The sequence below is a fragment of the Sinorhizobium psoraleae genome, from assembly GCF_013283645.1.
Classification (GTDB): Bacteria; Pseudomonadota; Alphaproteobacteria; order Rhizobiales; family Rhizobiaceae; genus Sinorhizobium; species Sinorhizobium psoraleae.
Window position 1 is genome coordinate 446699 of record NZ_JABEKV010000001.1, and the last position, 112187, is coordinate 558885.

Annotated in this window: 108 protein-coding genes and 1 pseudogene (1 of these 109 cut by a window edge); 74 read left to right on the forward strand and 35 right to left on the reverse strand. The window is 61.6% G+C overall.

Annotated elements, in window-relative coordinates; translation table 11 throughout:
- Positions 1-388: 388 nt before the first annotated feature.
- The 9 genes from pedA1 to ILFOPFJJ_RS02020 all read left to right on the forward strand — a co-directional run bounded on the left by pedA1 (position 389) and on the right by ILFOPFJJ_RS02020 (position 7980).
- Entirely contained in the window at positions 389-1624 is a 1236-nt protein-coding gene (pedA1, locus tag ILFOPFJJ_RS01980) for a lanthanide ABC transporter ABC transporter substrate-binding protein PedA1 (protein WP_312032677.1), read from the forward strand.
- 22 nt (positions 1625-1646) lie between these two features.
- Positions 1647-2624, forward strand: coding sequence for a YVTN family beta-propeller repeat protein (locus ILFOPFJJ_RS01985; RefSeq protein WP_173508901.1), 978 nt, complete (start codon positions 1647-1649; stop codon positions 2622-2624).
- A gap of 130 nt (positions 2625-2754) precedes the next feature.
- Positions 2755-3543, forward strand: coding sequence for a lanthanide ABC transporter ATP-binding protein PedB/LutE (gene pedB / locus ILFOPFJJ_RS01990; RefSeq protein ID WP_173510124.1), 789 nt, complete (start codon positions 2755-2757; stop codon positions 3541-3543).
- Entirely contained in the window at positions 3540-4412 is an 873-nt protein-coding gene (pedC, locus tag ILFOPFJJ_RS01995; RefSeq protein WP_173508902.1) for a lanthanide ABC transporter permease protein PedC, read from the forward strand. The genes pedB and pedC overlap by 4 nt, the downstream gene beginning before the upstream one ends.
- Positions 4412-5044: a hypothetical protein gene (locus ILFOPFJJ_RS02000; protein ID WP_173508903.1), complete on the forward strand. Its 633-nt coding sequence runs from the start codon at positions 4412-4414 to the stop codon at positions 5042-5044. Before pedC ends, ILFOPFJJ_RS02000 begins: the two co-directional genes overlap by 1 nt.
- A 167-nt stretch (positions 5045-5211) precedes the next feature.
- Positions 5212-5421: a hypothetical protein gene (locus ILFOPFJJ_RS02005; RefSeq protein WP_173508904.1), complete on the forward strand. Its 210-nt coding sequence runs from the start codon at positions 5212-5214 to the stop codon at positions 5419-5421.
- Between the two features lie 33 nt (positions 5422-5454).
- Positions 5455-6447, forward strand: coding sequence for an ABC transporter substrate-binding protein (locus ILFOPFJJ_RS02010; RefSeq protein ID WP_173508905.1), 993 nt, complete (start codon positions 5455-5457; stop codon positions 6445-6447).
- A gap of 77 nt (positions 6448-6524) precedes the next feature.
- Positions 6525-7271: an ABC transporter permease gene (locus ILFOPFJJ_RS02015; protein WP_173510125.1), complete on the forward strand. Its 747-nt coding sequence runs from the start codon at positions 6525-6527 to the stop codon at positions 7269-7271.
- Complete coding sequence (locus ILFOPFJJ_RS02020) at positions 7240-7980, forward strand: ABC transporter ATP-binding protein (RefSeq protein WP_173510126.1); 741 nt, start codon at positions 7240-7242, stop codon at positions 7978-7980. The genes ILFOPFJJ_RS02015 and ILFOPFJJ_RS02020 overlap by 32 nt, the downstream gene beginning before the upstream one ends.
- A 70-nt stretch (positions 7981-8050) precedes the next feature.
- Here the strand turns inward: ILFOPFJJ_RS02020 and ILFOPFJJ_RS02025 are convergent, their stop codons facing one another.
- Positions 8051-8398 (reverse strand): hypothetical protein, encoded by a 348-nt coding sequence (locus ILFOPFJJ_RS02025; protein ID WP_246299444.1) that lies wholly within the window; start codon positions 8396-8398, stop codon positions 8051-8053.
- Positions 8399-8826: 428 nt separating this feature from the next.
- Between ILFOPFJJ_RS02025 and ILFOPFJJ_RS02030 the strand changes: the two genes are divergently transcribed.
- The 5 genes from ILFOPFJJ_RS02030 to gfa all read left to right on the forward strand — a co-directional run bounded on the left by ILFOPFJJ_RS02030 (position 8827) and on the right by gfa (position 14226).
- Positions 8827-10725, forward strand: coding sequence for a methanol/ethanol family PQQ-dependent dehydrogenase (locus ILFOPFJJ_RS02030; RefSeq protein ID WP_173508906.1), 1899 nt, complete (start codon positions 8827-8829; stop codon positions 10723-10725).
- 201 nt (positions 10726-10926) lie between these two features.
- Positions 10927-11415 (forward strand): c-type cytochrome, methanol metabolism-related, encoded by a 489-nt coding sequence (locus ILFOPFJJ_RS02035; RefSeq protein ID WP_246299524.1) that lies wholly within the window; start codon positions 10927-10929, stop codon positions 11413-11415.
- A 1-nt stretch (position 11416) separates the two neighbouring features.
- Positions 11417-12280, forward strand: coding sequence for a substrate-binding domain-containing protein (locus ILFOPFJJ_RS02040; RefSeq protein WP_173508908.1), 864 nt, complete (start codon positions 11417-11419; stop codon positions 12278-12280).
- Between the two features lie 155 nt (positions 12281-12435).
- Positions 12436-13563, forward strand: a complete 1128-nt coding sequence (locus ILFOPFJJ_RS02045; RefSeq protein ID WP_173508909.1) for an S-(hydroxymethyl)glutathione dehydrogenase/class III alcohol dehydrogenase — start codon at positions 12436-12438, stop codon at positions 13561-13563.
- Positions 13564-13650: 87 nt separating this feature from the next.
- Positions 13651-14226: an S-(hydroxymethyl)glutathione synthase gene (gene gfa / locus ILFOPFJJ_RS02050; protein ID WP_173508910.1), complete on the forward strand. Its 576-nt coding sequence runs from the start codon at positions 13651-13653 to the stop codon at positions 14224-14226.
- A gap of 151 nt (positions 14227-14377) precedes the next feature.
- Here the strand turns inward: gfa and ILFOPFJJ_RS02055 are convergent, their stop codons facing one another.
- Positions 14378-14656, reverse strand: coding sequence for a hypothetical protein (locus ILFOPFJJ_RS02055; RefSeq protein ID WP_173508911.1), 279 nt, complete (start codon positions 14654-14656; stop codon positions 14378-14380).
- Positions 14657-15206: 550 nt separating this feature from the next.
- Between ILFOPFJJ_RS02055 and ILFOPFJJ_RS02060 the strand changes: the two genes are divergently transcribed.
- Together ILFOPFJJ_RS02060 and ILFOPFJJ_RS02065 are read left to right on the forward strand one after the other, a co-directional pair.
- On the forward strand, positions 15207-16196 hold the full coding sequence (locus tag ILFOPFJJ_RS02060) for an SDR family oxidoreductase (RefSeq protein ID WP_173508912.1): 990 nt from the start codon (positions 15207-15209) through the stop codon (positions 16194-16196).
- Complete coding sequence (locus tag ILFOPFJJ_RS02065; RefSeq protein ID WP_173508913.1) at positions 16193-17362, forward strand: alcohol dehydrogenase catalytic domain-containing protein; 1170 nt, start codon at positions 16193-16195, stop codon at positions 17360-17362. Before ILFOPFJJ_RS02060 ends, ILFOPFJJ_RS02065 begins: the two co-directional genes overlap by 4 nt.
- A 94-nt stretch (positions 17363-17456) precedes the next feature.
- Here ILFOPFJJ_RS02065 and ILFOPFJJ_RS02070 read toward each other — a convergent pair whose 3' ends face one another.
- The 4 genes from ILFOPFJJ_RS02070 to ILFOPFJJ_RS02085 all read right to left on the reverse strand — a co-directional run bounded on the left by ILFOPFJJ_RS02070 (position 17457) and on the right by ILFOPFJJ_RS02085 (position 20097).
- Complete coding sequence (locus tag ILFOPFJJ_RS02070; RefSeq protein WP_173508914.1) at positions 17457-18167, reverse strand: metallophosphoesterase family protein; 711 nt, start codon at positions 18165-18167, stop codon at positions 17457-17459.
- Positions 18164-18985 (reverse strand): hypothetical protein, encoded by an 822-nt coding sequence (locus ILFOPFJJ_RS02075; protein ID WP_173508915.1) that lies wholly within the window; start codon positions 18983-18985, stop codon positions 18164-18166. Before ILFOPFJJ_RS02075 ends, ILFOPFJJ_RS02070 begins: the two co-directional genes overlap by 4 nt.
- Positions 18986-19138: 153 nt before the next feature.
- Complete coding sequence (locus ILFOPFJJ_RS02080) at positions 19139-19702, reverse strand: hypothetical protein (RefSeq protein ID WP_173508916.1); 564 nt, start codon at positions 19700-19702, stop codon at positions 19139-19141.
- A gap of 62 nt (positions 19703-19764) precedes the next feature.
- Positions 19765-20097, reverse strand: coding sequence for a hypothetical protein (locus tag ILFOPFJJ_RS02085; RefSeq protein WP_173508917.1), 333 nt, complete (start codon positions 20095-20097; stop codon positions 19765-19767).
- 142 nt (positions 20098-20239) lie between these two features.
- Here ILFOPFJJ_RS02085 and ILFOPFJJ_RS02090 point away from each other — a divergent pair, with 142 nt between their 5' ends.
- Positions 20240-20671, forward strand: coding sequence for a DUF2267 domain-containing protein (locus tag ILFOPFJJ_RS02090; RefSeq protein ID WP_173508918.1), 432 nt, complete (start codon positions 20240-20242; stop codon positions 20669-20671).
- A 40-nt stretch (positions 20672-20711) separates the two neighbouring features.
- On the opposite strand, the gene ILFOPFJJ_RS02095 is transcribed toward ILFOPFJJ_RS02090, so the two are convergent.
- From ILFOPFJJ_RS02095 to ILFOPFJJ_RS02120, 6 genes are all read right to left on the reverse strand, one after another.
- Positions 20712-21818, reverse strand: a complete 1107-nt coding sequence (locus ILFOPFJJ_RS02095) for a c-type cytochrome (RefSeq protein WP_246299446.1) — start codon at positions 21816-21818, stop codon at positions 20712-20714.
- Positions 21818-22459, reverse strand: a complete 642-nt coding sequence (locus ILFOPFJJ_RS02100; protein WP_173508919.1) for a cytochrome c oxidase assembly protein — start codon at positions 22457-22459, stop codon at positions 21818-21820. The genes ILFOPFJJ_RS02095 and ILFOPFJJ_RS02100 overlap by 1 nt, the downstream gene beginning before the upstream one ends.
- Positions 22456-22854: a hypothetical protein gene (locus ILFOPFJJ_RS02105; RefSeq protein WP_173508920.1), complete on the reverse strand. Its 399-nt coding sequence runs from the start codon at positions 22852-22854 to the stop codon at positions 22456-22458. Before ILFOPFJJ_RS02105 ends, ILFOPFJJ_RS02100 begins: the two co-directional genes overlap by 4 nt.
- A 2-nt stretch (positions 22855-22856) precedes the next feature.
- Positions 22857-25379 carry a cbb3-type cytochrome c oxidase subunit I gene (locus ILFOPFJJ_RS02110; RefSeq protein WP_173508921.1) on the reverse strand — a complete coding sequence of 841 codons (2523 nt, stop codon included), beginning with the start codon at positions 25377-25379 and terminating at the stop codon, positions 22857-22859.
- The gene (coxB, locus tag ILFOPFJJ_RS02115) at positions 25376-26374 is read right to left on the reverse strand and encodes a cytochrome c oxidase subunit II (RefSeq protein ID WP_173508922.1); all 999 of its coding nucleotides are present in this window, start codon (positions 26372-26374) and stop codon (positions 25376-25378) included. The genes ILFOPFJJ_RS02110 and coxB (ILFOPFJJ_RS02115) overlap by 4 nt, the downstream gene beginning before the upstream one ends.
- A gap of 102 nt (positions 26375-26476) precedes the next feature.
- Positions 26477-28462, reverse strand: coding sequence for a protein-L-isoaspartate(D-aspartate) O-methyltransferase (locus ILFOPFJJ_RS02120; protein WP_173508923.1), 1986 nt, complete (start codon positions 28460-28462; stop codon positions 26477-26479).
- Between the two features lie 391 nt (positions 28463-28853).
- Between ILFOPFJJ_RS02120 and katE the strand changes: the two genes are divergently transcribed.
- From katE to ILFOPFJJ_RS02140, 4 genes are all read left to right on the forward strand, one after another.
- Positions 28854-30971 (forward strand): catalase, encoded by a 2118-nt coding sequence (gene katE / locus ILFOPFJJ_RS02125; protein ID WP_173508924.1) that lies wholly within the window; start codon positions 28854-28856, stop codon positions 30969-30971.
- Positions 30972-31047: 76 nt separating this feature from the next.
- On the forward strand, positions 31048-31323 hold the full coding sequence (locus tag ILFOPFJJ_RS02130; RefSeq protein WP_173508925.1) for a hypothetical protein: 276 nt from the start codon (positions 31048-31050) through the stop codon (positions 31321-31323).
- Between the two features lie 133 nt (positions 31324-31456).
- Complete coding sequence (locus ILFOPFJJ_RS02135; RefSeq protein ID WP_173508926.1) at positions 31457-32521, forward strand: polysaccharide pyruvyl transferase family protein; 1065 nt, start codon at positions 31457-31459, stop codon at positions 32519-32521.
- Positions 32508-33947: a Coenzyme F420 hydrogenase/dehydrogenase, beta subunit C-terminal domain gene (locus ILFOPFJJ_RS02140; protein ID WP_173508927.1), complete on the forward strand. Its 1440-nt coding sequence runs from the start codon at positions 32508-32510 to the stop codon at positions 33945-33947. The genes ILFOPFJJ_RS02135 and ILFOPFJJ_RS02140 overlap by 14 nt, the downstream gene beginning before the upstream one ends.
- Here ILFOPFJJ_RS02140 and ILFOPFJJ_RS02145 read toward each other — a convergent pair.
- The 3 genes from ILFOPFJJ_RS02145 to ILFOPFJJ_RS02155 form a co-directional block, all read right to left on the reverse strand.
- A complete protein-coding gene (locus ILFOPFJJ_RS02145) occupies positions 33845-34822 on the reverse strand; it encodes a glycoside hydrolase 5 family protein (protein ID WP_173508928.1) in 978 nt (325 codons plus the stop codon). The two genes, ILFOPFJJ_RS02140 and ILFOPFJJ_RS02145, sit on opposite strands and share 103 nt — an antisense overlap.
- Positions 34823-34895: 73 nt before the next feature.
- Positions 34896-35495: a histidine phosphatase family protein gene (locus ILFOPFJJ_RS02150; protein ID WP_173508929.1), complete on the reverse strand. Its 600-nt coding sequence runs from the start codon at positions 35493-35495 to the stop codon at positions 34896-34898.
- Positions 35492-36595: an inositol-3-phosphate synthase gene (locus ILFOPFJJ_RS02155; protein ID WP_173508930.1), complete on the reverse strand. Its 1104-nt coding sequence runs from the start codon at positions 36593-36595 to the stop codon at positions 35492-35494. Before ILFOPFJJ_RS02155 ends, ILFOPFJJ_RS02150 begins: the two co-directional genes overlap by 4 nt.
- 142 nt (positions 36596-36737) lie before the next feature.
- On the opposite strand from ILFOPFJJ_RS02155, the gene ILFOPFJJ_RS02160 reads away from it, so the two are divergent.
- Positions 36738-38498, forward strand: a complete 1761-nt coding sequence (locus tag ILFOPFJJ_RS02160) for a hypothetical protein (protein ID WP_173508931.1) — start codon at positions 36738-36740, stop codon at positions 38496-38498.
- A 29-nt stretch (positions 38499-38527) separates the two neighbouring features.
- Here ILFOPFJJ_RS02160 and ILFOPFJJ_RS02165 read toward each other — a convergent pair whose 3' ends face one another.
- Positions 38528-39553: a Gfo/Idh/MocA family protein gene (locus ILFOPFJJ_RS02165; protein ID WP_173508932.1), complete on the reverse strand. Its 1026-nt coding sequence runs from the start codon at positions 39551-39553 to the stop codon at positions 38528-38530.
- The gene (locus ILFOPFJJ_RS02170; protein WP_173508933.1) at positions 39546-40538 is read right to left on the reverse strand and encodes an MDR/zinc-dependent alcohol dehydrogenase-like family protein; all 993 of its coding nucleotides are present in this window, start codon (positions 40536-40538) and stop codon (positions 39546-39548) included. Before ILFOPFJJ_RS02170 ends, ILFOPFJJ_RS02165 begins: the two co-directional genes overlap by 8 nt.
- Before the next feature lie 329 nt (positions 40539-40867).
- Here ILFOPFJJ_RS02170 and ILFOPFJJ_RS02175 point away from each other — a divergent pair, with 329 nt between their 5' ends.
- Genes ILFOPFJJ_RS02175 through ILFOPFJJ_RS02210 form a run of 8 tightly spaced genes read left to right on the forward strand, consistent with a single transcriptional unit; the run spans position 40868 to position 49411 of the window.
- Positions 40868-41974 carry an NAD-dependent epimerase/dehydratase family protein gene (locus ILFOPFJJ_RS02175; RefSeq protein WP_173508934.1) on the forward strand — a complete coding sequence of 369 codons (1107 nt, stop codon included), beginning with the start codon at positions 40868-40870 and terminating at the stop codon, positions 41972-41974.
- The gene (locus tag ILFOPFJJ_RS02180; RefSeq protein WP_173508935.1) at positions 41971-43092 is read left to right on the forward strand and encodes an NAD-dependent epimerase/dehydratase family protein; all 1122 of its coding nucleotides are present in this window, start codon (positions 41971-41973) and stop codon (positions 43090-43092) included. Before ILFOPFJJ_RS02175 ends, ILFOPFJJ_RS02180 begins: the two co-directional genes overlap by 4 nt.
- The gene (locus tag ILFOPFJJ_RS02185) at positions 43089-44240 is read left to right on the forward strand and encodes a glycosyltransferase family 4 protein (RefSeq protein ID WP_246299447.1); all 1152 of its coding nucleotides are present in this window, start codon (positions 43089-43091) and stop codon (positions 44238-44240) included. Before ILFOPFJJ_RS02180 ends, ILFOPFJJ_RS02185 begins: the two co-directional genes overlap by 4 nt.
- Positions 44241-44243: 3 nt before the next feature.
- Entirely contained in the window at positions 44244-45377 is a 1134-nt protein-coding gene (locus tag ILFOPFJJ_RS02190; RefSeq protein WP_173508936.1) for a CgeB family protein, read from the forward strand.
- Positions 45374-46462 (forward strand): CgeB family protein, encoded by a 1089-nt coding sequence (locus tag ILFOPFJJ_RS02195; protein WP_173508937.1) that lies wholly within the window; start codon positions 45374-45376, stop codon positions 46460-46462. Before ILFOPFJJ_RS02190 ends, ILFOPFJJ_RS02195 begins: the two co-directional genes overlap by 4 nt.
- Positions 46459-47577, forward strand: a complete 1119-nt coding sequence (locus ILFOPFJJ_RS02200) for a CgeB family protein (protein WP_173508938.1) — start codon at positions 46459-46461, stop codon at positions 47575-47577. The genes ILFOPFJJ_RS02195 and ILFOPFJJ_RS02200 overlap by 4 nt, the downstream gene beginning before the upstream one ends.
- Before the next feature lie 20 nt (positions 47578-47597).
- The gene (locus tag ILFOPFJJ_RS02205) at positions 47598-48638 is read left to right on the forward strand and encodes a UDP-glucuronic acid decarboxylase family protein (protein WP_173508939.1); all 1041 of its coding nucleotides are present in this window, start codon (positions 47598-47600) and stop codon (positions 48636-48638) included.
- A gap of 2 nt (positions 48639-48640) precedes the next feature.
- Positions 48641-49411: a TIGR04290 family methyltransferase gene (locus ILFOPFJJ_RS02210; RefSeq protein ID WP_173508940.1), complete on the forward strand. Its 771-nt coding sequence runs from the start codon at positions 48641-48643 to the stop codon at positions 49409-49411.
- A 206-nt stretch (positions 49412-49617) separates the two neighbouring features.
- On the opposite strand, the gene ILFOPFJJ_RS02215 is transcribed toward ILFOPFJJ_RS02210, so the two are convergent.
- Entirely contained in the window at positions 49618-49809 is a 192-nt protein-coding gene (locus tag ILFOPFJJ_RS02215) for a hypothetical protein (RefSeq protein WP_173508537.1), read from the reverse strand.
- A gap of 85 nt (positions 49810-49894) precedes the next feature.
- Complete coding sequence (locus ILFOPFJJ_RS02220; protein ID WP_173508941.1) at positions 49895-50230, reverse strand: hypothetical protein; 336 nt, start codon at positions 50228-50230, stop codon at positions 49895-49897.
- Between the two features lie 140 nt (positions 50231-50370).
- Here ILFOPFJJ_RS02220 and ILFOPFJJ_RS36170 point away from each other — a divergent pair, with 140 nt between their 5' ends.
- Entirely contained in the window at positions 50371-51633 is a 1263-nt protein-coding gene (locus ILFOPFJJ_RS36170; RefSeq protein WP_173508942.1) for a cytochrome P450, read from the forward strand.
- A 59-nt stretch (positions 51634-51692) separates the two neighbouring features.
- On the opposite strand, the gene ILFOPFJJ_RS02230 is transcribed toward ILFOPFJJ_RS36170, so the two are convergent.
- Together ILFOPFJJ_RS02230 and ILFOPFJJ_RS02235 are read right to left on the reverse strand one after the other, a co-directional pair.
- Positions 51693-51866, reverse strand: a complete 174-nt coding sequence (locus ILFOPFJJ_RS02230; protein ID WP_173508943.1) for a hypothetical protein — start codon at positions 51864-51866, stop codon at positions 51693-51695.
- Positions 51867-51988: 122 nt separating this feature from the next.
- Complete coding sequence (locus ILFOPFJJ_RS02235; RefSeq protein WP_173508944.1) at positions 51989-52495, reverse strand: ferritin-like domain-containing protein; 507 nt, start codon at positions 52493-52495, stop codon at positions 51989-51991.
- Between the two features lie 179 nt (positions 52496-52674).
- Between ILFOPFJJ_RS02235 and ILFOPFJJ_RS02240 the strand changes: the two genes are divergently transcribed.
- The 10 genes and pseudogenes from ILFOPFJJ_RS02240 to ILFOPFJJ_RS02285 all read left to right on the forward strand — a co-directional run bounded on the left by ILFOPFJJ_RS02240 (position 52675) and on the right by ILFOPFJJ_RS02285 (position 59556).
- Entirely contained in the window at positions 52675-52998 is a 324-nt protein-coding gene (locus ILFOPFJJ_RS02240; RefSeq protein WP_173508945.1) for a hypothetical protein, read from the forward strand.
- Positions 52999-53194: 196 nt separating this feature from the next.
- Entirely contained in the window at positions 53195-53344 is a 150-nt protein-coding gene (locus ILFOPFJJ_RS02245) for a hypothetical protein (protein WP_173508946.1), read from the forward strand.
- 51 nt (positions 53345-53395) lie between these two features.
- Entirely contained in the window at positions 53396-53569 is a 174-nt protein-coding gene (locus tag ILFOPFJJ_RS02250; RefSeq protein ID WP_173510130.1) for a DUF1328 domain-containing protein, read from the forward strand.
- Between the two features lie 310 nt (positions 53570-53879).
- Positions 53880-54487 (forward strand): annotated as a pseudogene (locus ILFOPFJJ_RS02255) (c-type cytochrome).
- Positions 54484-55470, forward strand: coding sequence for a cytochrome c oxidase subunit II (gene coxB, locus ILFOPFJJ_RS02260; protein WP_173508947.1), 987 nt, complete (start codon positions 54484-54486; stop codon positions 55468-55470). Before ILFOPFJJ_RS02255 ends, coxB (ILFOPFJJ_RS02260) begins: the two are co-directional and overlap by 4 nt.
- Positions 55467-57380, forward strand: a complete 1914-nt coding sequence (ctaD, locus tag ILFOPFJJ_RS02265) for a cytochrome c oxidase subunit I (RefSeq protein WP_173508948.1) — start codon at positions 55467-55469, stop codon at positions 57378-57380. The genes coxB (ILFOPFJJ_RS02260) and ctaD overlap by 4 nt, the downstream gene beginning before the upstream one ends.
- A complete protein-coding gene (locus ILFOPFJJ_RS02270) occupies positions 57377-57979 on the forward strand; it encodes a cytochrome c oxidase subunit 3 (protein ID WP_173508949.1) in 603 nt (200 codons plus the stop codon). Before ctaD ends, ILFOPFJJ_RS02270 begins: the two co-directional genes overlap by 4 nt.
- A complete protein-coding gene (locus ILFOPFJJ_RS02275; protein WP_246299448.1) occupies positions 57976-58287 on the forward strand; it encodes a hypothetical protein in 312 nt (103 codons plus the stop codon). The genes ILFOPFJJ_RS02270 and ILFOPFJJ_RS02275 overlap by 4 nt, the downstream gene beginning before the upstream one ends.
- The gene (locus ILFOPFJJ_RS02280) at positions 58275-59162 is read left to right on the forward strand and encodes a cytochrome c oxidase assembly protein (RefSeq protein WP_173508950.1); all 888 of its coding nucleotides are present in this window, start codon (positions 58275-58277) and stop codon (positions 59160-59162) included. The genes ILFOPFJJ_RS02275 and ILFOPFJJ_RS02280 overlap by 13 nt, the downstream gene beginning before the upstream one ends.
- Positions 59143-59556, forward strand: coding sequence for a c-type cytochrome (locus ILFOPFJJ_RS02285; protein ID WP_173508951.1), 414 nt, complete (start codon positions 59143-59145; stop codon positions 59554-59556). Before ILFOPFJJ_RS02280 ends, ILFOPFJJ_RS02285 begins: the two co-directional genes overlap by 20 nt.
- A gap of 2 nt (positions 59557-59558) precedes the next feature.
- Here the strand turns inward: ILFOPFJJ_RS02285 and ILFOPFJJ_RS02290 are convergent, their stop codons facing one another.
- The 3 genes from ILFOPFJJ_RS02290 to ILFOPFJJ_RS02300 all read right to left on the reverse strand — a co-directional run bounded on the left by ILFOPFJJ_RS02290 (position 59559) and on the right by ILFOPFJJ_RS02300 (position 64243).
- On the reverse strand, positions 59559-60392 hold the full coding sequence (locus ILFOPFJJ_RS02290) for a c-type cytochrome (RefSeq protein ID WP_173510132.1): 834 nt from the start codon (positions 60390-60392) through the stop codon (positions 59559-59561).
- 446 nt (positions 60393-60838) lie between these two features.
- On the reverse strand, positions 60839-63400 hold the full coding sequence (locus ILFOPFJJ_RS02295; RefSeq protein ID WP_173508952.1) for a GcvT family protein: 2562 nt from the start codon (positions 63398-63400) through the stop codon (positions 60839-60841).
- A 321-nt stretch (positions 63401-63721) separates the two neighbouring features.
- On the reverse strand, positions 63722-64243 hold the full coding sequence (locus tag ILFOPFJJ_RS02300) for a prepilin peptidase (RefSeq protein WP_173508953.1): 522 nt from the start codon (positions 64241-64243) through the stop codon (positions 63722-63724).
- Positions 64244-64566: 323 nt separating this feature from the next.
- Between ILFOPFJJ_RS02300 and ILFOPFJJ_RS02305 the strand changes: the two genes are divergently transcribed.
- From ILFOPFJJ_RS02305 to ILFOPFJJ_RS02370, 14 genes are all read left to right on the forward strand, one after another.
- A complete protein-coding gene (locus ILFOPFJJ_RS02305; protein WP_173508954.1) occupies positions 64567-64755 on the forward strand; it encodes a Flp family type IVb pilin in 189 nt (62 codons plus the stop codon).
- A gap of 93 nt (positions 64756-64848) precedes the next feature.
- The gene (gene cpaB / locus ILFOPFJJ_RS02310; RefSeq protein ID WP_173508955.1) at positions 64849-65850 is read left to right on the forward strand and encodes a Flp pilus assembly protein CpaB; all 1002 of its coding nucleotides are present in this window, start codon (positions 64849-64851) and stop codon (positions 65848-65850) included.
- 58 nt (positions 65851-65908) lie between these two features.
- Positions 65909-67405 carry a type II and III secretion system protein family protein gene (locus ILFOPFJJ_RS02315; RefSeq protein ID WP_173508956.1) on the forward strand — a complete coding sequence of 499 codons (1497 nt, stop codon included), beginning with the start codon at positions 65909-65911 and terminating at the stop codon, positions 67403-67405.
- Positions 67371-67727 (forward strand): pilus assembly protein, encoded by a 357-nt coding sequence (locus tag ILFOPFJJ_RS02320; protein WP_173510133.1) that lies wholly within the window; start codon positions 67371-67373, stop codon positions 67725-67727. Before ILFOPFJJ_RS02315 ends, ILFOPFJJ_RS02320 begins: the two co-directional genes overlap by 35 nt.
- Positions 67728-67825: 98 nt before the next feature.
- Positions 67826-69421 (forward strand): TadE/TadG family type IV pilus assembly protein, encoded by a 1596-nt coding sequence (locus ILFOPFJJ_RS02325; protein WP_173508957.1) that lies wholly within the window; start codon positions 67826-67828, stop codon positions 69419-69421.
- Complete coding sequence (locus ILFOPFJJ_RS02330) at positions 69418-69900, forward strand: TadE/TadG family type IV pilus assembly protein (protein WP_173508958.1); 483 nt, start codon at positions 69418-69420, stop codon at positions 69898-69900. Before ILFOPFJJ_RS02325 ends, ILFOPFJJ_RS02330 begins: the two co-directional genes overlap by 4 nt.
- The gene (locus ILFOPFJJ_RS02335) at positions 69894-70517 is read left to right on the forward strand and encodes a TadE/TadG family type IV pilus assembly protein (protein ID WP_173508959.1); all 624 of its coding nucleotides are present in this window, start codon (positions 69894-69896) and stop codon (positions 70515-70517) included. Before ILFOPFJJ_RS02330 ends, ILFOPFJJ_RS02335 begins: the two co-directional genes overlap by 7 nt.
- Before the next feature lie 27 nt (positions 70518-70544).
- On the forward strand, positions 70545-71687 hold the full coding sequence (locus ILFOPFJJ_RS02340) for a pilus assembly protein (RefSeq protein WP_173508960.1): 1143 nt from the start codon (positions 70545-70547) through the stop codon (positions 71685-71687).
- A 50-nt stretch (positions 71688-71737) separates the two neighbouring features.
- Positions 71738-72277 carry a L,D-transpeptidase gene (locus ILFOPFJJ_RS02345; protein ID WP_376741391.1) on the forward strand — a complete coding sequence of 180 codons (540 nt, stop codon included), beginning with the start codon at positions 71738-71740 and terminating at the stop codon, positions 72275-72277.
- A gap of 19 nt (positions 72278-72296) precedes the next feature.
- Positions 72297-73751, forward strand: a complete 1455-nt coding sequence (locus tag ILFOPFJJ_RS02350; protein WP_173508962.1) for a TadA family conjugal transfer-associated ATPase — start codon at positions 72297-72299, stop codon at positions 73749-73751.
- Complete coding sequence (locus ILFOPFJJ_RS02355) at positions 73748-74701, forward strand: type II secretion system F family protein (protein WP_173508963.1); 954 nt, start codon at positions 73748-73750, stop codon at positions 74699-74701. Before ILFOPFJJ_RS02350 ends, ILFOPFJJ_RS02355 begins: the two co-directional genes overlap by 4 nt.
- Before the next feature lie 4 nt (positions 74702-74705).
- A complete protein-coding gene (locus tag ILFOPFJJ_RS02360; protein ID WP_173508964.1) occupies positions 74706-75653 on the forward strand; it encodes a type II secretion system F family protein in 948 nt (315 codons plus the stop codon).
- Positions 75654-75667: 14 nt separating this feature from the next.
- Entirely contained in the window at positions 75668-76963 is a 1296-nt protein-coding gene (locus ILFOPFJJ_RS02365) for a DUF8689 domain-containing protein (RefSeq protein WP_173508965.1), read from the forward strand.
- 111 nt (positions 76964-77074) lie between these two features.
- On the forward strand, positions 77075-77638 hold the full coding sequence (locus ILFOPFJJ_RS02370) for a hypothetical protein (RefSeq protein ID WP_173508966.1): 564 nt from the start codon (positions 77075-77077) through the stop codon (positions 77636-77638).
- A 139-nt stretch (positions 77639-77777) separates the two neighbouring features.
- On the opposite strand, the gene ILFOPFJJ_RS02375 is transcribed toward ILFOPFJJ_RS02370, so the two are convergent.
- Positions 77778-78305 carry a tetratricopeptide repeat protein gene (locus ILFOPFJJ_RS02375; protein WP_173508967.1) on the reverse strand — a complete coding sequence of 176 codons (528 nt, stop codon included), beginning with the start codon at positions 78303-78305 and terminating at the stop codon, positions 77778-77780.
- A 365-nt stretch (positions 78306-78670) separates the two neighbouring features.
- Between ILFOPFJJ_RS02375 and ILFOPFJJ_RS02380 the strand changes: the two genes are divergently transcribed.
- A complete protein-coding gene (locus ILFOPFJJ_RS02380; RefSeq protein WP_312032678.1) occupies positions 78671-79120 on the forward strand; it encodes a hypothetical protein in 450 nt (149 codons plus the stop codon).
- 68 nt (positions 79121-79188) lie between these two features.
- On the opposite strand, the gene ILFOPFJJ_RS02385 is transcribed toward ILFOPFJJ_RS02380, so the two are convergent.
- Positions 79189-80637, reverse strand: coding sequence for an amidohydrolase family protein (locus ILFOPFJJ_RS02385; RefSeq protein WP_173508969.1), 1449 nt, complete (start codon positions 80635-80637; stop codon positions 79189-79191).
- 35 nt (positions 80638-80672) lie between these two features.
- Complete coding sequence (locus ILFOPFJJ_RS02390) at positions 80673-81362, reverse strand: GntR family transcriptional regulator (RefSeq protein ID WP_173508970.1); 690 nt, start codon at positions 81360-81362, stop codon at positions 80673-80675.
- A 189-nt stretch (positions 81363-81551) separates the two neighbouring features.
- Here ILFOPFJJ_RS02390 and ILFOPFJJ_RS02395 point away from each other — a divergent pair, with 189 nt between their 5' ends.
- From ILFOPFJJ_RS02395 to ILFOPFJJ_RS02435, 9 genes are all read left to right on the forward strand, one after another.
- Positions 81552-83123, forward strand: coding sequence for an ABC transporter substrate-binding protein (locus ILFOPFJJ_RS02395; protein WP_173508971.1), 1572 nt, complete (start codon positions 81552-81554; stop codon positions 83121-83123).
- 94 nt (positions 83124-83217) lie between these two features.
- On the forward strand, positions 83218-84210 hold the full coding sequence (locus ILFOPFJJ_RS02400; protein WP_173508972.1) for an ABC transporter permease: 993 nt from the start codon (positions 83218-83220) through the stop codon (positions 84208-84210).
- Positions 84211-84220: 10 nt separating this feature from the next.
- Complete coding sequence (locus tag ILFOPFJJ_RS02405) at positions 84221-85150, forward strand: ABC transporter permease (RefSeq protein ID WP_173508973.1); 930 nt, start codon at positions 84221-84223, stop codon at positions 85148-85150.
- 4 nt (positions 85151-85154) lie between these two features.
- Positions 85155-86123, forward strand: coding sequence for an ABC transporter ATP-binding protein (locus tag ILFOPFJJ_RS02410; protein WP_173508974.1), 969 nt, complete (start codon positions 85155-85157; stop codon positions 86121-86123).
- Complete coding sequence (locus ILFOPFJJ_RS02415; RefSeq protein WP_173508975.1) at positions 86120-87202, forward strand: ABC transporter ATP-binding protein; 1083 nt, start codon at positions 86120-86122, stop codon at positions 87200-87202. Before ILFOPFJJ_RS02410 ends, ILFOPFJJ_RS02415 begins: the two co-directional genes overlap by 4 nt.
- 10 nt (positions 87203-87212) lie before the next feature.
- Positions 87213-87875: a flavin reductase family protein gene (locus ILFOPFJJ_RS02420; protein WP_173508976.1), complete on the forward strand. Its 663-nt coding sequence runs from the start codon at positions 87213-87215 to the stop codon at positions 87873-87875.
- A gap of 79 nt (positions 87876-87954) precedes the next feature.
- Positions 87955-89145 (forward strand): amidohydrolase family protein, encoded by a 1191-nt coding sequence (locus tag ILFOPFJJ_RS02425; protein ID WP_173508977.1) that lies wholly within the window; start codon positions 87955-87957, stop codon positions 89143-89145.
- Positions 89146-89154: 9 nt separating this feature from the next.
- Positions 89155-90624, forward strand: coding sequence for an amidohydrolase family protein (locus ILFOPFJJ_RS02430; protein ID WP_173508978.1), 1470 nt, complete (start codon positions 89155-89157; stop codon positions 90622-90624).
- A 132-nt stretch (positions 90625-90756) separates the two neighbouring features.
- Positions 90757-91497 carry a GntR family transcriptional regulator gene (locus ILFOPFJJ_RS02435; protein WP_173508979.1) on the forward strand — a complete coding sequence of 247 codons (741 nt, stop codon included), beginning with the start codon at positions 90757-90759 and terminating at the stop codon, positions 91495-91497.
- Between the two features lie 43 nt (positions 91498-91540).
- Here the strand turns inward: ILFOPFJJ_RS02435 and ILFOPFJJ_RS02440 are convergent, their stop codons facing one another.
- Complete coding sequence (locus tag ILFOPFJJ_RS02440) at positions 91541-92308, reverse strand: aspartate/glutamate racemase family protein (protein ID WP_173508980.1); 768 nt, start codon at positions 92306-92308, stop codon at positions 91541-91543.
- Between the two features lie 315 nt (positions 92309-92623).
- Between ILFOPFJJ_RS02440 and ILFOPFJJ_RS02445 the strand changes: the two genes are divergently transcribed.
- The 5 genes from ILFOPFJJ_RS02445 (at position 92624) to ILFOPFJJ_RS02465 (ending at position 98519) form a co-directional block, all read left to right on the forward strand.
- Entirely contained in the window at positions 92624-93637 is a 1014-nt protein-coding gene (locus ILFOPFJJ_RS02445) for an amino acid ABC transporter substrate-binding protein (protein ID WP_173508981.1), read from the forward strand.
- A 249-nt stretch (positions 93638-93886) separates the two neighbouring features.
- Positions 93887-95035: an amino acid ABC transporter permease gene (locus ILFOPFJJ_RS02450; RefSeq protein ID WP_173508982.1), complete on the forward strand. Its 1149-nt coding sequence runs from the start codon at positions 93887-93889 to the stop codon at positions 95033-95035.
- Positions 95035-96129 (forward strand): amino acid ABC transporter permease, encoded by a 1095-nt coding sequence (locus tag ILFOPFJJ_RS02455; RefSeq protein ID WP_173508983.1) that lies wholly within the window; start codon positions 95035-95037, stop codon positions 96127-96129. The genes ILFOPFJJ_RS02450 and ILFOPFJJ_RS02455 overlap by 1 nt, the downstream gene beginning before the upstream one ends.
- A complete protein-coding gene (locus ILFOPFJJ_RS02460) occupies positions 96122-97561 on the forward strand; it encodes an amidohydrolase family protein (RefSeq protein ID WP_173508984.1) in 1440 nt (479 codons plus the stop codon). The genes ILFOPFJJ_RS02455 and ILFOPFJJ_RS02460 overlap by 8 nt, the downstream gene beginning before the upstream one ends.
- 133 nt (positions 97562-97694) lie before the next feature.
- The gene (locus ILFOPFJJ_RS02465) at positions 97695-98519 is read left to right on the forward strand and encodes a bifunctional allantoicase/(S)-ureidoglycine aminohydrolase (RefSeq protein WP_173508985.1); all 825 of its coding nucleotides are present in this window, start codon (positions 97695-97697) and stop codon (positions 98517-98519) included.
- Positions 98520-98550: 31 nt separating this feature from the next.
- Here the strand turns inward: ILFOPFJJ_RS02465 and ILFOPFJJ_RS02470 are convergent, their stop codons facing one another.
- The 5 genes from ILFOPFJJ_RS02470 to ILFOPFJJ_RS02490 form a co-directional block, all read right to left on the reverse strand.
- On the reverse strand, positions 98551-99045 hold the full coding sequence (locus ILFOPFJJ_RS02470) for a hypothetical protein (protein WP_173508986.1): 495 nt from the start codon (positions 99043-99045) through the stop codon (positions 98551-98553).
- Between the two features lie 11 nt (positions 99046-99056).
- A complete protein-coding gene (locus ILFOPFJJ_RS02475; RefSeq protein WP_173508987.1) occupies positions 99057-100406 on the reverse strand; it encodes an HlyD family type I secretion periplasmic adaptor subunit in 1350 nt (449 codons plus the stop codon).
- A complete protein-coding gene (locus tag ILFOPFJJ_RS02480) occupies positions 100403-102493 on the reverse strand; it encodes a type I secretion system permease/ATPase (RefSeq protein WP_173508988.1) in 2091 nt (696 codons plus the stop codon). Before ILFOPFJJ_RS02480 ends, ILFOPFJJ_RS02475 begins: the two co-directional genes overlap by 4 nt.
- A gap of 21 nt (positions 102494-102514) precedes the next feature.
- On the reverse strand, positions 102515-104620 hold the full coding sequence (locus tag ILFOPFJJ_RS02485) for a hypothetical protein (protein ID WP_173508989.1): 2106 nt from the start codon (positions 104618-104620) through the stop codon (positions 102515-102517).
- A 145-nt stretch (positions 104621-104765) separates the two neighbouring features.
- Positions 104766-105473, reverse strand: a complete 708-nt coding sequence (locus tag ILFOPFJJ_RS02490; protein WP_173508990.1) for a hypothetical protein — start codon at positions 105471-105473, stop codon at positions 104766-104768.
- Positions 105474-106496: 1023 nt separating this feature from the next.
- Between ILFOPFJJ_RS02490 and ILFOPFJJ_RS02495 the strand changes: the two genes are divergently transcribed.
- Positions 106497-107282: a helix-turn-helix transcriptional regulator gene (locus ILFOPFJJ_RS02495; protein WP_173508991.1), complete on the forward strand. Its 786-nt coding sequence runs from the start codon at positions 106497-106499 to the stop codon at positions 107280-107282.
- A gap of 133 nt (positions 107283-107415) precedes the next feature.
- On the opposite strand, the gene hppD is transcribed toward ILFOPFJJ_RS02495, so the two are convergent.
- Entirely contained in the window at positions 107416-108528 is a 1113-nt protein-coding gene (gene hppD / locus ILFOPFJJ_RS02500) for a 4-hydroxyphenylpyruvate dioxygenase (RefSeq protein WP_173508992.1), read from the reverse strand.
- Positions 108529-108660: 132 nt separating this feature from the next.
- On the opposite strand from hppD, the gene ILFOPFJJ_RS02505 reads away from it, so the two are divergent.
- Positions 108661-109140 (forward strand): Lrp/AsnC family transcriptional regulator, encoded by a 480-nt coding sequence (locus ILFOPFJJ_RS02505; RefSeq protein ID WP_173508993.1) that lies wholly within the window; start codon positions 108661-108663, stop codon positions 109138-109140.
- Here ILFOPFJJ_RS02505 and ILFOPFJJ_RS02510 read toward each other — a convergent pair.
- Positions 109137-109610 carry a MarR family winged helix-turn-helix transcriptional regulator gene (locus ILFOPFJJ_RS02510; protein ID WP_173508994.1) on the reverse strand — a complete coding sequence of 158 codons (474 nt, stop codon included), beginning with the start codon at positions 109608-109610 and terminating at the stop codon, positions 109137-109139. The two genes, ILFOPFJJ_RS02505 and ILFOPFJJ_RS02510, sit on opposite strands and share 4 nt — an antisense overlap.
- 122 nt (positions 109611-109732) lie before the next feature.
- On the opposite strand from ILFOPFJJ_RS02510, the gene hmgA reads away from it, so the two are divergent.
- Both hmgA and ILFOPFJJ_RS02520 read left to right on the forward strand, forming a co-directional pair.
- Positions 109733-111094: a homogentisate 1,2-dioxygenase gene (gene hmgA, locus ILFOPFJJ_RS02515; protein WP_173508995.1), complete on the forward strand. Its 1362-nt coding sequence runs from the start codon at positions 109733-109735 to the stop codon at positions 111092-111094.
- An 84-nt stretch (positions 111095-111178) separates the two neighbouring features.
- On the forward strand, positions 111179-112187 hold the 5' portion of the coding sequence (locus ILFOPFJJ_RS02520) for a fumarylacetoacetate hydrolase family protein (RefSeq protein ID WP_173508996.1). 8 nt of this gene lie beyond the right edge of the window; 1009 of the gene's 1017 nt are visible here — the first part of the coding sequence; the start codon lies at positions 111179-111181; its stop codon lies off the right edge, out of view.

Below are 112187 nucleotides of genomic sequence, written 5' to 3' on the forward strand. Positions count from 1 at the left end.
GGCTCATAACCTGAAGGCCGCAGGTTCAAATCCTGCCCCCGCAACCAAATCCATCCGCAATAGGCGCCCCCAGGGGCGCCTTTGGCGTTTCTGGACATCGGCCCGCACGCCAAAGCGCGCAAACGACAATACGGCAGGCAAAAAAGCGCCACCGGCAAAGCCGATAAGGTCGGCACCGCCGGCAAAAACAAGCCCTCGCAACCAGTGCCCACTCCACCAATCCGCGACGCGGTGTACGCGGAACGGTTACAGCGGGCGGAAGCCGCAGCACCCCAATTTCCGGTTGAACTCAGGGATATCTCGGTTAAGCTGTTTGCGGCACCGAGGAATTGCGCAGATCCGACTGACGTCGGAGATGGCGTATTCTATCGACCAAATGGGATGTGCGGTGCTCTATGTCCTCCTGCTATTCATCTCTGCTCTTCTTGCGGCTTCAAGCCTCTCCAGCGCCGTTGCGCAGGAGCCTTCTCCCGCGCCGGCCGGCAAGTCGGCTCAAGCCGGACAGGTTTCCGAGATTAAGCTAGGCTATCTTCGTGCCTATGCGCCGCAGCTGGCCCTTTCGGTTCTGGATGTGCCGCCCCGCGACGAAGGTGTCGCGGGGGCGAAGGTGGGCGTCGGCGACAACAACACCACCGGTACCTTCCTTGGACAGAAGTTCACGCTCGACGTTTCGGAGGTAAGGCCGGATGCCGACGTCGTGCCGGCCTTCAATGACATGGTCTCCAAGGGCGTCCTCTACGTTCTCGCTGATCTCTCCGCCACGCAGCTCCTGTCGATTGCCGATGTCGCGCGCGAAAAGGGCGTCCTGATCTTCAACGTTGGCGCCACTGACGACCGTCTGCGCGAGGAGGAGTGCCGGGCGAATATCTTCCATACAGCGCCGACGCGTACCATGCTCGCCGATGGGCTGGCGCAGTATTTGATCTGGAAGCAGTGGCGCCGATGGGTGCTGGTCTACGGCTCCCATGAGCCCGACAAGCTGTTCGCCGAGGCGCTCCGCCGTGCCGCCACGCGCTTTGGCGGCGAGATTGTCGCGGAAAAGGAGTTTACCGATACGGGCACGGCGCGGCGGACGGATACGGGGGTGGTCCAGATCCAACGACAGATGCCCGTCTTCACGCAGGGCCTTCCCGATCACGATGTGATGCTCGTGGCAGACGAAAGCGAGGTTTTCGGAACCTATGTGCCCTTCCGGACCTGGATTCCTCGGCCCGTGGCGGGAACCGCCGGCCTGATCCCCTCCGCCTGGCATCCGGCCAGCGAGCAATGGGGCGGCACGCAGATACAGAACCGTTTCGCCAAGGCCAATGGCAGACGGATGTTGTCGAAGGACATGGCCGCATGGACGGCAGCAAGGATTATCGGCGAGGCTGCAACGCGCACGCGAAGTGCCGATCCCGAGAAGCTCGCGGCCTTCATTCGAGCCGACGATTTTTCGATCGCCGCCTTCAAAGGACAGAAGCTGACCTTTCGCAAATGGAACTGGCAGCTGCGCCAGCCAATCTTCCTGGGAGACGGCCGTTCCGTCATATCGACATCGCCGCAGGAAGGATTCCTGCATCAGTTTTCCGAACTCGACACGCTCGGGATCGATCAGCCGGAGACCCAATGCGCGCTGAAATAGCCTGAAAGAGGGAGAGAGCCAGATGCTGCGAAAACTGACTTTTCTTTCGGCCGGACTTGCTTTGGCAGCAAGCATGAGTTCTCCGGTCTCCGCCCATATGGTCTATGTTTCCAACGAGAAGGACAACACGGTGACCGTGGTCGACTCGACCACGAAAGAGGTGGTCCGCACGCTCGATGTCGGCCAGCGGCCGCGTGGCATCACGATTTCGCACGATGGCAAGTTCATCTATCTGTGCGCAAGCGACGACGACACGATCGAGATCATCGATACGGCAACGTACGAGATCATAGGATCGTTGCCGTCCGGACCGGACCCCGAACTGTTCGTCCTCTCGCCCGACGGGAAGACGCTTTACGTCGCCAATGAGGACGACAATCTGGTCACCGTCATCGACCTGGAGAGCAAGAGGGTGGTTGCGGAGGTGCCGGTTGGCGTCGAACCCGAGGGGATGGGCATCAGCCCGGACGGGAAGGCGTTGGTCAACACCTCGGAAACGACCAACATGGCGCACTTCATCGACACCGAGACCCACGAGATCACCCATAATGTTCTCGTCGATTCCCGGCCACGCTTCGCTGAGTTCAAACCCGACAATTCCGAGGTCTGGGTCAGCTCCGAAATCGGCGGCACCGTTTCCGTCATCGACAATGCGAGCCGCGACGTAAAGCACAAGATCACTTTCGAGATTCCCGGCCTGCGCTCGGAAACGATCCAGCCGGTCGGCGTGCGCATCACCGCCGACGGTACGAAAGCCTACGTGGCGCTCGGGCCTGCCAATCGTGTGGCTGTGGTGAATGCGAAGACTTACGAGGTCGAAAAATACGTGCTCGTCGGCCAGCGGGTCTGGCAGCTCGCCTTCACGCCCGACCAGAAGATGATCATCAGCACCAACGGCGTTTCGAATGACATTACCTTCATCGACGTTGCTACCGATGAAGCAATTCAGTCCGTGACCGTCGGGGCGCTGCCCTGGGGCGTGGTCGTCAGCCCGAACTGACGACGGTCCGGGCCGTGCACCTACACGTTGTCCGCTCCAGATCTTGCCAACAAGGCCGTGGAAGGAACGAGCACTATCAAATAGGCTGCGATGAAGGCTAATCTTGCTGTTCGCGGAGGAAGACGGCACCATGCAGCATGTGAAGGCGAATGATGCAGTAAGCTTGCCTGCCGCACTTGACGTGTCGGCCGTCAATCATAGCTACGGCCAGAAACAGGTTCTGTCGGACGTTTCTTTTTCAATAGCACCCGGACGCTTCACCGTCTTGCTCGGCCTCAACGGGGCCGGCAAGACGACGCTGTTCTCCCTGATCAGCCATCTTTACAACACGCGCCGCGGGGCGATCCGCATCTTCGGCCACGACATCAGCCGGGAACCGGGCGAGGCGCTGCGCCTGCTCGGTATCGTCTTTCAGGCGCGCACGCTCGATCTCGATCTCAGCGTCTACCAGAACCTCTCCTATCACGCGTCGCTGCACGGTATTGGACGAAGGGAGGCCGCGTCGCGCATCAAGACGCTGCTCGACCAGATCGGCATGAGCGACCGGTTGTACGACAAGGCGCGCAGCCTTTCCGGCGGGCAGATGCGTCGCGTCGAAATCGTCCGGGCTCTGTTGCATCGGCCGCCGCTGCTGCTGCTCGACGAGGCGACCGTGGGTCTGGACATACAGTCGCGTGCCGAAATTCTCGCTACCATCCGTCAGCTTGTGGTTACCGATGGCATCAGCGTCTTCTGGGCGACCCATCTCATCGATGAGGTCGAAGACAGCGATCATGTCGTCATACTCCATAAGGGCAAGGTGCTTGCTGACGGCAGGGTCGACGATGTCGTCCAATCCTGTGGCGCAAACAGCATTGGAGAGGCCTTTGCGACGCTGAGCGGGGTAGCCTCGGTTCCGGCAGGTGGAGGATCCCAATGACCTTGCAATCCGCCACAGGCCGCATTCCGGCCGGCACCACCGTTGAACATGGCTTCAGCCTTCGTCAGTATCTTGTTTGCCTCAAAGGCATTCTGGTCCGGGAAGGACTTCGCTTTCTCAATCAGCGAGAGCGCTTCGTCTCGTCGCTGGTTCGCCCGCTCTTGTGGCTCTTCGTGTTCGCCGCCGGCTTCCGTCAGGTGCTTGGCGTCTCGATCATCCCGCCCTACAAGACTTATGTGCTGTACGAGGTCTACATCACGCCCGGCCTGTGCGGCATGATCCTGTTGTTCAGCGGCATGCAATCCTCGCTCTCGATGGTCTATGACCGCGAGATGGGAAACATGCGGACCCTCCTGGTCAGCCCGTTTCCACGCTGGTTCCTGCTGGTGTCGAAGCTGCTCGCTGGCGTCGCGGTTTCGATCCTGCAAGTCTATGCTTTTCTGGCCATCGCCTGGTTCTGGGACGTCACGCCACCATGGACCGGCTACCTCTTGATCCTGCCCGCACTGTTCCTTTCAGGGATGATGCTGTGCTCGCTCGGCATGCTCTTGTCGTCGATGATCAAGCAACTGGAAAATTTCGCGGGGATCATGAACTTTGTGATCTTCCCGATGTATTTTGCGTCTCCGGCGCTCTATCCGCTGTGGCGCATCCAGGAATCGAGTCCGCTTCTCCACAAGATCTGCCTCGCAAATCCGTTCACCTACGCGGTCGAACTGATCCGCTTTGCCCTTTATGGACAGATTGACTGGGGATCGCTCATGGTCGTGGTTGCGTTCACCGTGCTGTTTCTGGGGGGCGCAATCCTCGCCTATGATCCGTCAAACGGCTTGCTCAGCCGCAAGCAGGATACCGGAGGGAATGCCTGATGCAGTGGCGATCGCTGACTCGCATCATCCCCGCCGCGGCAGTTACCGCAATCGTCGCGTGGCCCGCCGTGGCTGCGCAGGGGGACGACCCGGACTGGCCATGTATCCAGCGCAAGGTTCCGGAGCTTTCGCTTGGCCAGATATGGACCGATGCCGAACTGCCGCAAACGGCCGCCGACTGGTCCAAAGACGCGGCCGTTTCCGCGCTGGTCGTGGAACTGTCGGCGCGTCGCGTGCCGCTTCCGGAGGCGCAAGAAAAAATAAGCGAATATGCGAAAAGCCTGCCGGAGGGCGAGAGAGAACGGCGCATGACAATGCTCGTGCAGGGTTTGTTCGATCATATGAACCGAGAACGCGCGGACGTCATCGCCGGTATTGCACGTTACGCCCAAAGGCAGAGGGACATGGCGACCCTCCTGCGCCAGGAGGCTTCTGCCGTGGATGTTTTGCGGGCCAAACCCGATGTCAACCCGAACGAGATTGTACTCCGGAGTGATCGGCTCGCGTTTCAGACGCGCATCTTTCAGGAGCGCGCGGAGTCGCTGAGCTTTGTCTGCGAAGTGCCGACGCTGATCGAGCAGCGCTTGTACGCGCTGGCCAAGACGATTGCGGAGGCGCTGAAGGCCAGATGAGCTTCCGGAGTGGAGCAACGCGAATAATTGACGCTCGTTTCTCGCACGCGTATCCTCGTCGAAGGCTTTCCATCAGGGCACCTTGCGGGAGGAAGCTGTAGGACTGGCATGCGAAGGATGTCGGTCAGCATTCGTCTGCGCGCGTTCGTGCAGGGAAAGGTGCTCAAGTGAACCTCGTCGATCTCGTTCTGACCGTCTGCATGTTGGCCAACCCCACCGATTGCCGCACGGAGCACCTGTATTTCGAGAGCCGCGGATCGCTCGTCCAATGCATGATGCTGGCTCCGAGTGAGATCGCGAAGTGGTCCGAGAGCCATCCGAGGCTGAAGATCGTGCGATGGAAATGTGTTTTCCCTGACGGGGACCAGGAAACCTGACGTCGCTGCAAACATTTGCTGGGAGGTGGCATCATGAATATATCGCGGCGCGCGCTCTGCGGGGTAGCTTTGCTGGCTGTAGCACATCCTCTGGGCTTCCGAGCCTCGGCAAACCCCGCCGCTCCGAAGATACGGGTGGGTGTCCTGAAGTTCGGGACGGTGAACTGGGAGCTCGACACCATCAAGCACAATAAATTCGACACCAGCAACGGCATCGACGTGGAAGTCGTTTATTTCGCCGGCGAAGACGCCACCAACGTGGCCATGCTGGCAGGCGACCTCGACGTCATCGTTTCCGACTGGTTGTGGGTGTCGCGCCAGCGTTCGCAGGGCGAGGACCTGACGCTCGCGCCTTACTCGACCGCCGTTGGCGCTATCATGGTCAGGGAGGACGCGCCGATCCGTAGCATCCCCGACCTCGTGGGGAAGAAAATCGGGGTAGCCGGCGGATCGCTCGACAAGAGCTGGCTCCTGATCCAGGGGCTTGCGCAGCGTGACCATAAGATCGATCTGGCCAAGGAGAGTGACGTCGTTTTCGGCGCACCGCCCTTGCTAACGGAAAAGGCTCTCTCCGGTGAGCTCGACGCGGTTTTGAACTTCTGGCATTTCTGCGCGCGGCTGGAGGCAAACGGCTTTCGCCGCCTGATCGGTGCGGACGATGCAGCCAAGGCGCTCGGGGCATCGGGACCTGTCTCGGCGTTGGGATACGTGTTCCACGACAAATGGGCGAACGAAAACCCTGACGTGGCGATGAGCTTTGTGAAGGCAAGCGCGGAGGCCAAGAAACTTCTAGCGAACTCCGATGCTGAATGGCAGCGTTTGGCACCTATCGTGCGAGCCGAGGGCAGGGAGCTCGAAGTGCTGCGCGATCGCTATCGTGAAGGCATACCGAACCGGCCTCTTGCCGAAGAGGAAAGCGATGCCGCCAAGCTGTACGAGATTCTTGCGGACCTGGGCGGAGAGAAGCTCGTCGGTGAGGCGCGGCAGATGGCTCCCGGAACGTTCTGGGCCGCATTGAAGACATGAAAGCGGGATTTCGGTCGGAAAACGAGACATCTGAAAACCGGCGCGCCCAACGGGTCTCTCGCGGCATTGGTGCCGCGTTGCCGGCAGCCACGGCCCTGGCATCGCTCCTCGGACTGTGCTTGCTCTGGAGCCTCGCGGCCGGGATCTGGCCGAGCCGCGCTTTTCCGCCCCCGCTTGAGGTCTGGCGGGTGCTGCTCAAGGAGGCGGCGAGCGGCGACCTTGAATATCACTTGGCAATGACTCTCTGGCGGGTTGCGGCCGCCTATGTTGTTGCAATGGTCGTCGGGTCGGTCATCGGTGTCCTGCTCGGCACGCACCGGCGGGCGGATTCCTTCTTCAACCCGTGGCTTATCCTCTTCCTCAACCTCCCGGCACTGGTCGTCATCGTGCTCGCCTACATTTGGTTCGGCTTGACGGAGGCTGCCGCGATCGGCGCTGTTGCCATCAACAAGATACCCAACGTCGTCGTCACCATGCGTGAGGGTGCGCGTGCGCTCGACCCGCGTTTTGCGGAAATGGCCACCGTTTACCGGCTGGGGCCGCTCGATCATGTCCGCCATATCCTGATGCCACAGTTGCAGCCCTATTTCGCGGCTGCCTCGCGCTCCGGCATTGCGCTGATCTGGAAGATCGTGCTCGTCGTCGAACTGCTCGGCCGCTCCAGCGGTGTCGGCTTTCAGATTTATCTCTATTTCCAGATATTCGATGTTGCCTCCATCCTTGCCTACACGCTGGCCTTCGTGGCTATTATGCTGCTGATCGAACTCCTTCTGGTGCAGCCACTTGAACGACATGCAACCCGTTGGCGTCGCCGCCCCGCTTAACGTCGACATTGCCGAGAAGACGTTCCAGTCGGCTGAGGGCGTTAAGATCGTGGCATTGCGCGGACTTTCCTTCGAAGTGAGACAGGGCGAGTTCGCCTGTCTGCTGGGCCCGTCGGGCTGCGGCAAGACCACCACCTTGCGAATCCTGCTGGGTCTCGACCGGCAATTTTCGGGCAGCTATCAATTGCCCGAAGGCGGTTCCAACCGCATCGCTGCGGTCTTCCAGGAGCCGGTGCTTCTGCCTTGGCGGACGGTGGAGCAGAACGTCCGCCTTGCGCTGTCTCCGAGCCTCAGGGACAAGGAGTTGGACTGGCTGTTCGAAATACTGGGCCTCTCCACAATGCGGTCGCTCTATCCTTCGGAGCTTTCGCTCGGGCTTGCGCGCCGCGCCGCCTTGGCACGGGCCTTCGCCACAGAGCCCGCGATACTCTTCTTGGACGAACCTTTCACGTCGCTCGACGAACGGACCGCCGACCGGTTGCGCCGTCTTCTGATGACGGTGTGGGCGGCGAGGCCTACCACCGCCCTGATGGTGACCCACAATCTGCGCGAGGCGCTTCTGCTTGCCGATCGTATCATCGTGTTGTCGCCGCGCCCGGCGCAGGTCCTGGGCATCTATGACGTGGCCCTCTCGCGCCAGTTGCGCGACGCGCCGGCGCTGGACGATCTCGTGCTGGATTTTCACAGGAGGTTTCCGGACACCGTGTGATCGCGCTCCAAACCGTGGAGCTATTCACGGATGGAGGATCCGATCTGGCGGCGGATCTTGCGTTCGAGGGTCAGAAGCAGCGGACCTCTGCTTCGGCCTGCGCTCGTCTCAGTTCGGCGACGGCGGATTTTGCCGGCGCAGTCTGCCGGAACAGAGCCCCTCTTTCGCCTGTCTCAAGTCCCAGGCTCCGGAACGTCTCGGCCGCTTCGTAGCGCTCGTAAGGCATGATCGAGGCTATGACATCGATAGAGCAAGAGCACCCCTCGAGTGCGGCGCGTGTTTCGCCATTGGCCTTCATGCAGCCATACACATAATCGACGACCGCGATCGTCGGGTAGCCCCCGGCTGCCGATGCCGTCGCAGCAAACGTGAGCGCTGCGAGGAAGGCGATCACGTCTAGGTTACCGGTGGCCACCATGAAATCTCCCTTCGGTACTGGGGCATAGACAGGATCCAAGTTAATCTGATCGGAGCTCTGTATTATTATAGTAAGTGTCATGGAAGAGCCAATTTAAATCCTGTAAATATTAGTAATTCTTGTATTGCAAAGCAGCATTTTTTATTTTGCATCGCACAATAATCGTATAATTAATCTTGCGTTATTCAGGCTAATCGCCTATCCTCCAGCGGTTTCCGGCTTCAAGCCTTGTCTCTTGGGAGCGTAAAAGTCGCGTAGGTCAAGAGGACGGGCAATAACGGTGCCCTCTGCCCATCCAACTGGACCGTGAAACGCTGAAGGAAGCAGATATCCCACGACAAGCATGACAGAGCTTGGGCTGGCCTTGTGGTCTCCCGAGGATTGTGATGACGCGCCTCGGGTCCACATCGACATCGGGAGGAATCTGCATGCGCACACTCGGAAAACTTTATCTGCCGATGACCGCTGGACTTCTGACAGCGGCTCTTGCCGGAAATGCGTTCGCCAACGAGGAACTGACGAAACTGGCGGCCGACGCGAAGAACTGGGCGATGCCCACGGGCGACTATGCCAATCACCGTTATTCCAAGCTCAATCAGATCACCAAGGACAACGTGAAGGACCTGCAGGTCAAATGGACCTTCTCGACCGGTGTGCTGCGGGGCCATGAGGGCGGACCGCTGGTCATCGGCGACGTCATGTACGTCCATACGCCGTTTCCCAACAACGTCTATGCCCTCGATCTGAACAACGACGGCAAGATCCTCTGGAAATACGAGCCAAAGCAGGATCCGACCGTCATCGGCATCATGTGCTGTGACACGGTCAATCGCGGCGTCGCCTATGGCGATGGCAAGATAATCCTGAATCAGAACGACACGATGGTCGTTGCCCTCGACGCCAAGACCGGCAAGCCCGTCTGGTCTGTGAAGAACGGAGAACAGGTCGATGGCAGCAAGGCCGAGTCCAGCACGGGTGCGCCGATGGTGGTCAAGGACAAGGTGCTGATCGGTATATCGGGTGCGGAATTCGGTGTCCGCGGCTGGATGGCGGCTTACAATCTGAAAGATGGGTCGCTTGCCTGGAAAGCCTATTCGACTGGCCCCGACTCCGAAATGCTCGTCGACCCCGAAAAGACCACCCATCTAGGAAAGCCAATCGGACCTGACTCCGGTATAAAGAGTTGGGAAGGCGAGGAGTGGAAGACCGGCGGCGGCACGACATGGGGGTGGTACTCCTATGACCCGAAGCTCAACCTGATCTATTATGGCACGGCTAATCCGGGGGCTTGGAACCCCGTGCAGCGCCCGGGCGACAATCGCTGGTCCATGACCCTGATGGCGCGTGACGTCGATACCGGTATGGCCAAATGGCTGTATCAGATGACCCCGCACGACGAGTGGGATTATGACGGCGTCAACGAGAACATTCTCGTCGATGGAATGCAGATCAACGGTCAGCCGCGCGACGTGCTCGTGCATTTCGACCGCAACGGCTTTGCCTATACCCTTGACCGGGCGACGGGAGAGCTTCTGGTTGCCAAGAAATACGATCCGACGGTCAACTGGGCGACGGAAGTCGTCATGGATCCGAAGAGCGAGCAGTATGGCCGGCCGCAGGTCGTGGCGAAGTACTCCACCGAACAGAACGGCGAGGACGTGAATACGACGGGGATCTGCCCCGCCGCCCTCGGCACGAAGGATCAGCAGCCGGCCGCCTATTCACCGAAGACCGGCCTGTTCTACGTGCCGACAAACCACGTCTGCATGGATTATGAGCCGTACAAGGTCAGCTACACGGCCGGTCAAGCTTATGTCGGTGCGACCGTTAACATGTATCCGACCCCGGGCAGCCATGGCGGCATGGGCAACTTCATTGCCTGGGATGCTGCCAAAGGCGAGATCGTCTGGTCGAAGCCTGAGCGGTTCTCGGTCTGGTCCGGTGTTCTCGCGACCGAAGGCGACGTGGTCTTCTACGGAACCCTGGAAGGTTACATCGTCGCCGTCGATACGGCGGGCAAGGAACTCTACCGGTTCAAGACGCCATCCGGCATTATCGGAAACATCAACACGTTCGAACATGGCGGCAAGCAGTATATCGCCGTCTTGTCGGGCGTTGGTGGCTGGGCAGGCATCGGACTCGCCGGTGGCCTTCTGGGAGCGGAGGGCGCAGCGGCGTGGCAGCAGGCCGTGGCCGGTAAGAACGCTCCGACCGCAGAAAAAGAAAGCATCGCCACAGCAGGTTTGGGTGCGGTAGGCGGTTATGCCGGACTGGCGGAGTACACGACGCTTGGCGGGCAACTGACTGTCTTCGGTCTTCCGGACTGATGACCACCCGTTCGAGAGTGATGGGGCTGCGTCTCCGGCGCGGCCCCATCAGACATCGACGGCCCGGAGCAATAACTGCCAAGCAGTCCGCATCTCCATTCGTGCAAACCCCGATATGCCCTGCTGGAGCGTCGCGTTCCGGTTTTCCAAAGCGTGGAGTTATTGATGGCTTTTCGTAATGTAGTTTTGGCGCTTGGCGCCATGTTCCCGTTCTTGATTCCCGGAAATATTACAGCGGCAGACGACAAGCAAAAAGCCGCAGCAGTCAAAGACGAAGACGGCAAATACTTCGATGCGGAGGGCAACCCGACATTCAAGTTTCAGGAGGATGGCACAGTCGACTGGTACACCTTCAGCGGCTACCGGCGCTATCACTCGGACTGTCATGTCTGCCACGGCCCCGATGGGGTCGGCTCGAGTTATGCACCCGCTCTGGCCACGACCATGAAGAACATGGATTATCCGACTTTCCTCTCGATCGTTGCGGAGGGACGCAAGAACGTTGGCGGCGGCAAGGAAAACGTCATGCCGGCGTTCGGCGACAACAAGAACGTCTATTGCTACCTCGACGACATTTACGTCTACCTGCGCGCCCGCGCCGTCGGCGCCGCGCCCCGAGGTCGTCCGCCCAAGAAGGTCGACAAGCCCGAAGCGGCGAAGGCTTACGAGACGTCCTGCATGGGTGAATGACATGGCACACGGCATTCATCGGACCTTTAGGGCAGCCCTCATCTCCACGGTGATGGCCGCGCTGATGCCGTTGCAAGCGCAATCCCAGAGCGCCGGGCTCGGGGCCGCTGGCGAACTGGTCGATCCGGACACGCTGCGGGTCTGCGCCGATCCGTCCAACATGCCATTCTCCGACCAGAGTGGCGAAGGCTTCGAGGACAAGCTCGCCAAGATGGTCGCAGCCAAGACAGGGCGAAGCTCCGTCACCTACATGTGGTATCCTTCGATCACGGGCTTTGTGCGCAATACTCTCGGCGCCAACCGCTGCGACATCATCATGGGCTACGCGCAGGGAGACGAACTCGTCCAGAATACCAACGCTTATTATCGCTCCTCCTATGTGCTAATTTACAAGAAGGATGGCGATCTTGCTGGCGTCGAAACGCTGACCGATCCGAAACTTGCCGACAAGCGGATCGGTGTGGTCCAGGGAACGCCACCCTCCGCGAATATGGCGATCGCAAAGCTGATGCGCAAAGCCAAGGTCTATCCGCTCATGGTCGACACGCGGATAATGCCGTCGGTGGCCGAGCTCATGATCCGAGACATGCTGGCAGGCGTGATTGATGCCGCTGCAGTCTGGGGTCCGATGGCAGGTTATTATGCCGGCAAGTCCGGGGCCGATCTGGCGATCGTGCCTTTGACCGGCGAGAAGGGCGGCCAGCGCATGATCTATCGGATCACAATGGGTGTGCGGCCGTCCGACCAGCAATGGAAACGCACGCTCAATTCCTTCATCAGGGACAACCAGGCGGAAATCAACAAGCTCTTGCTTTCCTATGGCGTCCCGCTGCTCGATGAACACGATGAGAGGATCACGCAGTGACGTTCGAGTACCTCGAAACGCTGGAGATGTGGGGCGCCGGGATACCGCGGCGCCATCCGCATCCGATGGCTGCGGACGCTCGGAGGGGCTGTATCTTGTCGGACTCATCCTGGCGAACCAGTCCATGGAGGTGAGAATCAAGGGAGGATAACGACATGGACGTACGCGCCGCCGTCGCCACTGAGGCCGGCAAACCTCTGGAAATCATGACGGTTCAGCTCGAAGGGCCGAAGGCCGGCGAGGTGCTGGTCGAGATCAAGGCGACCGGCATCTGCCACACCGACGATTTCACGCTGTCGGGCGCCGATCCCGAGGGGCTGTTCCCGGCAATCCTCGGCCATGAGGGCGCCGGCATCGTCATCGACGTCGGTCCCGGCGTCACCTCGGTGAAGAAGGGCGACCACGTCATCCCGCTCTATACGCCGGAATGCCGATCCTGCCCCTCCTGCCTCAGCCGCAAGACCAATCTCTGCACTGCCATCCGCGCCACCCAGGGGCAAGGGCTGATGCCGGACGGCACCTCGCGGTTTTCGCTCAACGGCGAGAAGCTGCACCACTACATGGGCTGCTCGACCTTTGCGAACTTCACCGTGCTGCCGGAGATCGCCGTCGCCAAGGTCAACCCGGACGCGCCGTTCGACAAGATCTGCTACATCGGCTGCGGGGTGACCACCGGCATCGGCGCGGTAATCAACACCGCCAAGGTCGAAATGGGGTCGACGGCGATCGTCTTCGGGCTTGGTGGCATCGGCCTCAACGTCATTCAGGGGCTTCGGCTTGCCGGCGCCGACATGATCATCGGCGTCGACATCAACAACGACAAGAAGCCCTGGGGCGAGAAGTTTGGCATGACCCACTTCGTCAATCCGAAGGAGGTCGGCGACGACATCGTGCCCCATCTTGTCAACCTGACGAAACGCGGCGCCGACCAGATCGGCGGCGCCGACTACACCTTCGACTGCACCGGCAATGTCAAGGTGATGCGCCAGGCGCTCGAGGCCTCGCATCGCGGCTGGGGCAAGTCGGTGATCATCGGCGTTGCCGGTGCCGGCCAGGAGATTGCCACCCGGCCGTTCCAACTGGTCACCGGCCGCACCTGGATGGGCACCGCCTTCGGCGGCGCGCGCGGCCGCACCGACGTGCCGAAGATCGTCGACTGGTACATGGAGGGCAAGATCGAGATCGACCCGATGATCACCCACACGATGCCGCTCGACGACATCAACAAGGGCTTCGAACTGATGCATTCCGGCGAAAGCATCCGCAGCGTCGTGATCTACTGAGCGTATCCGCCGGGCGCTCGAACCAAGCTGAAGCGCCAGAGCATCCGAGACGAGATTTGGGCTTCGGCACAACAGGGAGGACACGCAATGGAAAGTTCAATTAGCATTCATCCGGCGGTCGATGGTGGCCTGAGAGAGGCCAGCCCGAACTTTACCGGAGGCACGCTTGTTTGTGCCTGCACGGACCGGCCGGTCAAGGTGAGGATCGAGGGACAGATTGCCCACAATCATGCTTGCGGCTGCACCAAATGCTGGAAGCCCAGCGGCACCAATTTCTCCATTGTTGCGGTTGTTCCGCATGACAAGGTGACCGTGCTCGAGAACGGCGACAAGCTGCAAGTGGTCGACCCGTCTGCGCTGATCCAGCGGCACGCCTGCAGGGACTGCGGCGTTCACATGTATGGCCCGGTGGAGCGCGAACATGCCTTCCAGGGGCTGGACTTCATTCACCCCGAGCGCTTTCAGGAGTCGGGCTGGGCTCCGCCCGGCTTTGCCGCCTTTGTCTCCTCCATCATCGAATCGGGGGTCGATCCCAGTCGCATGGATGGCATCCGGGCCCGCTTGCGGGAGCTTGGACTGGAGCCCTATGACTGCCTGTCGCCAGCCCTGATGGACTATATCGCCACCTGGGTTGCGAAGAAGTCGGGCGCGCTTCCAAGCTGATCGAGCAAATGGAGTTGATGCCGCCCTGTCAGTGCGCTAACCGCTGACAGGGGCGCCTCTGCCATGGACTTTGACGCGTGGAAACAGCCGCGGCTACCCTGTGCCTGCGATTGAAGGAGCATCCGGTAGATCGCCCGGACACGACGCGGATCTAGGGGCGCGGCGGCTTGACGCTGCCGAACCGGACCTCTTCGCGTGAGGGATTGTCGGCGATCGACTGCTCCTCCTCATCATCTGGAAGAGCTTCGTCGGGATCGACATTTGCCTCATCGCGGCTCGGAACCGGCGGTATCCGGCCTTGGTCCACCGGCTTTGCATCCTCGGGGCGCGATAAATCCGGTCGCGTCTCGGCGTTCTCGTCGGGGACTTCGGCCTCGTCGGGGACCTCGGCCGGTCGGCGGGCAGGGTCTTTCGGATTGATACGTGCCATCGCGATCTTCCTTTTCTTATCGGAAGAAAGCGAGTGGCAGCACTTTGTTCCCAATCCTCACCTGTTCCCTATTCTCCAAGTTCCCGCTCCAGCGTCCTGCCGGCAAGGGCGAACGCTGGCGGGGATCTTCCGTTGAGGAACAATTGCCATCGACGACGATTGGGGCTTCGAACACGCGGGAATGCGGGACGGTATCCCAAGCCCTTGTTCCGTCGGTCTCGTGGTTCAGATCAGGAATGAAGGATGGTCACCGGAGGATGTCAAAGCTTGCGACAGCAGCGGTACTTCTGATTCTGGTCGTGATCGCAGTGATCTGGGTGCTTTTTCCGTATGACGGGACCCCCGATATTGGACAGCCACCGCCGCATGCGATCGACCAATCGGATTAGGCGTCCCCCGTGGCCGCGTGTCCGGAATCCACGACACATCGCCCATACAACGCCTCCCGCCTACGTGGTGCGACGCCCATGCCGGCGTTGCACAGTGATGTCGGAACATCTTCAGCCGCTGGCGGTTCCTTCGGAACCCTCGTTCGAGACGGAGATGCGACATGAGAAAAGCTCTGAGAGATGCGGTAGTGGTCATCACGGGCGCTTCGTCCGGAGTTGGGCAGGCCGCGGCTGAAGAGTTCGCCCGACGCGGTTCGAAACTCGTGCTCGCCGCCCGCGATGCGGCCGCGCTTCAACGCGTGGCGAAGACCTGTCGCGAAATGGGGGCCGAGGTCCTGGTTGTGCCGACTGACGTGACGGACGCAGACGCAGTCAGGGAGCTGGCCAGGAAGGCGACGAGCTTCGGCAAGATCGACGTCTGGTTCAGCAATGTCGGCGTCGGTGCGGTTGGTCGCTTCGTTGATACGCCGATCGCCGCCCACGAGCAGGTCATTCGCACCAACCTGATGGGCCATATCAATGACGCACATGCAGTCATTCCGATCTTTCTCAAGCAGCGCCAGGGCACCTTCATCAACATGATTTCTCTTGGGGGTTTTGCTTCCACGCCTTTTGCGACGGCCTACAGTGCCAGCAAGTTCGGCCTTAGAGGCTTCTCCGAAGCGCTCCGTGCCGAACTCGCCGATGAACCCGATATCCACATTTGTGATGTTTACCCCACCTTCATGGATACTCCGGGGGTGGCCCACGGTGCGAATTACACAGGCCGCAAACTCAGCGTTCCTCCACCCGTCTACAATGCGCGCCGTGCCGCTCGCGCCATTGTCCGTCTCGCGGAGCGTCCACGCACCTCGATCACGGTTGGCTTCGTGGCGGACCTGGCGCGTTTCGCGCATTTTCTCGCGCCCAATCTCACGACGCGGCTGCTGGCGCAGCTTACGTCCCGTTATCTGAGCCAAGCGCCGCGGGTGGAGAGCAGCAACGGCAACTTGTTCAGGGCGCCGGCCGTGGCCGGCGGTATCGACGGAGGTCTTCGCTCGTCCCATAGAATTCCGCTTGCAACCGTGGCAGCCGTGGCTGTCGTCGGGCTCGCGGTCGCTGCCCTGATCGCCGGGAAGCCCCGTGCTTCGCACATGGGAGTCCTGAGGTGAAGGCCCTGACCTGGCACGGCAAGGGCGACATCCGGTGCGAGAGCGTGCCTGATCCGAAAATCGAGGACGATCGCGATGCCATCATCAAGGTCAGCGCGTGCGCGATCTGTGGCTCGGACGTCCATATTTTCAATGGTCTCATTCCCTCGATGGAGCACGGCGACGTGCTTGGCCATGAAACGATGGGCGAGGTGGTCGAGGTCGGCAAGAGGGCGACCAGATTGAGGGTCGGCGATCGTGTCGTCGTTCCCTTCACGATCGCCTGCGGCGAGTGTTTCTTCTGTCAGCGAGGCTTCTATTCGGGCTGCGAACGCACCAATCCCGATCGGGAAAAGGCGGTGAAGCTGTGGGGCAATTCGCCTGCCGGCCTGTTCGGCTATTCCCATCTTCTCGGCGGCTATAGCGGCGGGCAGGCGGAATATCTTCGCGTGCCCTATGCGGATGTCGGACCGATCAAAGTCCCGGACGAGTTGACCGACGAGCAGGTGCTGTTTCTTTCCGACATCTTCCCGACCGGCTACATGGCCGCCGAATTCTGCGACATCAAGCCGGCCGACACGATCGCTATCTGGGGCTGCGGTCCCGTCGGGCAGATGGCGATCCGTTCGGCGTTCCTGCTCGGAGCCGAAAGGGTCATTGCCGTGGATACGGTTCCGGAACGCCTGAGGCTCGCCGAAACGGCGGGTGCGATGACCCTCGATTTCATGCAGGAGGACATCTACGATCGGATCATGGAGATAACCCACGGTCGGGGCGCCGACGCCTGCATCGACGCGGTCGGGACCGAAGCCGACAGCCGGGCAAGCCTCGATTCCTTTGTCGATCGCGTGAAGGTGGCCACGTTCATGGGCACCGATCGCCCGCATGTCTTGCGGCAGGCAATCCATTGCTGCCGGAATTTCGGAACCGTCTCGATCGTAGGCGTCTATGGCGGATATCTGGACAAAATACCCATGGGGTCGGCAATCAACCGCGGACTGACTTTCCGCATGGGCCAGACGCCGGTGCAGCGTTATCTGCCTTCGCTCCTCGATCGGATCGGGAAGGGGGAGATTGACCCCTCTTTCGTCATCACCCACAGGGGCAGTCTCGATGAGGGGCCGGCGCTCTACCGTACCTTCGGCGACAGGAAGGATGGTTGCGTAAAGGTGGTTCTGAGGCCGTAAAGGGATCTGCACTCGTCAAGCGCCGCCGCGTGCCCGCGATCGCGCGATTTAACTCTTTGAACTCCTAGGACTCTTTGAACTCCCCGGAACTGTTTTACAGTTCCAGAATGGCGTAGGGCCGGCCCGTCGGCTTTTCTATATGCGCAGCGACATTGAACACCGGGGCGCCGCCCGGTGTCTGCCCTTCGTAGGTTCCTTTATGTGCGTGGCCGTGAACAACGGCGCTCACGCGGAAGCGGTCGATGGTCTCGGCGAGACGGGATGAACCGAGAAACGGGTATATTTCCTTGGGTTCCCCCGCGACGGTTTCGGCGATCGGGGAATAATGCAGAACGACCAGGGCGCGCTGTGCCCTGGTGTTCCTCAAGGCATTCTCCAGACGCATGGCCTCGTCGACGCTCTCCGAGACCATGGCCTTTATGGCGGTCTCGCCGAACGAGCCCAGCATGTGCCGACCGAAGCCGCCGATGAAGCCTTTTGTTCCGGCGAACCCCACTCCGTCGATCTCGACCGTCTGGCCGTTGAGAAGATGGACGCCTGCCTTCACCAGGATCGACGAGACTTCCTCCGCCGCATCGCATTGGTGATCGTGATTTCCAAGAACGGCGATGACGGGAACCGTGCAGGACTTCAGGTCGGCCGCGAGGAGTTCGGCCTCCACCGGCTTGCCCAGGTCCGTTAGATCCCCGGCGATGACGAGCACGTCAGCGGCTTGCGAAATCTCAGAAAACAGCTCGGTATAGGAGACCGACCTGTCCTCCTTCACGTGGAGATCCGCAACGGCGGCGACTTTCAGCTTGCTCATGGCGTCTTCTCCTCGATTCCTTCGCGCATGTCACCTTCGCCGCCGATATCGGCGAATCCCCATTCCCTGACGTCGATCTCGTAGTCGGGGCGCGAGTACATTCGTCCGCGGCAGATTTTCGTCTGCGGCAGCGGCAGATCCCGTTGTGCCGCCAGCCTGCTCAGGAGCTCGTCCATCAGCCACTGCGGAACCTTGTTGCGCTCGGAAGGATATATCCATCGGAAATTGAGGAGGTGGATAAGCAGGACCTCCCAGTGAACCTCCATGTATTCGAGCAATCTTGTCCAGTCGACCCGGTCGTGCGCCTTCAGGATCACGTGGACCACGTCGGCGCCGTCGTAGCGTTCACGAAGCTGGATGAAGGACTTCGACCAGATCAATTCGGTCGGCGCGGCGATCGAGACCGGACAGCCGCAGATTTCCACCGGCAGCGCATGTGCGAACCAGCTATCGTTGACCAGCATAGTTCCATTCGGCGAGGCGAAGATTACGTCGAAGAAAAATCTGCCCTTGAACACCTTTCCCAACCACCGGTCGTCCTCGATTTCGACCGCGTAGCCGCGGGACTTGAAGTGCTTGAGAATACGGGTGTAGTCACCCGCCTTGCAAAAGACGTCGAGATCCTTCGTCGGCCGTGAGATGCCGGTATAGGCGCTGACGGCAAAGGTGCCTGCGATCAGGAAGGGAATTTTGGAGCGAACCAGCTCCGCGATTGCCTCCGCAACAAAGGCCTCGGCCTCCTCGTTAACGAGTTGCGGCACCGCGAGCGGTCCGGCTCCTCCGCGTGAATTCTCTTGCGGCGGTATGGCTGACGTCATGCTGTTCTCCGGTACCGACAGAATCTCCTACGGAAACACGCTAGACTTGGGGAAGTTCCGCGCCATCGTTGAAGCAGAAGAAGGGGTGCCTCGCAGCAGACGAACTCCGGGCGGCGCATCCATCGGGGCGATACCGCGCGTCAGGAGCTTTCGCTAGCCGCGTTGCTCGCCTTCGCGTTTGGCTTGGGCGAGATCCTCGTCCGTCAGGACGCGGACGTCCGGATCGGCTGCGCCGCGCTCCTGCTGGTTGAAGCGCAATTTCTCCATGTACGGCGTCGGCTTCTTGCGGCGGTAGTCGCCAAATTCCTTGGCATAATAGGCGCGCGCTTCGTCGACGCTTTTCGCGCCGGTCACAATGTCGTGCATCAGGTTGAGTGCCAGAAAGTTCGCCTGTTCGTCGTGGCAGCGCGCCGACACTTCGCCGGCCGTGCGTTCGACGATCACGCTGCCGTCGAAAGCAGCAAGCTCGGAAAACTTTTCCGGTGGAACCCGGTAGTCGATGACCGATTCCACCGAGTCGTTGTGAGGGGCAGGAAAGTTGTGCTCGTAGAATGTCTTCGACGCGACGATCCGCTTCCATGGCCCGGGCCGGTGCCACACCAGCTGGCTGTCCGTCGTCTCGTTCGGTTCACCGTATTGATCGATGACAAGCTGGGCGGCCTCGCGAGATTCCTCTGGCCAGTTCTGGACGTATTTGGAGAATTTCTGTTCAGGCATCATCTACTCCGCGGTTGAGGCACCAACCGGCACAACGCCGGAAAGTTCCGCGGCTGCAGCACTCATGGCCATTGCCCGCTCAGCCTTGGTTGATGAAGCTGGCGGCTCTCTGCAGGCGACGCCAAGTCGCGTGCCGTTCGCAATGCAGCAAGGGCTTCTTCCGGCGAATGGCACAGAAGATTGAGTTCGGTCGGCCGGCGAAGCGCTATCTGGATGTGATGCGGTCCGAACATGCGAACCAGGCCATATCCAGGAAAACGGCCATTGCCGGCTGCACGGTTGTTCCAGCGCGTGATCCTGCCGTACGGCCACGGGGTATAGGAATGTTCCACATCCAGAATGCGGGCGCATTCCTCATAGAACGCCTTCTTGCTGATGTCCGTGCGAGCGCCCATGCGACAGATTCTCTTCCTTCCTCCGTAAGCCGGAATCTTGGAACCGTTCCCGCCGGACAATGTTCCCGATCTGTCTGCGTTCGCGCGGAACAATCAAAAGCGACGTCGGTTCGACCTTCGTGAAGACATAGGAGGAAAAATCATGAGCGCTTCCGGTGTCGCTGCCTTCGACAAGACACTTCAGGTTACCAACACGTGGTTGGACGACATCATGAAACAGCAAGGGCCGGATCGCCAGGTTGCGTGGCATATTCTCGGTGCCGTCTTGCACACGATTCGGGACCGTTTGCCCGCAGATCTGTCCGCCCACCTTGCCGCCCAACTGCCACTGCTGGTGCGCGGCGCGTATTACGAACAGTACGAGCCATCCAAGCAGCCCATGCGATTGCATTCGCTCGACGAGTTTCTCACGCAGGTGAAGGAGGAACTCGCCTTCACACGGCCGAAAGATGCGGTGCAGACGGTCTTCGGCGTCCTGTCGCATTATCTCGATCCCGGTCAGGTCGCGAAGGTGCGGGAAAGCTTGCCCGAAGACATACGTGCTCTGTGGCCGGACCCCCATTCCCGACATTGAATAGGAGCGATCCGGGTCATCGCCACGGCCGCGCAGAAGTTCATCGTGATTCCCGTCCGGACCGGATGGCGATGGAACGCGCCGGTCGCGACTCGGCGGTTGCGAAGTATGCGGCCAGCGCCACGATTTCGTTGTCGGAAAGCGTTCTCGCTACCTCTCGCATCAAATGTCCATATCCGGTGCCGCCGCGCCGCCCCTCGCGGAAGAGGCGGAGTTGTTGCTCGACATAGGGCGCTGGCTGGCCGGCCAGCGATGGGAATACCGGATTGCGATCTCGGCTCGCGTGGCAGACAAGGCAGGCGGGAATACGTCTTGACGGATTTCCCTCCGTGGCAAGTTTCCTGCCTGCTTCGACAAGCTCTGTCGCAGTGCCTGGTCTTCCCGGGGGTGGGGGCAATGCTGCGAAATGCGCTGCGAGGCCTTGCCAGTGGCGACGGTCGACGATCTTTGCGACCACATTCATGACGCCGCTCGCTCTGCGGTCCTCGGCGTAAGCGCCGAGACTCTGCAGAAGGTAGGTCTCGTTTTGGCCTGCGATGACCGGCGTCGCGGTGCTGCGACCCCGGCCATCCACGCCATGGCATCGCGTGCATTCGGCGAGAGCCTGCTGAAAGGTCGTTGGCCGATCGATGAGCGCACCCGCCGGGCCGTATGCCAGATCGCGATAGCCCTCGACGCCAAGCGCCGGCAGTCGGCGCAGGAAGGCGACCATCGCCCAAGCCTCGTCTTCGCGTTGTTCGCTGGGCCAGGCCGGCATTCCGGTGAACCGCACACCATGCTTGACGATGCGAAAGAGTTCGGCATCGCTCCAGGTGTTGACGCGCTCGGCGAGGTCCGGCGGCTGCGGCAGCATGCGCAAGACTGCCGGCGAGCGGGGTTCGCCCGGTGCGCCGTGGCAAAGGGCGCAACCACGCGCAAAGTGGCCTGCCGCCGTCTGGACGGCGTGGTGCGGCAGCTCCGGAGGGACTTCAACTGCAAGAGCATATGTTCTGACTGCCGACCGCATTGCGAAATGCAGGAACCAGTCGGTGATCTTCCAATGGCCGCTCGACGCGCCCACGTTGAAGAAACCGATCCAGGCGCCGAGAACCACCGCGAAAGGGAGAATAGCGAGAACTACGGCGACGTGTTTCCAGTTGACGTGCATCAGCCCTCTGCCTTCCTTTGATGGCCCGGCGCCAATAGCCGAGCCAGGAGCGTCACCCCTCCGGTGAGATAAACGACAGCGCCGACGGCGAGCATGATGACCCCACCAAGCACCTGGTCCTGCTCGGCGCTGAGGGGATTACCAAAACAGACGACAGAGTCCCTCCCATAGAGAGGCCTCGGGCTGAGGGCGAGCAGCACGCCCATCAAGGTCATGTGCACTGACGTGAGAAGAAGCGCGAAGGCCCCGGAGAGCGCCGCCTGGTCCCTTCCGCCGTGCTGTCCGATACAGGAAAGCCACAGGAAAAGCCCTGCTGCGAGGAAGGTTGCTTGCTCCAGCAGGAGAGCCGCGACGTTGGTCCGCGCGAGCGCGCGCAAGATCGGCGCGTGCCATGTCCACACGACAACAAATTCGACGAACGAGGCAATCAGAGGCGTTGCCGGTGCAAACAGAAGGGCAGCAGCGGACCGGTGGATCCTGAGTGTGCTCAACCCCATCGCTATCAGCGGTGCCGCGATCGCGACTATGCCCATATGCGCCAGCATATGGGCGGTAAACGATCCTTGCGAACCCGGGAGCAGGGAACCTGTAAGAATCAGGGCCAGCAGCGCCATCCCTGACAGGAGTGCCAGCCGCCTCATTGCAAACACTCCGTCACGAACAGCACCGGCAGCGCGACGAAGACCACTGCGATGAAGCTCAGACCGGAAAGCAACAGCGTGGCGAAACCCTGGAAGAGCGTGCGGTCATGGCGCGTCGGCTCATCATGCGGCGGGTCGTGGGCGCCGAAGCCCCATTGCCGCCAGGCGAGCCAGGCAGACACCAGAATGGCGACAAGCGCGAATGCCGTCGCCACGCCTATGCCGACACGAATTGCATCGAAGCCGATTGGGAACCGGTCGCGTTTGGCGCAATAGATTGCCACGCCCAGATAGCAGATCAGGAAGTGAGCCGCCCAGACGACCGGAGCCGTGAAGAGTGTCCAGAGCGATTCCAGGCCGCCGCTGGGACGCGATCGTGGAGGCGTCGTGCGCATCGCTACCTCCATCCGGCTTGCGGGAAGAGCCCAATCACGGGGAAGGTGATTGCGGCGGTGATCACGAGAAAATGCCAGAAGAGAACCACGTTGCTCAGATCGGCATCGTATTGGCGCGTCAGGCGGCCTGCGAAGCTGCGCGCCAGGCAATAGGCCTGCATGACGGCACCGACTGCGGCATGAGCCAGCACCCATATGACCAGTATCCAGACAATCGCCGGGTATACATGCGCGGTCGGCTGCATCGCGTGCGCCCGGGGCCCTTGGAGGGCCGCGACGCTTGCGGCGCAGGTCAAAGCGAAGGAGACCGCGAGGCAAAGCCGCATGACGAGAACGTCGTCCTTGGTGTTGTAGCGTCGGGCCACGACGGTCAGGCCCCATGCCGCGGCAAAGAGTGCCAGCGCCAGCAACGGCCAGAATGAACCTGGACCGTCGATGCCGCCGGTAAAATCAGGGTGAATCGTCCAATAGAAAAAGTATCCGAAGACGAGACTTGCGAATGCGGTGCTGTCGCCGACCATGGTGATGAACATCGCCCACCAGCCTACCGACGCCGGGCCCGAGGCATAGATAGGCAATGTGAGATCGAGGCCGACGTCCTTCTCCGGCTTTTCCGGGATCTCGGCCGTTCCGGTCCAGAGCCACCAGACGATGGCAGTGAAGGCCGCCATCGCAGCCACCAACGAAGCAATCCACCAATGAAAGGTAAGCGCGATGAAAGTTGCGCCGAGCGATGCAGCCGAAACGATTGTGAGATAGGACGTTCCGCCGACGCGCAGGACTTGCAGGGGCCTGGCATCGAGGACCGAGGTGACGAGCCCTTCTCGCCGGCCTTCCTCTGCGTCGGGGAGATAGCCGCGTCCTTCGCTGATATCGCGCATCAGCGTCTTCTGGTCCCATAGCGGATAGCGGCTCGTGATCACCGGAATCGAGCGCACGCCCCAGTTCTCCTCGGGTTCCGATATCCATTCGAGCGTGCCGGCCCGCCAAGGGTTCATCTCGCCACGGAGGTAACGATTTTTGGGCCGGAGAACGTCGAAAGCGACGAGCAGCACACCGGAGGCAAAGACGAAGGCGCCCGTGGTGGAAATCAGGTTGAGCCAATCCCAACCGAGTTCCGTCTGATAGGTGAATACCCTGCGAGGCATGCCGCGCATGCCTGTCAGATGCATGGGAAAGAACGCGATGTTGAAGCCGGCAAACATCAGCCAGAACGCTATGCGTCCGAGCGCGTCCGAGAGGTGCTTCGCGTCTATGAGAGGATAATAATAGTAGATCCCGGCCACGACCGGGAACAGCATACCGCCGATCATCACGTAATGGAGATGCGCCACGACGAAATATGTGTCGTGCGCCTGCCAGTTGAAAGGCGCGAGCGCCACCATGACGCCCGTCAATCCGCCGATGACGAAGATGGCGATGCCGCCAACGCCGAAGAGCATCGGGACCGAGAAGATGACCCGGCCGGCAAGCATGGTCGCGATGAAGACGAAAAGCTGCACGCCGGTTGGAATGACGACCGCTTCCGATGCCGCCGAGAAGAAGGCCAGCGAAATCTGCGGCAGCCCTGTTGCGAACATGTGGTGAACCCACAAGCCAAAGGATAGAAAGCCGGTGCCGACGGCGGCGAGAACGATCCAGGAGTATCCGACGATCGGCCGTTGCGAAAAGGTCGGCACGATCATGGCCATCAACGCAATGGCCGGCAGGAAAATGATATAGACCTCCGGATGACCGAATATCCAGAACAGGTGCTGCCATAGCAGCGGATCGCCTCCGCGTGTCGGATCGAAGAAAGGCCAGTCGAACATTCGCTGCATCTCGAACAGGATGTCCCCGGCAATCAGCGGCGGAAAGGCGAACAGGATCATTCCCGCGACGATCAGCAGGTACCAGGCAAACAGAGGCATCAAATTGATGCGCATGCCCGGCGCGCGGCATTTCATGATGCCGACGATCAGCTCGACTGCCGCTGCTATCGACGCGATCTCGATAAAGGACAGGCCGAGCAGCCAGATGTCGGCGCCTACTCCGGACAACTCGGGATCGGTGGCGAGCGGCGGGTACATGAACCATCCCGATGACGGCGCCGCATCAAAAAAGATGGAGCCGCATACAAAAACGCCGCCGATCAGAAAACTCCAAAAGCCGAACGCACCTAGCCGCGGGAAAGGCAATTCCCTGGCGCCCAGCATCGGCGGCAACAGGAAGATCGCCGCAGCCTCGAAGATCGGCACGGCGAAGAGAAACATCATCACCGTTCCGTGGAGCGTGAAGGCCTGATTGTAGAAATCCGCGGAAAACAGGTCGCTCACCGGCGTCGCCAGTTGCAAGCGCATCAACAGCGCCAGAACGCCGCCAAAGAGCATGAACGCGAACGCCGCCGACGAATACCATAGTCCGACTTGAAAGTTATTGACCGACGTCCAGTAGCGCCAGCCGCTTGGATTCGCCCAGACTGCACGCAATCGCTCCGCCTGCGCATGGCGGATCTTGCGCGTGTCTGCGTCAGGTCGAACACTCATTTGAGCCCCTTCAGATAAGTGGCGATGGCTCGTATCTCGTCCGGCGGCAACATCGCGAAAGACGGCATTCGGGTTCCCGGCTTGAGAACTCCGGGCTCCGCAATGAAGCGAGCGATTGCGTCTTCGGTGTTGGGGAGGATGCCTGCGCCGACCGTTTCCCTTCCGCCAAGGTGAGACAGGTCCGGTCCGACCAGTCCGCGCGCCTCCGTGCCGTCGATGCGGTGGCAGCTTCCGCAACCGTGTTTCATGAAGAGATGCTTGCCCGACCCTCCCGCGTTCGCGGCGGGGTTTGACTGAGCGGCCAGCCAACGATCGAAGTCGTCCGGTCGCATTGTCACGGCAGAAAAGGCCATCAGCGCGTGCGACGTCCCGCAAAACTCCGTGCATACGCCGCCATAGATGCCCGCCTTGTTTGCCAGGAGGGAGAGCCTGTTCGTGCGACCCGGTATCATGTCCATCTTGCCGCCGAGCGACGGTATCCAGAAGGAGTGGACGACATCGTCGCTTCGCAGCACCAGCTCGACCGGCTCGCCCACCGGCAGCCTTATCTCGTTGGCAGAGATCGCCGGCGGCCCCGGCGACTGGTGATAGGCGACCCGCCACCAAAACTGAGTACCGGTGACTTCGATGCGCAAGGCACCGGCGCTCGAAGGTCGCAGGCCCGGCATCAGCCATAACGCGTATGTCAGGAGCGCAAGCAGCACCACGGAGGAAAAAATCGGTCCCGCCCACAGGATGAGCTTGCCGGCGGCGTCTTCGCTCCACATGTGACGGCGATCGCGCAGGGCGTAAACAAGAAGGCCGACCACGGCGAGCCAGATGAACGCGCCGGTGCTCACCAAGACCCAGAACAGGAATGAAGTGGCGTCCGCTTCCGATCCGGCGGTGTCAAGCGCCGATTGACGTCCGGTGCACCCGCAGCAAAGAAACGGCGCGCCTGTCGCGTAGCGCCCGAATGTCGAGCGGCGCTGCTCGGGATGGCAACCATAAACCACGGCGATGTCCGTCTTTCAACGCGCAAACCATTCCGCGGAGGAACCCCTGATTGCGTTCAAAGTTCCCGCTGGCTTGCAGCCGGGACTCCGCCGCGCTGGCGATTAGAGCCCGAAGGGGAACGTCTCCGGCACGCCCGGGCTTACATGCTCCGGCATCAAAGGTGCTACCGGCGTCGTCCGGTCGAACCAGACAAACGCATCGAATTGCTGCGGCAGAGATGCATGGGCGTAGTGGCTCATGCGTTCGGTCTCGGGTCTGTAGATGACACCGATGAATCGCTCGAGCTTCGGCTCGTTCAGACGCTGGCGCAAAGCGTCGTCGCGTGAAAAATCGAGCAGGAAGCGATCAACCCGCGAGTCGTGAAAAAGCCGTTCGTAGCTGCCGGGGAGGGAAGGCTGGATCTCCTTCGTCTCCATTTCGCCGTCCCAGTCGCTTGCCGCGGCCACTTTGCCGCCGTGTGTTCCGAAACCGATCAAGGCGGCCTGCTCCGCAAAGCGTTCGCGGCAAAGCTGGCCGATGTTCAACTCGTCGCGAGCCGCCCCCATCTCCGTGTGGCGGGCATCGCCTATGTGTGAATTGTGTGCCCAGACGACGGCCCTCGAAGCGGGCCCCTGGGACTCGAGCAGGTGTTCGAGCGTTTCGAACATGTGGCTGTCGCGCAAATTCCACGATTCGGCGCTCCCGTAATACATGATCCGGTAGTATCGCTCGGCGGAGGCAACTAACCGGGCGTTCTGTGCGGCGTCGAAAAGCTGCTCCCCGTCACTGTCGGTGGCGTGCAGGCGTCGCTGCAGCAGTTCACGGCATTGACGCACCACGGCCTCCTCGCACTTGTGGTAGCTGGCGGTGAGCACCGCCCGACCGTAGGTGGAAGGATCGTTTTGCCAGGGGGTTAGGCACCCGTAGCGTTCGCGTGCGATTGTCGCGGCGGCCGGATCGACCTTGTCGAGATAATCCAGGACGGCGGCAATGGATTCGCGCATGTTGTAGATGTCGAGCCCATAGAACCCGGCCTGGTTCTCCCCGGCAACGTCCTGGTTGTGTTCGCGCATCCAGTCGACGAATGCCATGACCTCGCGATTTCTCCACATCCATGTGGGAAAGCGCAGGAACGGCGCTTTCATCCCTCTCTTGGGTGCGCGATGCCGGACATACCGGTCGACGGCTGCCGCATCCGGCCAGTCGGCCTCCGCGGCGACGATTGTAAAGCCGTGCTCCTCGATCAGCCGGCGGGTGATCGCGGCGCGAGCGCGATAGAATTCCGAGGTCCCGTGACTTGCTTCCCCGAGCAATACCACCCGGCGATCGCTAAAACGGTCAAAGAGGCGCCCGAATGCCGGATCGTCGATATCCGGTAGTGGTTCGGCCGCGTCGGCCACCATCTCGGAGAGCGTCCGCGCAGGCGGGCGGCGGGTCGATCGGGCAGGCTGCGACGGTTCTTCTTTCCGGGCATGCTCGCCGATCAGCGGCACAAAGCGCACCCCGCCAAGGTCGTGCTCTTCGAAGGTGGTGGCGTTGACGCGTGTCACCTTGAGCAAGCGCTGCTCACCGGCCGGTCCGATGGGTATGACCATGTGACCGCCAAGGTCGAGCTGTTCCTTCAGCGCTTGGGGCACCCCGGGCCCGCCGGCCGCCACGAGAATGGCATCGAAGGGGCCGGCTTCCGGCCAGCCCTTCGTTCCATCGCCGATGCGAATATCGAGGTTGTCGTAGCCGAGCTTGGCAAATCGCTTTCTGGCCTCGTTTGCGAGCGTCGCATGACGTTCGATCGTGTAGACATGGGCGGCGATCCTGCTCAGAACAGCGGCTGCGTAACCAGAGCCAGTTCCGATTTCGAGCACCGTATCGCCGGGTTCGATCTCGGCCTGCGCGATCATCAACGCGACGATGTAGGGCTGCGAAATCGTCTGTCCTTCGCCGATCGAGAGCGCAGTATCTTCATAGGCGAACTCCTCAAAGCCTGGATCGACGAATGCCTCGCGAGGAACAGCTCGCATGGCTTCGACGACGCGGGGATCATCGATCCCGCGGCGGACGATATGAAGGTCCACCATCCGGTCGCGAGCACGGGAAAGATCGATCTTCATGAGAGATTCCCTTGCATTATTGATGATCAACAGGCACCCGCCGGAGCTGTCTCACAGTCGCGTGCGAGCTGGTTTTCGTGGTTCAGTCGGAACCAGTGAAGGGCGCGAATGTTCCGCGCGTGACCATTCCGAATGGAGCGCTGCGTGAGCCCCATTTTGGGCCGGCATTCGCCGGAGGTCGTCAAGTCCCAGCAGTCGCGGCGTCCGCGGCAATGTTCTTGGCTCCATCTGCGGCTCGGCAGGCTCGATGGAACCCCAGCGAAGGGTCGGCTGCTTCCGTCAACCGCAAAGCCGGGCCGCAGTTTTGCCCTCCGCGATCTTTCTTGGGAACCAAGCATCCCACGCATTGGTTTGTGATGCATTCCCGTGTCCCGATCGACGGAGAATTCCCATGGCCAAGAGAAACTCGCGCCCGGCAAATTCCAAGTCGGCCGTGGTTCACGAACAGAAGCTAACGCGTGGCAACGGAGGTGAGTTGCATCAGATTGCCGAAACCGGAACTCCGATTTTGACGACCGCGCAAGGAGGTCCGGTTGCCGACGACCAAAACAGTCTGCGCGCGGGCGAGCGTGGCCCGACGCTCATCGAGGATTTCCATTTTCGCGAAAAGCTCTTTCATTTCGATCACGAGCGCATTCCCGAGCGCGTCGTGCATGCGCGCGGCTATGGGGCGCATGGCTATTTCGAGACCTATGAATCTCTTTCCGCAATTACGCGGGCGGATGTCTTCCAGCGAGCGGGGGAGCGAACGCCGGCCTTCGTACGATTTTCGACGGTCGCGGGCAGCAAGGGGTCCGCCGATCTCGCGCGCGACGTTCGAGGTTTTGCGGTCAAGATCTACACCAAGGAAGGCAACTGGGACATCGTCGGCAACAACATCCCGGTTTTCTTCATCCAGGACGCGATCAAGTTTCCGGACGTCATTCACTCGGTGAAGCCGGAGCCGGACCGCGAGTTTCCCCAGGCGCAGTCGGCCCACGACAATTTCTGGGATTTCATCAGCCTGACGCCGGAAAGCATGCACATGATCATGTGGGTCATGTCGGACCGGGCCATTCCGCGTTCCTTCCGCTTCATGGAGGGTTTCGGCGTTCACACCTTCCGCTTCGTGAACGAGAAGGACGAATCCACGTTCGTCAAGTTTCACTGGAAGCCGAAGCTTGGGCTCCAGTCCGTCGCCTGGAACGAGGCCGTGAAGATCAACGGGGCGGACCCGGACTTCCACCGGCGCGACCTGTGGGACGCCATCCAGTCGGGCAATTTCCCCGAATGGGACCTGCACGTGCAGCTCTTCGATCAGGATTTTGCCGACAGGTTCGATTTCGACATTCTCGATCCGACCAAGATCATCCCGGAGGAGGTCCTGCCAACCAAGCCGGTCGGGCGGTTGGTCCTCGATCGCATGCCGGACAATTTCTTCGCCGAGACCGAGCAGGTCGCCTTCATGACGCAAAACGTGCCGCCCGGCATCGACTTCAGCGATGATCCCCTGCTGCAGGGCCGCAACTTCTCTTATCTCGACACGCAGCTCAAGCGGCTCGGCAGCCCGAACTTCACCCACATTCCGATCAACGCGCCGAAATGTCCGTTCCAGCATTTTCAGCAGGACGGCCACATGGCCATGCGCAACCCGGTCGGACGTGTGAACTATCAGCCGAATTCCTGGGGTGAGGGTCCGCGTGAATCGCCGATGAAAGGCTTCCGGCATTTCGCTTCCGACGAGCAAGGCCCCAAGGTCCGCCTGCGCGCCGAGAGCTTTGCCGATCATTACAGCCAGGCTCGCCTGTTCTTCGTCAGCCAGACGCCGCCGGAACAACGTCACATCGCCGACGCGCTCACGTTCGAATTGAGCAAGGTGCAGACGCCGGCGATACGAGAACGCATGGTGTCGCATCTCCTCAACATCGACGAAACGCTCGGGAAGAAAGTGGCGCATGCGCTGGGCCTCAAGTCCGTTCCAAAACCGGCGGATGCCGCCGTGCCCACACGCCAGGACCTCGACCCCTCGCCAGCACTCAGCATCGTCGAGCGGGGTCCGAAACGCTTCGAAGGCCGAAAGCTCGGCATACTTGTGACGGACGGGACCGATGCGTCGGTTTTGAAGGCCGTGACGACGGCGGTCATCACGGAAGGGGCCGTGTTCGAGTTCATTGCGCCGAAGGTCGGAGGTATCACGGCCTCGGACGGCCAATGGATGCAAGCGCATCAGATGATCGAGGGCGCCCCGTCCGTCTTGTACGACGCGGTGGTTCTCCTGCCTTCGCCTAACGCCGTATCGGAACTGGTGGACGTCGCAGCGGCGCGCGATTTCGTGGCCGACGCTTTCGCCCATTGCAAGTACATCGGCTACGTCGAGGCGGCCGTGCCCCTGCTGGAGAGGGCAGGCATCGCCAGCGCTCTCGACGAGGGAACAATCAGTCTCGGAGATGCCAAGAGTGTCCAGACCTTCATCAAGAGCCTCGGCAGCCTGCGCGTTTGGGCAAGAGAACCTTCTGTGAAGCTGAAATAGCGGCGTGCCAAGCGAGGGTAACCGCGACGTCTCGACCGGTGATCACTCTCGAACAGCAACAGCAATGGAGAAAGAGATGGAGGAAACACAAGCGATTTCCCGGCCTCAACAGTCGTCCGACTATCCGGGGCGCCAGACGGACTGCGTCGCCGCGCTGAGACCAGCCGTTTCGGACCTGGCTACGACGTCTCAGGACAGCATCGTCGCAGCGATCGGCGGAGAGATGACGGACGAGTTGCTCGCGCTCGCCCACAGGGCCGAAGAGGCGGGCTGGACCTTCGAGGAGGCATCGGCGGCGATCGAAACGCTCGCTCGTGAATATGAGGGCGCCAAGGGCACCATCTTCGACTGAGATGGCCCGGTTCGCGCCGATTCGAGTTGCCGCATGCCCTTCAGCCGATTTCGGCTCGAGGAATGATGAGTCGGCGATTGCGGCGGAACCTGCCTCGACAGGGCTGGTTAGATGGGCCGAGAGGTAAAGGCCATTGGCGAAGCTTGGTGTCCTGACGTTTCATCGCTGCATCAATTACGGGTCGTTCTGGCAGGCACGCTGTCTGGTCCTTGGTCTTCGTTCGCTCGGCGCTAAACCTGTCGTTCTCGACCATCGTTCCGACCGTGTCAGCCGCGCCGAGTGGCGCTGCGCGCTGCAGCCGCTGCTGCCCGCGAGGACCGCACGGTCGGACATCTCGCTTTACGCCTCGAAAATCAGGAAATTCCAGAACGCTTTCGCATCATTTCCGCTCAGCGCGGCGTTTGCGCTTGACGAGCCGCTCGCCCCCGAAGATTGCGACCTCGTCGTCGTTGGCAGCGACGAAGTCTGGAATTTTCGACATCCCTGGTACGGCGGGGTCCCCCTCTTCTATGGAGAGGGCCTCTCGGCAAAGAGGATCGTTTCCTACGCGGCGACCTTTGGAAGTCATCCCGCCGCGAACGGACTTGAGAGCTATTGGGCGGATAAGCTCCGGCAGTTTCATGCTATTTCCGTGCGCGACGAAAATTCAAGGACGATCATCGAGAGGGCGCTTGGACGCGAGGCGGCGCTTGTCCTTGATCCGTGCCTGCAATTTCCTGAAACGATCGCGCCCTGCCGCAACCTCGTTATCCCGCGCCCCTACGTTGCCGTCTACGGGCACTCGTTTCCGTCCTGGTTTCAGCAGGAGGTTCGCCGCTGGACGGCATCCCGCTCGCTTCCTCTCATCAGCATAGGTTACCGCAACGATTGGGCGGACGAGCAGTGGCTCGACGGCGGACCCTACGATTTCGCCGGCTTCATTGCCGGTGCCGAAGCTGTGGCCACGAATTTCTTTCACGGCTGCGTATTCGCGCTTCTCAATGGCAAGCCTTTCGCCTGCGTCCTGTCCGACTACCGTTCCAACAAGGTCCGCGACCTCACGCGCATGGTCGGTGCGCAACGCCACGTGGTGTCGCAGAAGACGCCTCCGGCGGACTATGAAAGCATTCTCGGCGTGGCGCCGAGTCCGGCCATCGAGAACCGGCTCGAGCAGCTCCGCCTGCAATCGCGGAGCTATTTGACCAATGTCCTCGACTGAAGATCGGGCGCCACCGGATGGCTCCTCCCTTGCGCCGAGACAGATGGACGCTTCGGGTCTGTGCATCGGCTGCGGCGTATGTATGGCGCAGTCCAACGGGAATGCCGCCGGGATGCGGCTGGATCGTTATGGCCAGTTCAAACCGGCGGCATCCCGTCCCCCGCCGCGCTTCGCTGAGCTGTGTCCGTTCTCGCCTGACGCCAGGAATGAAGACGACATTGCCCGCGGGCGGTTTGCGTCGGCAAGATACTTCGATTCGCGCATCGGGCGCTTCGAGGCCGCCTATGTGGGACATGTCCGTGAGCACAGCTTTCGTACCGACGGCAGTTCCGGTGGCATGGCCAACTGGACGGCGGTGGAGCTTCTGGAAAAGAACCTGGTCGACGGTGTTGCTCACGTGGTTCCTCGACGCGGGACCCTGGGACCTCTGTTCCATTATCGTATATCGCGGACCGTGGAGGACATACGCGCGGGCGCCAAGTCACGCTATTATCCGGTGGAACTGTCCGGGATCATCGAAGAAATAAGACGCTGTCCGGGCCGCTACGCAGTCGTCGGTATCCCCTGCTTCATCAAGGCCCTGCATCTCCTCTGCCTGCAGGATCCGGTGCTGCGCGAACGCCTTGCCTTTACGCTAGGGCTCTTCTGCGGACATATGAAAAGCGCGCGTTTCGTCGAGAGCATCGCCTGGCAGATGGGCGAGAGAATCGAAGCTGTCGCGGGGGTGGATTTCCGACTGAAGGATGCCCGCAGGCCAGCGAACTGGTACACCGCCCACCTCGTTCTGAAGGACGGAAGCACAAGGAGCAAGGACTGGTGGCATCTGGCGGACGGCGACTGGGGGGCCGGCTTCTTCCAGAACTCCGCGTGCAATTTCTGCGACGATGTCGTCGCCGAAACCGCAGACATTTCCTTTGGCGACGCCTGGGTGGAACCCTATGCATCCGACGGGCGCGGCACGAATGTCGTTGTCGTGCGCTCCACTCTGCTTCAACGGCTCATCGACGGCGCAGTCGATGAAGGGCGGCTCGAGCTGCAGGAGGTCGACAGCGCATTTGTGGTGCAAACGCAGGCTGCCGGGTTCAGGCAGAGACGCGAAGGCCTCGCCTTTCGGCTGAACCGGCGGCGGCACGGTGTCATGCCGAAAAAGCGCGTCGCGCCGCAACGGGGCGGCCTGAGGGTGCGGCGGATGATCGTCTACTGGCTGCGCAGCTCGATCAGCGCACAAAGCCACCGGATGTTTTGGCTCGCGAGGATATCGCGTCTGCCGACGGTCTATATCCGCTGGGCCTCGACGATGCTTACCCTTTATCAGGGCGTGACCTATTCGCGGGGCTGGATCGGCAGGCTCATCGACCACATTTGCCGCGAAGAGCAGACAGGCGATCGAGGCAGATCATCTAGCGACGACGAACCGGGGGCATAGCGCGCGGTCATCTCCGCGCAGAAATCGGCAAATTCCTCCGGTACGATCGGCGCGCTCGTGTGATGCGGCGCCAGGCCCCTGTGTTCCGGTGTGAAACAGAAAGTGACCGTGACATCGAACTCTTCGAGCGCCCCCATCTGTCTATCGAACCAGGCAAGCGCGTTTGGCCGGAAACGGTCGGCCCAGGACAGGCCGGTGCGCAGGTGGGTGACGCCGAGGCGCTTCATCCATGAAACGGCCTCGTCAAGACGGGGGTCCTCGAAATGGAACCATTGCACGAGGCCGATCTCCGGGGTGTGCCGGGCAAACTCCTCGAGCGCCAGCTTGGGCGAACCGTCCTCACGCAAAAGACCCATGTAGAAATGCCGGTAGTAGGACGAGCCCTCCGCCTCCTTGTGCCGGGTCGTCGCGGGCCAGGCGCTCGGCAGGTCGTAGAGGCTGTACCACTGAATTCGCTCGACTCTGCCCTTGAGCAGTTCGGCCGTCTTCTTCAGCCCCCAAAGCTGCACTTCCTCGGCGCCGAAGGTCGAAACACCAACCTCACTGATCCATATCGGCAGATCGGTCACGGCACGCAATTCCTCGACCTTCCGTGGCCATTCCTCGATTTGCCAAAGGTTCCAGTCGAGCGGAAAACCATGCGCCGCCACGGCATCGATGTGGTCGAGGACGCCATAGGATTTCATCAGGCCTATGAACCCCGGATCGATCGGCGAAATTCCGCCAAGCACCCGCGTGAGCCCAGGGTTGACGTCCCGGATCGCATCCGCGGCCAGCTTTGCCATATGTGCAAAGCGGCTCCAGTCCGGATCGATCTCGGGATCCCAATGCGACTTGTTGTTCGGCTCGTTCCAGATCATGGCGGCTTCTATCATTCTTACCTCCGAACGCCCGGTGGCCAGGCTGTTTCCGTTTGAAGCATCGCGCGACGTCGGCGCTTCGCCGCGTTCACGTGAAGTCCGCGTTCACCATAAGGACCTTCGCGCCCCAATCGCCCGCCGTCACGGCGGAGACGGAGGCCGGCCCGACTTCCAGTCGGGACCAGGCGTCCACCGATAGACCGAGGACATGGCAAATGAGCGCCCTGATGACATCGGCGTGGCTGACAAGGGCGATCTTCTTGTCGCGGTCGCGCGCTGCCAGCGCTTCGACGAACGCCATCACCCGGTGCTGTACGTCCAGCATCGTCTCGCCGCCCGGAGTGCGCACCAGACTGCGCCTGCAATTCCATTGCTGCCAAAGCGGGTCCGTGTTGAGGACCTCGAAGGTCTTGCCCGACCAGGAACCGAAGTCGACTTCGTCAAGGGCGTCCGCGATCTTCACCTCTGCAATCGCGGATGCGGCGGCGATTGCCGCTGCCGTCTCCTGCGTCCGTCTGCGCGGGCTGGCGTAGATCGCCGCGATGTCCTTACCGGCGAGGCGCGCTGCCAGACGCTTGGCTTGCGCGCGACCGGCGTCGCCGAGCGGGACGTCGCTTGTCCGACCGGCGAGAAAATTGCCGACCCTGTCGTGCGCGGCGTGCCGCACCAGCAAAAACGTAGTCGTCACTCTGCTGCCCCCAGGAGTGCGTCTGCATCACCGGCAATGAACTCCTCCAGCCGCCTGCGCGCCTCGGCGTCGGTGAATTGCTGTGGCGGGGACTTCATGAAATAGCTCGACGGGGCAATCAGCGGACCACTGATGTCACGGTCGATCGCGAGCTTCGCGCAGCGAATCGCATCGATAACCACGCCGGCCGAATTGGGCGAGTCCCATACCTCGAGCTTCAACTCGATATTGAGGGGGACGTTGCCGAACGTCGTGCCCTCGACGCGAATATAGGCGAACTTGCGGTCGGCCAGCCAAGGCACGTGGTCGCTGGGTCCGACATGGATGTCGCCGGCTGCAAGCGGAATGTCCATCTGGCTGACGACCGATTGCGTCTTCGAGAGCTTCTTGGATTCGAGCCGTTCCCGCTCCAGCATGTTGAGGAAGTCGGTATTGCCGCCAAAATTGAGCTGGTAGGTCCGGTCGATGCGCACGCCTCTGTCCCTAAAGAGATTGGCGAGCAGCCGGTGCACGATCGTGGCCCCGACCTGGCTTTTTATGTCGTCGCCGATCAGCGGCAGCCCGCGCTCGGCGAATTTTCGCTGCCACGACCGGTCGGAGGCGATGAAGACAGGGATACAGTTGACGAAACCGCAGCCGGCGGCGAGCGCCTGCTCCGCATACCAGCGCGTCGCGATCTCCGAGCCGACCGGGAGATAGGAGATGAGAACGTCTGTTTCCGTCTGTCGCAAAACTTCCGCGACATCGGCTGCAGGCGCGTCGGATTCCTCGATTTCCTCCCGCAGGTAGCGCCCAATCCCGTCGAGTGTTCTGCCGCGTTGGACAACGACGCCGGTGGCAGCGACATCAGCGAAGCGAAAAGTGTTGTTCGGAGGGGCGTAGATGGCTTCCGCCACGTCACGTCCGACTTTCGCGGCGGCGACATCGAAGGCTGCAGAAACTTCGATATCGCGGACGTGATAGCCGCCGAGATTGACATGCATCAGTCCTGGAACGGGTTCATCTTCACTCGCACTGCGATAGAACGTCAGCCCCTGAACGAGGGAGGACGCGCAGTTCCCGATCCCGACCAGCCCGACCCGAATGGATTTCGATCGCATCTGTCCGCTACTCCTGCGCAGTATCTACAATGCTGGCCAAACCCGCGCACGGCGGAATGGTTCCTTCTCCCGTTTCTCGCGCATAGCGGATCGAATTCAGCCGAGGCGCGTTGAAGGCGAATGTGCAGCGATGGACGAAGCCATGCTCATATATGGTGATGTGACGCGTTCGGAGCGCGCCGACGCGTTGTGCGCGGCGATCGCGGCGCAGTTGCGGGAGCTCGAACATCGACAGCCGGGCATAGAGCGCCACGCCGCACTCGTCGGCATCCTGCTGAAGGCCGGCGAGCTCGTGCAGGGATTGTCGGACATCGAATTCGAAAAGGTGGCGGGCGACGACCTGTCGGCACGGCGTGAGATCGGCGGTCTCGTTCTTCTTGATCTGGCGCGGCTCGTCGTCCGCTCCTGGCGGCAGGGCTTGGCCGGTCCGCTCACCGTGCCGCCGCGTGTGACAGCGTTGTTACCGGACCTGCGGGCGCCGTTTTCGCTCAGCATCAAGGAGGCGGAGGGCTACAGCTTTTACGCTCTCTATCCGGAAAGCTACGTTGAAGCCGCCGTACGCTCCGGGCTTACGGCAAACGCGACCGTGATCGGCATCCGAAGCATCGGAACCAGCCTGTCGGCAGTGGTTGCCGCTAGCATCGGCGCCACCGGACCGGTCACGCTGCGGCCGACCGGCCCTCCTTTCCAAAGGCGAGTTACGGTGGCGTCGCGGCTTTCGCGGTGGCTTCTGCGTGATCCGGCAGCCAATTTTGCGATCGTCGACGAGGGGCCAGGTCTTTCCGGCAGTTCCTTCGGAAGTATCGCGGACTGGCTCCACGATCATGGCGTCGACGACAAGCGCATTCATTTCTTCCCGGGCCACAAAGGAGAACTCGGGCCGGAATCCAGCTGTCGCCATCGGCAACGCTGGGTGGCAAGCCCTCGTCATGTGGTCGATGTCGATGATCTCCTCCTCGAAGCCGCCCACCCGCCGTGCCGTCTCGCCTCCTGGGTCGGTGACCTCGTCGGCCCGCTCGAAAGGCCGCTCGAAGATGTCTCCGCCGGGGCCTGGCGGAACGCGCTTCATGGCGATCACCATGCCTCGCCCCCGGTCGACCGGAGATTCGAACGCAGAAAATTCCTCGCCCACACGGCCGACGACATATGGCTTGTCAAATTTGCCGGGCTCGGAGACGCAGGCCAGCGCAAGCTGGCCAAGGCACGCCTCCTTGCCGAAGCCGGCTTCACACCCCCCGTCGCAGGATTGTGTCACGGCTTCCTCGTCGAGAAGTGGATGGCGGCGAGATCGGCCGCACCAAGCGAATTCCGCCACGCGGCTTTTATCCACCATCTCGGACGCTACCTCACCTTCCGGGCGCGCCGCTTGCCGTTGCCGGTGACCGCCGGAGCGTCGCTTTCGAAGCTGTGCGAGATGGCGATGGTCAATACCGAAGAGGCACTGGGCGCGGCTGCGGCATCGCGGCTGAGAGGACTGATCTGCGGCGCCGAGCGCTATGATCGCCTCGTGCAGCCTGTCGATACCGACAACCGGCTGCATCGCTGGGAGTGGCTTGCCGGAGGCGAGCGAGGCTTTCTCAAGGCCGACGCGCTTGACCACAGCGCCGCCCATGACCTGGTTGGATGTCAGGACATTGCCTGGGATCTTGCGGGGGCGAGCATCGAGTTCGGGCTTTCGATGCAGGAATCGGCCGACTTGCGCGCGGTCGTGTCCGAAGGATGTTCGCGCGCGGTGAACGCCGAGCTGGTGGCAATCCTCGAGCTTTGCTATCTGGCGTTTCAGCTCGGCATGTGGATTTCGGCAAGGTCGGCCGCCGCCGCTGAAGAAGTTCCTCGGCTGGAGGCGGTCGCGTCACGTTACGCGGAGCTTCTGCTGCGCCGTATAGAACGCGACAGCGTGTGATCAGACCGCGCGAGAGGGCGGCGGGTTATCTATCGCCCGTAAATTCTGTCAAGGACATCCGCCACCGCGACCAGGCGTTCATTGTCGGGATCAAAACGCTCCCCTGCGGCCAGGCGCTTCGCCCAGGCGGCTGCCGCGCGTCCGCCCCAGGCATCGGGAGGGAGCGCCAGCACCTGCCGTTGTGTCCCGCGATACCGTTCGGCCGAAAAGTCGAGATAGGACCCGCTCACGTTTCTAAAACTCGCGCCGCCTCCGGTGCCGTGAAAGTCGGCTGCAATCACCGCGTCGCATCCAGCCTGCAAATGCCACGAGCATGCGATACGGGCGACAACGCCGCTCGCCAATTCGAGAGTCGCGACGGCGTAGTCCTCAACGTCGTCGCCGTCGCGGCGGACGGGAGCCCCTTTGCACATCAACCGGCTTTCGACGCGAACGACATCCGGGAACCCGAGGACCCAAAGGAGGAGGTCGACGAGGTGCACGCCGAGATCGATGACGCAGCCGCCGCCGGAAAGTGCCCTGTCGTAGAACCACGGCTTGCTGGGCCCATAGGCGTTGTGAAATGTGAGATCCGCGGCGAAAACGGTGCCGAGTTCGCCCTGCGCGATCAGATCGCGGATCTGTTGCATCCCATCGGTGTGACGATAGGAAAGGTCCACGCTCAACAGTCTGTCCATGTTTCGAGCCGTGTTAACGACGGCTGCTGCCTCATCGCGCGTACGGCCGAGCGGCTTCTGGCAAAAAACCGCCACGCCTTGCTCCAGGGCGACGATCGATTGGGCAGCGTGGAGCGCGCTTGGCGAAGCGATTACGACGCCGTCCAGTTGCTGATCGAGCAAGGCTTCGAAGGAACTTACGACTGCGGCCTCGGGCGTCAACTCGAGAGCCGCCGCGGCCATCTCCGGTGAGGGATCGAAGATCGCAGCGGTTTCGACAGATCCGGTGTCGACGATCGCTCTCATGCGATGGAGGCCGATTCGTCCGACGCCGAGGAAGCCGACGCGGGGGCGGCCGGCGCGTTGCGGGTTCGTTGAAAGCGGTATCACGCTACCCATCGTAGATCACCAGCGCCTTGATGAAGCCTTCCGGCCGATCGCGGGTCATGTCCAGCGCCGCGCCGAGCTGTTCGAGCGGAAACCTGTGCGTATAAAGGCGTGAAGGGCACATCCGCCCTGCGGCCGTGGCCGCGATCGCCTCATGGATGCCGCGCATGTAGACGGCGGGATCGCGCTCGTGCGCATTGATCACATCGAGGCCGCGCCAGTTCCACAACTGCATGTTGATCTGCCGCGGCCCGTCCTGATGGTAGCCTGCGATGACAAGCCGCCCGCGCTCTTTCGTCAGTTCGCCCGCAAGGTCGAGAGGCCACTGCTTGCCGACGGCCTCGATGACGCAGTCGCAGAGCTCCCCCGAGGTCAGTTGCTTCACCTCTTCGATAATCCGCCAATGATCGTCCATGGCAACCACCTGGTTGGCACCGGCGCGCTCTGCCGCAGCGAGCGACGAAGGTCGGCGTGAGATGGCGATCACCCGTGCGCCCGCGGCGCTTGCGAGTTCGGTCAGAAGAATTCCGAGAAAGCCGATGCCCACGATCGCCACGGTCTCCCCCGGCTTGATCGCGCTGCGGCGGAAGATATTGAAGGCGCAGCCGAGCGGTTCGCCGGGAAAGGGCTGATCCGCAAGCGCCGCTGGCAGGGGGGCTATGGCTGTTTGGTCGGCAACGTCGTGCGTCGCATAGGCGTGATAGGAGAGTGCAGCCACGCGGTCGCCCGCTGTAAAACCATGCACGTCGTCGCCAACCGCGTCGATAATTCCCCAACCCTCATGGCCGAGCGCCCCTGGTTCGGTCGGGAACTGCATCCAGTCCGGCCCCGCCCAGGGAACGAGATTGGAGGCGCAGACGCCGCACCCTTCGAGTCTGATTCGAACTTGCCCGCGGCCCGGGTGTGGCAGCGGCAGGGTTTCGATATGCACTTTGCCTGGCGCGGTGATAATCGCCGCAGACATTGCATCCGTCTGCTGAGGCGCCGCTATGTTCATGCCTGTTCCCTCCCGCTGTCGAGACCAATCCGGCAGCCCGGGCGCGGCATTGGAATACCGCAAGGACCGATTGCGTACTTTCCGGGGCAAACTGCAAACGACCCTCGGCTGCCTTTGCGCCCTTAACTTGATGTTGCAGCTTTTGTTCCTGATGCCCTCATTTCGCGTGGAACACTCGCGCGAAAGCGAGGTTTGTACCTTGAGGCGGGCCCCACCATGCAGCTGATCAAAGTAGAACAAGAAGAAGAAGTCATGGATGAAGGAACATTTGCTACCCAAGCTTGTTGGAGCTTTGTCTCTATCTCTGATCGAACATCGTCAGGTGCATCATGACAAAGGTTCTTGTTACCGGCGGATGCGGTTTCATAGGTCGGCATGTGGTCGAGGAACTCCTCTCGAGGAGCTATAGCGTGCGCGTGTTGGACGTGCTCAACGAGCAAGTTCACGCGGATGCACAGATTGCGCTGCCGCCTGACGTGGAGATGCGGCAGGCCGACATTCGCGACGCGGTTGCAGTAAGAAGCGCGCTGGCGGACGTCGATTGCGTTATCCATCTCGCAGCCGAGGTCGGGGTCGGTCAGTCGATGTACGAGATCGCCCGCTACGTGGGCGTCAACGACTTTGGAACGGCCGTCCTGCTTGAGGCGATGATCGGAACGCCGGTCCAGCGCATCGTGGTCGCTTCATCGATGAGCGTCTATGGTGAAGGCCTTTACGAGACGACGGCGGGCGAGCGTTGTGCGCATGTCAGACGTTTCCCCGCCGCAATCAGGGCAGGCTCATGGGATCCGGCGGGACCCAACGGGGAGCAACTCAGACCGGTGGCGACGGATGAGCACAAGCCGGTCGATCTCGCGTCTATCTATGCGCTGACGAAGTACGCCCAGGAACGCCAGGTTCTGATTTTCGGGGAAGCCTATGGCGTGGAGGCCGTGGCGCTTCGCCTCTTCAATGTCTACGGCGCCGGTCAGGCGCTTTCCAATCCCTATACCGGCGTGCTTGCCAATTTTGCGTCGCGGCTTGCCAACGGACAATCGCCGATGGTGTTCGAGGATGGCAGACAACGGCGGGACTTCGTTCACGTTCGAGACGTGGCGCGGGCGTTCCGGCTGGCGCTTGAGCGGCCACATGCCGCCGGTCACGTCATCAATGTCGGCAGCGGCCAGGCCTACGCGATCGCCGATGTCGCCTCCCTGCTTGCCGATGCGATGGGAGTACCCGAGATCGAGCCGGAGATCATGAACAAGGCCCGTTCGGGCGATATCCGCAATTGTTTTGCCGACATTGCCACGGCGCGAGACCTGCTCGGCTTCGAACCCGCCCATCGACTCGAAGATTCACTCGCCGATTTCGCGCAATGGGTCGGCAGCGTCGGTGCGATCGACCGGGGCGCCGAGATGAAGCAGCACCTGGAAGCCCGGGGGTTGGTCGTATGAGCGCCGGGTCTCTGGACAGGCGTGCTCGCCTGGCGACGCCCGCCCTTTCCGGGAAGACGGCGGCAATCGTCGTCGTGGGCGGCAGCGGCTTCGTCGGCAGCAATCTCGCCGACAGTTTTCTGAGGGAGGGCGAGGAGGTGATCGTCCTCGACAATCTCAGTCGCGCCGGCGTCGAGCGAAACCTTGAATGGCTGGTGGACAATCACGGCGGCGCCGTCCACCCCGTGCTCGCCGATGTCCGCGACCTCGCCGCAATGGAGCCGGTCTTCAGGGACGCAAAGGCCGTTTTTCATTTTGCGGCGCAGACGGCGGTGACGACCAGCCTGCAGCAGCCGATCGACGATTTCGAGACGAATGCGCGCGGCACTCTCAACGTGCTCGAAGCCGCACGCAAAGCCGGGCGTAAGGCGCCGGTCATATTCGCGAGCAGCAACAAGGTTTATGGCGCACTGGCGCAAATGCAGATGAACGAGGTCGGAGAACGCCACTTCCCGGTCGATGAGGCGGCGCGCACCCATGGTGTCAGCGAGATGCAGCCGCTCGACTTCTGCACGCCCTATGGCTGCTCGAAAGGTGTGGCGGATCAATACGTGCTGGACTACGCGAGGTCCTTCAAGCTCCCGACGGCCGTGCTCCGGATGAGCTGCATCTATGGTCCAAGGCAGTTCGGCACCGAGGACCAGGGATGGGTCGCGCATTTTCTCATTCGTGCGCTCGCGGGCGAGTCGATATCGATCTATGGCGACGGCAAGCAGGTGCGCGACATCCTCCATGTCGGCGATGCGGTCGCCGCCTACAGGGCGCTGCTTAAATCGATCGACCGCTTCAAGGGGCGCGCTTTCAACCTCGGCGGCGGGCCTGAGAATGCGGTCAGCATTGCCCAGGTTCTGAGCGAGATCGAACTCTTGACGGGGCGCCGGCTTGCGACGGTGAAGCGCGACTGGCGCGCCGGCGACCAACTGTTCTTCGTTGCCGATACGCGCGCGCTTGCCGACGCGGTCGGCTGGAAGCCCCGTACGGCCTGGCGCGCGGGGCTGCGTGATCTGCATGCCTGGCTTCTGAAGGATTGGAACGAGGTAAACAAGGTTCATCACCAAGCAAAGAGGATCACCGCATGAGCGATCGTGCCGGTTCCGCCCTTCGCTCTATCAGCCTCGGCGGCACCCAAGGTCCGCTGCCGCGGCGGATCATCATGAGCGTCGATGCTGTGGGTGGCGTATGGCGTTACGCGATGGACCTCGCCGAAGCGCTACGCGGCGCCGGCGTGGAGACGCTGTTCGTCGGCTTCGGCCCCGAGCCTTCCGCGCATCAGCGGCGCGAGGCTACCCACATCGGCACGCTCGAATGGTTCGCAGCGCCGCTCGACTGGATGGCCGGCGACGAAAGCGAGCTCGACCGCGTGCCGGACCTTTTGACGGAACTGTCGCTCAGGCACTCGATCGATCTCTTGCATCTGAACCTGCCTTCGCAGGCGGCCGGCTTCCCGGCGCAAACGCCTGTTGTCGCGGTCTCGCATTCGTGCGTCGCCACGTGGTTCGAGGCCGTGCGCGGCTCTGATTTGCCGAGGGATTGGCGCTGGCAGAAGCGGCGCAACCGATTGGGCTTCGACCGCGCCGACGTGGTTCTTGCACCGAGTGCGAGCCATGCCGCCGCACTCGACCGCTGTTACGGCCGGATCGACAATCTTGTGGTCGTCCACAATGCGAGCCGAAACCCGTGCTCTGTGGCCGTCAAGGAGAATTTCGTCTTTGCCGCAGCCCGCTGGTGGGACGAAGGCAAGAATGGTGCGGTGCTGGACCAGGCTGCCGCGCGTATTCGCTGGCCGGTCGTCATGGCAGGAGCATGCGACGGGCCAAACGGCGAGCGTCTGGTAATCAAACATGCCGATCATCAGGGGGAGTTGAGCCACGATCGGGCGTTGGCTCTGATGTCGAGAGCCGCGATCGTCGTCTCTCCCTCTGTCTACGAACCGTTCGGGCTGGTTTCGCTTGAAGCGGCACGCACCGGCGCCGCCCTCGTACTTGCCGATATCGACACCTATCGCGAGCTTTGGGAAGGTGCTGCCCTGTTCGCCGATCCCGGCGATCCCGCCGCTCTCGCGGATGCCGTCAACGCTTTGGCGAACGACGCACGGCGCACGGCTGAACTCGGCCGGCGGGCACGATTGCGGTCGGCAGAATTTTCCATCGAAGCCCAGCGCGATGCGGTGCTCGACATCTACAGGCGAGCAATGCGCAGGTCTCTTCAACTGATGTCTGCGGAGTGAGCGATGCGTTTTCTTTTCTACACCCATTCGCTTGTTTCCGATTGGAACCACGGCAATGCCCATTTCCTGCGCGGCGTCATGCGGGACCTGCTGCGACGCGGCCACGATGCGGTGGCGCTCGAGCCGCGCGATTCCTGGAGCCGCCTCAGCCTGATCGCGGATCAGGGCGTCGGACCCATCGCGGCTTTCCGCAAGCACTTTCCGGAGCTGCGCGTCGAGATCTACGATGCCGATTTCGATCACGAGGCAGCGATCAGTGAGGCCGACGTCGTCGTGGTGCATGAATGGACGGAGCCGGCATTGGTCGCAGAACTCGGCCGCATTCGTCGCGCAGGCGGCAGCTTCACGCTCGCCTTCCACGATACCCATCACCGCGCCGTCACGGCGAAGAGCGACATCGCCCGCCTCGATCTTTCCGGTTACGATTTTGTCCTGACGTTCGGCGAGGCGCTGCGCGAACGCTATCTCGGCGCGGGCTGGGGCAGACACGTCTTTACCTGGCACGAGGCCGCCGACACTTCGTTGTTCCATCCAATTGCGAATGTCGAGAAAAGAGGCGATCTCGTCTGGATCGGCAATTGGGGCGATGACGAGCGCAGCGCCGAGATCACGTCCTTCTTCGTCGAGCCCGCGCGACAATTGAGGCTTACGGCGACGGTGCGGGGCGTAAGATATCCCGAAGCCGCCCTCCGGGCATTGCGCGCGGCGCGAGTCGTCTATGGCGGCTGGCTCGCGAATGCCGCCGTTCCGCGGGCCTTCGCCGAGCATCGCGCGACTGTGCACATTCCTCGACGTCCCTACGTCGAAGCCTTGCCGGGAATACCGACCATCCGGGTTTTCGAAGCACTCGCCTGCGGCATTCCGCTGATTTCGGCGCCATGGAACGACACCGAGGGTCTCTTCCGCCCGGGCACGGATTTCCTTTTCGCCAGGAACGGCAAGGAGATGAAGCGTCTTCTGCGCCAGGTGCTCTCAGAGCCAGCCTTCGCGCAGGAAATGGCTGCCTCCGGATTGGCAACGATCCAGGCACGCCATACGTGCGGGCATCGCGTTGACGAGCTTCTTCGCATCCTTGCTTCCTACAGGCCAAAGAAGGTTGCGGACGGCCGCATTGCCTCCAAGGAGATCGCGATATGAGGATCGCTTTTTACGGATCGAGTCTCGTTTCAGCCTATTGGAACGGCGCGGCGACCTATTATCGCGGATTGCTCCGAGCGCTTGCCGCGCGCGGGTATGAAACCACTTTCTATGAGCCGGACGTGTACGACCGGCAGAAGCACCGCGACATCGATGTGCCGGACTGGTGCAGGGTTGTCGTTTATCAGGGAACAGTCGCGGCGTTGAAGCGCGTCGCGACGGAAGCCGCCAACGCCGATGTCGTTGTCAAGGCGAGCGGCGTAGGCTTCGAGGACGATCTGCTGCTCGCTGAAGTCATGGCGTCTGCAAAGCCGACTGCGCTGAAGATCTTCTGGGATGTCGACGCCCCCGCCACACTTGCAGAGCTGAGAGCCGCACCCGATCATCCTCTCCGGCGGACGCTTCCTTCCCTGGATCTCATCTTGACCTATGGCGGCGGCGATCCCGTGGTCGAGTCCTATCGCGCCATCGGCGCGCGGGAATGCGTTCCCATCTACAATGCCGTCGACCCTGAGACGCATCATCCCGTGGCCGCGGAACGGCGCTTTGCCGCCGATCTCGCCTTCCTCGGTAACCGCCTGCCGGATCGGGAGGAGCGAGTGGAAGCTTTCTTCCTGCAGCCGGCACGCCAGCTCTGGCAGCGGCGATTCGTGCTCGGCGGAGCCGGCTGGCATGACAAGTCCCTGCCCGCAAACGTCGCCTATGTCGGCCACGTTCCGACTGCCGACCACAACGCCTTCAACGCGACGCCGAATGCAGTCCTGAACATTTCGCGCGCCAGCATGGCGGAGAACGGCTTCTCGCCGGCAACCCGCGTTTTCGAGGCGGCCGGGGCAGGCGCCTGCCTGATCACCGACGCGTGGGAAGGCATCGAACTCTTCCTGACGCCCGGAGAGGAAGTGCTGGTCGCCAGAGACGGACAGGACGTCATCGAACTCATGGCCAATCTCACACCGGCGAGCGCGAAGGAGATCGGAGAGCGGGCGCTCCGTCGCGTGCTCGGCGAACACACCTACGCGCATCGTGCCGCGGAGGTGGACCGCCTTTTCCGGAGCCGGGCGCGCCAGGTGGAGGCAGCCGAATGAGCCGTCCGCTCGACATCGTCGTCCTCGGTCTCTCGCTTTCCTCCTCGTGGGGCAACGGCCATGCGACGACGTTCCGGGCATTGCTTCGCGGTGTGCGCGCTGCCGGCCACAAAGTGACCTTCCTGGAACGGGACGTACCGTGGTACGCCCGCCACCGCGACATGATCGCGCCGGATTTCTGCAATCTCATCCTTTACAAAGATATCGACGAGTTGCTCGTGCGGCATGCCGGCACGCTGGTGGGGGCGGATGCCGTCGTCATCGGCTCCTATGTGCCGGACGGGGTGGAAGTTATCGACATTGTCGTTGACCTCGCCCCGAAGCGGTTGTGTTTCTACGACATCGATACGCCCGTGACACTTGCCAAACTCGAACGTGGCGACGAGGAATATCTTGCCCGCCGTCAGGTTCCGCTCTTCGATCTCTATTTTTCCTTCTCCGGCGGCCGGACGCTCGACCGGCTGCGAGGCGAGTTTGCAGCCAGACGGCCCCTGGCGCTCTACTGCGCCGTCGATCTGGACCTCTATCGCAACACCGGTGCGCCAAGGGAATGGGACCTCGGCTACCTCGGTACCTTCAGCCCCGACAGACAGCCCGCGCTCGAGCGCTTGTTGCTGCAGCCGGCGCGGCGATTGCCGGAAATGCGCTTTGTCGTTGCGGGGCCGAGCTATCCTGCGGACATCCGCTGGCCGAAGAACGTAGCACGCATCGAGCACTTGCCGCCTTCCGAGCACGCCGAATTCTATAGCCGCCAGCGTTTCACTCTGAACGTGACGCGTACCGACATGGTGGCGGCCGGTTGGTCGCCGAGCGTCCGGCTCTTCGAGGCGGCCGCATGCCGCACGCCGTTGATCAGCGATTGGTGGGAGGGCATCGACAGCTTCTTTGCACCCGGGGAGGCCGCTGTCATCGCACGGGGCAGCGGCGACGTCGTCGCAGCATTGACGGACCTCACTGACCAACAGTGCAAGGCGCTTGCCGATTGCGCTTATCAGCGCGTCGCAAGCGCGCACAGCGCGGCGCCCCGCGCCAGGGCCTTCGTCGAGGCAATCGAAAGCGTCGCGTCCAAGACCAATCTCGCCACGAGACACTCCGAGCGGAGGTTTCCGGTCTAACACCGAAAGGAGAACGGCCCATGGCAAGAAGAAACCGAGGAAGTCGAGGAAAGATCATCCTGGTCGCCGGCGGGGCCGGCTTTGTCGGCTCCCATCTTTGTTCAGCGCTTCTCAGCGCCGGCAATCGGGTGATCTGCCTCGACAGCTATCTCACCGGTTCCCCTGCCAATCTGAGCAGTCTGCAGGACAATCCTTACTTCACCGTGATCGAGCAGGACGTCTGCGACGAAATCGAGATCGATGAACCGCTCGACTGCGTCTATAACCTGGCTTGCCCCGCCTCACCGCCGTCCTATCAGGCCGACCCGATCCATACGATGATGACCAGCGTTACAGGGACCGGAAACCTTCTACGGCTTGCCGAGCGGCACCGAGCCGTCTTCCTTCAGGCGTCGACGAGCGAGATCTACGGCGATCCGTTGGAGCATCCGCAGCAGGAGGACTACTGGGGTCATGTCAACTGCACGGGACCGCGAGCGTGCTACGACGAAGGCAAGCGCGCAGCTGAGGCTCTGTGCTTCGACAGTCTGAGGGCCGGAAACGTGGATGTGCGGGTTGCTCGCATCTTCAATACATACGGCCCGTATATGCAGCCCAACGACGGCCGGATCGTCTCGAACTTCATTGTCCAGGCCTTGAGAAACGAGCCGCTTACGATCTATGGCAGCGGCGAACAGACGCGCTCGTTCTGCTATGTGTCCGATCTCGTCGAAGGATTGATCAGGTTGATGAATCGCCAGCCGAATCCCGGCGGGCCGGTAAACCTTGGCAACCCAGGCGAGTTTACGGTCATTGAATTGGCCGAGCTGGTATTGTCCAAGATCGCGACCGCGTCGACGATCGTCCATGTGCCCTTGCCGCCGGACGATCCGCAGCGCCGTCGACCGGATATAGCGCGCGCCAGGACGCTTCTGGACTGGCAGCCGAAAGTCCCGTTGCAGGATGGGCTATCGCACACCATAGCCTGGTTCCAAAGTGCGCTTGCGAAGCAGCGAACCGTGCGCCGGCCAGGTCGCTCTCGCCGTCGCCCGCAACAGCCAGTCCTTTCCCAGGATCTTTAATCATGGTTCAGCAGACCCAAGACTGCATGGCCATAGAGGATCAGATCGCTGCGCTGGGGCCCTGGTTTCACAACATGCGGATCAAGGGCGTCGAGACATCGCCCGATCATTTCCTCGGGGACTATCCTGCGGTCAAATGGAAGGCTTTCAGACATGTCGTCCCGGAAGACCTTGAAGGTAGAAGCGTGCTCGACATCGGCTGCAATGCAGGGTTCTACTCGCAGGAAATGAAACGCCGCAATGCTGGCCGCGTGCTCGGCATCGATTCAGATCCACGCTATCTGCGGCAAGCGAAATTCGCGGCAACACAGACCGGGATCGACATCGAATTCAGGCTGATGTCCGTCTACGACGTGGCACAACTCCGCGAGAAATTCGATCTCGTCCTCTTCATGGGTGTTCTTTACCATCTCCGTTACCCGCTGTTGGCACTGGATCTTCTTTACGAACACGTCGTCGGCGACGAGATGCTCTTCCAGTGCATGCAGCGCGGCGCGAATTCGGCGGCGCCGCTGGATGCGGACTACGATTTCCAGGAGTGGCAGGTCTTCGACCGGCCCGATTACCCCAAGTTGTTCTTCGTCGAACACCGCTTCGCCGACGATCCCACCAACTGGTTCATTCCGAACAGGGCTGGAGTGGAGGCGATGCTTCGCAGTTCCGGCTTCGTCATCGAAGCCAATCCCGAACGGGAGGTCTATCTCGTCCGGCGAGGAAAGCGCCCGTACATGAATGAGCCCGTTCCGAGCGTCGGCGCTTCCATGGAATCTTAGAGCAATCAGGAAGTGTGTAACGATCTTCCCTCCGGAATTGCGTAGTTTCAAAGAGCTAGATCGTTCACTGCTTCAATGAGACAGCGAGACAAACCGGCTACAGCGCCGCACAAAGGTCGCTGTAGTCGGTTGAATTGCTGCATGTTTTCATTCTTAAATCGATTTAAGAAGACATGCAGCAGTCAATGGTTCTTCGAAAAACGCAGTTAGCCGTGTTGCCGAAGCTGCCTTGCCTCCTGCTCAAGCAGGTCGGCCACTTCGCCGAGCGTCATGTGGGTGACGCAAAGGTGAATGGCGCACTCGAGGAAGCGCGTCGATGACCGGCGCAGGTATAGTGCTTCTTCCTGGGCCGCCAGCCTGGATAGCGGGCTCCTTCTGTCGTCGTGGTGATCAGGCATTCGAAAAACTCCTTCGGTTGCCTCCAAGACCCGGTTGTGCGGCAACGGGAGCACCTTCTCCGCGCGGCCAAGCTCGATGTTGCGATCACCCGGCGCCGACAGCGAGAGCAAAGACGCCGGCGACGACGACAATGGCTGCCATCAAGAGGACAAGACGATACTTCGGCGATCGGCGGGGCTCTGCGGTCGAGAGAGGCCGCATCGCGTCGCCGTATTCGGTGGAGGCGTCGGCTTGCCCGTCCGAGCGCTGCCCGGCTCTGGCAGTTCCCGTTGCCTCTGTGGTCAAAGGCGTGCCCGCCGCCTCGTCATCCGTTTCCAACGGTGCCGCTGAAGGGTCGAAGCCGCGCTTCTTGTCGCCTGTGCGCCCGCGCTGTATATCGCCGCGCACCTGCGCGGGATTGCTTTCAGGCAGCTTGGACATGATCGCTCCTTTTTGCCGCTGCAGCACAACCGGCATGCACTCCGTTTGTTCCCGACGGCGACCGCGATGCGGTCCCAATGTCGGATCGAGGAACATCTGCAGCACCGACGAGTTCGGCTACAGAAGGAGCCTGGCAGGAAGTGAAAGCCATCCCGCAAACATCATCGCTCGACAGTACGCTGGCGCTGCTGCACGAAGGCTACGCGTTCATCTCGAATCGCTGCGACGAACTTGGGACGGACATTTTCCAGAGCCGATTGATGCTCCGTCCTGTCGTGTGCATGCGCGGCGAGGCAGCGGCGCGTCTCTTCTATGGCGCCGACGGTGTGACGCGTGTCGGTGCGATGCCGTGGACCGTGCTGCGCCTGCTTCAGGACAAGGACAGCGTTCAGCAGCTCGATGGGGAGGCGCATCGGCGGCGGAAGGCCATGTTCATCGACATCGCGATGGATAACGCAGCCGTCGCCGCCCTCCTGGAGCGGTTCCGGCAGCACTGGCTCGTTCATTTCGAGAGGCGCAAGGAGGACTGCGATCTGCGTGAAGCGGCGAATCTCATTCTCACGAAGGCGTCCGCAGATTGGATAGGCATCCCGCCAAGCCGGCGCGATGACGTGAAGCTTGCTCGGCGGCTTGCCCTGATGATCGATCGGACGGGTCGTCCGGGGCCAGCGGCATGGCTCGCCCTCGTCTCACGGCGCCGCCTCGAGCGCTGGCTCGTAACGATCGTGACGGCGCTTCGCGACGGATCGCTCGAGGTGGCCGAGGGATGCGCGCTCAGGAGGATCAGCCTGGACTACCGGGACGCCGACGGGCAGCCTATGTCGGAGGAGGAGGCGGCTGTCGAACTGCTCAACCTCCTGCGTCCGATCGCTGCCATCAGCCGGTGGGTTGCTTTCGTCGGTCTGGCGCTTGCCCGAAATCCGCAGTGGCGAAAGCGCTTTGGTCAAGGGCAGGACGATGATATCGAAGGATTTGTCGAGGAGGTGCGGCGCCTCTATCCCTTCTTCCCATTCGTCGGCGCGCGGCTGGCGCGGAGTCAAGATTGGCTAGGCTATTCGCTGCCAGAAGGCAGCTGGCTGCTACTCGACCTCTACGGAACGACGCATGATCCGAGACTGTTTCCGTCCCCCACGAATTTCAGCCCCGAGCGGGGTCTCACCTGGCGCGACCTCGACTTCCGCTTCATCCCGCAGGGCGGGGGCCGGCCAGAATCGAGCCATCGGTGTCCCGGCGAAAAGATAACCGTCGAAATCCTGAAAGAAACCGTGAAGCTGCTTTGCGGAATTCTTCCGCTCCGGATAACGCCGGTAAACGCCGACGTCCCCCTGGGCACAATTCCGGCCTCTCCGGTGCCGGCTATCCGAGTAGGGCCGGACCGGGCAGGGGCGCGCTCCTCCGCTTAACCGCAAAGCCGGCCTGCGCCGCTGTGTCGGGTAGTTCCACGGCAACTCGACCGAGCAGTTCACTGGGACTTGTCTTCTTGCGATTCTCCGTAGAGCTTCCTGACCTTCCGGTCCTGTGCTTCCTTGACGGCAGGCGGAAGCGGCTTCTGCCGCATGACCACGTAGGCGAGCGCGGCACCAAGAGCGAAGGCCCCACCTGCAGTTACCAATAGCCAAAGGTAGTCGATCAACATTGTTGCGCCTCCTCAATAAGGCCAACCGATGTGACGACCGAAGGTTCCAAGGCAGGATTGTCTGCTTGATGCGTCCGCGTAGTGGAATGAGCCGGGCAGACGGGGCTCGACGGGCGGCGCGATCAATGTTTGGCCGTCACGTCGCGCTCGTCGCGTTCCAGGAACCTGCGCGTGATCTGCGCGGCGTGCTGATCAAGCCACTCGGCCATCGCAACCTCCTGCTGCAGAATGATCTCGCAGACCCGCTTCGTTTCCTGATCGCCCGCATAGTCGGCGGCAGCGATGAGAATCCTGTAGCTTGCGATTTCCATGTGCTCGAACGTGTAGCTGGCCAGTGAACCCTTCACCACCTCGTCTTCGACAAAAAGGCCGCTCAAACCCTGCCCGAGGGCAATGATCTTGCCGCCGATATCCTTGACCGTCGACGTTCCGCCATTCAGTCGCTCAAGACATTGTTCGAGCATCGCGGCCTGATCGCGAGTCTCCTGCAGGTGCGAGTCGATCCTGGATTTGAGCTCAGGATAGTTTTCCAACCGTCGGGACTGGCTGGTGAGCATCGTGATTGCCTGTTCTTCCATTGCATGCGCATCCCTGAGCCAGGCCTGCAAGTGGTCGGTCGCGTTCGCCATCACGGGTTCCTTTCGTTTTCGGTGGTGCTCCAACCGGTGACCTCTGGAAATGTTCCGGCATCGAATGGGGGGTGGGCTGAACGCCGGCCGCCTGGAATCGGAACAATACCGATCCATGGCGATTGGATGCAGCAAACCGCGGCCAGTCGTTGGACGCGGCGCCATCTGTTGAGGCAGTCATGCAGGAAGAACTTAAAATATACCGGCTGTCGCCACTGGCGAAACCTGACGATCCGAATTGGCAGAACGCCACGTATCAAGGCGAATTGATCGTGGTTGCAAGATCGAGCGGCGACGCCCGTATCGTTGCCTCGCAGGCAGAACTCGACTTTCGCGAGATCGACGCGAAACCTGCAGAAGGTGTCACGACCGACATGGCGAGTGCCTTCCGCAGCGAGAAGCTCTACACCGTGATCGAGGAGGGGCCGGCACCGCCGGATGCAAAGCGCGGAGTGATCGGCGGCAAGGTGAGACTCGACAACATCATTTCGACGCAGCTCTGAGCACGTGCGGCCGCTGACGGGGCCCCGCCCCGGGAATTTGCCGTGCCTTCGCTAACAACCCACCCAATCGCCGCCCCGGGGAAAGGAGCTCCGGGCTGGACGGACTGACGGCCGTCGCAAAGCACGCGCTCGGAACTTTATCCGCATTTCTCGGTTGCGTTGTGCGCAGAACCTTAATTTCTACGAGGAGGGCGACATGGCCACAAACCTGAAGGACGGGAAGGCGACCAAGAGTTCAAAGCGTACGCACGGCGGAAATCGCGGCGGCGATCAAGGGAAAAAGGACGACGTCAAGAAAAGCAGCCAGGCGGCGGGCAAGGATCCGCACCGAGGAAGTAGCCGCTGATGCGGCGATCGCGGCGATATCTTTGAAATCAGGAGAACAGAAGGTGTGGCGATGCTGAAGTGGGCTCTTATTTTCTTCGTGATCTCGTTGGTGGCTGGCTTCCTCGGATTCTCCGGCATTTCCCAGGCGACGGCAGGCATCGCCAAGATATTGTTTTATATCGCTGTCTTGATTTTCCTCGTGTTCCTTATTCTGGCGCTGATGGTCGGGGGTGCGGTCACCTAGCGCCAGCTCGGCTGAGCCGGACGGCGCGACATTCCAAAAGGGCTTTGCGGCGCGTATTATCCGGAAGCCAGCGCGTTCTTGCCCTTGAGCAATCAGGCCCGTCTGATGCCGACGCAAAAGCGCCGTCGCGCAAGCTCTTGCCGGTACACCTCCGCCGGTTCAGCGAGGTGCTCGTTGGCTACTGCATGATTCCTTAGATCGGAATCGATTTAAGGACAAAATCATGCAGAAATTCAACGTTCTACAGCGACCCTTGCGCGTCCGATTAGACGCGCGGCGCTGTAAGGGCCAGTGGTCTGGAGCTTAAATGATGCCAGGCAAGGTTCTCAGGGGTGGCGTTGCTCAGCCGTTGGCCATTGCCTTATTCTCCGTCGCGCTTGCTGGTATCGCGACTCTCGTCGGATTGGAACGTCAGCCGCGGCAGTATCGGATAGACCCTCCGGTAGCAGCCGCCCTTGACGAGTTGCGCCTGATGCCGACCGGCATCGGCGGTGCGCCCCCCGAGGTCTATTTCGCGCTCTACAAGCCGTATGAAACGAGCGCGTATGATCTGAGCCAGGGCAAGCGGCTCTATTCCTGGTTCGGATGCGCTTACTGTCACGGCGACGGTCGAGGCGGCGCGGGTCCGTCGTTGATGGACGGATGGTGGTTATACGGGCCTTCTGCGGTCGCGATAGCAGCCTCCATTCGAGATGGGCGCCCGCATGGAATGCCGGCTTTTCGTAGCAGGATGACAACGGAACAGATCTGGCAGCTTGCGGGCTATGTCCGGACGATAGGCGCCTATTCGGCTTCCTTGGCGGCTCCGAGCAGAAACGACGACAAGCATACCCGACCGGCGGAGAATCGGGCGCGGCCGCCATTCTCTTCAACGAAGAACCGGCACCTCCGCCGTCGGAGCGAGGGCCGCCGTCTTGAAGCGCAACTCGATCCTCCTCCTGCTCGCGTTCCTGATCTCGGGATGCAGCGGTGCCCAGTCGGTCCTGGACGCCAATGGCCACGCCGCGATTGTGCTCAAGGAATTAATTCTTGCGATGGTGCTTGTCTGTTCCGCGGTGTGGTTCCTCGTGATGATCGCATTGGTTTCTGCGCTCGCGCGTCGGCGCGATCAAGCGACCGGTGCGATTTCGGAGCGGAAAGCGACCGTCGCCGTTTCCGGGGCGGTCGGCGCAACCGTGCTGGTCGTCAGTGGACTGACGATCGCCAGCTTTTATACCACCCGTGCGCTCTCCGAGGCTGAGGATCCGGAGCTGACAATCGTTGTCAGGGCGCAGCAATGGTGGTGGCAATTCACCTATGTCGATCCGCGTTCCACCCAAACCTTCGTAACGGCCAACGAGCTCCACATCCCGATCGGGAAAGATGTGCGGCTGCGGCTCGAAAGCAGCGACGTCATTCATTCCTTCTGGGTGCCAAGCCTCGCCGGCAAGCAGGATCTCATCCCGGGCCGCGAGAACATCCTGACGCTCCGCGCGGAACGACCGGGCGTCTATCGCGGCCAGTGCGCCGAGTTCTGCGGTCTGCAACACAGCCACATGGCCCTCTTCGTAATCGCCGAAGGGGAGGCCGATCACGAGCGATGGGCCGAGGGACAACGCGGAACGAGCGTGGAGCCAAGCGAGGCGGAGGCGGTCGCAGGGAAAGCCGTGTTCATGGCCAGGCAATGCGCGGCATGCCACACGATACGCGGCACCGGAGCGTCGGGAACGACCGGGCCCGACCTGACCCATATCGGCAGCCGCCGCACCATTGCAGCGGGACTGCTCGAAAACACCCGTGGCTCGCTTGCCGCGTGGATCGCCGATCCCCAGACGCTGAAGCCCGGAAACAACATGCCGCTGGTTCCTCTGACAAGCGACGAGCTGCGGCAGCTTGCCGCCTATATGGAGGTCCTTAAATGATTGAGGACCGGAAGCGGCCGCCGCTGAGGGACGACGGGTTGGACGATGCCGTGCTCGAACGACATCTGTCGCAAACCTGGAGTGCGTCGCCCGGCTTCTGGGGTGCGCTTGCGACGGTCGACCACAAGGTCATTGCGCGGCGCTACATCGTGACCGCATTCGTCTTCCTCATTTTAGGAGGGCTGCTGGCGATCGCGATGCGCATTCAGCTGGCCTGGCCTGAGGCGCGTTTTCTCGATTCCGACCGATACAACCAGATATTCACCACCCACGGGAGCACCATGATGTTCCTGTTCGCGGTCCCGGTGATGGAAGCCATGGCCATCTACCTCGTGCCGCTCATGGTCGGTACCCGCAATATCGCCTTCCCGCGGCTGAATGCCTTTTCCTACTGGATCATATTGATCGGCGGCCTGCTCCTGTGGATTTCCTTCGCGCTTGATGCGGCACCCGACGTCGGATGGTTCGCCTATGTGCCGCTGTCCGGACCGGAGTATGGTCCCGGCAAGCGCGCCGACATCTGGGCGCAGATGATCACCTTCACGGAGCTGTCGGCCCTCGCGGTGGCGGTGGAGATCGTCGTGACCGTGTTCAAACAGCGCGCTCCCGGCATGTCGCTCGATCGCATCCCCCTGCTGGTATGGTCCATGCTCGTCATGGCCTTCATCGTGATCATGGCGATGCCGGCGATCATGTTCGCAAGTTCAACGCTGATCCTCGATCGCCTCGTCGAAACGCAATTTTACAATCCGGACGAAGGGGGCGACGCGTTGCTCTGGCAGCACGTGTTCTGGTTCTTTGGCCATCCCGAGGTCTACATCATATTTCTTCCGGCCGCGGGCATGGTCTCGACGATCGTCGCCACGTTCGCACGCCGCCCCGTATTCGGCTACTTGCCGCTGGTGATGGCTTTCATCGCCACCGGCATCTTGGCCTTCGGCCTCTGGGTGCATCACATGTTCGTGGTCGGTCTGCCGCGGCTCGGCGAGAGTTTCTTCACGGCGTCGAGCATGGCGGTCGCCGTACCCGCGGGGGTTCAGATCTTCTGCTGGCTGGCGACCTTGTGGCTGGGGCGGCCGGTATTCACGACATCGCTTCTGTTCGTGATCGGCTTCATCGTCACGTTTGTGATCGGGGGCCTCACCGGAGTCATGGTCGCATCCGTGCCATTCGACACCCAGGTCCATGACACATATTTCGTAGTGGCCCACTTTCATTATGTGCTCGTCGGCGGCGCCGTCTTTCCGCTGCTCGGCGCGATCTACTACTGGTTTCCAAAAATGACGGGCCGGATGATGAGCGAAACGCTCGGCCGATGGGCCTTCGGCCTCATTTTCCTGGGTTTCAACCTGACATTCTTCCCGATGCACATCCTCGGCCTCCAAGGGATGCCGCGTCGCGTCTATACGTACCAGCCGGAGCTGCCGTGGGCAGGGCTGAACCTCTTCATCAGCCTGAGCGCGCTCGTCCTGGTTTCCGGCTTTGTCATCTTCTTCGTCGATGCTCTCCGCAGCTGGCGATCAGGCAAACCAGCCGGACCAGACCCCTGGAAGGCGGGGACGCTGGAATGGGCAACGGCCTCGCCACCTCCGGCCTATAACTTTCGCAGGATTCCCGTCGTCGACGCCCGCGAACCTCTTTGGTCGCGCTCCGAGGCACTCGCCGTCACGAAGGGGCTGCAGGTCGATCGGCGGGAACTCATCGTAAGCAGCGTGGTCGAGGCCCTGCCGGAAGCGCGGGAATCGTCACCACGAGATTCGATATGGCCGTTCTGGGCGGCGATCGCCACTTCGATCATGCTGATCGGTTCGATTTTCACGCCGTGGGCGGTCGTCTGGGGCTCGATCCCCATCGCGGTGACCCTGATCGGCTGGTTCTGGCCGAAGGGCACGGTTGAGGACACGTCATGAAGGAAAGAGTGGTGCTGGACGTATCGAAACTGCCCATGCATGGCATGGGCATCGCCAGCCCAGCCTGGTGGGGAACCTGCGCCTTCATGCTCATCGAAGGCAGCGGTTTTGCCTTGGCGATTGCGATCTATTTCTATCTGTTCAGCCTCGCTCCAAAGTGGCCGATCGATGCGCCGTCGCCGGATCTTTTCGCCGGAACCGTGCTCACGCTGCTCCTTCTGGCAAGCATCGTCCCGAATATCCTCGTGTCCCGTTGGGCGAAGGCGAGGGCGCTTGCGAAGGTTCGTATCGGGCTGATCGTGATGACGCTCCTGGAGGCGGCGCCGCTGGCGCTGCGCATCTTCGAATTTCCTGCCATGTATGTCAGCTGGGATGAAAACGCCTACGGCTCGATCGTGTGGACGCTGCTGGGGCTCCATACCGCCCACATCATCACCGACCTCATCGATACGCTCGTCCTGACCTGCCTGATGTTCAGCCGGCACGGCGACAACACGCGCCGCTACGGCGATGTCGAAGACAATGCCCTCTATTGGAACTTCGTGATCGTCGCGTGGCTTCCTCTCTATGTCTGTATCTACTGGGTGCCCCGCCTATGAGCATCGGGATCGCGAAATACGCAGGATTGCTTCTGGCGCCCGGCGCGTGGGCGATCAACACCGAGCTTGCTCAGATACTGCCCTACGTCGATTGCGGCGCCGGGACTTCCTGGTCGGTCGTCGCCTCGTTCGGCGCTGCGATCCTGGCACTTGCCGGCGCCCTTGTTTCCCATCGCCGTTTCGCGCAAAGCGGGCCGCGAACTAAGATGTTCATCGCCAGGCTGAACGTGCTTGTCGGTCTCGCCTTCGCCTTTGCCCTTCTTCTCCAGGGAGCGGCTACGATGCTGCTCGACCCATGCCTACGATAGTTGCCGCGCTGGTGTTGTCCCTTGCGGGGCCGGCTGCGGCCCATGAGACGCAGCCGCATGCCTCCGCGTTCGTCTGGAGCTTCGATCGCTGGATTGTTACGCCGATCGTTGTTGCAGGACTGCTCTACGCGTTTGGCTCCTTCAGGCTGTGGCGGCGCTCGGGGAGCGGCCGCGGCATCACTGCGGGGGGCAGTCTGATCTGGTGGACCGCATGGCTGGTGCTCGTGGCGGCGCTGGTTTCGCCTCTGCATTTCATTGGCGAGCATCTCTTCGCCCTGCACATGATCGAACATGAGCTCGTCATGGCGGTCTCGGCACCTCTTTTCGTTCTCGCGCGCCCGGTTGGCGTGCTTTTTTGGGGGTTGCCGAGGACGATCCGGCGCCTGACGAGGCGGGCGATGAAGGAAAAGGTTGTCCTGGCCGCATGGGACTGGCTTACCCGCGGAAGCGTCGCCACTCTATTGCATGGGGCAGCGATTTGGGCCTGGCACGCTCCGGTGCTGTTCGATGCAACGCTTGCGGATGTGACGCTCCACCGGTTGCAACATCTCAGTTTCTTCATGACAGCGCTTCTGTTCTGGTGGTCGATTTTTTGGCGGAGCGACCGGGGCCGGGCGGCGTGGCATCTTTTCCTGACCATGTTGCACACCAGCGCCCTCGGCGCCCTGATCGCGCTTGCGCCGCGCGTCGTCTATCCAGTCCAGACGCATGCGGCGCCGGAATGGGGCCTGACGCAGCTCGAGGATCAGCAATTGGCCGGCATGTTGATGTGGATGCCCGGCGGTATCATTTACGGCGGAGCGGCATTGGTGCTGCTGGCGCTGTGGATTTCAAATTCGAGCCGAGGAGGGCTTGATGCAAGCCGCTTCCGCTGACCTTAAAGCTCCCCTGATCCTGGCGAGCATCGTCGTCGTGCTGCCTTTGGTCATGGTTGCCGCCAGTGTCGTCAAGGAGAGGCAGCAGCGGCGCTCCGTGGCGGAGGCAATGACGCAGGGCGATCCATCCTTAGCGCCGCCGATCTTTCGCAGGTATGGCTGCGGCGGATGCCACGTCATTCCGGGCGTACCCGGTGCCGATGGCAAGGTCGGCGGTCCGCTTGTCGACCTGCGCGAGCGCGTCTATCTCAGCGGCGTCGTCGAGAATACGGCGGAAAACCTCATAAACTGGATCGTCTCCCCGCAGCGGTTTTCGCAACGTTCCGCCATGCCGGCGACCGGGATCACCGAGCCGGAGGCGAGGCATCTCGCGGCCTATCTTTATTCGCAATGACCTCAAGGATGCGGTGTGGTGCGAGGCGGCAATGACTTGATGTACCTGGCGATCGCCATTCGATCGCTTTGCGGCAGTTGCGATGTGTTGGCAACGACGTCGATCATCGTTGATCCCACTCGCCGATGATCGGGCGTCCTGCCGCTTGTTAGCATTTCCGCAAGATCGGACTCGGACCAATGGCCGATCCGCTCCGGCGTTATGTTGGGGACGAAACCGGTCCCCTCTTGATCCGGTCCTCCGGCAAAGCGAGCGCCCGGCTTGACCGCGCCGAAGATGTTGCGCGTCGAGTGACAGTCGGCGCAATGCGCGAGAGCTTCGACGAGGTAAGCTCCCCGATCGCGAACGGGGTCCCTGGTCAGGACAGCCTCCGACTTGCCTTCGTGAAAGAACAGCAGCTTCCAAAAGCCGACGCCGCGGCGGACGCGGAAGAAGACGAAGAGATCGTGCGGCGGCGCGCGGCCGGAAACGCGCGGCAGCGTCTGCAGATATGAATAGAGGTCCCTGACGTCGTCGAGCGTCATGCCGGTGTAACTGGGATAGGGAAATGCCGGATAATAATGCCTGCCTTCCGGAGAGACGCCGCTGATCAAAGCGTTTGCCAGATCGGCGACCGACCATGATCCTATGCCGTCGACGGGATCGGGCGAGATATTGGGGACCCTGAACGTCCCGAATGGCGATGCGAGCGCGAGGCCGCCGCCGAGTTTCAGGTGATCCGGCTGTCCCGGTGTGGCATGGCAGGAGGCGCAACCTCCCGCGGCAAAGATGATCGCGCCACGCGGCGCGCTGCCCTCGTTCAACGCCGACCCGGAATCGAACTTCGGGGCCGGCATAGTCAGGAACCAGCACGCGCCGACCGCGAACGCCGCCACAGCCAGCGCCAGCGGCCAGTTGAAGACAAGCCCCGTCAGGCCAGCCCGCAGAGAAGCAGGTCGGCTGCCGTCGGCCTCGGGAAGGGAACGTCCAGTCTCCATCAGCGACTTACTCGATGACCTTCGGCTGTATTTGGGCGATCGAACTTTGCGAGCGGCCCGGGCGTGTCGCTGCCCGTAGGGCAAATAAGTGCTCTTGGTTCGTCGTCCTCATGTGTTGCGTGCCGGCTTGGCCTGCAAGCTCGAATGGAAACGCTCTCCTGACCAGGTTTGTTCGCCTGGCGGCGGCGTTTGTTCGTCCTCGCTCGCGATGCACTCGGCATCGCTCAAAAAAGCGTGCCCGCTCGGTCAAGAGCGGGCACGCTTGTCAGGTACCTCGGGGTGTGTCTGCCGCGATCGCGGAAAGATCAGGTCCGGGGCTTGAGGTTTTCCGGATCGTAGAGCGGCTTGTAGCCGACGCCGGCGACTTCGACGGGATAGGTCTCGCCGAAATATTCCACCTTGAGCTTGCGGCCGACCTGGCAATGGGACCAGGGCAGATAAGCAAGCGCTATGTTCTTGCCGATCGTCGGACCGTAGGCGATCGAGGTCGTGAACGACCGGCGGCCGAGTTCATCGACGAGCGTCTCTCCGGTCTCGGGATCCATGACCGGAAGGATGCCGACCGGATATCGGGCGACGCCCTTCGAATCGACATTGTCCGTCATGACGAGCGTGCAGAGCATCGCCGGCTGATGCGGGCGGGCGCGGTGCTCGAGATGCTTGGCCTTGCCGCGGAAGTCGGCCTCCTTGACCTTCGGGCGGGCGAGGTCGGCTTCCAAGAGGTTGTATTCGGTGAGGAGATCCGCATTCTGCAGGCGCAGGCTCTTCTCCATGCGGCGGCTGTTGGCATAGGTCTCGACGCCGAAGGCCATTACGCCGGTTGCCCGGAGCGCGTCCCAGACCGCGAGCGCATCGCCATAGGCCATGTGCAGTTCCCAGCCCTGTTCGCCGACATAGGAGATGCGGAATGCGGTCACATCCTTGCCGGCAATCCGGATCGGTTTGATCGCGGCGAAGGGGAAGTTCTCCGGCGCCAGGCCCTCGGGGTTCTCGACAACCTTCTGCAAGGTCGTGCGTGCGTTCGGGCCCCAAAGGCCGATCGTCACGTATTTCTCCGTGACGTCGGTGACCGTCACGTCAAAACCCTTGGCCTCGGCAATCCGGCGCACATAGTGGAAGTCGCGCGGGCCGGCGTCGGCGCCGTCGATCACGCGGCAGCGATCGGCCATGCGGATGACGGTCAAGTCGGCGCGCACCATGCCCTCGTCATCGAGGAAGTGGGTGTAGATGCCCTTGCCGATATTGGCGTCGCCGCCGATCTTGGCCGCGCAGATCCATTCCATCAGTTCGACATGATCCGGGCCTTCGACATCGAACATGTAGAAATGCGACAGGTTCACCATGCCGCAATCCTCGCTCATGGCGAGGTGCTCGGCATTGGAGACGCGCCAGAAATGGCGGTTGTCCCACTCGTTCTCGCGCACCGGGATACGGTCGCCGTATTTCTCGAGCAAATGTTCGTTTGCGGCGTAGCCGTGGGCGCGCTCCCAGCCGCCGAGCTCCATGAAGTGGCCGCCGAGTTCCTTCTCGCGCTCCCAGAAGGGCGAGCGGCGCACGCCGCGGCCGGTGTCATAGGGTTCGCGCGGATGGACCGCCGGATTGTAGATTTTTCGCGCGGCCTCGCCGCAACGGCTTTCGATGAACTTCTCCTCGAGCATGTGGGGATAGAAGCGCGAATAATCGATCTTGTTGTGGTCGATGGAGGTGCGCCCGTCCGTCATCCAGTCGGCGACGAGCTTGCCGAAGCCGGGGCCGTCCTTCACCCAGATGGCGACGCAGTACCACAGGCCCCTGACCTTCTGGCTTTCGCCGACCGAAGGCCCGCCGTCCGTCGTCACCTGCAGCAGGCCGTTGAAGGAGTGGCTTTCGTTGTAGCCGAGTTCGCCGAGGATCGGGGTCAGCTCCATCGCTCGCTCCAGCGGCTCCAGGATTTGTTCCATTTCGAGGTCGCGCTGCGAGGGCGAAAGCCGGGCTTCATGCTTTTCGAGAAGTTCGCGCGGATGGCACAGACGCGGGTTCGTTTCCTCGTAATAGCCCCACTCGATCTGGCCGCCTTCAGCGGTCGTCGGATCGCCGGTGTCGCGCATATAGGCGGAGTTGCCCTGGTCGCGCAGAAGCGGCCAGCCGATTTCCTTGCCGGTGCCCTCGAATTCGTTATAGGGGCCGAAGAAGGTCAGCGGATGGTCGACAGGCATGACCGGCAGGTCCTCGCCCGCCAATTCCGCGATCAGCCGGCCCCAGAGACCGGCGCAGACGATGACATAATCGGCTTCGATCGTGCCGCGATGGGTGACCACGCCCTTGATGCGCCCGTCCTTGATGATGAGCGACTGGGCCGGCGTGTTGGCGAAGGCCTGGAGCTTGCCGGCAGCGACAGCCTGGTCGACCAGCTTGCCGGCAACCGTCTGCGAGCGCGGAATGACAAGACCGGCGTCCGGATCCCAGAGCCCGCCCTGCACCATGCTTTCCTCAATCAGCGGGAAACGCTCCTTGATCTCGGCCGGCTCGATCAGGCGCGCACGGGTGCCGAAGGCCTTGCCGGAAGCCACCTTGCGTTTGATCTCTTCCATGCGATCGTCGTCGCCGACGCGGGCAACTTCGAGGCCGCCGACGCGGGCGTAGTGGCCCATCTTCTCGTAGAAATCGATGGAGTAGAGGGTCGTCCAGCAGGACAGGAAGTCATGGCTCGTGGTGTAACAGAAATCAGAGGCGTGCGCCGTCGAGCCGATATCGGTCGGAATGCCGGATTTGTCGATGCCGACGATATCGTCCCATCCACGCTCGATCAGGTGATGCGCGATCGACGCGCCAACGATACCACCAAGGCCGATGATTACGACCTTCGACTTTTGCGGAAACTCTGCCATGAGTGCGACCCTAGTTAGTTTGGAAGCCGGATATTAGGGCTTGCTGCGCCACGACTACAGCCTGTCTACGACATAATCATCATGCTGCACGACCAGAATGGGATAGTCCGCGGACCGCTGGCGCATGATTGTCGGGGCCGCCATCCCACTGATATCGTGAGGAAAACGCCGAAGAGCACCGAAATGTGCTCCGAATCATAGGGAAATCCGGCGAGGTTCGAATGCGCCATCAAACGCGACGGCTGCGTTCGCGCGGCGATGGCCCCCTGCCGGCGCAAGGCGGGCACGGCCTCGGATGGTAAACGTTTGACAGCCGCTCCGTCACGCGTTGCCGTAGCGCAGGGCGAGGGCGGCGATCGTGGCGAAGACCATGATCACGCCGTAAGGGATCTTGCGTGTGGCGCGGATTTCCTCGATGCGCGTGAAAAAGGACAGATGCGCCAGTTGCAGCGGCATCGGCAATTTCAGTGCCAGTATTGTGAATACGCCGCCGATCAAGAGGAAGATCGCGAAAGGCAGCATGCCGTGCCATCCGACGAATAGGCCGATCGGCAGGAAAAGCTTGGCGTCGCCGGCGCCGAAAAGGCGGAAAAGCCAGAGGCCGAAGCCGAGGACGAAGAGCAGGAGGCCGGCGCCGACATCGCCGCCGATCCCGGCGGAGGAAAACAGCGCCGCGCCGATATCCTCGGCCATCAGCAGCGCCACTGCGGCATTGACGGCATAGAGGCCGACCAGGGCGAGAATGGCGGCATTCGGGATTTTCCAGCTCCGGAAATCGCTCCAGGCGGCATAGAGAAAAAGCAATACTGCGAGAGCAGTAAATAAGTTGACCGTCGGCATCATATTTGGTTTTCCGCTTCCTCTTTCGAGCTATACCACCAAAAAAGGTGCTTGACTTGCAGTTTTTCCTAAGTCTTTCGGGCTAGAAAAACATCAAGAAATATTTCGGTGTGTCGCATTGTGGCAGATGAGGCCCGAAATATTCCAGCCGCTTGCCAGTTCCGATCTTAACCATAAACTATAGATATCGAAAGCAATCACGTTTGAGCAGTTGACGATATAATAATTAAGGGATTATTAATCATCTTAGTCGGAGAGGTGGTCTCGATGACAAGGCGGGCCGGGGGAAATTGCGGCACGCAGTATATTTTTGGAGGTAATTCTCGATGAAAGCACTTTTGTCTAAAGTACGCGCTTTCGCGCGGGAAGAAGATGGCGTCGCGCTGACCGAATACCTGATTCTTCTGGCCCTGCTCGTCGGTGGCGTGATCGGCGCGGTCACCTTGGCCGGGACGAACCTGAGCGCGGTCTGGAACGGCTGGGCAGGCTGGTTTACGGCGAACCTGACTCCGTAATGTGTTTATTGCAGAAGAGAGGGGTTCGTTAACCCCTCTCTTGTATTTTAGCTATTGTCGAAAAGTATTTCGATTAAGTATGGAGTATCGGCGATGCGCTCGTCGACGATCATCAGTCTCGTTGTCGCTCTTTTACTTGCCTTCGCGGCGGTTTTCGCAACGCGCACCTATCTCGCCGATCAGCAGGCCCGGCTCGCGGCCGCGAACGGCACCACGCCCGAGGAAAGGACGCTCGTCGTTGCTGCGAAGCCCATGCGCTTCGGCGACCGGGTGCGTCCGGAAAACCTTAAGTCCATTCCCTGGCCGTCAGAAGAACGACCCGAAGGCTCGTTCGATGCCATTGCGGCGGTCGTCGGCGATGATACCGAGCCGCGCTACGCGATGGAGGCGATCGATCCGGGCGAGCCGGTGCTCTCCTCGAAGATCACCGGTGCTGGCGAGCGCGCGACACTGTCTGCGGCGCTCGATCCGGGCATGAAGGCCATTTCCATACGCGTTAACGACGTGCTCGGCGTTGCCGGTTTCGTGCGCCCCTCGGATCGCGTCGATGTGCTTCTGACGCGGGTGGTTCAGAACCAGGAGCGGAACAAGGAAGAGACCTTTGTCGACGTGCTGCTCCAAGGGGTAAAGGTGTTGGCGGTGGACCAGTCTGCGGATGAGCGCAAGGACGAGCCTTCCGTCGTCAAGACCGTCACGTTCGAGGTGACGACCGAAGAGGCGCAGCGGCTCACGCTCGGCGCGAATATCGGCACGCTGTCATTGGCACTGCGCAACATTGCCTCGGCCTCCGTCGAGGAGACGCGAAGGCTGACCATGACTGATCTCGGCGGCGGCCCATTGGCGACCGAACTCGCCAAGGACGCCGACAACGGGCGATTCGACACCATCGAGCGACTGGTGCGGAAGGTCGGGGACGACCTCAGCGGCCGCATTGACTCGGTCGAAAACAAGATGAAGGCGCCTGCTCGCGAGAAACAGGTGCAGATTGTCGAGCGAAAAGCCGAGCCGGTCTTGCCGGTCGAGCCGAAGTGGGCGACGGTGGGCGTCTGGAACACGACGAAGCGCGAGGAGCACCGAGTCGGGCTGGTCCAGTGACGGGGATGCGGCTTGCCCGCGGGGCGCGGCGGCCGAAGGAGCGGAGGCTAAAGCGGGAATGTCGAGGGGATGGAATAGGGGAGCGGCGAGAGCCGTAACTCTTGCGGCGACAGTCGCGGCAGTGATTGCATTTGGTTGTTGGGGTCCCGGTCCGGTCGGCCCTGCCAGTGCCCAGGAAAAATTCGTGAGCCTTACAGGTTCGGTTCAGCACGTGACGTTGCCGCCGAACGATACGCTGACGATCAGGACCGGCAAGCCCTTCGGCGATCTGGTGATCGGCAGCGCCGACCTGATCGACGTCGTGCCGCTCTCCGACCAGTCGCTCTTCATCCGTGGCAAGCAGACGGGCGCCACCAACATCTCGGTCTATGACGACAACAAGCAGCTCATCGGCGTCATCGATGTGCGCGTTGCCAGCGATTTCAGCGAAGTGGCCGCCGCAATCCGCTCGACCGCGCCCTCGTCGCAGGTCCGGGTCTTCAATTCCAACGACCGCATTCGCCTGACGGGCACGGTCCGCGATGCGGTCGAACTGCAAAGGGTGATGGAAATCGCCCAGTCCTATTCCGAAGAGCCGGTCCTGAACCAGTTGCGGGTGAGCGACTCCCAGCAGGTGATGCTGGAGGTCCGGGTGATCGAGGCCTCGCGCCAGACCGGCCGCGACCTTGGCATCGGTTGGGCTGGCAGCAACGCCAAGAACGGCAGCCTCGGGACTCTGTCGCCCCGGCTGGGTTTGACCACGAACGATAAAGATCAGTTGGTATTCGATCTCAAGGATGCTGCAGGCGCCGCGACGGGCATGCAGCCCTTCGGCCAGATCATCGCCAAGGTTCTGGAGATTTCCGGGACACGCATCGACGTGGTCATCAATGCGCTTGAGGAGAAGGGGCTGGTGCGCCGCCTGGCGCAGCCGAACCTGATCGCCATGAGCGGCGAGACCGCGAGCTTCCATGCCGGCGGCGAGGTGCCGATCCAGAGGACGGTCGCAAACGGTGCGACGGTTGCGACCGAGACCGACTATCGCCCGTTCGGCGTGCGACTCACCTTCACGCCGGTGGTGCTCGACGGCGGGCTCATCAACCTGAGGATCGAGCCGGAAGTTTCGGAGCTCGATCAATCGATCAACGTCAACGGCAATCCTGGCTTCATCTCGCGCGCCGCGAGGACGACGGTTGCACTGCGCGATGGCCAGAGCTTCGCCATGGCCGGCCTCCTGCAGTCGATCAATGCCAAGGATGTCCAGCAATTGCCCGGGCTTGGACAGATCCCCGTGCTCGGCGCGCTGTTCCGCTCGACGAGCTTCCTGAAGCGGGAATCCGATCTCGTCATCGTCGTGACGCCGCACATCGTGCGGCCGGCCTCGCCCGGCGAAGACCTCTACAGTCCGCTCGAGCAGACGCGGTCGTCGAACGACTGGGAGCTGTTCGCGCTTGGCATCATGGAAGTGGACAAGGACATGCTGCGGCGCTTCCGCAATGGCGAAGGCGTGAAAGGGCCCTATGGCCACCGTCTCGATCTTGATGTGGGAGGCCAACTTGCCGTTGCCAAGAGATAAGCGCGCCTTCCTGATCCTCGCCGCCGCGGCCCTTCTTTCGGGCTGCGCGGACTACATGAACCACCGAGACTCGATCACCTTCGGGCTTGGCAATGCGGCCGAAGCCAACAAGGGCATTCACATACAGGAGCCTTTCCCGAGGGTGGCGCAGAACACGCATATCGCCAGCGACGGCAAGGTCATCCATCGGGCGATCCGCAGCTATCAGGGCAGTGCGCCAACCAGCGCGCCCCCGCCGACCGCGGTGATCCTGCCCACTGCCACGCCGCCCGCTGGAATGAACGGAGCGGCACCCGGTGGCGGAGCGGGCTACGGGCAGTGATTGCGAGACAAGCGTAAACGGCAGCGGCGCCGGAAAGGAATACCATAGAAACAGGACGTCGCGGCGATAGAGGGCCGCCGCGACCGGGGGGCATGTCAATGTTGAACGGGGCTATCAAACGGTTCTGGGACGATCATCGTGGCTACGTCATCGTCTTGACGCTGATTTCCATGCCGCTGCTGCTCGGCCTCTCGCTGCTTGTCATCGATGTCGGTCGCACGGGCAATCTTCACACCGACCTTCAAAATGCGGTCGATGCCATGGCGCTCGCCGGCGCGCGCGAGCTCGACGGCCGCGATGACGCGATCGACCGGGCCGATGCCGCGATCGAGACGCTCACCAACAGCGCCGCCTTCAGCGGCGGCGGGACCGGAATGTCGCTCGGCTCGCACATCACGGTGACTTACGATGCGGGCAATGATGCCGGGAGCACGGTCACGGTCACCTATCTCAAGGAAATTCCGGCTGACGATGACGATCCGATCACCGCGGCGATGGTGACGACGGATCCCCATGAGGCATCCTATGCCCGGGTCGTCGCCAAAGACCACGCGATGACGACGATCTTTCCAATTCCCGTCGGCCTCAACCGAGATACGATCAATGTTTCCGCAGAAGCGGTGGCCGTCTACCGGGCAAGCGCCTGCGACGTGACGCCGATCTATATCTGCAACCCTTTCGAAGACCCGTCGGGAAATAATGGTGCGGCGGCGGCCGAGGCGCTGCACACGAATTTCGCCGCTGGCGCCCTTTACGGTGTGCAGATCGAGCTACACAGCACATCCTCCAGCTCTCCGGGGCCGGGCAATTTCGGGTTCCTGGCGACCTATGGGAATGGGGCGAACGTGCTTGCCGAGGCATTGGCCACGGGCTCGCCCGGCGTATGCTACGAGCGGGACGCGCTGGAAACCAAGACGGGTGCCAATGCCGGTCCCGTGGAAGCCGGCCTCAACACGCGCTTCGGCCTTTATTCCGGCTCGTTCGGGAACGCGCGCAACGACGGTCGCTACCGCCCGGCCCGAAACGTGCGGTCCGCGCAATCGCAGACGGGCGGTGCCAACAAGATCTGCGGCGACTACAACCCGGTCATGTCAGGCAGCACGGTTGGCGATACCGCGCAGGCCGTGCCCCTCGGTTATGGGGCCGCCATGAGCTCCCTCACGGGCGGTAAGATCAGCACCGGCAACAATTGGCAGTACGGCACCTACTGGGGCGTCGCGCACGATGGGATAGCGACTCCCACGATAGGCGATATTCTGAGCAATTATTCGAGCTACCCATCGCCAGCCGGCTCGCCGTCGCAGCCTTCGGCTTACGATGTCTATCGCTACGAGCTCGCAAATCCCGCGCGGATCGGCGACACCTCCGCGAATGGCGAGACAGGCACGCCGCTGACGGGCGGGCAATGCTATAGCGGACCGGATCTTTCTAACTACACGGCCAGCGAATACGGCGATCGTCGCGAGATCTTTGCTGCCGTTGTCAATTGCAAGGAAGAATACAATGCCGGTCGCTTGACGGGACACAGCGTGGATACGAGGGCAATTGCCTTCGCCCGCATGTTCCTGACCAAGCCTGCGATAGCTGACAGCGGCGAACGCTATCTCTCGATGGAAATGATCGACATTACCGGCAGAGGCGGCCGCGGTACGCTCGATGAGTTCCTGCGCGAAGAAGCGGAGCTGGTCCGATGATCATGCTGGCAACCATACTGCCGCTTCGGCTTCGATCCGCCTTCTGGCGGAGGGAGGACGGCGCTGTACTTGTCGAGGCGCTGGCGGTGGTGCCTTTCGTGACCCTCTTTACGGCGGGAATTCTCGAGTTCGGCAATATCTTCTGGGAGCGGATGCAGATCGACGCGGGCCTGCGCGACGCTGGACGCTACTTGTCGCGCTGCCGGCCGACCTCACCGACCTATACGGCGAACTGTACGGAAGCAACCGCGAAATTGATCGCCTTCTATGGGACGCAGAGCCCTGCGGCAAACGCCCGCCTGCGGGTTCGCGGTTGGGGACCCAGCCTCGCCGACATCACCGTAACACCGGTCAGTGCAGACGGCACGATCACCATTGCGACGGCACATCTTTACGAAACCTCTCCGTTGTTCTCCGGGCTCGGTGTCGGTGCGATCACGATCACGTCCTCCCATGAAGAGAGGTATATCGGATGGTGATCTTCCGGACCCTCGTCTCGTTCTGGCAGGATACGCGCGGCGTCAGCCTTGTTGAGGCACTGCTGACGTTCCCGATCGTGATCCTGATCTTCGCCGCCTTCGTCGAGTTCGGCTACGCCATGTCACAGTGGAACCAGACGGTGAAGGCGCTGCAATATGGCGCGCGGCTCGCGGCCGTATCCGATCCGTTGACCTCGAATTTCGACACCGCTTTCCCGATTAGTGCCGCCAATCCGCTCGATAACGGCAAGGCCGCGCCCAACGATGCGACAATCACGTCGACCTGTGGGCCGGCTCTTGCCAACTGCAGCGCGGAATTGAGCCGGATCGTCCAAGGAAGCGACGGTGCCTGCGGCACGGCCGGCGATCCGCGACCGGGCATCTGCGATCTCAACTGGCGCATCACGCCGGACAAGCTGGTGGTCACCTATCAGCGCTCCGGTCTCGGCTACTGGGGGCGGCCGAATGGGCCGGTGCTGACCATGCGCCTGGAAGTGCGCGACGTCACTTTCGATCTTCCTGTCCTCGGCGGGCTGCTCGGGCTGAATGACGTCACGATACCCGCCCATCCGGTGACGATCACGACGGAAGACTTGAAAACATGTTCAACCTGCTGAGCCCTTGATATTGCGTGGGGAAGCGAGATGACAGCCCATATGAACTTCGTAGCGTCCACCAAGATCCTTGTCCTTTCCGACGACGCTGCGGCGGCAAGTTTCATGCTCGATACCTTCGGATCGCTTTCACGTTACGATGTGCGTCATCTGGCGCTGAAGGCGTTCAGCGAGAAGGGGCGGCTCGATCCGGCGCAGTTCGATCTGATCGTGCTCGATGTCGACAACGGCGACATGCTGAATCAGCCGGAGCTCTTTTCTTTCCGCACCAGCCACCGCAACATTCCGCTCGTCGTCGTCTCGGAGGATTTGCCGGACGACAAGCTGCGGCTGCTCTTCCGCCTCAACGGCAACGACTGGCTGAAGAAGCCGCTGGAGCGCCGCGCGCTGATCGACATGATCTCCACGCACGCGCCGACGGCGGGCGCGAGCGACAGCCGCGTCCACGCCGTCGTCTCGGCCGTCGGCGGGGCGGGTGCGAGCGTGATCGCATCCTCGCTCGCACACGTGCTGGCCCAGCCTACGAAAAGTTCCACCCCGCGAGTCGATCTGTTCGACATGGACTTCTCCTCGGGGTCGCTCGGCTATTACCTCAACCTCGTCAACGACTATGACTTGATGCCGGTCATCGCCAATCCATCGCGCGTCGATCTCGAATTCGTCGATCTCGTGCGCAAGCGCCATTCCGGCGGCTTTTCGCTGCTGTCGTTCAAGCAGCCATCGGTCCTTTTGTCGCCCAAGGGGGCCGAACTGGTATTGCGCATGCTCGATGTCGCGGCATTCGAAAGCGACCAGACGGTCCTCGATATCCCTTACTACAGCACGCCCTGGAAGGACGACGTGCTGGGATCGGTCAACAGCATCACGATCGTCACGGAAATGACAATTCCCGCGCTGCACCAGGCCAAGGAACTCTACCTCAATCTGGTCCGCCTGCGCGGCAGCCCGGATTCGATCTTCGTCGTCATCAACAAATACCGCACCAAGCTCTTCAGCCTCGGGGTGCGCCGGGAGCAGGCCGACAGGATTTTCAAGGAAACCCACGCGCATGTTGTCGCCTATGACTGGGACACGCTGAGCGAGGCCGTCAACCGCGGCGTGCTGCCGGTGGAGGTGAATGCGCGTTCGCGCTTCTGCAAGGCCGTCGGCAAACTCGGAGCGCTTGTTCGATGAACGCAAGCGAGCAGCGAAGGCGGCGCGGCGAGGGAGGAGGGTGCCGGATGATGCGGGCGGTGTTTGCGACGGTCGCCTTCGGGCTCGCATTTTGGCTGCAGGGAGCGGCCGCGAGCGAGCGAGTGCCGCGGAACCTCGGGCCGGCAACCGGCGTCACCGTTACCTCCGAGCAGAACTATCCAGCCGGCACGATCGTCATCGTCAGTGAAAGCCGGACACTCGATCTCGTCCTCTCCGGCAGCCAGGCGATCCGCTACAGGATCGGCGTCGGCCGCGACGGTTTCCGCTGGAGCGGCGTCGTGAAAATTGGCCGCAAGACCGAGTGGCCCGACTGGCGGCCGCCGGCCGAGATGAAGGCGCGCGTACCGGGGCTTCCGGAACTCGTGCCGGCCGGGCCGTTCAATCCGATGGGTGCCCGCGGGATCTATCTCTACCGGGGAAAGGCCGACACGCTCTATCGCATTCACGGTACGAACGACCAGTCGACGGTTGGTGATTTTGCGTCCTCCGGCTGCTTCCGCATGAGCAATGCCGACGTCATCGATCTCTATGACCGGGTGCGGATCGGCGCCACGGTTGTTGTGAAATAGTTGGAAGAGGGAAGGGCTGATGGCGAACGGATTCATAGGGCGCTTTTATAAGCAGCCACTGCAAGGCGTGGAGCGCCAGCACGTTGCAGACATTGCCTCCAACGATGCGGCCGCGTTTGCGCCTGCGCCGGACGTGACGGCTGCCCAGGCGACGGCTGCGGTGAAGGAAGAGTCGCCGCTCGGCCTGGATATGGTTTCAGAGCGGGTCAACCTGCATCGCCATCTCCTGGACCACATCAATCTCGGCATTCTCGATACGCTCGACGACGAAGAGATCGCCACCGAAATCCGGCCGCTGGTGAAGGATTATATCCGCCGGAACAACTCTCCCTTGAATGCCAGGGAAATCAACGATCTGGTTCGTGACATCACCGACGAGATGCTCGGCCTCGGGCCGATCGAGCCGCTGCTGGCGGACGAGTCGGTGGCCGACATCCTCATCAACGGTCACAACAGCGTCTACGTCGAGCGGCGTGGCCAGCTCGAAAGCACGGCGGTTCGCTTCAAGGACGAGGACCACCTGCTCAGGGTGATCAACAAGATCGTCTCGGCCGTCGGCCGCCGCGTGGACGAAGCGACGCCGATGGTCGACGCCCGCCTCAAGGACGGCTCGCGCGTCAACGTCGCCATCAGGCCGATCTCGGTCGACGGGCCACTCGTCTCGATCCGCAAGTTTACGCGCAAGCCGCTGACGCTGGAGCGTCTCGTCGAATACGGCGCGATGGCGGATGCGATGCGCATACTCCTGAGCGCGGCGGTCAAGGGCAGGGTTTCGATGATCATCTCCGGCGGTACCGGTTCGGGCAAGACGACGCTGCTCAACGCGCTTTCCTCGCAGATTTCGCCGAAGGAGCGGTTGATCACGATCGAAGACGCCGCCGAACTGCAGCTCCAGCAGCCGCATGTCGGGCGGATGGAAACCAGGCCGCCAACGCTCGACGGCCGCAACGAGGTCCGCCAGCGTGAACTCCTGAAAAACGCGCTTCGCATGCGGCCCGACCGCATCATCGTCGGCGAGGTACGCGGCGAGGAGGCCTTCGACATGCTCCAGGCGATGAACACCGGTCACGAAGGATCGATGACGACCATTCACGCCAACACCCCGCGCGATGCGGTCAGCCGGCTCGAGCAGATGGTCGGCATGGCGGGTATGCCGATGTCGCAGCTGAGTGTCCGATCGCAGATCTCGTCCGCGATCTCGCTCATCGTCCAGGTGCAGCGCTTGAACGACGGCAGCCGCAAGGTCGTCTCGGTTTCCGAGATCACCGGCATGGAGGGCGAGGTCGTGCAGATGCAGGAAATCATGCGCTTCAAAAAGATCGGGACGGACGAGAACGGCCGCATCCACGGCGAGTTCCGCGCTACCGGCTTGCGTCCGCGCTTCGTCGAGGAATTCGCGGAACTCGGGATCATCATCCCTCCGGCGATCTTCGAACCCGGGAAACCACTACAGACGGGGCCCAGCAAGCCATGACCCTGATCCTGCTCTACGCGGCCGTATTCGTTGCCGCGCTGGTGTTTGTTGAAGCGCTGCTGCGCAGCTACTTCCGGACGTCCGAACGTCACAAGGCGGTGAACGACCGCCTGAGCCTGCTCGCGGAGAGCGAGAATCACCGCGAGACCTACCGCGAAATGCTGAAGCAACGCGGTGCGGACAACGAGTGGCGATCCCTGCCGTTGATGCAGCGGCTGAGGCAGTACTACGTTCAGTCCGGCATCAAGTTCGATGGGAAGCGGTTTGCCCTTTATGGGGTCGCCGGCGCTCTCGTCGTCTGGCTTCTCCTCCAATTTCTCGTTCCGAGCAACCTGATCCGGGTTCCGATCTTCCTTGCGGTCTGCCTGCTCGTTCCCGTACTCGTTATCTGGCGGGTACGGGCGAAGCGCATACGCAAGTTTGCCGAGAAACTTCCCGAAGCGCTGGACGTCGCCAACCGGAGCCTTGCGGCAGGGCATCCGCTGCCGGCGGCGATTTCGCTGGTAGCGCGCGAAATGCCCGATCCGATCGGTACCGAGTTCGGCCTCCTGTCGGACGAGCTGACCTATGGCGTCACGCTCGATGATGCCCTCATGAATCTCAACGATCGGGTCGGGGTGGAAGACCTTAATCTGCTCGCGATCTCGCTCAGCGTCCAGGCCGGAACCGGCGGCAATCTCGTCGAGATCCTGCAGAACCTCTCGAAGACATTGCGGGACCGGTCGATGTTGAAGGCGAAGGTCAGGGCGATCTCCTCGGAAGGGCGCATCACGGCGATCTTCATGTCGATCTATCCGTTCCTTCTCTACGCCATGATCAAGGCGCTTTCCCCGACCTATTTCGACCCCGTCTGGCAGAGCGGCTATGGACCGACGATCGTCACGGTTCTGCTGGTCGTCATGGGGATCGGGAACGTGATTCTCTACAAAATGGTCAATTTCGAGTATTGAAGCCATGTGGAACGAGTACGGCATCTATCTCATCGTCTTCTTCTCGGTCCTGATTTTTTCTGCCGCCGCGTCGGAGGTGGTTTTCCGCCGACGCGAGGTGGGCGTCCGGCTCTCGGAAGCGAAGACGAGGGCAGGAGGCGACGAACTGCATGTCGGTGACGGAGCGATCGCCGATCTCGGCGAGGCGGAGAACCGGCTGATCCGCCGGTATTTCGACATCACCCGTCGTGACACCAACCCCAACTCCACGCAGAACCGGCTGATCCGAGCCGGCTATTTCAGCGCCAACGCCGTTACGACGTTCCAGATGATCCGCGCGATCATATGCATCGGCGTCATGGTTCTGGCAGTCTGGGCTTTCAACCGCTTCTTTCCTGAGATTTCACGCCTCGCGACCCTCCTCGGCGCGATGTTCGCGGCCGGTGCCACCTTCATCCTGGTGAATATCTATATCGACCGGCGCGGCGACGCCAAGGAACGCGACTACCGCCGTCTTTTTCCCGACTTCATGGACATGCTGATCGTCTGTCTCGACGCGGGCATGAGCATCGAAGCGGCAGCAAACCGCGTGGCGCGGGAATTCGTCGCCAAGCAGCAGGATTTTGGGCTGCATCTCTCGATCATGATGCTGGAGGTGCGCGGCGGGCGCCGGTTGCGCGAGGCGCTTGCCAATCTCGCGGCGCGACTGAGGATCGACGAGGCGCGCGCTCTCTCGGTTCTCTTCCGCCAGTCGGAGGAGCTTGGAACGAGCGTCACGCAGACGCTCCGGGTCTACAGCAAGGAAATGCGAGACCTTCGCATCGTCCGCGCCGAGGAAAAGGCCAACGCCCTGCCGATCAAGATGCTGCTGCCACTCGGCGCCTTTCTGTTTCCCGTGAGCCTGGTCATCGTGCTTGTGCCTGTCGTCATCCGCGTGGTCAGCCTTCTCGCCGGTATGGCGCCCGGCGGTTAAATAGCGAGGACTCGATGCAATATTCGCTCAACCAGGACCGCGAAGATTTCGCTCCAACGCTTGATCCACGCATGCCGATAGCAGCGGCAAGCGTGGAAGAAACCGGGCTCGAACTGTCGTTCCTGCTGCGGTTGGCGGCGAAATGCGCGACCGAACAGGACACGCTCACGCCATCGCATCTGGCGGAGCGGATGAAGCTGCCGAAGGTGGTGGTCAATCTGCTGGTCAAGGAGCTTGTGAAGCTCGCCTATTTCGAGGCACGGGGGCTCGCCGGTGACGATGTCAGATCCGACATACGCTACGCACTTTCGATGAAGGGTCTCGAATACGCCCACGTCGCCTCCCGCCAATCGTCCTATGTGGGGCCGGCGCCGGTTTCGCTCGACGCCTTCTGTCGGCAGCTCGGCTTGCAATCGATCCACCACGAACGGGTGACGCATGACCTTCTGATCGAGAGCCTGGAGGGCCTTGTGCTATCGCCGTCGTTGGTCGAAAAACTCGGCCCGGCGATGAACTCCGGCCAGTCCATCCTGCTTTACGGACCACCCGGCAACGGCAAGACGAGCATTGCCGAGCGTACGTCGCGTCTGTTCCGACAGACGATCTGGGTGCCCTATGCTGTCGAGGTTGGCGGCTATGTCATCCGCTTCTACGACGAGGCCGTCCATCAATCCGTTGGAACGGTGCCATATCCGAAGTCGGACCAACGATGGGTCGAATGCCGGCGGCCGGTGATCAAGACCGGTGGTGAACTGACACTCGACCTGCTCGATCTGGCCTTCAACGAGGGATCGAATGTTTATGAGTCGCCGATGCATCTCAAGGCATCCGGCGGCGTCTTCATCATCGACGATTTCGGTCGTCAGCAGGTGTTGCCGCAAGCGTTGATCAATCGCTGGATCGTGCCGCTCGAGCGCGGCTACGACTTCTTGACGCTGCATACGGGAAAGAAGTTCAAGGTTCCGTTCGACGAGCTCGTTGTCTTCTCCACCAACATTGCTCCGAAGGACCTTTCGGACGAAGCGGGTCTGCGGCGGCTGAAGTACAAGATATTTGTCAATACTCCTTCGCGGGCAGAATATATCCGCATCTTCGGCACCTATGCGAAGAACGTTGCGGTAGAACTGCGCGAGCGAGACCTGGAGCTGTTCTACGATCGGAAATACACTGGCGAATCACTGGCGTCCTGTTACCATCCCAAATACCTCTTGGATTTCATCGGATCCTATTGCGAGTTCAACGCGATGCCGAAGGTGGCTTCGCTGGAAATGCTGGAACGGGCATGGGAGGGTGTGTTCACGCTGGATTAGGATCCGTAGCGGGATACGGGAGCCAATGGGTGCGTACCTTATTAAGGAATGCCTGAAATACTGATGCATGGAATTCAGGGACTTGATCCTGCTTGCGGCGGAGTGATGCGGATGACCAGTATTCCGGATGTCGATGTCGAATCTGACGGCGCGAAGCAACGCGTCGAGCGACCGGCCAAAGAACCGAGCCGCTCGAAAGGGGCGTCCCTGATTGCGCTTGCGCTGTTGCTCCTGCCGTTGAACGCCGGCATTCTTCTTTACACGGCAAAGAATGCGGCCGACAGCCGCGAGAGCCTCGCCGCGCTCAAGCGTTCCATCGATGGCCTGAAAGAACTGGTCGACAAACAGGGGCGGCATATCGCCCGAAGCGCCAAAGCCGAGGACATGGCAAACGTTCGCCAGCGTTTGGAGAGCCTGCGCAAACAGGTCGCCGATTTCGACGCCGGCATGCGTTCAGGCTTGGTTGCCTCCGGCGGAAGCCTGATCATGAGCGCGCCCGGAAAGGGCGTGACACAACGGCTGGAGCCGTCGGCCAATGCGTTCTCCGCCGGACTGCAGGTCGCGGAAGACAATCTCGGCCCGACCGGCGCCCAAGGCGTCTCCGTTGCCGATCTGCCGCATTACGAACGTTCAATCTCGCCCGAGGGTAAACTGATCCTGCGCAAGGTGAGGTGATCTGCGCGTTTCCGCCGAATCCGTTTTTTTCGAAAGCCGCTCGCGGCGAGGGTCGAAAATCGTGTCACATGGGGGAAGCGCCTTTGCGCGGCACGTTGGCCCGTCCGCTTCGGCCCGCATGAACCGCGTTGCGCGCACCCTATCGTTGCGCGAACTTCACGCTGTTTTTCATAAGTTCCAGGTTCCTGGCCGTGGTCTCGTTCGCCGGATCGAGTTCGTAGGCCTTCAGGAAGTAGCGCCGGGCCTTGGGCAAGTCGCCACGCAAAAGATGCGAGTATCCGATATTGTTGTAGTAGACCGCCGTGTTTCCGATCATGCCTGAGAGTTGCTGGTAGGCACGGTCGGAGGTATCGAAGCGGCCGATCATGTCGGCGGAGGCGGCAAAGCCCAGCCAGGCGGACGGGTCTTCGGGAAAGACCGCAACGGCCCGCTTGTAGATGGCGTAGGACTTACCGTAGTTCTTCTCCCTGAACTGCAGCTTTCCCTTGGTTACCAACTCGTCGTTCTTGTAGAAGGCTACGGCCGAATCATCTTCGAGTGTTTTGGCGCTATCGCCGAAGGCCGCCACGTCGTCGAGGGCGGCCGATTGGCAGCCGGCCAGCAGGATTCCGCCCGCGAGCAATAAGGTAAGGCATCTGATCCGCGATCTGATCTGAGAAGTTGCCATCTATTCCCCCGATTTTTGGCTAAAGTAGCCTCGCGCCTGCAAGCACTCACGGAAAATCTTCCGAAAAAAATGCTAATAAATGAAGAATTGAAACAATGAGTCGCATTAAAGAGACACATCGCGCATCTCAAGGCGGTGCCGTGTTCGGCGACCATCGCCATGAACGGTTTCAATCTGCCGGCTCAATTGCTGGCAGGTCAGGTCGTTGCGGTCCGAACAGAAAGCTACAATCGGTAAGCCCCAGTTAAGCGTCGCCTTATATATAAATAGTGTCCGCGCGGACGCGCTCCAGTCAAAGGGGATGCCTGCAAATGCGAGCTTCAGTTCTAATGTTCCTTCGACTCGGCCCATGTGGCGCTTATGCATTGGCGGCTGCGTTTCTGGCCAGCATGGTTCTGCTTGCCTATTATCCCGCGAGCGAATTCTCCTGGTGGCTCTACATGACGATACTTCCGGTCATGCGCGAACCAGTCTTCATACTTCTCGCCGTTCCCGGCGTCGGGCTTTGGAGTGCCGCCGTGATTCTGGTGCTCGCAGCGCTTTTGGGAATCCTTCTGGCGATCCGGCCCGATCGATATCCGCGCACGCGCTTCATCCACGCGCACGTCGCCCTGATCGCTACCGCGCTCGGCATGGTGCGGGCCGCAATCGCCCAGGCCGGCGTTTCTGGGCTCTCGCTGCCGCAGGTGCTGCGCGGCGACTGGTCTTTCCTGCCGCCCGCCTATTCGCCGCTAGGGTCTGCGCTTTTCGTGCTCGTCCTTGCCGCCTGTGTCTGCTGCCATTTCGCGATCATCCGGCGTATCCGCGTAAGATAGCGCGGTCCACTGTGCCGCACCTTTGCGGGTGCATAACCGTTGCCGATCAGCGAAGAGGCGGGACGACATCAGTGCGATTGGGTGACGAGCCGGCTTGATCTCCAATAGGAGGCCGGTTCGGCAAAAAGTCCGGTCACGCCGGCCCGCTCGAAAGCCAGCTTTTGCTCTCGCGCCGCGGAGTCCAGAATATCCGCCGTATCAAGATGTTCGATGCGCCGGCCGCGCATGAGCACCCTTCCGTCGACGATGACGGTGTCGACATCCGCGGCGTTGGCGAAATGCGCAAGCCGCGTGACCGGCATGCCTGGCGGGTAGAGATGGGGCTTGCGCATGTCGACGAGCACGATATCCGCCTTCTTGCCGGTTTCCAGCGAACCCAGATCGCTTTCGAGGCCGAGCGCTCGAGCGGCGTCGATCGTCGCCATCTCGATGGTCTTGCCGGGGGGCAGGTAGCTTGGATCGCGGAAGTGCCGGCGATGATAGTGCATGCACTGCGCCATGTGGCGGAACATGTCGTAACCGCGATCGGGCGCGGCGGCATCGGAGCCGAGGCAGACGACGATGCCGGCATCGATCAGTTCCGGAACCGGGCAGCGACCGTAGATCGACATGATCGCGCTTGGACTGTGGATGATGGAGGCGCCGGTTTGCGCAAGAGCCTCGAAGTCTGCCAACGTGAGATCGACGCTGTGGCCGAGCAGGGCGAATGGACCGAGGACACCGAGATCGCGGGCGAGCGCGATCGAGCCGTCGCGGTGCCCATCCTGGGTGAAGAGGACCTTCTTGCGCTCGCGCAGGGCCATCACCGCGTCGCCCATGTCCTTGACTTGCCGGCGTGCCGGCCCCTCCACGACATCGGCGGCATAGTAGACGGGCATTGCCAGCGCGACGCCGGTGCGGCGGTCGAGCACGTCATTCCAGCGATCGATCAGGTCTTCGCACACCTCCAACTGGCGCTCGAAGGAAATGGCGACATCCCGGCCATCATTATTCTCGTAACGGCGATAGCTGCGGGGGAAGGGCGGACGGGTTGGCCCGACCGCGAGAATGGTGCGAAGGCCCGCCTCCGCGGTTGCCGTGCAATGCGCGTCGCCGAATGTCGGATCGTCGGTGCGCATGATGTCGGCGCCGCCGCCTAGCAGGGTCATTGCCGTCGTAACGCCGCCTTGCAGCCGCTCCAGCAGTGTCAGGCGCGCCTCCGCCCGCCAGAAGTCGGCGGTCGACGCGCGGGCGTAGATCGCCTCGCAGACCTCGAACCAGCGGTCGACGTCGCCGCAGCCCGCAGCTCGCACCAATCCGTGCCCCGCATGCGAATGGCAGTCGATAAGGCCCGGCATTGCGACCATGCCGGAGCCATCGATGATTTCCCGGGCGTCCCGCGGCGGCTCGTCGGCCTCGCTGCCAATGCCCGCGATGCGGTCTCCGGCAATGGCCAGCCACGCCCGGTCGATTACCCGTCGCTCGTTGTCCACGGTGACGGCAGTCACGTTGCGCAGGAGAATATCCGGCTGCTCCATGTCATTCCCTTTCGGATTTTCTGTCCAGATCGGGCTCAGGCGCCCAGAATGTCTTCGAGATTCCGGGCTGCGACGCGATCGGCCTCGAGGTCGAGCTGGTTCTCGATATGGGCGAGATGGTGATGCATCACGGCGAGCGCCTTTTTGGCGTCGCGGGCGACGATGCAGTCGACAATGGCGTTGTGCTCGTCCGGGCCGCAGTTCAGCACGTCCTTCTGCCGGTACATCGCCATGATCAGCGACGTTCTGGAAACCAGGTCCCGCAGCAGGTCGGCGAGGATCTGCGACTGTGCCAGCTCGGCGATCAAGAGATGGAATGCGCCCGAAAGCCGGATGGCGGCGGCGATATCCCGGTTGGAGTGAGCGCGGCGTTCCGCCTCGACGTGGTTTCGGAGCCGGTCGATGCCGCCGGCATCGATTGTCGCGCAAAGCTTCTCGACGAGCCGTTCCTCGATCGTCCGCCGGGCGAAGAAGACATCTCGCGCCTCCTCGGTGGACGGCTGGGAGACGAAGGCGCCACGATTGGGTACGAGCGTGATCAAGCCGTCACGCGCAAGGTTCTGCAGCACCTGGCGAATGCGGGCCCGGCTCGCCGAAAAGATCTCGGAAAGCTGCTCTTCCTTCAGCCTGGTGCCGGGGCCGATCTGCCGTTCGGCGATAGCGCTCCAAAGTCTTTGGTAGATTTCCTGATCCGTCGCAGGCCGTGTGCCGGCTTCCATATCCATTCAGCATTCCTCCCCGGCGCGCCGAAAATCGCCTCGACCCCATTCAAGCGGAAACGGCATTTTTGTCAACATTTTTTGCGATGATTGTTGACAATCTGTCGTATGAATGTCAGCAATACCCTTAGGAACTATATCCGGCCTCACAAAAGCGAGCGCCAGAGGACCATTGTTCCGAACGGGAGGAGTTACATGAGGAAGTTTCTGCTCGCCGCGACCGCGGCGGCGCTGGTTCAGCTTGGCCTAGCTGGGGCTGCCGGCGCGAACACGCTTCGTTACGCTTCGGCTGGCGACATCTATGGGCTCGATCCGCATTCAATGACGGACAGCTTTTCGATCAATTTCCTGCTGCACGTCTACGAACCATTGGTGCGCTACAACAAGGAACTGAAGATCGAGCCGGCGCTCGCCGTTTCCTGGGAGGTCGTCAAGCCTGACGTGATCCGATACAAGCTTCGCCACGGCGTCAAGTTCCACGACGGCTCGGATTTTACAGCCGACGACGTGGTCATGTCGCTGATGCGCGCGACCGACGATAAGTCGCCGATCAAGGGCAACCTGCCGGCGCTGAAATCCGCGGAAAAGATCGACGACCACACGGTCGATCTGCACCTCAGTGGCCCGACGCCGCTGCTCAACAATTATCTCACCAACATCGCAATCTTCGATGCGCAGTGGCTGGAGAAGAACGGCGCCGTGAAGCCGGTCAATGCCGAGCTCGGCGAAGAGGGCTACACCACCACGCACGCCAACGGCACGGGCCCGTTCAAGCTCGAAAGCCGCCGCCCGGACGCGCAAACGGTTCTGGTCGCCAATGAAGCCTGGTGGGACAAGCCGGAGCACAACCTCACCAAGGTCGTGCACACGCCGATCAGCTCCGACGCGACCCGCGTCGCAGCGCTGCTCTCCGGCGAGGTCGACATCATCACGCCGTCGCCGTTGCAGGATGCCAAGCGCATCGCCGGCTATCCGGGCACCAAGGTGCTGGAATCGCCCGGACTGCGCACGATCATGATGAACTTCAACATGCGCGACAAGCTGGTCGACGGGAATGTCGAAGGCAATCCCTTCAAGGATGTGCGTGTCCGTAAGGCCGTCTACCAGGCGATCAACATGGATCTCGTCCGCGACAAGATCATGCGCGGCAAGTCCCGCAACGCCGGCATGCAGATCGCTCCGGAAGTGCCAGGCTTCGACGAGAAGCTCAACCAGCGCTTCCCCTATGATCCCGCGGCCGCCAAGGCGCTGCTCACCGAAGCCGGCTATCCGGACGGTTTCCAGTTCAACATGAATTGCCCGAACGACGCCTACGTCAACGACGAGGAGGTCTGCCAGGCGATGACGGCGATGCTGGCGCAGGTGGGCCTCAATGCCAAGTTGGTGACCGAAGACCGCACGCTGCACTTCAAGAAGGCGCAGGAAGGCCAGACCGACATGTTCATGATCGGCTGGGCGACGCTGCCGATGCTCGACGGTTTCAGCGTGCTTTCCGCCATGCTGCATTCGCCGGAAGACAAGCTGGGCACCTGGAACCCCGGCGACTACAAGAACGCCAAGGTCGATGAGCTGACCAAGAAGATCGACGTCGAGCTCGATGAAGCCAAGCGCCGCCAGATGATGATCGAGGCCTTCGGCATCACGGAGGAGGAGGTTGCCTGGCTGCCTCTGCACCAGCAGCCGCTGTCCTGGGCCGTGCGTGACAATGTCGAGGTCGTACAGACCGCCGACGACCTGCTGCGCCTCTGGTACACGCGTATCAAGTAGCCGAAACGGGCCTTGCCCCGTGAGCGGGCAGGGCCGTTTTCACGATCAGCCCGCACCGACCGTGGCGCGGGCGGACCCCAAGGGAGTTGGGTCGATGCTCGTATTCCTCGTCCGCCGTCTTCTTCAGGCCGTCATGGTCATGCTCGCGGTGGCTTTCATCGCCTTCCTGATGTTCCGCTATCTCGGCGATCCCGTGAACAACATCGTCTCGCAGGACGCGACCCAGGAACAGCGCGAGGAGGTGCGAAAGCGACTGCGCCTCGATGATCCGTTGATCCTGCAATACGGGCGTTTCGTCGTGAATGCCGCGCAGGGCGATTTCGGTGTGTCCTACCGCAATAGCCGTCCGGTGAGCGCTCTGCTCGCGGAACGGTTTCCGGCAACGGCCGAACTGGTGCTGGTGGCGGCCATTCTGTCGCTGGCGCTCGGCATTCCGCTCGGCATCTACACGGCGCTTAAGCCGCGTGGGGTGCTGAGCCAAGGCCTTCAGATCCTCTCCCTGGTCGGCATTTCCCTGCCAACCTTCGTGACCGGTATCCTGCTGATCCTCGTCTTTTCGGTGTGGCTTGGCTGGCTGCCGTCCTTCGGTCGCGGCGATGTCATCGATATCGGCTGGTGGTCGACCGGATTCCTAACTGCCACCGGGCTCAAGGCACTGATCCTGCCGTCCTTCATGCTCTGCCTGTTTCAGCTCACTCTCATCATGCGGCTGGTGCGTGCCGAGATGCTCGAGGTACTCCGTGCCGACTACATCAAATTCGCCAGGGCACGGGGCTTGCGCAATCGGACGATCCACTTCCGGCATGCGCTCAAGAACACGTTGATCCCGGTCGTCACGATTTTCGGGCTGCAGCTCGGTGGTCTCATCGCCTTCGCGATCATCACCGAGACGGTGTTCCAGTGGCCGGGCATGGGCGCTCTGTTCATCCAGGCGGTCAACTTCACCGACGTTCCGGTGATGGCGGCCTATCTCGTCATGGTCTCGCTGCTCTTCGTCATCATCAACACCAGCGTCGACCTTCTCTACAACGTCATCGATCCGCGCCTTCGCACCCACCAGACCCGGGCGACAGGGCGTGGCGCCTGAGGACTTGGCCATGAGCGACACTTCCTTCACCGGGCGTCTCCGCCGCTTTGCCGACAGCGACCTGTTCTACAGCTTCCGTCGATCCAAGACGACGATCATCGCCGCTGCCGCACTGGTGCTGCTTTTCGTCACCGCGGTCTTCGCGCCGCAGATCGCGCCCCATAATCCGTTCAACATCGCCGGTCTCAACCTGCTCGACAGCGAGTTGCCCCCCTCCTGGATGGAGGGCGGCAACCCCGACTATTGGCTCGGCACCGACACGCAGGCGCGCGACGTCGTGTCGTCGATCTTCTACGGATTGCGTATCTCGCTCTTCGTCGGTTTCGCCAGCGTTCTCCTGGCGGCGGTGCTCGGCGTCTTTCTCGGCCTTGTCGGCGGTTTTGTCGGCGGGTTCGTCGATGCGATCATCATGCGCGTCGCCGACGTGCTGCTGAGCTTTCCGGCGATCCTTGTCGCGCTGCTCATCAATGGCGTCATGCGCGGCATCCTTCCGGCAAACCAGCACGAGGGCGCGGCAATCGTTGTTCTGGTGCTCGCGATCGGCCTCACGAATTGGGTGCAATATGCCCGTACCGTGCGCGGCTCGACGCTTGTCGAGCGCCAGCGCGAATATGTCCAGGCCGCCCGCACGATCGGCGTCGGTCGGCTGCGCATCATGCTCACGCACATCTTGCCCAATGTGCTCGGGCCGGTGCTGGTCATCGCGACCATCAATCTCGGCATGGCGGTCCTGACTGAGGCGACGCTCTCCTTCCTCGGCGTCGGCATGCCGCCCACACAACCTTCGCTCGGCACCCTCATCCGCGTCGGCAACGAATATCTGTTCTCCGGCATCTGGTGGGTGGTGATCTTTCCCTCGGCGACGCTCGCCGTGCTGGTTCTTGCGGTCAACCTGATCGGCGACTGGCTGCGCGACGCACTCAATCCGAAACTGAGGTGATGTCATGGCCTTGCTCGAAGTCGAGAATCTCAAAGTCGAGTTCCCCACCCGAAAGGGCGTGCTGACCGCCGTCGACAATGTTTCCTTCTCTGTCGAACAGGGGGAAATCCTCGGGGTTGTCGGAGAGTCCGGTGCCGGCAAATCGATGACCGGCGCTGCCGTCATCGGCTTGCTCGAACCGCCGGGCCGCATCGGTGGCGGTCAGATCCGCCTCGACGGCAAACGCATCGACAATCTTTCACCTGACGAGATGCGCAAGGTGCGTGGCCGTCACATCGGCGCGATCTTCCAGGATCCGCTGACGAGCCTCAATCCTCTCTTCACCGTCGGCGAGCAACTGACGGAGACGATCCGGACGCATCTGCCGATGCCAGCCGCCGAAGCACGCAGGCGCGCCATCGAATGGCTGGCCGAAGTCGGCATCCCGGCACCCGATCGGCGCATCGATCAGTACCCGCACCAGTTTTCCGGCGGCATGCGGCAGCGCGTCGTCATCGCTCTTGCGCTTTGCGCCGAACCGCGCCTGATCATCGCCGACGAGCCCACGACGGCACTCGACGTTTCGGTCCAGGCCCAGATCATCGCACTGTTGAAACGCGTCTGCTGGGAGCGCAACGCGGCGGCGATCCTGGTCACCCACGACATGGGCGTGATCGCCGAAACGGCGGACCGGGTGGCGGTGATGTATGCAGGGCGCCTCGCCGAGATCGGCCCGGTCGCGCGCGTGCTGCAGAAGCCGAGCCATCCCTACACGGCAGGGCTGATGGGCTCTATCCCGCGCATCGGTCCGCGGCCGGACCGGCTTGTCCAGATCGAAGGATCCATGCCGCGCCTCACCGACATTCCAAAAGGTTGCGCCTTCAATCCGCGCTGCCCGAAGGCCATTGCCGCATGCCACCATCTCCGGCCGGAACTCAGGCCGGTTGCCGACGGCGCCGCTGCCTGCCTGCTTTATGAAGGGGTGACACAATGAATGCCGCGCCTGCAAGAATGAAGGTCGCCGACGACCGGCCGTTGCTGTCGGTCAACGGCCTGAAGAAACACTTCGCGATGTCGAAGCCCTTGCTGAACCGCCTGATCGAAGGCGGTGAGACGCAGACAGTCAAGGCCGTCGACGGGCTCGATCTCGAAATTCCACGCGGCCAGACGCTGAGCCTCGTCGGCGAGTCGGGTTGCGGCAAGTCCACGGTGGCGCGGCTGATCATGGGGCTTTCCACCCCTTCGGCCGGCAGCATCCTCTTCGACGGCGCCGATATCTCGCTGGCGCCGGCCGGTCAGCCTGCCGCCGTGCGCCGTCGCATGCAGATGATCTTCCAGGACCCCTATGCCAGCCTCAACCCGCGCTGGCGGGTACGCGACATCATTGCAGAACCGCTTCGTACCTACGGCCTCTGCGCCTCGCGCGAGGAAGAGCGCCGCGAGGTCGATCGTCTACTCGAATTCGTTGGCCTGAACTCTAGGGATGGCGACAAGTTTCCGCATGAATTTTCAGGCGGGCAACGCCAGCGCATCTCCATCGCCCGCGCCATATCGACGAAACCGGAGTTCCTCGTCTGCGACGAGCCGACCTCGGCACTCGACGTTTCCGTGCAGGCCCAGATCCTCAATCTGATGCGCGACATGCAGCGCGAATTAGGGCTGACTTACCTGTTCATCAGCCACGATCTTGCGGTGGTCAACTTCATGTCGGACTGGATTGGCGTCATGTATCTCGGCCGGCTGGTCGAAGTGTCGCCCGCCGCCCAACTCTTCAGCAATCCGCAGCATCCGTACACCCGGCTGCTGCTCGACACGATCCCCGACCTCGGCATGTCGAAGCGGGACCGTGTGCCGACTTCCGGCGAGGTGCCGAACCCGATCAATCCGCCGTCCGGGTGTCATTTCCATCCGCGTTGTGGGCTTGCCAATGACCGCTGTCGGCGCGAGGCGCCCAACCTTCGGGCTCATGGCAACGGCGTGCGCGTTTCGTGCCACGCGGTCGAGGAAGGCCGGGGCGACTTGCCCGCTGTGGCTTCGGCGGGCAACGATCACGCAGCGCAGGCTGTCATCTGAAAGGACCGTCATGGAATTCGACTTTGCCGAACTGCCCGCCCAGGACCGCTACCGGCTGCTGGTGAGTTTCGTCGCGCCGCGGCCGATTGCGCTCGTCACCACTGTCGATGCGCATGGCTGTAACAACGCGGCGCCGATGAGCTTCTTCAACGTGTTCTCGCAGGAACCGCCGCTCGTCATCCTCGGCATGCAGGCGCGACCGGACGGAACGATCAAGGATACGGTCGCCAACATCAAGCGATCGGGCGAGTTCGTCGTCCACATGGTCGACATGTCGATTGCCAAGGAGATGATCGTCACCGGTATCAATTTCCCGAGCGATATCGACGAGATCGAATTCGCCGGGCTGACGAGCGTGCCCTCGGTGAAAGTGGCGCCGCCACGCATCAAGGAGGCGCCCTGCGCCATGGAATGCCGCGTCGCGCAGACGATCGACTACGAGCGCCGGACCATCGTGCTCGGTGAAGTCGTGCAGATGCATGTCCGCGACGACTGCCTCGACGAGCGCGGCAGATATGTCCGGCCGGAGGTCTACCAGCCGATCGCCCGCCTACACGCCGACAACTACATCGTCGCCGACCGGCAATTCGTACTGAAGAAGCCGGCTGACCTGCTCCATCACGAGGAAGCGGCGGGCTACGGCGAGCCTAAGCCGGAGAAGCTTCCGGGCTGAGCGGCGTACGGCCGCCGCCGTTCCGCAGTCGGCCAACAAGCCGATCCAGTCGCAATCTGCCAATGCAAGTGATACTTCAATGACCGAACTCCTGCTCAAGAACGTCCGGCCCCTTGGTGGCGCAAAGGTCGACATTCTCATCCGCGACGGCCGCATCGCTCGCATCGGCGGCGATCTCGCCTGCGGCGGTCCGGCTGAGGACGGTGCCGGCGCCATTGCGCTGCCGGGCTTGGTCGAGGCGCATGCCCATCTCGACAAGTCGTTGTGGGGTATGGGCTGGCATGCCCACCAGGCTGATCCGACGCTTGAGGACAAGATCTCGACGGAACGCCGGCTCCGCCGCGAACTCAACATCGATCCGGCACGCCAGTCGGCGCGGCAGGTGGCCCTTGCCGCTGCGAACGGCACGACCGCCATTCGCAGCCATGTCGATATCGACACCGATCAGAAGCTGTGGTGCTTCGAAGGCGTCTCGGCGACGCGCGAGCGCTTCCGCGACGTGATGGACATCGAGATCGTCGCCTTCCCGCAGTCCGGCATGATGATCCGCCCCGGCACGCTTGAACTGATGGACGAAGCGCTCGCCAACGGCGCCGATGTCGTCGGCGGGCTTGATCCCTGCGGCATCGACCGCGATCCGAAAGGCCAGCTCGACGTCGTTTTCCACCTAGCCGAGAAGCACGGCAAGCCCATCGACATCCATCTGCACGAACCGGACGAGTTGGGCGCGTTTTCGCTGGAGATGATCGTCGAGCGCACCCGTGCGCACGGTATGCGCGGCAAGGTCACGGTCAGCCACGCCTTCTGCCTCGGCATGACCGACCGCGCCCGCGCTCACGCGCTGGTCGAAAAGCTCGCGCGCGAGGACATTGCGATTGCGACCACGGCACCCGCTTCGCGGCCGGTACCCGCGGCGGCCGAACTGCGGAACGCTGGCGTTCGTCTCTGTGCCGGTTCAGACGGCATTCGCGACACCTGGGGTCCCTACGGCAATCTCGACATGCTCGAACGGGCGCTGTTCATTGGCCTGCGCAACAATTTCCGCCGCGACGACGAAGTCGAATATGCGCTCCATATCTGCACGCAAGGCGGTGCCGATGTCATGGCACTGAAGGACTATGGCCTTCGCGAAGGCGCCTTCGCCGACATCGTGCTGGTCGATGCGGAAACGGTCGCCGAGGCGGTTGCCGCTCGACCGAGACGCAAACTGGTGCTGAAGCGCGGCAAGCCGGTCGCGCGTGATGGCCAGGCTCTTTTTACCGTAGAGTGAGTTTCCGATATGCATGAACCATTGCTGCTTACCGCCCGCTGGGTTGTCGGCCACGCCGACGGCCGCCACTGCCTCTATCCGAATGGCGAAATCGTCGTCACCGGCGACCGCATCATCTTCGTCGGCCATCGCTACCAAGGCGTTGTCGCGCGCCGCATCGACTACGGTAATGCGCTGATCGGGCCTGGCTTCGTCGACCTCGATGCGCTCTCGGACCTTGATACGACCGTGCTTGGCTATGACAACCAGCCGGCGTGGAAGAAGGGGCGTATCTGGCCGGAAACCTATATGGAGAGCGGCCCCTTCGAGATGTACAGCGAAGAGGAGTTGGCGTTCCAGAAGCGTTACGCCTTCTCGCGGCTGATCCGCAGCGGCATCACGACAGCACTGCCCATCGCTTCGCTGTTCTATCGCCAATGGGGCGAGACGGTCGCCGAGTTCACGGCGGCCGCCGAAGCCGCGCGCGATCTCGGGCTGCGCGTCTATCTCGGACCGGCCTATCGTTCCGGCAACTCCTTCGTCCGACGCGACGGCACCATCGATTACCATTTCGACGAGGAGCGCGGCTTCATCGGCCTCGCCGACGCGATCGATTTCTGCCGCAGGTTCGAGGGGGAAGCGGGTGGACTCATCCGCACCATGCTGGCGCCGGACAGGATCGAGACCTGCACCCCGGAGCTACTCAAGCGGTCGGCGGCGGCCGCCGCCGAACTGGATGTGCCGATCCGTCTGCATTGCTGCCAATCGCGCTTCGAATATGACAGCGTACTCAAGCTGCGCGGCATGAGTCCGGCCGAGTGGCTCGACAGTCTCGGCTTTCTGTCGCCTCGTGCGATCCTGCCGCATGGAACCCATGTCAGCGGCTGCAACGGCATCGACCGACCGGGCCGAGACCTCGAGATCCTGCGGGACGGCGGCGGCACGATCGTTCATTGCCCGCTCGTCTCGGCCCGACACGGCACCGCGTTGCAATCCTTCCGCGCCTATCGCGACATGGGTATCCGCATTGGCCTCGGGACCGACACCTATCCGCCGGACATGTTCCTCAACATGCAGGTCGGGATGATGCTTTGCCGAGTCGAGGAAGGCGGCACCGAAGGCTGCCGCTCGGAGGATTTCTATGACGCCGCGACGATCGGCGGCGCCGATGCGCTCGGCCGTCCCGATCTCGGCCGGCTGCAGGCTGGCGCGGCCGCCGATCTGATCGTCGTCGACTTCGACGATCCGTTCATGGGCCAGACCATCGACCCTATCCAGACCCTGATGTTGAACGCTTCGGCGCAATCGGTGAAATCGGTGATGATCGGCGGCCGCTTCGTCATGGAGGATGGCGTCATTCCGGGCGTCGACGACCGAGCTTATCGCCAGCGGGCCCAGATGCAGTTCGAGGGCGTGATCGCGAAATATCCGCTGCGCACCTTCGGTCACCCACCGGTCGAGGAGATCTTTTCGCCCAGTTACCGGATCGTTGACCGCTGATTTTCGAAATTAGGACGAATTGTATACATTGGTGAAGGTACGATCGCGGGTCACCTTGTAATCCGCCGCGGTTTGCGTCATCAGGTCTTTGGCGGAAAGCCTTCGTCAGGAGACCTTGTACAGGAAAGTGCGATGCAGCGCGTGCCAGGAGCCACCACGAGCGCCGACAAGTCGGACCGATCTGGCGTTGCGCGCAAACGCGCCGGCCGGGCCGACGAGCGCATTCACAGTGAAATCTACGCGGCCATCATCAATCATCAGATCCGGCCCGCGACGCCGTTGCAGGAGGACGCGCTGGCAACAGCTTTCGGCGTCAGCCGAACCATCATCCGCAAGGTCCTGCAGCGTCTCGCTCACGAGAAGCTCGTGGACCTCATTCCGAACAAGGGTGCCTTCGTCGCGCGGCCGTCGATCGAGGAGGCGCGGCAAGTGTTCGAGGCGCGCCGCGGCGTCGAGTGCATTCTCATTGAAAAGCTTGCGGCGACGATTGGCGATGCGGGCATCGGCCGGCTCACGGACCTCCTCGATGCAGAGGCGGAGGCGCTTACCCGCAATGACAAGAAGCGGCGGCTCCAGCTCTCCGGCGATTTTCATCTCGAACTCGCGGCGCTCGCCGGAAATGCCGTGTTGCGGGATTTCGTCCAGGAACTCGTTTCGCGAACGTCGCTGATCATCGCGCTCTACGAATCGCCTGGCGCTGTGCCTTGTTCGCAGAGCGAGCATCGCGACATCATCGATGCCCTGAAGCAGCGGGATGCGAAGGCGGCGGTGCGGGCGATGGAGCATCACCTCCGCCACATCGAGGCGCAGATCGACCTCGCCGATCAGCCGTCGCGCGTAGACTTCGCGGCGCTATTCAAACCCGTCGCCTGACGGTTGCAAGCCGGCGCCGGTATTTCCATCGTTCGAGGTGGAATCAGCCGGCCTTGAGCGACGTGGTCGGGCCGACCAGCCCGTTTCCGGGAGCATAGCTTGCGAGCTTGCCGCGATAGATCTTCGGCAGGGGCGGGGCAAGATCGCCGCGCTTCGACGTCTTCAAACCCATGCCGACGATCGCCTCGGCAAACTTGACCGCCGCAGCGACGCCGTCGATGACCGGGACCTGCAGCCGATCCTCCAGATAAGCCGCAAGATCGGCCATGCCGGCGCAACCGAGAACGATAGCCGACGACTGATCTTCGACGAGCGCGCGTTCGCATTCGGCTAAAATGGTGGCGCGTGCATTGGATTCCGGCCGCTCGAGTTCGAGTACGGGTACATCCGTCGCGCGCACGCGCCGGCACTGGTGCTCCATGCCGTAGTTGCGAACCAGATGCTCGGTGATGATCCGGGTGCGTTCGAGCGTCGTGACGACCGAAAAACCGGTGGAGACGAATGTTGCCGCATGCATGGCGGCTTCGGCGATCCCGAAGACCGGCGCGTCGGTTATCTCGCGCGCGGCGAACAAACCCGGATCACCGAAACAGGCGATGACATAGGCGTCGGCTGCAGGCGCGTCGATGATTTCGTCAATGAGGCCGACAACGCTCATCGCTTCATCGAAGTGGCACTCGATCGAGGCAGGACCCGATCGCGACGTCGCCGCGATGATCTCGGTCCCGGGAGCCGCTACCGATCGCGCTGCGGCGGCGATGAGGTCGGTCATCGAACCGGTCGTGTTCGGATTGATGAGCTTGATCCTCATGGCATCCCCATTGAGTTGTCAGTGGCTTCGAGAGTAGAAAAGAATACATCATTGTATACGATACCGCATATTGGATTTGTGAAGCCATTGTCAATGCGCATCTTTCGGCTACCTGGTTAATCAATCGGCCTTTCGGACGCGAAGGCGGGTGACCCGCGTGCACCTGGGTTTTTATGCATCATATTGTATGCAATGGCATTGCCTTGTTGCGGTTGGCATTGTACACAAATCACGGTCGGCGGATAGGGCGGGCGCTTTGCTGGGGAGGCGGGCGCTTTCCGAACACGACCGACAGAAGCAAACCGGGAGGGGAATATGAGAAAGAAATTTTTGACGTTTTGCGCGGCTGCCATCGGTGCCGTGGCGAGTACGGCGCATGCGGCAACGCTCGATACGGTAAAGGCGCGCGGGAAGCTCGTTTGCGGCATTTCGCTGAGCACGCCGGGTTTCGCCGCGCCCGATGAAAAAGGCCGGATGCAGGGTTTTGACGCCGATATCTGCCGCGCGGTCGCCGCCGCCGTCTTCGGCGACGAGGAAAAGGTTGAATTCGTACCGACCAATATCAACACGCGCTTTCAGGCGCTGCAGTCCGGCGAAATCGACCTGCTTTCCCGGCAGACGACGCAAACCTTCTCGCGCGAGTCTTCGCTCGGCCTCGATTTCGGCCCGACGGTCTTCTACGACGGCCAGGGTCTGATGGTCGCCAAGTCGCTCGGCGTCTCCAGCGCGAAGGAGTTGACCGAGGCCGCAATCTGTACGCTGCCGGGGACGACCACGGCGCAAAATCTCAGCGACTTCTTCCGCTCGATCGGCGGCAAGTTCGAATTGGTGGTTTTCGAGAGCCCGGATGAAAACAGGGCTGCTTTCTTTGCGGGACGATGCGAGGCGATTTCCTCGGATCGCTCCGATCTCGCATCGATTCGCGCCGTCGCCAACAATCCGGACGACTATCAGGTTCTGCCCGAGACGATTTCAAAGGAGCCGCTGGCCCCTGCCGTTCGCCAGAACGACTCCAACTGGCGGGATATCATGTCCTGGTCGGTATGGCTGCTGATGGCGGCGGAAGAGAAAGGGATAACGCAGTCCAATGTGGACGACATGCTGAAGAGCGAGGATCCGGAAATCCAGCGCATGCTCGGCGTCACCGATGAGCTTGGAACCATGCTCGGCCTCGACGGCAAGTGGGGCTATCACGTCATCAAGGGCGTCGGCAATTACGGCGAGATCTTCGAACGCAACCTTGGTGAGGGCACGCGTCTCGGCCTGACCCGCGGACCGAATGCGTTGTGGAGCGCCGGCGGCCTGGTCTACGCCCCGCCGTTCCGCTGAGCGAACCGGCTCGCGCGCCTACTGCATGTTTCCTTGAGTCCTTCGATCCAAGGACAAAAGTGCTACAGCGGCCTTGCACGTCTGATAAGACGCGCGGCGCTCCTGCATGTGTCCTTAAATCGTGGCCGATTCAAGGACAAAAACATGCAGCAATTCAAAGTGCTACAGCGTCCTTTGCGCGTCTGATAAGACGCGCGGCGCTGTAGTGTGCGAGCCTTTCATGTGCCTCTCGGTAACGCGGCGGTCGTCATGGTGTTCTTGAATGATATGCGGGTCCGCGCCTTCTGCTATCAGTTCGGTGCGATAGCCCTTGTGGCGTTTGCCGGTTGGACGATGTTCGCCGCTGCAAGCGACAATCTCGCCAAGCAGAATATCGCGACCGGCTTCGGCTTCCTGGCGCGTCAGGCCGGGTTCGTCATCAGCGAGGCCGCCATTGCCTACCAGCCGACCGACAGCATAGGCCGGGCGATCCTGGTCGGAATTGTCAACACGGTGAAGGTCTCGGCACTTGCCGCCTTGCTCGGCACTTTTCTCGGGCTCGTGATCGGCGTTGCGCGCATGTCACGCAACCCGCTGCTTGCGCGCCTGGCGCTTGCCTATGTGGAAGTGCTGCGCAATGTGCCCCTGCTGCTTTATCTCTTTCTCTGGTATTCGCTGATCATCCTGGTCTTTCCGCCGGTCAGGCAGGCGCTTCACGTGCTGCCAGGCGTCTTTCTTTCCAATAGCGGCCTGGTCTTGCCGGCGCTGATCCTCGGTAAGGGCAGCACCGCGATCGCCATTACCATTGTGGCCAGCGCCGCTGCCGCCCTTCTCATCCATCGCATCGCTCGTCAAAAGCGCATCGTCACCGGACGATCGAACCACGGCACCGCAATTGCATTTCTCGCGCTCCTGGCTCCTCCGCTTCTCCTCTGGGTGCTGGGTGCGGTCTCGGTTACTTGGGATGTTCCGGAGGCCGGTCGGTTTCGCCTGACGGGCGGGCTGCATGTGCGGCCGGAATTCGTCGCGCTGCTCTTCGGGCTCATGCTCAGCGTCTCCGCGAGCGTTGCCGAAATCGTTCGCGCCGGCATCCAGGCTGTCGGAGCGGGACAATGGGAGGCTGCGGCAGCTCTGGGTCTCTCCCGTTCACGGACCATGCGGCTCGTCGTCCTCCCGCAGGCGCTTCGCCTGATCGTCCCGCCGCTGACGAACACTTACCTGACCGTGTTCAAGAACAGTTCGCTGGCGATCGCGATCGGCTATCCGGATCTGGTGATGGTCTCCAATACGGTCATGAACCAGACGGGGCAGGCGATCGAGACCATCGCCATTTTCATGGGCGTCTATCTCGGCCTGTCCACGGTCATTTCCCTGGCGATGAACTGGTACAATGCGCGCGTCGCGCTGAAGGAGCGCTGATGGCCGATACTCAAACCCTTTCGGTGCCGGTCCTGAGACCCGCAGCTCCAGCGCGACGTTTCGGTCTGCTCGCACCCTATTTCGGGACGCCGGCAAATTCCCTCGTCAGCCTGCTGTCGATCGCCTTCATCTTTCTGGGCGCCAAGCTCGCCTTCGGTTGGCTGTTCATCGACGCCGTTTTCCATGGCGATGCCGCCGACTGCAAGGCAAGCAGCGGCGCCTGCTGGCCGTTCGTCGCAGAGAAGCTACGCTACATGGTCTTCGGCTTTTATCCGTTCGAGGAACAGTGGCGGCCGCTCGTTGCCCTGCTTATTCTCCTTGCAAGCTGTCTCGTCTCGATGATCCCGCGCTTCTGGTCTCGCGCTCTGCTGTGCGCGTGGGTCATAGCCATATTGCCGTTGCTGTATGTGTTGATGGCCGGCGGTTTCTTCGGCCTCTCCGATGTGCCGACGACGAAGTGGGGAGGATTGCCCCTGTCCTTCATGTTGTCCTTCGTCGGCCTTGCCTGCGCGCTGCCGCTCGGCATCGGGCTGGCGCTTGCGCGGGCGTCGAGCCTGCCGGCCATTCGCGTGCTCGCGGTCGGTTTTATCGAGATCGTCAGGGGCGTGCCCTTGATCAGCATCCTGTTCATGGCGACCGTCATGTTGCCACTGTTCATGCCGGATGGCGGGACTGTCGACAAGCTGCTGCGCGCGCAGGTGGCGATCATCCTCTTCGCCTCCGCCTACATCGCGGAGATCGTGCGCGGCGGCCTGCAGGACGTTCCAAAGGGGCAGTTCGAGGCGGGCTATTCGCTCGGCCTGCACTATTGGCAGGTCATGCGCAAGATCGTTCTTCCGCAGGCGCTGAAGAAAGTCATTCCACCGATGGTGGGGCTGTTCATTGGCTTCTTTCAGGATACGACGCTGGTCACGATCGTCGGCCTTCTCGACTTTCTCGACACCGTTCGCTCAGCGCTCCGTGACCCGGAATGGCAGGGCATCGCCGTGCTCGAGGGTTATGTCTTCGCGGCGGCCGTCTATTTCGCCTTCAGTGCCCTGATGGGGATCTACAGCCGTTTTCTGGAGCAGCATTTCAGGATCACACATGCGTAAGAACATTCGGGTCATTCGAAACACGGACACGATCGTCGCCTTCGATCAAAGGACTGAGGGCCATGTCTATCTATCCGATGGCGACATCGCCTTCGACGGGGATGGCTTCATCCAAGTCGGCGGGCGCTATGACGGCCACTTCCACGAGGAAATTTCCGGCAAGGGCAAGATGGTGTTGCCTGGCCTCGTCAACGTGCATTGCCACTCGGGCGAGGAGCCGATCTCCAAGGGCCTGTTCGAGGATGCCGGCACGGCCGCCCTTTGGGGCAATGCGCTTTACGAATACTCGAACCTGATCGAGATCAGCCCTGATACGCTGGAAGCGTCATTGACGGTGATGCTGGGCGACCTCCTGCGCAGCGGCGTAACCACGCTCATCGACATCGCCGCCCCGCACGACGCGTGGCTGCCGACGCTTGCGAAGAGCGGCGCACGCGCCTATGTCGCGCCGGGGTTTCGCGAAGCTTCCTGGCACGTCGAGCAAAGCCGTCGTCTCGATTTCATCTGGGACAAGGGCCGGGGGCGCGAAGCCTTCGCCCGTGCCCTCGAAGTCGTCGATTCCGCGCGGGAGCATCCTTCAGGCCGTCTCGGCGGGATCGTTTCGCCTTCGCAGATCGAAACCTGCTCCGCCGAACTTCTCCAGGATGCGGCAGAGGCCGCCCGCACCCGCCGGGTGCCGATAACGGTCCATGCGGCGCAGACGATGGCGGAGCACGAGGAACTGCTGCGGCGCACCGGCCTGACGGCCGTACAATATCTGGACGCACTCGGGCTGCTCGCCGACGATCTCATCATCGGCCACTGCATCTTCGTCGACAGCCATGCCTGGACACGGCAGCGCACTGAGCTTGACCTGGCGCTGCTGGCCGAACGCCGCGCCAGCGTGGCGCATTGTCCGGTCACCTTTGCGCGCAGTGGCATGGTGCTGCAATCGCTCGGCCGTTATCGGCGAAGCGGCGTGAACGTCGCGCTCGGCACCGACAGCTATCCGTTCAATATGCTGGAAGAGATGCGCCAGGCGATGATTTGTGCCCGCATCGCCGGCGGCTCCGTCTTCGATGTCGAAACCTCAGGCGTATTCGAGGCCGCCACGCTTGCGGGTGCGCGGGCGCTCGGGCGCCAGGACATCGGACGCCTGGCCCACGGTGCCAAGGCGGACTTCTTCCTGGTCGATCTCAAGCATGCCGCGATGCAGCCGGTCTATGATCCGCTGCGCAATCTGCTGCATTGCGCGGCGGAACGCGCCATTGACGCGGTCTACGTGGACGGGGCACTTGTCGTCGAGAAAGGCAGGCCAACCAATCTCGATTACGAGGGCGCGCTGCGGCAGCTTCAGGAGGCCCAGGATTTTGCGGTTCGCCGGCTCGGCGCCAACGATCCGGCCCGACGGTCGAGCGCGACGCTGGCGCCGCGTTCCTTGCCGTCGATGTAAGCGTTGCGTCGGTAGCGCGCGTCTTGTCAGACGCGCAAAGGTCGCTGTAGCAGTTTGAATTGCTGCATTTCGCTTACGGAAGATGTAGACGGTGGAACCGAAGACCGAAATTGAATGTCGTGGAGGACGAGAGTTGGTTGAACGGACTTACTTCGCACCGAAGGGTGGCGCGCCCATGCAGACGGAGCTTCTTACCGGGCGTGCGGTTTTCACGGAGGCCTATGCGGTAATTCCGAAGGGCGTGATGATGGACATCGTCACGAGCTATCTTCCCTTCTGGGAAAACACGCGCCTGTGGGTCCTTTCGCGTCCGCTTTCCGGATTCGCCGAGACATTCTCCCAATATATCATGGAGGTGGCACCGGGCGGTGGCAGCGATCGGCCGGAACTCGATCCTGCGGCTGAAGGCGCGCTTTTCGTCATGGAAGGCGAGATCACCGTCGAACTCGATGGTCGCCGGCATGTGCTTCGCCCCGGCGGTTTCGGTTTCATTCCCCCGACCAGCGCATGGCGGCTGCGCAATCATGGGAACGTGCCCGCGCGGTTCCACTGGATTCGCAAAGCCTACGAGGCCGTCGAAGGGCTCGATGCGCCGGAGGCATTCTTCACCAACGAGGCCGACGTCACGCCCGCGCCCATGCCCGGCACCGACGGCAAGTGGGCGACGACGCGTTTTGTCGATCCGGCGGATATGCGCCACGATATGCATGTGACCATCGTCACCTTCGAACCGGGTGCGGTCATTCCCTTCGCCGAAACGCACGTCATGGAGCACGGGCTCTATGTTCTCGAGGGCAAGGCAGTCTATCGGTTGAACCAGGACTGGGTCGAGGTCGAAGCGGGCGACTTCATGTGGCTGCGCGCCTTCTGCCCGCAGGCCTGCTACGCTGGCGGCCCGGGCAATTTCCGCTACCTGCTTTACAAGGACGTCAATCGGCATATGCGCCTGTCGCGATAGGCCAGGTCGGTCGCCCCACCAAAGAGAGCGGTCAGATCAGCCGTTCGTCGAAATTCGGGCGTGAGCGGATGAACGCCCAGAGGGCCTTGCTGATGTCGGTAATCTCGCGGATCGCATTTTCGAGACGTGCCAGTTCGCGCGCGTCGAGTTGCTCCACCTTGCCGTAGCGAACCTCCTTCTCGCCCTCGACCAACCGCATCAACTGCGTGCTCGAGATCGCTCCCTGTTCATCGAAGGAGTAGATGCAGTGGTTGTATTTGTTGCGCATCTTCGACTGCTGTTTCAGCCGCTCGGTAATCGACAGCACCTCGTCGCGCGTTTGCGGCGAGGTCGCCGGCAGCTTCGCCAGGCGCTCCGTGAGGTCGATGCGCGCGCGTGTCGTGTTCAGCGTCAGGAAGACGATGATGGCCGACTCCTTGTCGACCTTCAGCAGGTGCGCGATGATGTAAATCAAAAGGCTTTCGGTGTTGGTCCAGACGTAGTTCAGTCGACCAACCTGCAAAAGCACCTCCTGAGCCGCCGCCATGACGCTTCCCCTCAGGTTTCCTTGAATGCCCGCGACATGCTGTCGGTGATCGGCTTCGTCAGGTATTCGAAGAAAGTTCGCTCGGACGTCGTGATTAGGATTTCGGCCGGCATTCCGGGCACCGGATGGAACCCGTGGATTCGATTGATCTCGCTGGCGGGCACCTCCACGCGGACGATGTAGACGTCGCGTTGCTGTCCGCCGGCCGTTTCCTCGATGGAGTCGGCCGAGACATAGAAGAGCTTGCCGCTCAGAACGGGAGTCGTGCGGCGGTTCAGCGCCGAGAGGCGTATCGTTGCATCCTCGCCAACCTTGAGCTGATCGATGGCCGTTCGAAGCACCTGCGCCTCGATGATCAGCGGCACGTTCGCCGGCAGGATTTCCATGATCGGCTTTCCGGTCGCGATCACGCCGCCGGCCGTGTGGAAATAGCTGCGTACCACCGTTCCGTCGACGGGCGAGCGAATGGTGGCGCGGTCAAGTATCTCGGCCGCCTCACGGACCTGCTCGCGCACGGCATCGAGATCGGCTTCGGCCGCCTCCAGACCGTCGAGGGCGGTCTGCTTGTTGGTATTGATGGCTATAACGGCTTCCTGGCGGTAGCGATCGATCTGGGTGTTGCTCTCCTTTACCTCCGACTCAAGCCGGCCGATCTCGCCGATCGCGTCGGCGATCGCCCGGTCGAGGGCCAGGAGTTCCGGCCGCCTGATCAGGCCGCTTTCCGCCAGCCTGCTCTTGGATTGCCGCTCTTCCGCCAGGATCTCCATCTGTTTGTTGAAGGATGCGCGCTGCAGCTCGTAGCCCTTGGCGCGAAATTCGAGGGAGCGAATGTTCTGGTCGATGAGGTTCAACTGATCCTGCAGCTTGATCTTCTTGCTCTGGAAATTGACGTTCTGGCTTTCGATGATCGCCCGCACGTCCGGATCGTCCGCCTGCTCGGCGACGATGTCCGGTACCTGGAAGGTGTCGCTGCCCATCGCTTCCGCCCGAAGCCGCGCGACCACCGCTTCCAGGCGAAGGCGCTTGAGGTTGAGCATGCGTTCGTTGGCGCGCGCCGGGGTCTGGTCGAGCTTCACCAGAATATCTCCGGCCCTCACCTTGTCTCCTTCGTCGACCAGCAGTTCCTCGATGATGCCGCCTTCCAGGTGCTGGATGATCTTGTTGTTGCCGTTGGCGACGAAGCTTCCCTGAGCAATGATCGCAGCCGCCAGCGGTGCGGCAAAGGCCCAATAGCCGAAGCCGCCGAAGGACGCCGCAATCAGGGCAAGGCCCGCGAAGCTATGCAGCCTGATCGACCGGGGAACCTCGGAGTACCACTCCGCCGCATTGTGCGGATCTGCGCCCTTCCTGCTCTGGCTCATCGACGATCTCCACGAATACGTGGTTTTGCATGGTCGTCATTCGTTGCTGCGCCAAGTGCGGCGAGAACTTCATTGCGCGCGCCGAACATCGCAACGGTGCCTTCGTTGAGCACCATGATCTTGTCGACGCATTGCAAGAGGGCCGGGCGCTGGGTGATGGTCACGGTCGTGATTCCCTGTTTCTTCGCGTGGAGAAGCGCGCGCGCAAGGGCCGCCTCGCCATTGCTGTCCAGATTGGAATTCGGCTCGTCGAGAACGACGAATTTAGGATTGCCGAAGAAGGCCCGCGCGAGCGCAATACGCTGCTTTTGCCCACCGGAGAGGGGAGCGCCGTCTGCGGCGACGACTGTCTCGTAGCCCTGCGGGAACGTGGCGATCAGTTCATGCACGTCGGCAAGCACGGCCGCGTCGTAGATCATCGCGTCCTCGACATCGTCACGCATGCGACAGATGTTCGCCTTGATCGTGCCCGGAAAGAGCTGCACGTCCTGCGGCAGATAGCCGATGCTTTCGCCGAACTGCCGCTGATCCCAGTTTCTAAGGTCCATGAGGTCGAGCCGCACACTGCCGGATGTCGGCAGGATCGATCCGACCAGCATCTTGCCGAGTGTCGTCTTGCCGGAGCCGGAATTGCCGATGATGGCAAGCGCTTCGCCTTTTGCGAGCGAGAAGGATATGCCGTTGAGGATTACGCGCTTCTGCGGCGGGGGCACGAAGAGGATGCGTTCGACGTCGAGCCGGCCCTCGGGGTTCGGCAGGCGCAGGCGGGGGAAGTTCAGCGGCGAACCCAGGAGAAGTTGCCTGATCCGGCCGTAGGCCGCGCGCGAGTGGTTGAGCTGGTTCCAGCCCTCGATCGCTCCTTCGACCGGAGCAAGGGCGCGCCCGGCGATGATCGAGGCGGCGATGACCATGCCGCCCGTCAGATGACCCATCATCGACAAATGCGCTCCCCAGCCGAGGAGAGCCACCTGGGTGAACATCCGCACCGCCTTCGAGGCGCCGGTGAACATGATATTGCGGTCCTGGGCATAGACCTGCGCTTTGAGCGAAGCGGCCGTCTCATGCCCCCACATCTTCACCGCTTCCGGGATCATCGCCAACGCATTGATGATCTGCGAATTGCGCGACATCGAATCGAGGTGAAAATTCGCGCGGCCGAGGAACGCGTTGGCTTCGCTGAAGGGTCGCGTCGTCGCCTTCTGATTGAGATAGGCAATGACGAAAAGGACGACGCAGCAAAAGACGACGATCAGCCCCAGTTGCGGCTGGATCAAATAGACGACCACTACGAAGAGCGGCGTCAGCGGCGCGTCGAGGAATGAGATGAGCGTTCCGGAAGTGATGAAGGCACGAAGCTGCTGCAGGTCGCTGAGCACCTGGTAGTCTCGCCCGTTGCCGTGCAGCGATGCCCGCGCCGCGGCGCTGAGGATCGGCGCGCCGAGTTGCACCTCGATTTCGACGGCGGTCCGCATCAGAATGAAACGGCGGATGGCATCGAGAACGACCTGCAGAACGATGGCGCCGAGAACGGCGACCGTCAGCATGAGCAGCGTATCCTGAGACCGGCTTGTCAGCACCCGGTCGGAAATCTGGAACAGGTAGATCGGGATGGCGAGGACGAGAATGTTGATCGCCACGGTAAAGACGATGACGACCAGCATGTTACGCTGGACGGCCGCGAGGCAGTTGTGAAGGCTTGTGGTGAAGTTTACCGGTCCCGTCCGTCTGTGAAATGTATCCTTGCCCTCTCCGCCGTTGTCGCCGGCCTTGCCGCCGCCATCGCGCGCGCTCGGACGACGGTCCCCATCCCTGAATGGGCCCGGCTCATTGTTGATCGTCGGCGACAGCGGCCGGCCCGGTCGCGTCTTGAGCTCGTCGTGAATGCTGTTTTCGTCGCCCGGCTGTTCCGGATGCGGAGGCGATCGTCCCGCTGCGTCCTGACCCGTCTTTCGCGGTTCCTCAAAGGCGGAGTTGATGATTTCGATGCGTTCGACAGAGGCTTTGGGTGTTTCCGGCAACTTCAGCGCCGGTGAGGAGTGCGGCAACGGTTTGCCTCCATCGACATACCGTTTGGACAGGTCGTTCATGGCACTCCCTCGTGATCGTCGTTACGTCAGCATCGTGTGCATGACGTCATTCCATTGACTGTCGCCCCACGATGTCTCGGAGGGGTCGCCGACGCGCTCGCCGCTGTTCGGTGCTGGTTCGTCTTCGCCGACAAATGCGATGACCTCGTTTGCAAGCCCGTCCCGGTCCGGCTGAAGGCGCGTCGTGTCGCCGTCACTGCCGCCGTCGACGATCCCGGACTGGATAAGGATCGAGTCGGAATAGAGCTCGCCGCCGATATAGGTTGTGTCGCCGAGGCTGTCGTAGTCGATGATCTGCGCGACGTTGACCACCGCATTGTCGCCGACGTGGACGGCCACTTCGGCGTCGAATTCTTCTTTGAGCATTTCGCCGGCTGCGTAGGCCACAGCATCGGCATCACCGAGAATGCTGACCTGTTGGATGACGTTGATGTCATAGAGATTACCGGTGATATAGAGGATATGCAGGCTCGCGTACCCGGCGAAGTCCTGGTTGAGCGCCAGCTCTTCCGGCAGTTCGTTCGTGCCCTCCCGGATATTGTCGGCGACCTGAAGCATGTAGTCCGGCACGGTCTCGAAGCGATCGTTGTCGCCGATGTTCTCGATCGATCCCATGTTCCAGACAAGATTGCCGTCGTCAGCCAGGGTGATGCCGTTGCCGGCGGAGACGCCCTGGATTTGGTCGTTGTCGTAGAGGATCGAGATCTGGCTGATGAGGTTCATGTCCAGGATCTGGCCGCCTACGATCACGAGGTCGTGCTGCATGCCGAGATCGAGGAACGAGGCGAAATTGACGGCTACGTTACCGCCCGTGAGCACGGTCGTTTCCACCCCGCTGGCGGTAATGGCGACAGTGTCGTTGTCGCTGACGAAATTGTACTGCTCGATCCAATGGACAATCGACAGGTCGCCATCGATCACGTCGACGCGCCAGCTCGTCGGGAAGATCGACAATTGGTCTGGAGCGTCCGTCGTCTCCTGTGCGGGCGCCTCGAATTCATGGCGCTCGAAATTCGCGATGTTTACGGCAATCGTCTGCGACGCGGCTTCGTGAGCGGTCTCGGCGAGTGGGCCATTCACCTCATCGCTGTCGGCATAGACGTAGGATTGCGAGATGACGTCGATCTGATGGTAGTCGCCGATCACAACCGTGACCGGTGCCGCAGCGCTGGCACTGACGATACTCGCGAAGCTGCCGACCTTGTTGGCTCCTGCCTCAACCTCCAGCGTGCTGCCGCCATCGCCGACCGGTTGAAGCCCTCCGGCGCCTTGCGCGGCGGCGGATGGAGGGGCGGCTCCTTCGAGGGGAAGGTTGTCGGCGGGCAGGTAATCGGCGAGTTCCGGAAGAACGTCGAGATGTGTGCCGTTCGCATAGACGCCTTCGATGTCGTCGGCTGCGAGAACCGCGGTGCCGTGTTCATCCTCCGGCAGGTCGGCGGGTGCGACAGTGTCGGGCACCGGTGCAGGCGTGCCGTCAACGAGCGTTGCGGGATCGTCCGGTTCCTGCGGTTCGTCGGCACGCGCGGTCGCGGCGAAGGCCTTGAGATTCGCGGCGAGCGCCGAAAGCGCCTCGAAACTGTCGATTTGGCTCAATTGCGCCAGCGGGGAGGTGCTCGTCGCCTCGGTGGCATAATCCGCGAGCTTGTCCGTGACATGGCTCGTGTCACGGACCGTGCCGTTCATGCTGACGACGTCGTCGTCGTGAAGGAGATTGAGCTGCAGAATTTGACCGGTGAACGAGCCTGGACCGTCCTGGACGAGCTGCATGTGCTCCGGTGCTATGTCGGGCGGGCTCGTAACGGTGCCGAAAAGCCTGGGCTGGCCGACCAGGTCATTGTGCGAAAAGGGATCGGGGAAGTCATCGTCCGAAGGTTGGGCGCGTTCGGCGATATCGGGGCCATCGAGCCGATAGCCGGATGGCTGATAGGAAATGTCCGGATCGTAGTCCTTCAGCTCGAAAGAGCACTTGAAATCGGGCAGCGGCGTGTCGCTGGCGGTGTCCTCCGGCGCGGGCTTCCAGGTTTCGCTGCCCTGCAGATATTGATGCCTTATGCGTGCCTCGTCGCTTGCCGTCTCGAACAGCCCGAGGAAATGCGCGACAATTTCGTTGATCTTCTCCGCGTGCATTACCCCGATCCTTCCCTTCCGCAGCAAAGGAGGATTCCGGCGGGCCGGCAGGCGATTGCCAAGGCGCGTCGAACCGATCCCAAATCAACGGTCCATCTGTGCACCGGTGTGGTCGGCCCGTGCACACTTGCTGTGCAAGGATCAATCAACCGTCGCTGTCCTGCCCAATAGAGGTTGCGTGCATGTCGCCGCCGACGACATTGACATCGACGGCGTTGCTGAGGAGGTTCGCACCCTGAACGATTTCCTGATGGAAACCCGCATTTGCAAGGCTCGCGGAAGTGTCCGCCGTGGAACTGGCATCGAGCTCGTGGCCGACCTTGAGATCCCACCCGGAAATCGCGCCGAAATGCGTGCCATCGCCGCTCTCCGCGTGCCCGCCATCCGCGGCCGGAACGTTGTCGGCATTGCTGCTGTTCATTTTGATGCTGTAGGCATGGTCCTGGTCGGCGAGGCTGTTTGCCTGCACGATGCTGAATCCGCCATCGTTCCCGAAACCGCTCTGCGAATAGTTCAGGATGTGATCGAGGTTCAAGCTGGAGGAGAGGGGATCGCCGCCGAGATTGAGGGTGACGTCACCGATCATACCGGGATTGTCGGGGCCGCTGGCCTCGTCCGGCGCCGCGAGCTCATTGTCGGAACAAGGATGGTTGCCCCGATCATCACTGCTCTCTTTGGCTTCGGCCTTGTTGTCGCCGCCAGCAGCGCGGCCATGGCGCGTCCCGTCGCTGTCGGCCGTGGGCTCATTGACGTCGCCGCTCGCGAGGCCGTCGGCGAGCGCGCCAATTTTCAAGTCGTCATCGGTGTTGATGCTGTCGTCGGCCCGCAAATTCTCTAACGGGGTATCGGCCATCTACTAACTCCCTCCTCAGAGGGAGCCAGCACCGAAACCCTTTCATCTTCTATAGGATTTTTGCGGGGCTGGCTCTCTTGTGAAGTTCAGACGAATAATCACGAAGGCTAATTCGTCTGTTGGGTTCCGATATATTCCCTATTGTTTTCATAATATACTTTGCTTGTATGTATTCCGTATAAATTGCTACGTGCTACAAATACAGGCTACATTCGCATTGTCGAGTAGCAACTCGATATACGTACTCCGCGGCTGCTACGCATGGAACAAAAGGCAGTCCGTGGGCCGCGCAAACTCAAGCGCGACGATGGCAGTGTGGGCCCGAAACCAGCGGAACGAAAGACATCAATTGTGGTTAGCCGTTTGTATTCAATGGCTTTTTTGAACCTTTCTCGAAACCGGTGACGCCGTTAAGACCATGTTAATACTTGTGAATCCCGCGCGACCTGATTTAGGGTGGCGCGGCCGGCAGCTGACCCGAAATTGCGGAGACGACAGACTGGCAATGAAGATTCATGCAGGGAATCAAATTGTTAGGCTGGACTCCATCGACGTTGTCGCGGGACATGCGGTGTGCCGGTCTTTGTCAGCCTCGAACCGTGCTCACGGCATTCCGTGCGGCATGGTTATAATCCGTTGTAGCTATGAGGATGGCCGCCGATGCTCCCTCACCGAAACCCGGGCGATCGTCCGTGCGTCTCGACCGGCCTTGCAAACTCGTTCGCAAGTCCCCTCGAAAACCAGGGGTGTTTGACTGAGCATGCGAAATGCGCCCCTTCAACTGGCGGCTTTCGGGCGATTAGCCCAAAATTGGTTCGTTTTCGAACGATTTAGACGCGAATGTGGCGAGCGCCTAACCCTTTTGGGTGGTTTCGCATCCCCCATCTTTACGATACATTAGCTATCGCAAATTTTTATTCGTCACTTTCCGCAGTATTTGAAGAAATTTTTCAAAGATGGGCTTGCTCCCAGTGGGGTTAGAACTCCCGTAAAAATTAATGGGAATTCCCAAGGAGGGGATAAATGTACCGTACGAGCTCGAACGTGAGCGATTTTGAAGACAACAACAAAGTATTACCCAAGAAAAATAAAATCGTAATGCTCGCCAAGGTGGACCTGTTCGCTGAATGCCTGATGCAGGCGGTCGGCGCGCGATTCCAAGGCCAGGACATCGTGAGCCTGTCCGACCCCGAAGGCCTACTTGACGGAAACCTCGTCGATGTCAGCCTGGTCATGCTTTACCGCATACCAGTGGCGACTTTTCCGTCCGTTCTCCGGATGATTCATGAGTTCCATCCGAAGGCCTCGATCGGGCTCGTGGTGGAGGAAGCCGATGCGCTCGATTCGTCGATTGCCGGCTTTGTCGATGAAGGATTGATTCACGGCGTGTTGCCCTTGAACCTTCATCTGGACGTCTGCTTGACCGTCATCGACCTTCTGATGAAGGGCGGCGAGCATTTTCCGGCTGCACTGCTCCGGCGCCTGGCGCCGGTGGGGCTCGCCGGCGGCGCGCTCGGTGCCCGCCGGGAAGCCGCGGTCGAATCCTTTGTTGTTCCGGAGCCGAAGCGTGATGCGAACATCGGCATGCTGACGACGCGCGAGGTGCAGATTCTCGATCTGATCTGCATGGGGACGCAGAACAAGATCATCGCCGATCGTCTCGGTTTGTCGGAAAACACCGTCAAGGTCCATGTGCGCAACATCTACAAGAAGATGAACGTGCGCAACCGGACGGAGGCCGCTTCGCGCTATTTCACGCAAGAGGCGGACCTCTCTGAAGTGCGGCTAGGCTCCCGCTGGCGTAACTGATGCGGGTTCGCGGCATCATTGGATGAAAAGCCTCTCGCCGCCAGGCGAGAGGCTTTTTCGCGTTTCTCGGCGTTATCGCATGTTTTCTTATCCCACAGCACCGCGCTCCTGTCAGACGCGCGGTGCTGCAAGGCTATTCGGCCGCCTGAGGTCCAAGTGCGCCGCGGCGGATCTGGTCGGCTTCGATCGATTCGAACAGGGCGCGGAAATTGCCCTCGCCGAATCCTTCATCCCCCTTGCGCTGGATGAATTCGAAAAAGATCGGTCCGATGACGGTCTTCGAGAAGATCTGCAGCAGGATCTTCGTCATGCCACCATTCACCACGCCCTCGCCATCGATCAGGATGCCGTGCTTCTTCATCCGGTCGATCGGTTCGTCATGGCCGTGGACGCGCTCGCGCGACATCTCGTAATAGGTCTCCGGCGGTCCGGGCATGAACTTGAGGCCATTTTCCGCAAGCTTGTCGGTCGCGTCGTAGATCGCCTCGGTCCCGACCGCGATATGCTGGATGCCTTCTCCCTTGTACTTCTTCAGATATTCCTCGATCTGGCTGGTGTCGTCCTTCGACTCGTTCAAGGGGATGCGGATCTTGCCGCAAGGCGAGGTGATCGCCCGGCTGACGAGGCCGGTGATACGGCCGTCAATATCGAAGAAGTGGATCTGCTTGAAGTTGAACAGTTCACGATAGAAGGCCCACCACTTGTCCATGTTGCCGCGATAGACGTTGTGGGTCAGGTGGTCGAGATAATAGAAACCAACGCCCGCGGGCTTGGGATCGCGCTCACCCAGCCATTCGAACTCGGCGTCGTAGGCCGAGCCCTTGGCGCCGTATGTTTCGACGAAGTAGAGGAGCGAACCGCCAATGCCGACGATTGCCGGAACATCGAGGCATTTGTCGTTTCCGGTATAGGGCTCGGCGCCCTTGGAGACGGCATGCTCGAATGCATGCTTTGCATCGACCACCCGCCAGGCCATCGACGGAGCACAAGGGCCGTGTTTGTCGACGAAGCGCATGGCATGAGAGCCCGGCTCGGCGTTGACGATGTAATTGATATCGCCCTGCCGCCAGACAGTGATGTCCTTCGTCCTGTGCTTGGCGACCGCCGCATATCCCATCCGGGTGAAGAGCTCTTTCAGCTTCCCCGGCTCGGGATGCGCGAATTCGACGAACTCGAAGCCGTCCGTTCCGGCCGGGTTATCCGCGCTGATTTCTGGGGGTGGTGCGTCGTGTGGAAACGGGCCCATCGGAAGCCTCCTCTTCATTCTTCCAAACTTTGCTGGAGTATGGCGCAGATCCGATGCATGATGCTTGTATTCTTGCGTGTTTTTGGCGATTCAACGCATGAATTGTGCGGCAGAGCAGGCGAGGGCGCATGAATGGAGCAGCTTGACGGTTTCGATCTCAAGATCCTCAGTGAATTGCAGCGCGACGGGCATCTGACCAATAATGAGTTGTCCGAACGGATCGCGCTTTCGCCGTCCCAATGTTCGCGGCGGCGTTCGCGATTGGAGGCGGAGGGCTATATCACCGGCTATCAGGCGCAGATCGACCGGCAGAAGCTGGGGCTCGATCTGATGGTGGTGATCTCGGTGACGCTTGCCACGCATAATCGCGACAACGCCAAGCGCTTCGGCAAGCTCGTCTCCGGCTTGCCCGAAGTTCTGGAGGCCTACGCGCTGACAGGGGAAATGGACTATCACTTGCGCGTCGTGACTCCCGATCTGGCCGGACTTTCGCGCTTCGTCAACGACGTGCTCCTGCCGCATGACAGCGTCCAGCATGTGAAAACGTCGATCGTGCTCGAGACGCTGAAGAGTTTCGAGGGGCTGCCGATTCCGGAGCGTATGAAGGGCTAGATCTTGCTTGGGCGAGCGTATCCCGCCGAGCGCACAATTGCCCGCTCCACGGCGCGCAGCCCCTTCGAAAGCGCCTTCATGTTGTCGGCTCCAAGGGTCGTACTCAGTTCGGCCTGATAGGCGCGCGCAAGTTCCGTCAATTCGCCGTAGGCCGAAAGGCCGGCCGGCGTGAGCGCCAGATGCTCGAGACGGCGGTCGCGGCCGTCTTCCTCCCGCTTCAGCCAGCGGCGCTGCTCAAGACCGAAAACGGCACGGCTCACTTTCGTCTTGTGCATGGAGGAATGCACACCGATCTCGGTCGCCGTCATGCTGCGTCCGGAACTGCCGAGCGCGGCGAGCGTGCGCCATTCGGGCCGGGTCAGCTGGTATCGCGCCTTGTACTGCGCGGCAAAGCGCAGCGCGATGAACTCCGCCGCGCGGTTGAGTCGATAGGGCAGGAAGGATTCCAGCTCGAACTCGGGCAGCGCCATGATCGGCCGTCCTTGATAGTTACAAAATAGATAGTTACGATTGTAACTAATATGTGTGGCGTCCGCTTTCAAGCTAAATTGCTGAGAGCGCGGCGCTCCGGAGGCAAATGGAGGTGCGCGTCATGTTGGAGAAGGCAAAGAAGCAGTCGGGCGCAACGTCGCTGGACGAGCAGGAGCTGAACTACATGCCCGGCTTCGGCAACGATTTCGAGACCGAAGGCTTGCCGGGCGCTCTGCCCCAGGGGCAGAACAGTCCGCAGAAATGCGAATATGGTCTCTACGCCGAGCAGCTTTCCGGTTCTCCGTTCACCGCGCCGCGCGGCACCAACGAGCGCTCCTGGCTCTATCGCATTCGCCCGAGCGTCAGGCACACCGGACGTTTCAAGAAGATCGACTATCCGCATTGGAAGACGGCGCCGCACATTGCCGAGCATTCGCTGGCGCTCGGGCAATTGCGCTGGAGCCCGCTTCCGGCACCTTCGGAAAAGCTGAACTTCCTGGAAGGCATCCGCACCATGACGACCGCCGGCGATGTCCTGACGCAGACGGGGATGGCAGCCCACACCTATGCCTTCAACGCCGATATGGTCGACGATTACTTCTTCAATGCCGATGGCGAACTGCTGATCGTGCCGGAGAAGGGTGCGATCCGCGTCTTCACCGAACTCGGCAAGATGGACGTGGAACCTTCGGAAATCTGCTTGGTACCGCGCGGGACGATGTTCAAGGTCACTCGGCTCAGCGAGGAGAAGGTCTGGCGTGGCTATATCTGCGAAAACTACGGCGCGAAGTTCACGCTGCCGGATCGCGGGCCGATCGGCGCCAATTGCCTTGCCAACCCGCGTGATTTCAAGACGCCGGTTGCAGCCTACGAAGACAAGGAAATGCCCTGCCATGTCCATGTAAAATGGTGTGGTTCCTTCCATGTCACCGAAATCGGCCATTCGCCGCTTGACGTCATTGCCTGGCACGGCAACTACGCGCCCTATAAATACGACCTGAAGACCTTCTCTCCGGTCGGTGCGATCCTGTTTGACCATCCCGATCCGTCGATCTTCACCGTGCTGACCGCGCCTTCGGGCGAGGCGGGCACGGCCAATGTCGATTTCGTCATCTTCCCGCCGCGGTGGTTGGTTGCCGAACATACCTTCCGTCCGCCCTGGTATCACCGCAACATCATGAGCGAGTTCATGGGGCTGATCCTTGGCCGCTATGACGCCAAGGAGGAAGGCTTCGTCCCGGGCGGCATGAGCCTGCACAACATGATGCTGGCGCATGGACCTGACGCCAGCGGTTTCGAGAAGGCGTCGAACGGAGAGTTGAAGCCGGTAAAGCTCGACAACACCATGGCCTTCATGTTCGAGACCCGTTTCCCGCAGCAATTGACGAAGTTCGCCGCCGAGCTGGAGACGCTGCAGGAAGACTATATCGATTGCTGGGCCGGCCTTGAGCGGAAATTCGACGGAACGCCGGGAATCAAGTGACTTCCATCTGTAATCCGTGACATGCTCTCCAAATCCGCGCCGTCCGGCGCGGATCAAACAGAACACACCGGGAAACACCAGCCTATGAAACTCGCGACGCTGAAAGATTCCACCCGCGACGGCAAGCTCGTCGTGGTCTCGAAAGACCTGACCCGTTGTTCCGAGGTGGGCCATATCGCCCGCACGCTTCAGGCCGCGCTCGACGACTGGGCGCATGCGGGGCCGCGGCTCGCGCGCGTCGCCGAAGGCATCGAGACCGGGTCCCAGCCGACAATGCGTTTCCACGAGCATGATGCCGCATCGCCGCTTCCGCGCGCCTTTCAGTGGGCGGACGGCTCCGCCTATGTCAATCATGTCGAGCTTGTCAGGAAGGCGCGCAACGCCGAGATGCCGGCGAGCTTCTGGACCGATCCGCTGATCTACCAAGGCGGCTCCGACGGCTTTCTCGGGCCGCGCGATCCGATCGTGATGGCGGACGAGACCTGGGGCATCGACATGGAGGGCGAAGTTGCCGTTATCGTCGATGACGTGCCGATGGGCGCAAGCCTCGACGAGGCGCGCGAGGCGATCCGCCTCGTCATGCTGGTCAATGACGTTTCTCTGCGCGGCCTCATCCCGGGCGAACTCGCCAAGGGTTTCGGCTTCTATCAGTCGAAGCCGTCATCGGCTTTCTCGCCGGTCGCGGTGACGCCCGACGAACTCGGCGATGCCTGGGATGGCGGCAAATTGCACCTGCCGCTGCATGTGGATCTCAACGGCAAGCCCTTCGGCCGCGCCAATGCCGGCATCGACATGACTTTCGACTTCCCGCAATTGATCGCGCATGCGGCCCGCACCCGCTCGCTTTCGGCGGGCACGATCATCGGTTCCGGCACCGTCTCCAACAAGCTCGACGGCGGGCCGGGCAAGCCCGTCGCGGAAGGCGGGGCCGGCTATTCCTGCATCGCGGAGATCCGCATGATCGAGACGATCGACAGCGGCGCGCCGAAGACGCACTTCCTCAAATTCGGCGATGTGGTCCGGATCGAGATGAAGGATCGCACCGGTCATTCGATCTTCGGCGCCATCGAGCAGACGGTCGAAAAATCCGATC

Coding starts and splice junctions, on each gene's coding strand:
- ILFOPFJJ_RS01985 (WP_173508901.1), top strand. CDS start 1,647: ATGCTGCGAAAACTGACTTTTCTTTCGGCCGGACTTGCTTTGGCAGCA.
- pedB (WP_173510124.1), top strand. CDS start 2,755: ATGCAGCATGTGAAGGCGAATGATGCAGTAAGCTTGCCTGCCGCACTT.
- pedC (WP_173508902.1), top strand. CDS start 3,540: ATGACCTTGCAATCCGCCACAGGCCGCATTCCGGCCGGCACCACCGTT.
- ILFOPFJJ_RS02000 (WP_173508903.1), top strand. CDS start 4,412: ATGCAGTGGCGATCGCTGACTCGCATCATCCCCGCCGCGGCAGTTACC.
- ILFOPFJJ_RS02010 (WP_173508905.1), top strand. CDS start 5,455: ATGAATATATCGCGGCGCGCGCTCTGCGGGGTAGCTTTGCTGGCTGTA.
- ILFOPFJJ_RS02020 (WP_173510126.1), top strand. CDS start 7,240: ATGCAACCCGTTGGCGTCGCCGCCCCGCTTAACGTCGACATTGCCGAG.
- ILFOPFJJ_RS02025 (WP_246299444.1), bottom strand. CDS start 8,398: ATGGTGGCCACCGGTAACCTAGACGTGATCGCCTTCCTCGCAGCGCTC.
- ILFOPFJJ_RS02030 (WP_173508906.1), top strand. CDS start 8,827: ATGCGCACACTCGGAAAACTTTATCTGCCGATGACCGCTGGACTTCTG.
- ILFOPFJJ_RS02035 (WP_246299524.1), top strand. CDS start 10,927: ATGTTCCCGTTCTTGATTCCCGGAAATATTACAGCGGCAGACGACAAG.
- ILFOPFJJ_RS02040 (WP_173508908.1), top strand. CDS start 11,417: ATGGCACACGGCATTCATCGGACCTTTAGGGCAGCCCTCATCTCCACG.
- ILFOPFJJ_RS02045 (WP_173508909.1), top strand. CDS start 12,436: ATGGACGTACGCGCCGCCGTCGCCACTGAGGCCGGCAAACCTCTGGAA.
- gfa (WP_173508910.1), top strand. CDS start 13,651: ATGGAAAGTTCAATTAGCATTCATCCGGCGGTCGATGGTGGCCTGAGA.
- ILFOPFJJ_RS02055 (WP_173508911.1), bottom strand. CDS start 14,656: ATGGCACGTATCAATCCGAAAGACCCTGCCCGCCGACCGGCCGAGGTC.
- ILFOPFJJ_RS02060 (WP_173508912.1), top strand. CDS start 15,207: ATGAGAAAAGCTCTGAGAGATGCGGTAGTGGTCATCACGGGCGCTTCG.
- ILFOPFJJ_RS02070 (WP_173508914.1), bottom strand. CDS start 18,167: ATGAGCAAGCTGAAAGTCGCCGCCGTTGCGGATCTCCACGTGAAGGAG.
- ILFOPFJJ_RS02075 (WP_173508915.1), bottom strand. CDS start 18,985: ATGACGTCAGCCATACCGCCGCAAGAGAATTCACGCGGAGGAGCCGGA.
- ILFOPFJJ_RS02080 (WP_173508916.1), bottom strand. CDS start 19,702: ATGCCTGAACAGAAATTCTCCAAATACGTCCAGAACTGGCCAGAGGAA.
- ILFOPFJJ_RS02085 (WP_173508917.1), bottom strand. CDS start 20,097: ATGGGCGCTCGCACGGACATCAGCAAGAAGGCGTTCTATGAGGAATGC.
- ILFOPFJJ_RS02090 (WP_173508918.1), top strand. CDS start 20,240: ATGAGCGCTTCCGGTGTCGCTGCCTTCGACAAGACACTTCAGGTTACC.
- ILFOPFJJ_RS02095 (WP_246299446.1), bottom strand. CDS start 21,818: ATGCACGTCAACTGGAAACACGTCGCCGTAGTTCTCGCTATTCTCCCT.
- ILFOPFJJ_RS02100 (WP_173508919.1), bottom strand. CDS start 22,459: ATGAGGCGGCTGGCACTCCTGTCAGGGATGGCGCTGCTGGCCCTGATT.
- ILFOPFJJ_RS02105 (WP_173508920.1), bottom strand. CDS start 22,854: ATGCGCACGACGCCTCCACGATCGCGTCCCAGCGGCGGCCTGGAATCG.
- ILFOPFJJ_RS02110 (WP_173508921.1), bottom strand. CDS start 25,379: ATGAGTGTTCGACCTGACGCAGACACGCGCAAGATCCGCCATGCGCAG.
- ILFOPFJJ_RS02120 (WP_173508923.1), bottom strand. CDS start 28,462: ATGAAGATCGATCTTTCCCGTGCTCGCGACCGGATGGTGGACCTTCAT.
- katE (WP_173508924.1), top strand. CDS start 28,854: ATGGCCAAGAGAAACTCGCGCCCGGCAAATTCCAAGTCGGCCGTGGTT.
- ILFOPFJJ_RS02130 (WP_173508925.1), top strand. CDS start 31,048: ATGGAGGAAACACAAGCGATTTCCCGGCCTCAACAGTCGTCCGACTAT.
- ILFOPFJJ_RS02140 (WP_173508927.1), top strand. CDS start 32,508: ATGTCCTCGACTGAAGATCGGGCGCCACCGGATGGCTCCTCCCTTGCG.
- ILFOPFJJ_RS02145 (WP_173508928.1), bottom strand. CDS start 34,822: ATGATAGAAGCCGCCATGATCTGGAACGAGCCGAACAACAAGTCGCAT.
- ILFOPFJJ_RS02155 (WP_173508930.1), bottom strand. CDS start 36,595: ATGCGATCGAAATCCATTCGGGTCGGGCTGGTCGGGATCGGGAACTGC.
- ILFOPFJJ_RS02160 (WP_173508931.1), top strand. CDS start 36,738: ATGCTCATATATGGTGATGTGACGCGTTCGGAGCGCGCCGACGCGTTG.
- ILFOPFJJ_RS02165 (WP_173508932.1), bottom strand. CDS start 39,553: ATGGGTAGCGTGATACCGCTTTCAACGAACCCGCAACGCGCCGGCCGC.
- ILFOPFJJ_RS02170 (WP_173508933.1), bottom strand. CDS start 40,538: ATGAACATAGCGGCGCCTCAGCAGACGGATGCAATGTCTGCGGCGATT.
- ILFOPFJJ_RS02175 (WP_173508934.1), top strand. CDS start 40,868: ATGACAAAGGTTCTTGTTACCGGCGGATGCGGTTTCATAGGTCGGCAT.
- ILFOPFJJ_RS02180 (WP_173508935.1), top strand. CDS start 41,971: ATGAGCGCCGGGTCTCTGGACAGGCGTGCTCGCCTGGCGACGCCCGCC.
- ILFOPFJJ_RS02185 (WP_246299447.1), top strand. CDS start 43,089: ATGAGCGATCGTGCCGGTTCCGCCCTTCGCTCTATCAGCCTCGGCGGC.
- ILFOPFJJ_RS02190 (WP_173508936.1), top strand. CDS start 44,244: ATGCGTTTTCTTTTCTACACCCATTCGCTTGTTTCCGATTGGAACCAC.
- ILFOPFJJ_RS02195 (WP_173508937.1), top strand. CDS start 45,374: ATGAGGATCGCTTTTTACGGATCGAGTCTCGTTTCAGCCTATTGGAAC.
- ILFOPFJJ_RS02200 (WP_173508938.1), top strand. CDS start 46,459: ATGAGCCGTCCGCTCGACATCGTCGTCCTCGGTCTCTCGCTTTCCTCC.
- ILFOPFJJ_RS02205 (WP_173508939.1), top strand. CDS start 47,598: ATGGCAAGAAGAAACCGAGGAAGTCGAGGAAAGATCATCCTGGTCGCC.
- ILFOPFJJ_RS02210 (WP_173508940.1), top strand. CDS start 48,641: ATGGTTCAGCAGACCCAAGACTGCATGGCCATAGAGGATCAGATCGCT.
- ILFOPFJJ_RS02215 (WP_173508537.1), bottom strand. CDS start 49,809: ATGCCTGATCACCACGACGACAGAAGGAGCCCGCTATCCAGGCTGGCG.
- ILFOPFJJ_RS02220 (WP_173508941.1), bottom strand. CDS start 50,230: ATGTCCAAGCTGCCTGAAAGCAATCCCGCGCAGGTGCGCGGCGATATA.
- ILFOPFJJ_RS02230 (WP_173508943.1), bottom strand. CDS start 51,866: ATGTTGATCGACTACCTTTGGCTATTGGTAACTGCAGGTGGGGCCTTC.
- ILFOPFJJ_RS02235 (WP_173508944.1), bottom strand. CDS start 52,495: ATGGCGAACGCGACCGACCACTTGCAGGCCTGGCTCAGGGATGCGCAT.
- ILFOPFJJ_RS02240 (WP_173508945.1), top strand. CDS start 52,675: ATGCAGGAAGAACTTAAAATATACCGGCTGTCGCCACTGGCGAAACCT.
- ILFOPFJJ_RS02245 (WP_173508946.1), top strand. CDS start 53,195: ATGGCCACAAACCTGAAGGACGGGAAGGCGACCAAGAGTTCAAAGCGT.
- ILFOPFJJ_RS02250 (WP_173510130.1), top strand. CDS start 53,396: ATGCTGAAGTGGGCTCTTATTTTCTTCGTGATCTCGTTGGTGGCTGGC.
- ctaD (WP_173508948.1), top strand. CDS start 55,467: ATGATTGAGGACCGGAAGCGGCCGCCGCTGAGGGACGACGGGTTGGAC.
- ILFOPFJJ_RS02270 (WP_173508949.1), top strand. CDS start 57,377: ATGAAGGAAAGAGTGGTGCTGGACGTATCGAAACTGCCCATGCATGGC.
- ILFOPFJJ_RS02275 (WP_246299448.1), top strand. CDS start 57,976: ATGAGCATCGGGATCGCGAAATACGCAGGATTGCTTCTGGCGCCCGGC.
- ILFOPFJJ_RS02280 (WP_173508950.1), top strand. CDS start 58,275: ATGCCTACGATAGTTGCCGCGCTGGTGTTGTCCCTTGCGGGGCCGGCT.
- ILFOPFJJ_RS02285 (WP_173508951.1), top strand. CDS start 59,143: ATGCAAGCCGCTTCCGCTGACCTTAAAGCTCCCCTGATCCTGGCGAGC.
- ILFOPFJJ_RS02290 (WP_173510132.1), bottom strand. CDS start 60,392: ATGCCGGCCCCGAAGTTCGATTCCGGGTCGGCGTTGAACGAGGGCAGC.
- ILFOPFJJ_RS02295 (WP_173508952.1), bottom strand. CDS start 63,400: ATGGCAGAGTTTCCGCAAAAGTCGAAGGTCGTAATCATCGGCCTTGGT.
- ILFOPFJJ_RS02300 (WP_173508953.1), bottom strand. CDS start 64,243: ATGATGCCGACGGTCAACTTATTTACTGCTCTCGCAGTATTGCTTTTT.
- ILFOPFJJ_RS02305 (WP_173508954.1), top strand. CDS start 64,567: ATGAAAGCACTTTTGTCTAAAGTACGCGCTTTCGCGCGGGAAGAAGAT.
- cpaB (WP_173508955.1), top strand. CDS start 64,849: ATGCGCTCGTCGACGATCATCAGTCTCGTTGTCGCTCTTTTACTTGCC.
- ILFOPFJJ_RS02315 (WP_173508956.1), top strand. CDS start 65,909: ATGTCGAGGGGATGGAATAGGGGAGCGGCGAGAGCCGTAACTCTTGCG.
- ILFOPFJJ_RS02320 (WP_173510133.1), top strand. CDS start 67,371: ATGTGGGAGGCCAACTTGCCGTTGCCAAGAGATAAGCGCGCCTTCCTG.
- ILFOPFJJ_RS02325 (WP_173508957.1), top strand. CDS start 67,826: ATGTTGAACGGGGCTATCAAACGGTTCTGGGACGATCATCGTGGCTAC.
- ILFOPFJJ_RS02330 (WP_173508958.1), top strand. CDS start 69,418: ATGATCATGCTGGCAACCATACTGCCGCTTCGGCTTCGATCCGCCTTC.
- ILFOPFJJ_RS02335 (WP_173508959.1), top strand. CDS start 69,894: ATGGTGATCTTCCGGACCCTCGTCTCGTTCTGGCAGGATACGCGCGGC.
- ILFOPFJJ_RS02340 (WP_173508960.1), top strand. CDS start 70,545: ATGACAGCCCATATGAACTTCGTAGCGTCCACCAAGATCCTTGTCCTT.
- ILFOPFJJ_RS02345 (WP_376741391.1), top strand. CDS start 71,738: ATGCGGGCGGTGTTTGCGACGGTCGCCTTCGGGCTCGCATTTTGGCTG.
- ILFOPFJJ_RS02350 (WP_173508962.1), top strand. CDS start 72,297: ATGGCGAACGGATTCATAGGGCGCTTTTATAAGCAGCCACTGCAAGGC.
- ILFOPFJJ_RS02355 (WP_173508963.1), top strand. CDS start 73,748: ATGACCCTGATCCTGCTCTACGCGGCCGTATTCGTTGCCGCGCTGGTG.
- ILFOPFJJ_RS02360 (WP_173508964.1), top strand. CDS start 74,706: ATGTGGAACGAGTACGGCATCTATCTCATCGTCTTCTTCTCGGTCCTG.
- ILFOPFJJ_RS02365 (WP_173508965.1), top strand. CDS start 75,668: ATGCAATATTCGCTCAACCAGGACCGCGAAGATTTCGCTCCAACGCTT.
- ILFOPFJJ_RS02370 (WP_173508966.1), top strand. CDS start 77,075: ATGACCAGTATTCCGGATGTCGATGTCGAATCTGACGGCGCGAAGCAA.
- ILFOPFJJ_RS02375 (WP_173508967.1), bottom strand. CDS start 78,305: ATGGCAACTTCTCAGATCAGATCGCGGATCAGATGCCTTACCTTATTG.
- ILFOPFJJ_RS02385 (WP_173508969.1), bottom strand. CDS start 80,637: ATGGAGCAGCCGGATATTCTCCTGCGCAACGTGACTGCCGTCACCGTG.
- ILFOPFJJ_RS02390 (WP_173508970.1), bottom strand. CDS start 81,362: ATGGATATGGAAGCCGGCACACGGCCTGCGACGGATCAGGAAATCTAC.
- ILFOPFJJ_RS02395 (WP_173508971.1), top strand. CDS start 81,552: ATGAGGAAGTTTCTGCTCGCCGCGACCGCGGCGGCGCTGGTTCAGCTT.
- ILFOPFJJ_RS02400 (WP_173508972.1), top strand. CDS start 83,218: ATGCTCGTATTCCTCGTCCGCCGTCTTCTTCAGGCCGTCATGGTCATG.
- ILFOPFJJ_RS02405 (WP_173508973.1), top strand. CDS start 84,221: ATGAGCGACACTTCCTTCACCGGGCGTCTCCGCCGCTTTGCCGACAGC.
- ILFOPFJJ_RS02410 (WP_173508974.1), top strand. CDS start 85,155: ATGGCCTTGCTCGAAGTCGAGAATCTCAAAGTCGAGTTCCCCACCCGA.
- ILFOPFJJ_RS02415 (WP_173508975.1), top strand. CDS start 86,120: ATGAATGCCGCGCCTGCAAGAATGAAGGTCGCCGACGACCGGCCGTTG.
- ILFOPFJJ_RS02420 (WP_173508976.1), top strand. CDS start 87,213: ATGGAATTCGACTTTGCCGAACTGCCCGCCCAGGACCGCTACCGGCTG.
- ILFOPFJJ_RS02425 (WP_173508977.1), top strand. CDS start 87,955: ATGACCGAACTCCTGCTCAAGAACGTCCGGCCCCTTGGTGGCGCAAAG.
- ILFOPFJJ_RS02430 (WP_173508978.1), top strand. CDS start 89,155: ATGCATGAACCATTGCTGCTTACCGCCCGCTGGGTTGTCGGCCACGCC.
- ILFOPFJJ_RS02435 (WP_173508979.1), top strand. CDS start 90,757: ATGCAGCGCGTGCCAGGAGCCACCACGAGCGCCGACAAGTCGGACCGA.
- ILFOPFJJ_RS02440 (WP_173508980.1), bottom strand. CDS start 92,308: ATGAGGATCAAGCTCATCAATCCGAACACGACCGGTTCGATGACCGAC.
- ILFOPFJJ_RS02445 (WP_173508981.1), top strand. CDS start 92,624: ATGAGAAAGAAATTTTTGACGTTTTGCGCGGCTGCCATCGGTGCCGTG.
- ILFOPFJJ_RS02450 (WP_173508982.1), top strand. CDS start 93,887: ATGGTGTTCTTGAATGATATGCGGGTCCGCGCCTTCTGCTATCAGTTC.
- ILFOPFJJ_RS02455 (WP_173508983.1), top strand. CDS start 95,035: ATGGCCGATACTCAAACCCTTTCGGTGCCGGTCCTGAGACCCGCAGCT.
- ILFOPFJJ_RS02460 (WP_173508984.1), top strand. CDS start 96,122: ATGCGTAAGAACATTCGGGTCATTCGAAACACGGACACGATCGTCGCC.
- ILFOPFJJ_RS02470 (WP_173508986.1), bottom strand. CDS start 99,045: ATGGCGGCGGCTCAGGAGGTGCTTTTGCAGGTTGGTCGACTGAACTAC.
- ILFOPFJJ_RS02475 (WP_173508987.1), bottom strand. CDS start 100,406: ATGAGCCAGAGCAGGAAGGGCGCAGATCCGCACAATGCGGCGGAGTGG.
- ILFOPFJJ_RS02480 (WP_173508988.1), bottom strand. CDS start 102,493: ATGAACGACCTGTCCAAACGGTATGTCGATGGAGGCAAACCGTTGCCG.
- ILFOPFJJ_RS02485 (WP_173508989.1), bottom strand. CDS start 104,620: ATGCACGCGGAGAAGATCAACGAAATTGTCGCGCATTTCCTCGGGCTG.
- ILFOPFJJ_RS02490 (WP_173508990.1), bottom strand. CDS start 105,473: ATGGCCGATACCCCGTTAGAGAATTTGCGGGCCGACGACAGCATCAAC.
- ILFOPFJJ_RS02495 (WP_173508991.1), top strand. CDS start 106,497: ATGTACCGTACGAGCTCGAACGTGAGCGATTTTGAAGACAACAACAAA.
- hppD (WP_173508992.1), bottom strand. CDS start 108,528: ATGGGCCCGTTTCCACACGACGCACCACCCCCAGAAATCAGCGCGGAT.
- ILFOPFJJ_RS02505 (WP_173508993.1), top strand. CDS start 108,661: ATGGAGCAGCTTGACGGTTTCGATCTCAAGATCCTCAGTGAATTGCAG.
- ILFOPFJJ_RS02510 (WP_173508994.1), bottom strand. CDS start 109,610: ATGGCGCTGCCCGAGTTCGAGCTGGAATCCTTCCTGCCCTATCGACTC.
- hmgA (WP_173508995.1), top strand. CDS start 109,733: ATGTTGGAGAAGGCAAAGAAGCAGTCGGGCGCAACGTCGCTGGACGAG.